Source organism: Cellulomonas sp. P2_F12 (assembly GCF_056403775.1).
The window spans coordinates 57,433-169,134 of the sequence record NZ_JBFUEV010000001.1; the positions used below are offsets into that span (position 1 = coordinate 57,433).

Genomic DNA, 111,702 nt, shown 5'->3' on the forward strand with positions numbered 1-111,702 from the left:
GGCCGCGATCGTCTGTGCGGCTGCCTGCTCGCGCCGGCCCGCGTCCACCAGGCGCTGGGCGAGCGTGTGACGGCACTCGGCGAGCCACGTCAGTGCGGTGGCATCGGTCGCACCGGCATCGACCGCGGCCTGCGCCACGCTGACGGCGGCGTCCTGTGCCCGGGCTGCGAGGTCGTCCAGGTGCTGCAGCGAGAGCTGGTTCGCGAGCGTAGACAGAGCGTGCGAGATGCCCGGTCGGTCGGCCGAGGCCGAGGTGGCCTCGGCGAGCAGCTGGGCGATCCGGTCGGCATCGGCCGACGGCTCCAGGGGGCTCGCAGTCTCGGACATCAGGTGTTCGGGTTGGCGTCCGTGGCTTTCACGATGGCCTCGACATGGCCGAGGATCTGCTGGATCGCGTTCCCGGCGGCGACGCCGGAGGGCAGGTTCGTGCGCCGGATCAGCGCGTCGAGGTTGGCCGCGATCGCGTTGACCGTGTCCGCGATCGCAGCGACGGCGGACTCGGTCGCGGTGACCCGGGGTGCGAGGTCCTCGAGCTGGTGGCGTATCGCGAGCGCCTGCGCGTCGATGTCGGTGAGGGTGGCCTCGGCGGTGACGGGATGCTGGGCCGCGAAGAGAGCCCCGGCGGCGGTCGCGATGTCGATGGGCACGTCGTCGGCAGTCATGGGTGTCTCCTGTCAGGGAAACCGTCGATTCAGGAACCGTGCTGTCGGGGCACGAGGTGCCCTCGTGTGAGTCGTCCAGAGGGCGGCCGGATCCTTCTCGCGGGCGGCGCGTGGGCCTGCCCTACGTAGTCGAGACTACTCAGGATCGGGGGAGCCGTACCCTGGGGATCCGCACCGGAGTAGCGTCCGAGGATGGCGATCGAGGACCCGGTCGGCACTGCGCTGGCCACGATCGACGGGCTGCTGGTCGGCCAGGGGCAGCTGGGCCGAGCCATTGCTCCCGACGCCGGGCCGGACGCACGGCCGACCTGGTACGGCAACGCCCTGGCCGGGCTCGCGCAGTTTCTCCGGGTCGAGGTTCCGCTGTACGTCGACGCGACGGTCGCCGCAGATCCCACGAACCCGGACGGCGAGCTCGCGGCCACGATCCTCGTCCTGACGGGTCGCCTGCGGATCCGCTGCGAGGTGGCGCGGGCTGACGTCGGCAGTGCGGTGGACATCGTGACGCGTGCGGAGAGCCTGGCGGGCTTGGTGTCGATCGACGTCTCGACGGAGGCCGAGGACGGGGTGCCCGCGTCGCGGCCCCGGCTGCAGAGGGCCGTGTGCACGTTCGCTGACGGACAGGTCCTCGACCTCCCGTTGACGCCCGAGGCCATCGACGATCTCGCCGCCTACCTGCAGACGCTCGTCGAGAACCTGTAGACGGCGGGCGGGTCAGCGGCCCGGATCGAAGAACGCGACGACCCGAGCGACGTCGGCGCGCGCGCGATCGGCGGACTCGGCCGTCGCCACGACGCCGAAGACCATCCGCCACGCCAGCAGGACGTCCTCGATCTGCGTGCCGACCGGGACCCGCCCGGCGGCCCGCGCCTCGGGCAGGGTGCGTTCGATGAGGGCGCGCAGGCGGTCGTCGCCGTCGTAGGCGGGCTGGGACCGGCGGGCCTCGACGACCATCTCGACGAACGCGGCCTCCCTCACGGTCTGCTCGAGGAGCACGGCCCACAGCGCGCCGAACGCGTCCGGGCCGCCCGTGGAGGCAGCGCGATCGAGCTCGACGAAGTTGTCCTCGAACACCGCGAACGCCAGCTCGAACCGGGTGGGGAAGTGCCGGTAGAGCACGCCCTGCCCGACGCCGGCCTCCTTGGCGATCGTGCTGAGCGGCACGAGGAAGCCGCGTTCGGCGAACAGGCGCCGCGCCGCCTCGAGGATCGCGGTGCGGTTCTCGGGCGCCGCGGCGGGGCCACGGTTGACGGCTCGTCGAGCGGGAGGCATGCTGCATCCTAGATCCGGACAGTGTTGTCCGGTTTGCCGAGAGGAGCACGTGATGGCACCGAGGACCCCCGTGGAGCACGTCTACGACGTCGTCGTGGTCGGGACGGGAGCGGCCGGCCTCGCCACGGCGATGGGCGCCGTCGACGAGGGGCTGTCGGTGCTCATGGTCGAGTCGACCGACAAGTGGGGTGGCTCCACCGCGATGTCCGGGGGCGGCATGTGGATGCCCGACAACCCCCTCATGCACCGCGACGGCGTCGGCGACTCCCGCGAGGAGGCGCTGACCTACCTGGAGGCGTGCGTCGGCGAGGTCGGGCTGGCCTCGACGCGCGCGCGCAAGGAGGCGTTCGTCGACGGCGTCGGTGACTTCGTGACCACCGCGGAGAAGTTCGGCGTCACGTTCGCCCGCGCGACGGACTACCCCGACTACTACCCCGAGCTGCCCGGCGGCAAGATCGGGCGCTCGATCGAGGTCGAGCCGCTCGACTCGAAGATCCTCGGACCGTGGTGGCAGACCCTGCGCGGCGCCGTCCCGCTGCCGGCGAAGACGGACGACGTCTGGCTGCTGAGTCGCTCCTGGTCCACGGCGTCGGGCATGGTCCGCGGCGTGAAGGTCGTCTCGCGGATCCTCGGCGGCGTGGTGACGGGCAAGCGTCTGGTCGGCATCGGCAACGCGTGGGCGACGGCGTTCGGCCACGCGCTCGTGGTCCAGCGCCGTGTGCCGCTCTGGTTCAGCTCACCCCTCGAGGAGCTGCTCGTCGAGGACGGCTGCGTGGTCGGAATCCGCGTGCAGCGCGACGGCGGACCGGTGACCATCCGCGCGAACCGCGGCGTGATGCTCGCGGGCGGCGGGTTCGAGGGGAACACGGACTGGCGCCAGAAGTACCACGGCATCGACGGCGCTCCGTCGGGCAACCTGGGGAACATCGGGGTGCCGATCGCGGCGGCGCAGGAGATCGGTGTGGCCGTCGAGCTCATGGACGAGGCGTGGTGGGGGGCCTCGCTGGCCGCACCGCCCGAGGGTCGGCCGTCCTTCATCGTCGGCGAGCGCTCGATGCCCTACTCGATCATGGTCGACTCCCGTGGCGACCGGTTCGCCAACGAGTCCGAGTCCTACGTCGACCTCGGCCACGACATGCTCGAGCGCGACGGCGGCGCCGGGCCGTACTGGCTGATCCTCGAGGCGCGCAACATCCGGCGCTACTTCCGGACGTTCGCCATGGACCCCCGCGCGGTCAAGGCCATGCGCGCGGCGGGCATCGAGGTGAAGGCGGACAGCATCGCGGCCCTGGCCCGCAAGATCGGCGTCGAGCCGGCCCGCCTCGCGGCCACGACCCAGCGCTTCAACGGCTTCGCACGGTCCGGTGTCGACGGTGACTTCGGCCGCGGCAACTCGGCCTACGACCGCTACTACGGCGACCCGACCGTCCATCCCAACGCCAACCTGGGCCCGATCGAGAAGGGCCCCTTCGTCGCCTACCGGGTGGTGCTCGGCGACCTCGGCACCAAGGGCGGGGTCGTCACCGACCCGGACGGTCGCGCCCTGCGCGAGGACGGCACCGTCGTCCCCGGCCTGTACGCCGCCGGGAACAACTCGGCGTCGGTCATGGGCCGCACCTACCCGGGCCCGGGCTCGACCATCGGACCGGCCGCCGTCTTCGGCCTGCGCGCCGCCCGCCACATGGCGAAGGGCTGATCGGCCATGGAGATCCAGGGGAACGTCTTCGTCGTCACGGGCGGCGGCAACGGCATCGGCCGCGAGGTCGTCCTCGCCCTGCTGCGAGAGGGCGGTCGCGTCGCCGCGGTGGACCTGCGCGAGAGCGCGCTCGCCGAGACCGCACGCGTGGCCGGCGCAGCCGACCGGCTGACCCTGCACACGGTCGACGTCAGCGACGCGGCGGCGGTGACCGCGCTGGTCGGCGACGTGCTGGCCGTGCACGGGCGGGTCGACGGGTTGATCAACGTGGCCGGCATCATCCAGAAGTTCGTCAAGGTGGCCGACCTGACGCACGCCGAGATCGAGAAGGTCATGGCGGTCAACTTCTGGGGCGTGGTCAACATGACGACCGCGTTCCTGCCCCAGCTGCAGTCCCGGCCGGCGGCGTCCCTGGTGAACGTCTCGAGCATGGGTGCGCTCGCGCCCGTGCCCGGGCAGGCCGCCTACGGCGCGTCGAAGGCGGCGGTGAAGCTGTTCACCGAGGCCCTCTATGCCGAGCTGCGCGGCACGCCGGTCGCCGTCACCGTCGTGTTCCCCGGCGGCGTGGCCACCGGGATCGCGGAGAACTCCGGCTCGGCGATCCCCGGGGCCGGTGCCGACACGTCGGCGATGGAGGCCTCGCTCACCAAGCCCAGCGTCGCGGCGGCGAAGATCGTGGACGCCGTGCGCACGGGCCCGTACCGCGTGTGCATCGGCAGCGACGCCCGCGGGCTCGATCGCCTGTCGCGGCTCGCCCCTCGGCGCGCCACCGAGCTGATCGCCAAGAAGATGGCCCAGCTGCTGACGTGACGGCCGGGCGCCCCTCGTCCGCCGGGTCCTTGCCCGCGCCGTCGATGATCGTATATGATCCGCGACGTGACGCCAGGAGAGGGTCGATGACGACGGACGAGGGCGCGGACCCGCGGTTCGGGGCCCTGCCCCGTCGCCCCGGCAAGATCGTCGCGGTCCACCTCAGCTACGCCTCGCGCGCCGACCAGCGCGGTCGCAGGCCGGCCGACCCGTCGTACTTCCTCAAGCCGTCCAGCTCGGTCGCGGCGTCCGGGGGAGTGGTCGAGCGCCCGGCCGGCACCGAGCTGCTCGCGTTCGAGGGCGAGATCGCGCTGGTCATCGGCACGCCGGCCCGGCGGGTCGGGCTCGACGAGGCCTGGGGCCACGTCGGCTGGGTCACCGCGGCGAACGACCTCGGGCTGTACGACCTGCGCGCCAACGACCGCGGCTCCAACCTCCGTTCCAAGGGCGGCGACGGTTTCACGCCGATCGGCCCGGGTCTCCTGGACGCGCGTGCCGTCGACCCCGGCGCGCTGCGGGTCCGGTCGTGGGTGAACGGGCGGCTGGTGCAGGACGACACGACCGCCGGCCTGCTGTTCCCCCTGGCCCAGGTCGTCGCCGACCTCTCGCAGCACCTGACGCTCGAGGTCGGCGACGTGATCCTCACGGGCACGCCCGCGGGCTCGAGCGTCCTCGTCCCCGGGGACGTCGTCGAGATCGAGGTCGACGCCCCCACCGGCGCCGGTGCCCCGACCACGGGGCGCCTGGTCACGACGGTCACCTCGGGCGATGTGCCGTTCGACGGTGCGCTCGGCTCGCTGCCCGCCGTCGACGACCTCCAGCGCACCGAGGCGTGGGGCTCCCGCGACGCCGCCGGGCTGCCCCCGGAGGGACTGACACCCGAGCTGCGCGAGAAGCTGCTGCGCGCCCCCGTCGCCGGGCTGTCCGCGCAGCTGCGCAGGCGCGGGCTGAACAACGTCTCGGTCGACGGCGTGCGACCGGTGCACCCCGGCGCGAAGCTCGTCGGCACCGCCAGGACCCTGAGGTTCGTGCCGAACCGGGAGGACCTCTTCGAGCAGCACGGCGGCGGCTACAACGCGCAGAAGCGTGCGTTCGACTCGGTCGGACCGGGCGAGGTCCTCGTGATCGAGGCCCGCGGAGAGACCGGTTCGGGCACTCTCGGCGACGTGCTGGCCCTGCGGGCCCACGCGCGCGGCGCCGCCGGCATCGTCACGGACGGGGGAGTGCGCGACGCCGACGCCGTCGCCGCCGTCGGCATCCCCGTGTGGTCGGCCGGGAACCACCCCGCCGTGCTCGGTCGCAAGCACGTGCCGTGGGAGTCCGACGTCACCGTCGCGTGCGGCGGCACCACGATCCAGCCGGGCGACATCGTCGTCGGCGACGCCGACGGCGTCATCGTGCTCCCGCCGGGCCTCGCCGAGGAGGTCGTCGACGCCGCCCTGGCCCAGGAGGACGAGGACGCGTGGGTCGCCCAGCGCGTCGCGGAGGGCAACCCGATCAAGGGCCTGTTCCCGATGGATGCCGAGTGGAGAGCGAGGTACGAGGCGTGGCGCTCGGCGAGGTGAAGGTGGCGACCGGCCTGAGCAAGTCGCAGACCGCGTACCTCTGGATCAAGGAACGCATCGCGCAGCAGGACTTCACGCCCGGGTACCGGCTGGTCCTCGGGACCATCGCGAACGAGCTCGACATGAGCGTCGTGCCGGTCCGCGAGGCCGTCCGTCAGCTCGAGGCCGAGGGGCTGGTCACGTTCGAGCGCAACGTCGGCGCTCGCGTGTCGATGGTCGACGACACCCAGTACCGCTTCGCCATGCAGGCCATCGGCATCGTCGAGAGCGCGGCCACCGCGCTCGCCGCGCGGAACCTCACGGCGGACGACCTGCGCCGGGCGCGGGCCGTGAACGAGGTGATGACTCGCTCGCTCGAGCGGTTCGACCCCCGCGCGTTCTCGGCGCTCAACCAGGAGTTCCACCACATCCTGTACTCGCAGTGCGCCAACCCGCGGCTGCTCGAGATCGTCGACAGCGAGTGGGTCCGCCTGGCCCACATGCGCGACTCGATCTTCGCGTTCGTGCCCGGGCGTGCGCGCGAGTCGGTGCGGGAGCACGAGGAGATCCTCGTGCTCATCGAGCGCGGCGCGCCGCTCTCGGAGATCGAGCACGCGGTCCGCCGCCACCGGATGGGCACGCTCGCCGCCTTCCTCGAGCACGAGCACCCCGACGAGACGCTCGGCCTGCCGGTCCTGTGACGACGAAGGAGCCAGCATGCTGAGCACCGAGACGATCAGCGCGATCGCCGAGGAGCTGTCCGGCGCGGAGCGCTCGCGCGGCCTCGTCCCGCGCATCACGGCCCGCTACCCGGACGCCACGGTCGAGGACTCGTACGCCATCCAGGGCGTGTGGCGCGACAGGAACCTCGCCGCCGGCCGGCGGCTGGTCGGGCGCAAGATCGGGCTGACATCGAGGGCCATGCAGCAGGCCACCGGCATCACGGAGCCCGACTACGGCGTGATGTTCGACGACACGGTCTGGGAGAACGGCTCGATCATCCCCTTCGACGCCTTCTCGAACGTGCGCATCGAGGTGGAGCTCGCGTTCGTCCTGTCGGCGCCGCTCGAGGGCCCGCACTGCACGGTGTTCGACGTGCTGCGCGCGACGGAGTACGTGACGCCCGCGCTCGAGATCCTGAACTCGCACATCGAGCTCGAGGGCCGCACGATCGTCGACACGATCGCCGACAACGCCGCGTACGGCGGCATGGTGCTGGGCGGTCGGCCGATGGCGCCCGACCAGGTCGACCTGCGCTGGGTCTCCGCGCTGCTCTACCGCAACGAGACCATCGAGGAGACCGGCGTCGCCGCCGGCGTGCTCAACCACCCCGCCACGGGCGTCGCCTGGCTCGCGAACAAGCTCCACCAGCACGGGGCGAGCCTGCAGGCGGGCGAGATCATCCTCGCGGGGTCCTTCACGCGCCCGGTCTGGGTGTCCCGCGGCGACAGCATCCTGTGCGACTACGGACCGATGGGGACGATCTCGTGCCGCTTCCTCTGAGCCCGACGTTCCGGGCCGCTCTGGCTCGGGCCGACCGTCCGCTCGCCGGCATGTGGGTGTCCAGCGGCAGCCCCCTCGTGGCCGAGATCTGCGCGGACGCCGGGCTGGACTGGCTGCTCATCGACATGGAGCACGGCCCGAACAGCCTCGAGTCGGTGCTCGCGCAGCTGCAGGCCGTCGCCGCCTACCCGGCCACGCCCGTGGTCCGCGTGCCGTCGAACGATGCCGTGACCCTCAAGCAGGTGCTGGATCTCGGCGCGCAGAACGTGCTCGTGCCGATGGTGTCGTCGGTCGAGGACGCCCGTGCCGCGGTCGAGGCGGTGCGCTACCCGCCGCGCGGCCGGCGCGGGGTCGGCTCCGCGCTGGCTCGGTCGGCACGCTGGAACCGCATCGACGGCTACCTCGCGGACGCCGACGAGCACGTCGCGCTGTTCGTGCAGGTCGAGACGCTCGACGGTGTCGAGGCCGCCGCGCAGATCGCCGCGGTCGACGGTGTCGACGGCGTGTTCGTCGGCCCGTCCGACCTGGCCGCCTCGATGGGCCTGCTCGGGCAGCAGACCCACCCGGACGTCGTCGCGGCAGTGCTGCGCGCGTTCGAGGCCGTGCGCGGTGCCGGCGTCCCCGTCGGCGTCAACGCGTTCGACCCGGCCGTCGCCGACTCCTACCTCGCGGCCGGCGCGTCGTTCGTGCTGGTCGGCGCCGACGTCGCGCTGCTCGCCCGCGGGTCGGAGGCGCTGGTCGCCCGGTTCGTCGGCACGGACGGGACCGCGCGCGCCGGCTACTGAGGCCAGGGCGCCGCGGACTGTGGTCTGCTGGGCTCGCGAGTCCACGCCCACAGGAGGGACGCCCAGATGGCCGAGCGGGTCTGGTTCGCGAGCTCGACCGGGCCGCGGCTGGCCGGGATCGTCGATCTCCCCGAGGGACCCGTCCGCGGGTGGGGCGTCTTCGCGCACGGGTTCACCCTCGGCAAGGACTCGCCGGCCGCGAGCCGCATCTGCAAGCAGCTCGCCGCCGAGGGCATCGGGATGCTGCGCTTCGACAACCTCGGGCTCGGCGGCTCCGAGGGGGACTGGGGCGACGGCTCCTTCTCCGTGAAGGTCGAGGACACGGCCCGCGCGGTGCGGTTCATGGACGGGTCCGGCCGTCAGGTCCAGCTCCTGGTCGGGCACTCGTTCGGGGGGTCCGCGGTCATCGCCGCCGCGCACCTGACCGAGTCGGTGCGTGCCGTGGCCAGCATCGGCGCCCCGTACAGCCCCGCGCACGTCGAGCACACCTACGACGCGCTCATCGAGCGGATCCTCGCGGACGGGGAAGCGCCGTTCCTCATCGGCGGGAAGGCCCTCACCCTGCGGCGGCACTTCATCGAGGACGTGCGCGCCGTGGACCTGCACGAGCGGATCCGCACGCTGCGCAAGGCGCTGGTCGTCCTGCACTCACCCACCGACAACACCGTCGGCATCGGCAACGCCAGCGACATCTTCCGGGCCGCGAGGCACCCCCGCAGCTTCGTGTCGCTCGAGGGCGCCGACCACCTCCTCACGCAGGGCACCCAGGCGCAGCGCGCGGCACGCATCATCAGCGCGTGGGCCGACCCCTACCTCGGCTGAGAGAACGGCGTGATCCCCGCGGCGACGGCGACCTCGCGGTACGCGGCGGCCAGGTCGGCGAGCGTGGCGTTCCGGTTCAGACCGCTGGGGTTCGGCACCACCCACACCTCGATGCCGGCGCCCAGGTGGTCCGGCTGTCGACCGACGGTCGCCGACGGCGCCGCGAACGCCGTCCGGTAGGCGGTGATCCCGAGCATCGCCACCGCGGCGGGAGCGATCCTGCCGACGCGGTCGGCGAGCGCACGGGCTCCGTCGACCAGCTGGTCCGTGCTGAGCTCGTCCGCGCGTGCCGACGCCCCCGGCACGAGCGAGGTGATGCCGACCCCGCGGTCGCGGAGGTGCGCGAGGTCCTCGGGGCGCAGGCCGGCGGAGGCGTCGATCGGCCGGTCGACGATGCCCGCCCGGTAGATCGCGGGATAGAACCGGTTGCTCCCGCCGCCCCCGAAGTGGGCCCCGACGGCGACCGCGCGCAGGCCGGGGTTGATGCCGACGAAGAGCAGCCTCGTGGCGTCCCCGAGGAGGTCGGGCAGGCTCGCGCCGCGGAACGACTCGAGCTCGGACCGGCTGAAGGGCACGCCGGTCAGCCGTCTCCCGCCGGAGGGTCGATGTCGTCGTACAGGCGCACCGCGGTCAGCCGGTCGTCCGCGTCCCGCTCGTAGACCGCGACCCCCGCCTGCGCGGGGAGGTCGCGGTCGCCCCAGCGGACGCAGTTGTACTCGACCGCGCACCGTTCGCCGTCGTCGGTCACGGTGCAGTGCTCGAGCTCGATGCCCCCGCCCGCGCCGAGGCTCGTCGTGAAGTACGCGCGCAGCTCGTCGCTCCCGCGGTGGGTGCCGTGCGGCCCGAAGGACTCGCGGAGGTAGGCGTCGTCGGCGAGCTCGGCCATCACGGCGTCGACGTCGCCGCCGGCCAACGCAGTGTGGAAGCGGCCGACGACACCGGTGAGCGCCTCGCGGCTCGCCGGCAGGACGGGCGGCCGGACGTGCCGTCGGCCGTCGACCGGCCACTGGCTGCAGTAGCTGCGGAAGATCACCGAACGCTCGTCCGGCGACTCGGCGACGACGGCGACGGGCCAGTCCGCGGCACGCCCCGCGTCGTCCTCGACGCGGGCCAGGATCTCCACGACGGCCCGCGGCCCGACGGTCGTCGCCGCCACCGTCTCGACGTGAGCGCGGTGGTCGGCGAGCCACGAGGTGTTGCGGCGGACGAACTTCTTGAGCTGGGCGTGCCCGTGCACCTTGCCGGCTCGGGGGTCGTGGACCACCACGTCGCCGGGCCACACGAGCTCCAGGCCGCGAGCGTCACCGGTGTCGAGGGCCTGCAGGTACTGCGCGACGGGATCGGTGTGACCCTCTTGTCTGGCCTGCCGGCGGGCGAGCTCGGCGGCGGAGACGAACTCCGGGAACCACGGCATGTCGTCACCTTGCACCCTCGACGGGTCCTGACGACAGCCCTCGGGCGGGACCTTGACGGTCCTGACGGCCGGGAGCATCGTGTGTCACGAGCAACTCACCTCTCCCTCCCGTGGGGCTGGACCTCGCGCGGATGCGGCCGACGCGAAGGAGCCCGGAGATGACCAGCAGCGAGGCGAGCAGTGCCAGCACCGCCGGGAGCCCGCCCGTGGAGCCGGGCCAGTTCCGGCTCGAGGTCGTGGTCGTCCCGGTCGCGGACGTCGACCGGGCGAAGGCGTTCTACGAGTCGCTGGGCTGGCGGCTCGACGCCGACCTCGCGGTCGACGACGGCTACCGGGTCGTGCAGCTCACGCCGCCCGGGTCGGCCTGCTCGATCATCTTCGGCACGGGCCTGACGAACGCCGCGCCCGGCTCGTTCGAGGGCCTGCAGCTGTCCGTCTACGACATCGACGCGGCGCGCGCCGACCTGGTCCAGCGGGGCGTCGAGGTCAGCGAGCCGTTCCACGACGTGACCGGCATCTTCCATCACGCCGGCACCGCGGGGCGGGAGAGCGGCGCGGCGCCGGGCCACGCGGACTACGGCTCGTTCGTCGCGTTCAGCGACCCGGACGGCAACGGGTGGCTGCTCCAGGAGATCAAGACCCGCCTTCCCGGCCGCTGAGGGGATGAGCCCGATGGACACGCGCTACGAGTCCGTGAGCGATCTGGCCGACGCCCTGCGGCGCGCGGCGGCGGCACACGGCGAGCACGAAGCACGCACGGGCGAGGCGGACGCGGACTGGCCCGACTGGTACGCGCTGTACATGGTCCGCGAGCGCGCCGGCGACGAGCTGCCGACATGAGCGCCGACTACGACGTCATCGTCCTCGGCGGCGGCTCGCCCGGTGAGCACTGCGCGGGCGCGCTGGCCGAGGGCGGCCTGCGCGTGGCCGTCGTCGAGCGGGAGCTCGTGGGCGGGGAGTGCTCCTACTGGGCGTGCATCCCGTCGAAGACCCTGCTGCGGCCCGGCGAGGCGGTCCATGCGGCACGCGAGGCCGCGGCGACGGCGGACATCGACCTCGAGGCCGTCTTCGCCTGGCGCAACTTCCAGGTCTCCGACTACTCCGACGCCGGTCAGGTGACGTGGCTCGCGGACAACGGCATCGACCTGCTGCGGGGCGACGGCCGGCTCGTCGGACCCGGTGCCGTGGAGGTCGACGGCGTCCGGCACACCGCCGACCACATCGTGCTCGCCAACGGCGCCTCGCCGATCGTGCCGCCGGTGCCCGGGCTGCGTGAGCTGGACGGCCTCTGGACCAGCCGCGAGGCCACCTCCATGACGGCGGTCCCGCGCCGCCTGCTCATCATGGGCGGCGGCCCGGTCGGGGTGGAGATTGCGCAGGTGGTCCGCCGGCTCGGGGGCGAGGTGGTCCTGGTCGACCGGTCCGCGCACGTGCTCGGGCGGGAGCCCGCGCCCCTGGGCAAGGCGCTGGGCGAGGTGCTGCGGGGCGAGGGCGTCGAGCTCGTCCTGGGGGCCGGTGTGGCCCGCGCCCGGCACGACGGGGACGACTACGTGCTCGAGCTCGACGACGGGCGCGAGCTGCGGGGCGACAAGCTGCTCGTCGCCACGGGACGGCGCCCGCGCGTGCACGACCTCGGCCTCGAGACCGTCGGCATCGAGCCGGACGACAAGGGCGTGCCCGTCGACGAGCACATGCGCGTCGCCGACGGGCTGTGGGCGATCGGCGACGTGACCGGGCTCTGGCCGCTGACGCACGTCGGCAAGTACCAGGGCGACGTGGTCGCGGCGAACATCCTGGGGGAGCGACGGGCCGCCAGCTACGAGGCCGTCCCGCGGGTGACGTACACCGACCCGCAGGCGGCGGCGGTGGGCATCGCGGACGACCGCTTCCAGGCGACCGTCCCGGTGTCCGGGGTGGCGAAGACGTCGACCTACACGCGCGCCTACGCCGACAGCAACGGGTTCCTCACGCTCGTCAGCGACGGTGAGCGGCTGACCGGCGCCTACGCGCTCGGACCGGAGGCGGGCGAGTGGCTGCAGCAGGCCACGCTGGCCATCCGCGCCCACGTGCCCCTCGAGGTGCTGGCCGACACGATCCAGCCGTTCCCGACCTTCTCGGAGATCTACGTCTCCGCGCTGAAGGCCCTGCGCGGCGAGATCGCCCGATGAGCCCGGCGGCTCGCGAGCCGGCGCTGGCAGGGCAGACGGTCGTCGTCGTCGGCGGGAGCGCGGGCATCGGGTTGGCGACGGCCCGGCGCGCGCGCGCCGAGGGGGCCGACGTGATCCTGACGGCCCGCGATCCCGACCGGCTCCGGAGCGCCGCCGACGAGGTCGGTGCGCGAAGCGTCGCCGCGTTCGACGCGAACGACCTCGCCGCCCTGGAGGGGTTCTTCGACGGGCTCGACGCGCCGATCGACCACGTCATGGTGACCGCCGGTGCTCCCTACTACGCGCCGCTGGTCGACATGGACTTCGAGGACGTGCGCCGCGCCATCGCCGAGCACCCGATGGTGATGCTCGGCGTGGCCCGCTACACCGCCGGCAGGATCCGCCCGGGAGGGACCCTGCTGTTCATGGGCGGCACCGGTGCCCGGCGGCCGGGGGTCGGCCTGGGGATCACCGCGGCGATGACCGCGGCGCTGCCCGTCCTCGCGGCGAACCTCGCGATCGAGATCGCCCCGGTGCGGGTCAACCTCATCGCCGCGGGCTTCGTCGACACGCCCCTGTCGGCGTCGCTGCTGGGCGACAGGCTCGACGAGCGCCGCGACGAGCTGCGCGCGACCTTGCCGATCGGTCGGGTGGTCGGGCCGGACGACGTCGCGGCGCTGGCGGTGCACGTCATGGCCAACACCGCCCTGACCGGGGGGACGTACGACATCGACGGCGGTCAGCAGCTCGTCCGCTGACCGTCACAGGTCGAGGACGAGGTCCGTCGTGGGGCGTGCCGAGCAGATGAGCAGCTCGTCGGCGCCGGGCGGCTCGAGCGGCGGCGTCCCGTACGACGCCGACCCGGACAGCACGGCCGTCACGCACGTGTGGCAGACCCCCGTGCGGCACGACCACTGGGTGGGCACGTCGCACGCTTCCGCCAGCTCGAGCACGGAGTCGTAGCCCTCCGACCAGCCGGCCGAGAGGCCGGAGCGCGCGAAGGTCACCTGCGGACCCGTGCCGAGCGGCCCGGGCGGCTGGTGGGGCGGCGGCGCGTCGGCCCGTACGACCCCGGGGTTGATCGGGGAGCGCGAGCCGAAGCGTTCGGTGTGGACGTGGGCCGGGTCGAGGCCCGCCGTGGCCAGGGCGGCGACGACGTCGTCCATGAACGACTCGGGGCCGCAGACGTACGCCTGCGCGTCGGTCGGCAGGCCCAGGCCGGCGACCACCTCCGCGGTGAGCCGTCCCGCACGGACCCCGGAGGGAAGCGGGCCGCTCGGCGTCGTGTAGTACACGAGACCGTGTGCCGCCGGCAGGCGGGCGAGCAGGTCCGCGGCCTCGGCGGCGAAGGCGTGGCTGCGCTCGTCGTGGGTCGTGTGGATCCACCACACCTCGCGGGCGCTGGGTTCGCTCGCGAGCCGGTGCAGCATCGCGAGCACGGGGGTCAGCCCGATGCCCGCGGAGACGAGCAGGACCGGTCCGGTGCCGTCGTCGAGCACGAAGCCGCCCCGCGGTGCCGCGACCTCGATCCGGTCCCCCCGGTGCAGGAGCTCGCTCAGGCGCGAGCTGACCACCCCGTCGGACTCGCTCTTCACGCTGATCCGGTAGTCGCCGCCGTCCGGGTCGCCCGACAGCGAGTACGTGCGCACCGGCGCCGGGTCGCCCGCACCGCGCACGCGCAGGCTGAGGAACTGGCCGGGCACGAACTCCGGCAGCCCGCCGTCCCCGGTGAGCCGGAACGACGTCACCGCGGCCGTCTCGGCGACGACGTCGGTGACCGTGAGCGTGCGGAAGCCCGGCCACGACGGCTCCGGCGCGACGGCGACTCCGGCGGGCTGCGCGGTCCCACCGGCGAGCATGCTCCGGAACGACCCGCGCCAGCCGGGGCTCAGGGCCGGGATGTCCAGCGCGATCTCGAGCCGCGCCGGGTCGTGACCGGGCAGGTAGAGGAGGGCGTCGACGTCGGCGACGCTCAGCGCGTGCGGCCCGCGCCTGGTCCGCACGATGGGATCGCCGGCCGCGACGTGCCCCTCGGTCAGGACGCGCAGGTAGAAGCCCGGACGGTGGTGGGCGACCAGCAGCGACGGGAGCTGTGGCTGTCCCATCCGCATCCCGACGCGGAAGCAGGTGACCCGCGGCTGGGTGACCTCGACCTCGGCCTCGCCGATGCGGTACCGGTCGCCGATGCAGACCTCGTCGTCGGCGAGCCCCTCGACGGTGAAGTTCTCGCCGAACGCTCCCGGCTCGAGCTCGGGCAGCCCGAAGTGCTCCTGCCAGTGCCGATAGGACTCGATCTGGTAGACGAGGACGGCGCGCTGCTCGCCGCCGTGCCCGGCGAGGTCGCCCTGCCCGTCGCCGTCGATGTTGAGGCGTCGGACCATCCGCGGCCCGGGGACCGCGCCCTTCCAGACGCCGGTGTGCACGGTCCGGCCGCGCCACGGGACGTCCGCCGGCAGCCCGACGTTCACCGACAGGAGCGTGGCCATCGTGCGCCGGGCCGCGTCAGTCCAGGCCCCGGGCGCGCCGGACCTCGTCGGGCGACCACCGCTCCCAGCCGTGGAACTTCGAGACGTCGCCGGCGTCCCAGGCCTCGCGCAGCCCGGGGGTGCTCAGGTCCCAGTCGGGGCGGAACTCGCTGGAGGCGGCGCGCAGGTCGCGCCAGAGGTCGTCGGTGGAGGGCCGGCCCCAGAACCAGTACCCGTTGTAGATGCTGTGGATCACGAGCCCCGGCTTGAGCACGAGCGTGTGCGGGATCATCGGGTCGTTCGTCGGGTCGGTGTACTCCTGGATGTCGAGATCCCGCTGCACGACGCGACCGGGGTCGGACAGGAACGGCCAGTGCGCGCCCACGGACGCGCGGAACTCCTGCAGCGTGTGGCGCTCGTCCGTCGCGATCGTGGCGATCTTCGTGTACGCCACGCCGAGCTTGGGCTGCAGCGCGGCGAGGTCGAGGTGCTGCTGGTGCTCCTTCGGGCAGTAGTGCCCGCGGGCGAGCGTCAGGATCATCGGGTCGTCGCCCTGGATCTCGCTCAGCCTGCGCACGGCGCCCGTGTGGTCGGGAAGCTCGTAGTCGGGGAGGACGGCGCCGGGAACGATGTCGGGACGCATGCCGTGCTCATCTCTGTCGTCACGCCAGAACTCCTGCAGGACCCGTCCATCCTGTCCCACCGCGCGCGGTGGCCGCACGCTCAGGCGGGCTGCACGTCCCGCCGGGCGTAGCGGCTGAGCCCGGCCGCGACGAGCGCGCCAGCGACGACCGTCAGGATGATCACGGGCGTCCACGTGAACGGCTCGGCCGGCTGGTACGGCGTCGCCGAGAACGGCAGCGCGTCGAGCACCCAGCCGGGCAGGTGGAGCGCGTCGCCGGCGATGACGACGATCCACATCGCCCCGAGCACCGCCCACGTGCCGGCCACCGCGGCGCGCGGCAGCCACCCGAACAGCGCGACCGCCACGCCGACGAGCACCATGACCGCCGGCCAGTACGCGAGGGCCGCGAGCGCGAGCGACCAGGCGTGCCCCTGCTCACCGATCGACGCCCCGTAGGCACCCCCGAACAGCGCGCCGCCGACGACCAGGAGCACCGCCGACCCGACCACGGGGATCGCCAGCCGACCCGCGGCCCACCGGAACCGCGACATCGCGCCGGCCAGCTGTAGCTCCGCCATCCCGGACGCCTCGTCGCTGCGCAGGGCCACGGCGGACTGCACGGCGAACACGGTGACGATCAGGGCGACGAGCTCGACCAGGAGGGCGACCAGCGGGTCGATGCCCGTGCCGCCGGTGATGCTCTGGGCGCTCGAGTCGTCGAGCAGGTCGGTCATCGCCTGGACGACGGACCCGAACAGCAGCGCCGACACGGCGACGGTGAGGCTCCAGCCGATCACCGGCCCGCGCTGGAGCCGCAGGGCGAGCCCCAGCGGCGACGCGTAGCGGGCGGGCGCGCCGGCGGGACCCGGGCGCTCGGCGACGAGCCCGGCACCGAGGTCGCGGCGGGCTTCCAGGCGCAGGGCGACGAGGTGCAGCACGACGGTCAGGCCGAGCAGCAGCGCGAGCACCCACCAGCGGTTGGCGCCCCAGGGCTGCATCTCCTGCCCCCAACCGATCGGCGAGAGCCACGTGAGCCTGCCGTCGCCGAGGTCGCCGATCATGCGCAGCACGTAGAAGACGCCGAGCACCACCGACCCGATGGTGTTGGCCCCGCGCGACGTCGTCGCGACCTGGTTGGCGACGGCCCCGACGCCGAGCGCGACGGCGCCGACGGCGGCGATCGACGCGCCCACCACGAGCGAACCCGTGATGCCGGCACCGGCCGGGTCGAGGCCCAGCAGGATGGACGAGACGGCCACCCCGACCCCGCACACGAGGCACAGCGCGGCGTTGACCAGCCACGACGCGGTCGAGTACGCGTGCAGGCCGAGCATGCGCGCGCGCAGGAGCTCCGTGCGGCCCAGCTCCTCGTCCGCGCGGCCGCTGCGGGTCACCAGGAACACGACCCCGAACGCGAGCGACAGGGCGCAGGTCATCCAGATCTTCGTCCAGACGGCGCCGCCCAGGGTGTTCGGGGCGGCCGCGAGGCCGGTGAGCGCGCGGATCGACGGCGTGTTGCTCAGCGCCGCGAAGTCGTCCAGCGCCTGCTGCGAGTCGAACAGGGTCTTGTAGTACGTGCCGACGTACGCGAACAGGCCCACCACCACGTACACCCACACGACGAGCCGGACGCGGCTGCGGCGGACGACCAGGCGCACGCCCGTGCGAAGGCCGGCGAACGCGTGCGCGGGTGTCCGCAGCTCCCGCGCAGCGACCGGCGCTGGGGAGCGGGTCGCGACGGCGGTCATGACCGCGCCGCCTCGGGTGCTGCCGTCCCGGCGGCCTCGAGCGCGGCGCCCTGGTCCCCGTAGTGGCGCAGGAACAGCTCCTCCAGCGACGGCGGGTTGGCGACGAGCGAGCGCGGGCGCAGGCTCGCCACGGCCGCCAGCACCGCCGGCAGCTCGGCGTCGTCGACGGCGAACGTGACGTGCCCGTCGGCCCGCTGCAGGTCGTGCACGCCGGGCAGCGCGGCGAGCCGGTCGGCGCCCGCGTCGATCCCGACGGTCACCTGCGAGCGCGTCAGGTGCCGCAGCTCGGCGATGGTCCCCGACTCGACGGTCACGCCGTCGCGGATGATCGTCACCCGGTCGGCGAGCCTCTCCACCTCGGCGAAGATGTGGCTGGACAGCAGCACGGACCGGCCCTCGGCCTTCACCTCCCGGATCGACTCGGTGAACGCCGCCTCCATCAGCGGGTCCAGGCCGGACGTCGGCTCGTCGAGCACGAGCAGCTCGGCCCGCGAGGCCAGCGCCGCGACGAGCGCCACCTTCTGCCGGTTTCCCTTGGAGTACGCCCTGGCCTTCTTCGTCGGGTCGAGCTCGAAGCGGTCGAGCATGGCCTGCTTGCGCGCCGGCTCGAGCGGTGCCGACAGGCGCACCAGGATGTCGATCGCCTCGCCGCCCGTGAGGTTCGGCCACAGGTTCACGTCGCCCGGCACGTACGCGATGGACCGGTGCAGTCTGACGGCGTCGGACCACGGGTCGCCGCCGAGGACGGTGGCCCGGCCCGCGTCCGCCCGGATCAGGCCGAGCAGGACGCGGATGGTCGTGGACTTGCCGGCGCCGTTGGGGCCGAGGAACCCGGTGACCTGTCCGGACGGGACCGTCAGGTCGAGCCCGCGCAGGGCGTGGACACGGCCGAAGCTCTTGGTGAGGCCCTCGACCTCGATGGCGTTCTCGGTGCTGCTCATGGCCGTGCTTCTTCCTTCGGGAGGGTCAGGTGGCGGGGGAGCCCTGGCCGCCCGGCGGTTCCCACAGGTACTGCAGGTAGTCGTCGAGCATGGTCCGGTCCGCGAGGAACCCTTCGGTGCCGACCTCGAGGATCGGCAGGATGAACTCGTCGTCCGCGGCGCGCATCGACGCGACGAACTCGTCGGGGGTCGCGTGCTCGGTGGTGAGGAACCGCACGAGCATCGCGCCCATGGTCTGGTACGTGAGGTACCGCAGCCGCGCCTCCTCGTCGCGCGAGGGCCGCACGAGGCCGCTCTCGACGCCGAGCTTCATGACGACGCGTGCGTCGTCGACGAGCCGGTCGAGGAAGATCCGGGCGGCGGGTCCGCCGGCGTGGATCGCCCGCAGGAGGTAGACGACCACGGTGGGCGACGCCCCGGGATGCGTGAGCCCGTCGAGCAGGTGGGAGCTGGGCCGGTCGACGGCGTCGGTCTTGATCTCGCGGTACCGGCGCAGGACCTCGGCGTCGCACTCCTCGCGCAACGCCTCCTTGGGGCCGAAGTGGTGCGTGATCAGGCCGGGAGAGACGCCGGCCTGCGCGGCGATGGTCCGGAACGAGGCCCCGAACCCTTCGCGGGCGAAGGATTCGATGGCCGCGTCCCGGATCCGGGCGCGAGCGGTGAGATCGCTCTGCGCTGTATGCACAACCAGCACGCTATACGCGTGACCAGTCGCCCGCAAGAGTCATCGCACCGACGCGCCGGGGAGCCGTCAGCGCATGTCCATGACGATGCGTCCGTCGATCTCGCCGCGGAGCATCTCGGCGAAGATCGCGTTGATGTCGTCGAGCGGGCGGACCGTGTAGGTCGGGTTGACCAGGCCGCGGGCGTAGAAGTCCAGCGCCTCGGTCATGTCCTTGCGGGTGCCGACGATCGACCCTCGCACGGTGAGCCCGAACAGCACGGTGGTGAAGATGTCCAGCGGGAACTGCTCCGGGGGAAGCCCCACCAGGGCGACCGTGCCACCACGACGCAGCGCGCCGACCGCCTGGGGGAACGCGTGGGCGTTCACGGCGGTGACGAGCGCGCCGTGCACCCCACCCGTGAGCTCGCTGAGCCGCGCGGCCGGGTCCGCCTCGACGGCGGCGTTCACCACGACCTCGGCGCCGTGCTTGGTCGCGAGCGCCAGCTTGGTCTCGTCGACGTCGATCGCGGCGACCCGGCGACCCATCGCGACCGCGTACTGCACCGCGAGGTGCCCGAGGCCGCCGATGCCGGAGATCAGCACCCACTCACCGGGCTTGGTGTCGGTCATCTTCAGGCCCTTGTAGACGGTGACGCCCGCGCACAGCACGGGCGCGGCGCCCGCCGGGTCGACGCCGTCGGGGATGACCGGGCAGTAGCGGGCGTCGACGACCATGTACTGGCCGAAGGAGCCGTCGACCGAGTAGCCGCTGTTGCGCTGGTTCGGGCACAGGGTCTCCCAGCCGGTCTCGCAGTACTCGCACTCGCCGCACGCCGACCACAGCCAGGCGTTGCCCACCAGGTCACCCACCGCGACGCGCGTCACGGCGTCCCCGACCGCGACCACGTGCCCGACGCCCTCGTGCCCGGGGATGAAGGGCGGGGTGGGCTTCACCGGCCAGTCACCGCGGGCAGCGTGCAGGTCCGTGTGGCACACGCCGGAGAAGTCGACCCGGACCAGCGCCTCGTGCGGTCCCACCGTGGGGATCGACACCTCCGCCACGTCGAGGTCGGTGGTGAACGACCGGACGACGCCGGCCTTCATGGTGTTCATGGTGTGCACTCCTCAGTCCGTCCGACCCCGTCTCCGGGGGCCCCGCGTCGCTGCGAGGACTCCAGGATTTGCCCTGCGCAGAGGCGCCTCCTAGGGCCGCAGGTCCCGTGTCTCGGCACGGGCTCGGAGGCATGGCCTCCCGCTCCCGGCTAGATGAACAGCAGCTGGGCGCCGTCGGTCTTCTCGATGAAGTCGCTGGCGCTGATGATGCCCTCGACGTCGTCGCCGAGGTCGGCGAGCGTCAGGTGGTTCATGTCGGCCGACAGCCGGCACGCCCACAGGTGCCCGCCCGACGCGACGATCTGCTCGAGGAACTCGGGCACGTCGGGCACGTCCAGGTCGGCGATCGCCTTCTTCAGCCTCGAGGTGGCCATCGCGGTCATCCCGGGCAGGCCGCCCAAGCCCTGCGGCATGTGCGTGGCGGTGTTGCCGAGCATGGTGAACTTCAGGTCGCCCATCGTCGACTTGGTGATGATGTCGAGGCCCCAGAACGTGAAGAACAGGTGCGTCTCGACGCCCTCGCCCAGTGCCGCGTTGGCCAGGATCAAGCCCGGGTAGGCCATGTCGAGGTTGCCCTTGGAGCAGATGATCGCGAGCCTGCGACCGGATGCCGTCTCGCCCCCGAGCTGGGGGACGACCGCGGTGTCGGTGTCGGTGATGGTCATCGAAGTGCCTCTCGTCGTCGTGCCGGGTCAGACGCAGCCCACGGGCTTGGGGAGGCCGGCGACGTACGCCATCTTCTTGGCCGGCTTCTGGGGGAACAGGCGGAACAGGTCCTTGACCGCGACGCCGCTGCCCGCCGAGGCGCGGCGCAGGGTCGCGGTCTCTCCGCGCTGCGCGAAGTCGGCCCGCAGGAACTCGAGCACAGCGCGGTGCTCGTCGGTGAGCGTGAGGCCGATCTGCGTCGCCAGCACGGTGGCGAGGCCGTCGTCCCACTCGGACAGATCGGTGAGGAACCCTTCCTCGTCGACGTGGACCTGGTGACCGTCAAGGGTCGTGACAGGCATGGCGCACCTCTCTCTAGGACGTGGTGGCGGGGGCTTGCTTGCCGACCATGGACATGGCCGGTGCGAGCGGCAGGGGGCGTCCGGGCAGGAGGACGTTCCAGTAGACCCAGCGGAACGCGAGCTTCCCGAGGTGGTTGGCGCGGCTCTCCTTGAGCAGGCTCATCGGCCCGAGGTACGGCGCGGGGAACGTGCCGGGCAGCGGCTGCGTCTCGTAGTTGAAGTCGAGCAGGAGCGCCTTGCCGTCGCCCGACTCGACGAAGCAGTTGGCGTGGCCGTCGAACGAGTGCGTCATGGGCCGACCCGCCGCGAGCTCCACCAGGTTGTCGACCAGCACGTCGACCGAGAAGTGGGCGACCGACCCCGCCTTGGACGTGGGGATGTCGGAGGCGTCGCCGACCGCGAAGATCCGCGGGTCCGCCGTCGACTGCAGCGTGTGCTTGTCCACCGGCACGAACCCCAGCTCGTCGCCGAGCCCGGACCGCGTGACGAAGTCGGCCCCCATGTGCAACGGCACCGTCACGAGCAGGTCGAACGGGATCTCGCGTCCGTCGTACGAGACCAGCGTCGTGTCCTCGATGTGCTCGACCAGGAAGTCCGGCTCCACGGTGACGCCGCGGTCGGAGAGCATGGACCCGAGACGCTCGGAGGCGATCGGCTTGGTGAACGCACCGTCCAGCGGCGTCACGAACACGAGGTCGGTGTGCGAGCGCAGCCCGCGTTCACGCAGCCAGTCGTCGGCCAGGAACGTGAACTCGAGCGGCGCGACCGGGCACTTGATCGGCATGTCGGTCACGTGGACCACGAGGCGCCCACCGCGGAACCGCCGCAACGCCGTGGCCAGCGCCTTCGCGCCGTCGAGCGTGTAGAAGTCGAAGATGCTCCTCCGCCACTGCGGGCCGAGCATCCCGGGCGTCTGGTCGGGCCGGGGCGTCGTCCCGGACGCGATCACGAGGTAGTCGTAGGGGAGCAGGCGGCCGTCCAGCAGGACGACTTCCCGTGCGGACGCGTCCACCCGGTCGACCGCCTCGAGCACCAGGTCCACGCCGTCGTGCACGAACGCGTGACGAGACCGGACGAGCCCGTCCGTCGGGCCGCCGAACGGCACGAACAGGAAGCCGGGCTGGTACGCGTGCGCGTCGTCGCGGTCGACGACCGTGATCGTCCAGGTGTCGTCCAGCCGCCGCCGGAGCTTGTTGACCAGCATGGTGCCGGCGGTCCCGGCACCGAGCACCACCACGTTCCGGCTCATGGCCGGAGGTGGACGATCTGCACGTCGTCGTGCTCGATCGCCTCGATGTCGTCGGAGGTCGCCTGCAGCAGACGGTCGGCCAGGTCTCGCAACGACCGGGCTGCCGCCAGCTCCTCACCGATCTCGGGGACCTCGACGTCTTGGGGCGTTCGGCGTGCGCGGCCGTAGCCGTCGAGGGTCGTCCCGCTCGAGGTCGTGAGCACGGCGTGCGCCTTCGTGACACCCGTGTCGTGCCTCGGATCGTCCGCGTCGAACAGGTAGATCGCGACTTTCCACGTGCGTGCCATGACGCCTTCTCCCTCCGCACGTCGGGTGGCGCCCCGCCCGAGTGGTGGGGTCCTCACGCCCACGTTTCGCCGGGCCGGCCTCGACGGATAGGGCAGAAGGTCCCGCGCACCGCCGTCGCCGGGGTTCGGGCGCCGGTGAACCCGTGGTCCCGCGGTCTCGTCTCAACTCATGTCGGGCCCGTCGTGGGCTCGCGGAGGAAGGGTTGACGATGAAGACGATCCTGAGGCGCGTAGCAGTGGCATCGGCAGTCGTGCTGACCGTGGGACTGGCCGGGGCTCCGGCGGCCTTCGCCAACGGCGATCACGGCGGTGGGGGTGGGCGGACCATCCTGAGTGCTGAGGTGGCGGGCAGCCTGACCACCGATCCGGTGCTGTTCGGGCCGGCGGCGCCCGTGGCACCCGGCGGTGCGGACTGGGTGATCGGCGACGGCGACGCCCGCCTTCGCCACGACGGCCGGCTGGACGTCAAGGTCGAGGGCCTGGTTCTGACGTCGACGGGCGCGAACCCGGTGACCACGGTCTCGGCGAGCGTCGCGTGCAACGGTGCCGTGGTGGCGACGACGGCGGTCGTGCCGTTCTCGTCCACGGGTGACGCCAAGATCCACGCCACGGTGGCTCTGCCGCAGCGGTGCATCGCCCCGGTGGTGCTGCTCAACCCGCGCGGCAACCCGGCCGTCTACATCGGCGTGACCGGCACCGAGGGCTGAGGTCGGTCCGGTCCGCGGTCGGTGCCGGCCGCGGACCGGGCGGTCGCCTAGCCGCCGACGTGGATGCTGAACTCGGTGCCGTCGGGGTCGGCGAGTGCGAGCGTGCCGTCGCCGGCGCCGCCCAGTCGCACGGCTCCGAGGGCGACCAGTCGGTCCACCTCGGCGGCCGCGTCCTCGTCGGGCACGGTGAGGTCGAACCGCAGGCGGTCCCTCCCGTGCCGGGGCGCCGGGGGCTCGCCGCCCCAGGAGACCTTCGTGCCTCCGAGCGGGGACTGGACGGCCGTCTCCTGATGCTGGTCCCACACCAGCGGCCAGCCCAGCGCCTCGGCCCAGAACAGGCCGACGTCCCGGGGGCCCGTACAGGTCAGCTCGCCAAGGAAGCCGCAGCCGGCGAGGAACGAGTTGCCGGGTTCGATCACGCAGAACGCGTAGCCCTCGGGATCGGCCAGCACCACGTGCTGCTCCTCGGGGAGTTGCCCGACGTCGAGGTGGTCGGCGCCGAGCTCGAGCGCTCGTGCGACCGTGCGTCGCTGGTCGTCCGCGTCGGTGCTCGTCAGGTGCAGGTGCATCCGGCGCGGATCGACCTCGTCCGCCTGCCTCGCGACGAACCGCAGCCCGAGCTGGTCGTCGGAGCCCTGCACCCGCGCACCCAGCGGATCGAGCGGGTCCTGGACGACGTCCCGTCGCAGGAGTGCTGCCCAGAAGCTCGCCAGGCGGGCGGGGTCGTGAGCCTCGACGGTCAGAGCCCTCAGTCGGCTGGTCACCCTCGCAACCTAGGCGCGATCCAGGCGTCGGGGCACGGCATTTGAGGTGGCGCACGGCGCTCGACCGGATGCGACGGAGCGCGCCGGGTGCGACGGTCGACAGGTGACACGTCTTGGCTACACCCTCATGACCGAGCAGTCCGGACCGAAGGACCTGGTCCGCTACTCCATCGCCGCCGAGCGCCTCGGGTTCGACTTCGAGGTGGCCAGCGACCACTATTTCCCCTGGCTCGACGAGCAGGGTCATGCCCCGTACGCGTGGACTCTTCTGGGCGCGGTCGCCCAGGCGACCGAGCGCGTGGAGCTCATGACCTACGTGACCTGCCCGACCATCCGGTACCACCCAGCCGTCGTCGCGCAGAAGGCCGCGACGCTCGGGGTGCTGTCCGACGGCCGGTTCCAGCTCAACCTCGGCGCGGGGGAGAACCTCAACGAGCACGTGGTCGGCGAGCGGTGGCCCGCGGTCGGCGAGCGGCAGGACATGCTCGAGGAGGCGATCGAGATCATCCGCGCGCTGCTCACGGGCGACCGCGTGAACATCGCGGGCGACTTCTTCCAGGTGGACTCGGCGAAGGTCTGGGACGTGCCCGACGAGCCGATCCAGATCGGTGCCGCGGTCTCGGGACCCGACTCGATCGCGCGGTTCGCCACCCTCGTGGACCACCTGGTCGCCGTCGAGCCCGACGCCGACGCGATCCGGGCCTGGGACGACGCTCGTGGCCACGCGCTGCCGGAGTCGCGCAAGATCGGGCAGATCCCGATCAGCTGGGACCCCGACCGTGAGAAGGCCGTGGCCCGGGCGCACGAGCAGTTCCGCTGGTTCGCCGGCGGCTGGAAGGTGAACGCCGACCTCCCGACGACGGAGGCGTTCGACGCCGCGAGCCAGTTCGTGCGCCCGTCCGACGTCGCCGAGCAGATCCCGTGCGGCCCGGACCTGGACGCCGTCGTCGAGGCGGTCTCCGCGTACTGGGAGGCCGGGTTCACCGACATCGCGCTCGTGCAGATCGGCGACGAGGGGCAGGACGAGTTCCTGGCGACGGCCGCCGGGCCGCTGCTCGAGAAGCTCCGCGCCGCCGCACCCACCGACTGAGAGGAACTGACATGGCTGTGACCGCATTCGGCGACCTCCCCCTGGCCGACCGTGACCGTGAGTGGGACGGCGACGCCGCCGAGAAGCGGGTCCGCGCCTGGGCCGAGGCCGAGGACGGGCCCAACGAGAAGTACCGGGACGCGCACGTCTGGTACGACGCCGACTCCAAGGAGAACTTCACCGCGTACAAGCTGCTGATCGCGGACGTCGTCGACGGGCGGTTGAAGGCGGTCCCGCGCGGCGTCTTCGCGGCCGCCGCGGTGATGCAGGGCTCCCGCGGCGGCGTCGACGTCCCCGACAGGGACCGTGACCGCATCAAGAGCCACCTGGCGAAGTACTACGCCAAGCTCGACGAGACCGCGCCGTGGGAGGACTGACCCGCCGGTCTCAGTCCTCGCGCACGACCTCGCCGGGCTTCTTGTCCGGCCGCAGGCCGCGCCAGGCCGGGTGGCGCAGGCGGCCGTCATCGGTCCACTCGGTGTAGGCCACCTCGCCGACGAGCTCGGGTCGGACCCAGTGGACGTCGCGTGACTCCGCCGCCGGCAGCCGCCCCTCGAACGGCGGCGCCGGCCGTTCGAGCGCCCGCAGGCGCACCAGCAGGTCGTCGAGCATCCGGCGGGTGAACCCCGTGCCGACCCGGCCCGCGGGGCGCAGCTCCCCGTCCCGGTGGACCGCGACGACCAGCGCCCCGATCGTGTCGGCGCGGTTCCCCTTGCCGGGCCGCCAGCCCGCGATCACGACCTCCTGCATGCGGACGTGCTTCACCTTCACCCAGTCCGGCGAGCGGCTGCCGGGACGGTACGGAGCGGACCGTCGCTTGACCAGCACCCCCTCGAGCCGGCTCTCGAGGCTCGCGGTCAGCACGTCCTGTCCCGGGCCGTCGAAGGACGGGGGAGTCTGCCACGACGGCCCGGCCACGCCGAGACCCTCGAGCAGACGGCGCCGCTCGTCGTAGGGCAGCGAGACCGTCGAACGCCCGTCGAGATGGAGGACGTCGAACACCAGGTAGACCACCGGCACCGACCTGGCCAGACGCCGTGCGGCGGACGGGTCGGCGACGTGCATCCGCTGCTGCAGGCGCCCGAAGTCCGGGGCACCGCCCGCGTCGAAGGCGACCAGCTCTCCGTCGAGGACGACCGGCGTCGACCCGAGCTGCTCGCCCATGCCGGCGATCTCGGGGTACGAGCGAGTGATGTCGAGGTCGTTGCGGGACATCAGCCGCACGCGCCCGCCATCGACGTACGCGACGGCGCGCACCCCGTCCCACTTCATCTCGAACGCCCAGCCGTCGTCGTCGGTCGGCAGCTCGCCGGGCACGGCGAGCATCGGGCGCACGAGGGCGGGCAGCGGCTCCCAGTCCGGTCGGGTGGGGGGATCCATGCGGTGCACCATCCAGCTCTTCCCGTCGTCGGGTGCGTCGGCCGGCCTGCCCTTCGGGCGCGTGGCGAACAGCACGTACCTGCCCTGCACGCGCTCGCCGTGCAGCACCACCTGCACCTCCCGCTCCGACCACTTCACCAGGTCGTACGTGCCGTGGTCCCAGACGGTGACGTGGCCGCCGCCGTACTCCCCGGCGCCGATCTCGCCCTCGAACGTGGCGTACTCGAGCGGGTGGTCCTCGGTGTGGACGGCCAGGTGGTTGGTCTTCTGGTCCTGCGGCAACCCCTTCGGGACGGCCCACGACACCAGGACCCCGTCGCGCTCGAGGCGGAAGTCCCAGTGCAGCGCGCGGGCGTGGTGCTCCTGGATGACGAAGCTCCGGCCGTCACCGGAGGGTGGGCTCGAGCCCACGGCCGGGACGGGCTCGGGCGTGCGCGCCGGGTCCCGCTTGGCTCGGTACTGCGCGAGCCGTTCGGTCTCGGGCGTCGGGTCGGACACGCCCCGAGTCTCTCGCCGCGCGCGCCGCCGGGCCACTAGGGTCCCGGCATGGCCCCGACCGGCACCGGTGCGGCGAGTGCGACGGTGGCCGCGGTCGTCGTGGCGGCGCTGGTGGCCGCGGCCACGGCCCCGCTCGGGCAGTGCGGCTCGTGCCCGGACGCCGGCGACTGCGTCATCCTGACGACGAACATCGTCTTGATCCCCGTCAGCACGTGGCTATGGATCCCCGCGTCGATCGTCGCGGGCGCCCTCACGTGGTGGCTGGTCCACCGGGCGCACGTGCACCGCGCACGGACGGACGCCCGGCTCGCGGGCTGACGCGCACGGGCAGTCCCGGTCGGCGCCCGACAGGAGTAGACCGGGACCACCAGATCGTGGCGGCCTCTCAACGTTTCTCTGCAGCGGCTCGTCTACCTCTGTGACGGCCTCACCCACCGGAAGGGGGCCGCGATGAACTGTTGGGAGCCGGTCCTCACGGACCTGGTGCGCAACCGTGGCGGCGCGCTGGTGCGCTACGCGACGCTGTTGTGCGGCGACCGGCGCGAGGCGGAGGACCTGGTCCAGGACGCGCTGGTCAGGGTCTTCGCCACGACGCGTCGGCCGCAGGGCGGTGGCCCCGGCGACTTCGCGGCGCTGGAGAACGTGGAGGCGTACGTCCGGAAGACGGTCCTCAACCTCTACCTGGACGGATACCGCAGGCGGCGGCGCTGGGGCGCGGTGAAGCACCTCCTGGGTGCTCAGGTCTCCACGGACGGGCCCGACCAGGCGACCCCGGAGCACCTGGACCTGGACTCCGCGCTCGCCGCGCTGCCGCCACGCCAACGGGCGTGCGTGGTGCTGCGCTTCTACGCCGATCTCACCGTGCCGCAGATCGCCGAGGACCTCGGCGTCTCGCCCGGAGCGGTGAAGCGTCACCTGCACGCCGCCAACGCGAAGCTCGCCGTGAGTCTCACACCCGTCGGAGAGGAGGAGTGACATGAACCTCGAGGAGCTGCTGCGCCAGGAGCGGGACGTCGTCCCTCCGAACCCGCTCGTCGATCGCACCGACGACATCGTGGGCCGGGTCCGCCGTCGTCGGCGCGCCCGGGTCGCGACGGCAGCCGTCGGGGCCGTGGCCGCCCTCGCCGTCGTCGCCGTCGTCGTCGACCAGCTCCTCCCGACCACGGCTGCCCCGGCGGCGCCGGCCCCGACCACGTACTCGTCGCTGCCGTGGGGCGACGGCACGCTGCTGGACCCGGGTCGGTACGCGTTCCCCGTGCTGGACGCGCCCTTGTCGTCCCCGGTGCTCCCGGTGGTGGCGGTGCCTCAGGGCTTCACCGCGACGGACGACGCGGCGGGTGTGACGGTCGGCGGCGACGCTAACGCCGACGGCCGGATGCTGCGGATCTGGGACGTCGACAGCGTCTACTCCCACCCGTGCGACCCGAGCCGGCGCACCGTCGCCGTCGGACCGACGGCGGCCGACCTCGCCGACGCCCTGGCGGCGCAGCCGATGCGCGCGGGCACCGATCCGGTCGCGGTCACGATCGGCGGGTACGACGGGTTCTACGTCGAGCTGAGCGTGCCGGTCGACGTCGACATCGCCGCCTGCCCGGGTGGGAAGTTCTTCAGCTGGCCGGGCCGGTGGCAGCAGGCTCCCGGGCAGGTCGACATGCTCTGGATCGTCGATGCCGAGGGGCAGCGCGTCGTGTTCGACGCCTGGGCTCTGCCGGGGGCCAGCCCGCAGGAGCGCACCGAGCTGCAACACATGGTCACCACCGCCACGTTCGTCCCGACCGCCGGCTCCTGAGAACCCCGGCCGGTCCGTCGGTGGGCACGATCCCCTCAGGTGGACTCGGGGTCCTGTCCGAGCACGGCGCGACCGCCGTCCACCGGGAGGATCGCGCCCGTCACGAAGGACGCGGCGTCGGAGAGCAGGTAGGCCACGGTGGCCGCCACCTCCTGCACGCGACCGACCCGCCCCAGCGGATGCAGGCGCCGCATCTCGTCCTCGACGCGGCGTGCCTGCACCGGTTCGAGCGCGTCGAGGAACACGTCGTACCGGGCCGTCGAGATCGAGCCGAGTGCGACCGCGTTCACGCGGACCTGCCGCGCCCCGTGCTCGACTGCGGCGGCGCGGGTGAGACCTTCGATCGCCGCCTTCGCGGTCGCATAGGGGAGCGAGCCACGCACCGGCCGCTGCGCCTGGTGCGACGAGACGTTGACCACCGAGCCCGGTCCGCGGAACCGGCGCGCGGCCACGGCCGTCCCGACGAGCGTCGGGGCGAGGTTCGTCACGACGAGCTCGAGCAGCTCCGCGGGACCGCTGTCGGGGTCCGGGTCCCGGAAGATCGCCGCGTTGTTCACCCACCCCGTGAGCGTGCCGAGGCGCTCCGCCGCGTCGGCTGCGGCCTCGGCCACCTCGGGGTCGCCGGCACTGCCCACGACCGCTGCGGTCAGACCGTCGGCCGAAAGCCAGGACACCGCGTCGGGCTCGACCTCGATGACCACGACCGCCTCGCCCTCCGCGAGCAGGCGTTCCACCACGGCCCGCCCGACGCCGCGGCCACCTCCGGTCACTACGGTCACGCGTCCCATGGAGCCATCCCAGCACCGGCGGGCGGGCTCGCGCGCGACGACGGCCACGCACACTCGTGCCGGCGAAGCTGTCGGATCGGCGTGGTGCGGTTCGTGGAGGTGGTGGAAGGTGGTCGTCGGGACCGCCTGGAACTGAGGAGCATCGGATGACCAAGGTCGTCGCCATCATGTCCATGTCGCTCGACGGCTTCGTCGCCGACCCCGAGGACGGTGTGGCCGAGGTGTTCGACTGGTACACCTCGGGGGACGTGGAGATCCGCACGGGCGGTTCGGACCCCATGACGTTCTCCGTGTCCGAGCCGAGCGCGGCGCACATCCGCGGTCTCACGTCCGGGCTGGGTGCCGTGCTGACCGGACGTCGCACGTTCGAGGTCGCCCAGGGCTGGGGCGGGAACCACGCCTGGGGGCCGGCGTTCGTCCTCGCCCACAAGGTCCCCGCCGGCTGGCCGCGGCCGGGCTCGACCGTCCACTTCGTGACCGACGGGCTCGAGAGCGCGGTCCGTCAGGCGAAGGAGGCAGCCGCCGGGAAAAACGTCGGGGTCCACGGCGCCGACACGATCCAGCAGCTTCTGAACGCCGGCCTGCTGGACGAGATCTCCGTCGACATCGCTGCGCTGCTGCTCGGCTCCGGGGTCCGGCTGTTCGACCACCTCGCGAGCACCCCGGCCACCCTCGGCAACCCGACGGTGATCCAGGGCGTCGGCGTGACGCACCTGCGCTACCCGGTGCGTCCCTGAGCGCCGGGCGCGTGTCCTACGTGAAGCGTTCGTCCCCCGTCGGCTCGTAGTGCGGCACCGCGTTCATCCGGTGCCGCAGCTGCGACAGCTCCCAGTACATCCGCTTCCGCGCCCGGCTCTGGTTCCCCAGCGGACGGTGCTCGGCGATCGTGTGCCACGGGTTGTAGGACAGCCGTTTCGCGAACTCCATCTGCGCGGGGGAGTCGAAGGTCTGCCTTGGCAGGCGGAGCGTGGCGACGGGCACGCGCGGCGACAGCCTCTCGGGCCACAGCACCCCGGCGTTCTCGATCGGCATGAGGTGCGGGTCGGTCTGCATCTGCACGCGCACCTCCAGCTCCACGTCGCCCTCCGCCAGGGACGCGACCATCGCGTCGCGCAGGTAGTCGTCCGGCGGCCGGAACGGCAGGCGTGGGATCCGTGTCCTCGTGCTCGACGTCGGCCAGACGGAGTACGACATCGCCTGGCCCTCGCCCATCAGGTACGGCACGCAGCTGAAGTACGGAGCCTCGAACGGGCTGCTCTGGGTCTTGGTGTAGAGCGACTGCATGATCAGGCCGAGGACGTGCGGTGCGCGCAGGTTGAGGAAGTAGAACAGCTGCGCGTTCTTCACGCTCCAGTGCTGCAGCGCGGCGTTGGCCTTCACGTCGGGAGTGACGAAGGTGGCGGTCGACACCCCGAACATGTCGAGCGTGTGCAGCTCGTCGTCGAGCAGCTTCGGCCCCTCGACGCCCATGAGCTTGATGCTGATGCTCATGAAGCCGATGTCGTCGATGTCCGGCGTGATGTACGGACCGGGCCCCGAGAAGCGCACCCACGCCTTGAAGGTCTGCGGCTTCGCATAGATCCCCCGGCGCATGTGCTCGGGCAGGTTGTCGTGCACGGTGAGCTCACCCCGGCAGATGCCCTGCGTCTTCGTGTTGCCGCCGCGCTCGAAGCCGCCGGGCTTCCAGAGGTCGGTCATCTGCTGCGTGAAGCTGCGCACGATCGAGTCGGTGAAGCTCTCCTCGTCGGCCATCAGTCGTTCTTCTGCGATCGCCAGGTGCTCGTCCCTGCGCCTGACGTTGATGAGCGAGGTGGCGAGCCGCTCGAGCGGGCCCTTCAGCAGCGCATCGAAGGCCGGTCGGACGAAGGGGTCGACGCGACGCTCGGCCCGGAGCAGCGCCATGGCGGTGTCCGAGGCGACGTCGCGCCAGGCCGCACCGGTATTGGCGCGCGGCTGCGGGTGGCTGGCGTTGGAGCTCGCGATCGGCGAGTGCGGCGGGCTCACGAGGGGTGCCGCTCTCAGCCGCGGGCAGCGAGGATCGCGAGCGTCGTGTTGCCCGAGGAGATGAGCGTGGTGGTGACCGCGGCCCGTGGCGGCAGGTCCCCGCGGATGCCGGAGACGACGGCGGACACGGTGTCCGACGCATGGATCAGGACGGCCAGGCGGGCGAGCCTGCGTCGCGAGACGTCGTCCGCGGTGAGCAGCTCGATGCCCAGCAGGATCGTCCGGATGCCGAACATGCGGAACGGGTACATGCCCGCCCGGGCCGCCTGCTCGTCCGTGGACAGCCGCCCCAGGAGCACCTGGGGAGCCAGGAGGCCGAGCGTGCCGTTGACGATGCGGACGACGGCCAGGATCTGACCCGAACGGCGTGCCACGCTCGATGGCGCCATGGCGTCCCCCCTGATCGACTCCCGTGCCACGTTGGCACCGGCACCGGGCGCTGTCAACGTCCGCGCGCACAGCCCGGTATCGACCGGTTTGCGCCTTTACAAGCCTCGGCGGCGGGGGCAGGGTGGAGAGCGATCAGGCCGAGCTCGAACCGCCGGCCTGCGGGCAGGGGAGGTCCGACCATGTCGGGCAGGAGTGCCACGAGCCAGCGGACGAGCACCGAGGCCACCCTGATGCGCCTCGGCAACGCGCTCCTCGACGATCTGTTCCGCGCCAGCCCTCCGGGCCCCATCCCCAGGGGAAAGCTGCGCGGGACGGTCCTCGCCTTTCCGGGGACCCGAGCGGTGAAGCCCATCTCGAGAGTTGCCCGAGCGTTGTTCTGGCAGGGAAAGGTCGTCGACGCCGAGCAGGCCGGCCTGAAGAACCTCGTGAGCCCGTTCCGGCTGCGCTTGATCAAGGCGACGTTGTCCACGGCGGAGAGCTGGGTCGACGGCGACCCGATCGTCCTCATCGACTACTCCCGCACCTCGCGCGTGGCCCACATGGTCCGCGACGAGATCCGTCTCGTCGGCCCCGGGCTCTACCTCGGTGTCGTCTGGTTGTGGCACTGGCGCGTCGCCTGGTTCACGCTCCGGCAGCGGGGGTCCAAGTAGCACCACCAAACCGGCTCGCGACAGGTGAGGCTCATGGTCCCAGGGGTGGTGGCATGCCGGCACAGGTAGCGGTGTGCGTCCAGGCGGAGCTCGTCGCTGACCGCGAACAGGCCGCTCGGGACTTCCTGCCGCAGATCCGGGTCGACGACTTCGACGCGATGGGCACGGTCCACTTCGCCCGCGTCTTCGTCCTCGACCGGGTCGTCGACACTGCGGGACACCCGATCCCGGCGTCGATCGTCTACATGGCCGACGTCGACGGGTCGGCCGACCGCCACTTCCGTGCACTGCCGTCCGACGTGCACACGCTGTTCGGGCACTGCCTGGGCTACCCGAGCGCGCCGGACGCCGCAGCGCGGCTCGTGTGGTTGCACGAGCACTCCTTGCGGCCGGACGCGTACTACCGGCACACCGCCGACCGCCCGGTGGAGCAGATCAAGCGCGAGGCTTACCTGCGCGAGCAGGTCGAGGTCGTGCTCGACGAGCTGCCGGCCGCCGGCCGGACCTCGGCCGACGAGGTCGCGCACACCGTGTACCGGGCGATGAAGAAGCGCCCCGACCTGTCGTGGGCGCACCGCCACCCCGCGACTCCTGGGCTCGTCTACGGGGTGCTCCGGATCGCGACGCTCGTCGCCATCGCCGTCGCCCTGCTCGTCGTCCTCCCGGTCGTCGGACCGTTCCTCGTCGCGTGGGTGCTCGTCGTGCGGGTCCTTGAGCTGCGCGACACGCAGGAGAGCGGAGCGGTCGACGTCGGGCACGTCGACGCGGTCCGGCGCTACGAGGACCACGGGGTCCAGAACCCGTTCACCGGGGTCGGGTTCGTCAAGCCCGGGGTCGTGCGACGTCTCACCATGCGCGGCGCACTGCTCGGGCTCGACCTGGCGTTCCGCCTCGTCATGTACCGCGACAACCTCTCCGGGGTCCGGACCATCCACTTCGCTCGGTGGCAACCGGTCGACGGTGGACGCCGGTTCATCTTCGCCAGCAGCTACGACGGCAACCTCGAGAGCTACATGGACGACTTCATCTCCCGGCTGGCATGGGGCATCAATCTCGTCTTCGGCAACGGCGTCGGCTTCCCGCGGACGCGCTGGCTGTTCTTCGGCGGCGCCAAGGACGAGATCGCGTACAAGCACTACCTGCGCAGGCACCTGGTCCCGACCGTCGTGTTCTACTCCGCGTACCCGACGCTCGCGGCGATCCACATCGACCGGAACGCCGACGTCCGTCGCGCGCTGCGCGCCCAGGACCCGCGATGGCTCGAGGCGATGTGAGCGCGCCGACGAGCGGGCTGCTCGACCTGTCGGACATCCAGGGGCTGGTGGTGCGCGGCTACGGCAAGCTCCCGAGCGCCGCGTACGTCCTGCTGCACGCGCCGACGCCTGACGGGCTCCGCCGGCTGGCCCGGTGGGCTGCGCCGCGGGTCACCGCGGGCGACGAGAGCCCGACCGATCGGGCGATGAACGTCGCCCTGACGCACGACGGGGTCCGCAGCCTGACCGAGTGGGACGACCTTCCCGACGGGTTCTCGGAGCCGTTCCGCACCGGGATGGACACCGAGTACCGCAGCCGGATCCTGGGCGACACGGGGACGAACGATCCCCGCGGATGGCTGTGGGGGCGCTCGGGCGCGGAGCCCGTCCACCTCCTGCTCCTCCTGTACGCCCAGGACGCCCCGACGCTTGCCGCGCTCGTCGCGGAGGTCCGCGCCCGGGCCGTGCAGGACGGCGTCCGCGTGCAGCAGGTCCTGGGGGCCGACGACCTGAGCGACCGGGAGCCCTTCGGGTTCAAGGACGGTGTCTCGCAGCCGACGATCGCCTCGGTGACCGGGGCTCCCGACCCCGCGGAGGCGCTCCGGCCCGGCGAGTTCGTGCTCGGTTACGGCAACGAGTACGGCCAGCAGTCCGAGCGGCCGCTGCTGCCCGCGTCCGCCGACCCCGAGCGGATGCTGAGCCGCGACCGCTCCGGTGCTCCGGACCTCGGACGCAACGGCACGTACCTCGTGTTCCGCCAGCTGCGCCAGGACGTCGACGGCTTCTGGGGCTATGTGCGCGAGGCGGCGGACGGAGACGCCGCCGAGGCCGAGCACCTCGCTGCGCGCATCGTCGGGCGGTGGCCCAGCGGCGCGCCCGTCGTCCTGGCGCCGGCCGCCGACGACCCCGACCTCGCGGACGCGAACGACTTCGGCTACCACCACCCCGACCCGACCGGCCTGAGGTGCCCGGTCGGCGCCCACATCCGGCGCGCCAACCCCCGGGACTCGCTGCCGCCGAGTCCCGGGACCGAGTCGTCGCTCCGCGGCGTGCGCACGCACCGGCTGGTCCGGCGCGGCCGGACGTACACCGACGGCGACGAGCGCGGCCTCTACTTCCTGTGCCTCAACGCCAACCTCGCCCGCCAGTTCGAGTTCGTGCAGCACGGCTGGCTGAACGGCAACGCGTTCGTGACGCTGGACGACCCGGACGACCCGCTGATCGGCTCCCGGGCGGGTGGGCCTTCGTCGTTCACGGTCCCCGGGCACCCCGTCCGGCACAGGTACCGGGACCTGCCGCAGTTCGTCCAGGTGCGCGGTGGCGCCTACTTCTTCCTGCCCGGCCTGCGGGCACTCCACTACCTCGCAGCCCGCGCGCGTCGCGGTCCCGCTGCGTAGCACGCACGTCACGACACGGGGTTCGGGGGAGCGATGCGGAATCAGTCCACGTTCGGCAAGGTCGTCGAGTGGCTCGACAAGCGCCACCACTGGCACAGGTTCCCGACGCTGCTGGGCGTGCTCGCGCTCATCGGCATCCGGAACACGCTCCGCGCCCGCAACCTGTTCAGCACCACGAAGGGGTCGGGCGTCACGGCGCCCGTCCCCGCTCCGCCACGCCACCTCGTCGCTCGCACCACGGACGGCTCCTACAACGACCTGGCGCACCCGGCCATGGGCATGGCGAAGACACGGTTCGGCCGCAACGTCCCGCTGGAGCTGACCAAGCCCGAGGTGGCGCCGCGGCTGTTCACCCCCAACCCCCGGACCATCAGCACCGTCCTGCTCCAGCGCGACGAGTTCAAGCCCGCGACCACGTTGAACGTCCTCGCGGCCGCGTGGCTCCAGTTCGAGACGCGCGACTGGTTCAGCCACGGCACCGACATGGAGCACCCGATCCACGTCCCGCGCCCCGCCGGCGACGACTGGCCGGACGACCCGATGGTCTGGCCGAGCACGCCCAAGGACCCCACCAACCACGCGACTGACGGGTCGGCGACGTTCGTCAACACCGAGACGCACTGGTGGGACGCGTCCCAGATCTACGGGAGCGTGCCGGAGTTCGAGCAGGCGATCCGGACCGGCGCGGGGGGTCGCGTGCGGATCGGGGCCGACGGCCTCATCGACGTGGACCCCGCCCTGCTGGGCACCTCGGGCGGCCGGGACGGCTGGTGGGTGGGGCTGGAGCTCATGCACACGCTCTTCATGCGCGAGCACAACGCGATCTGCGACCGGCTCGCGGCGTCGTACCCCTCGTGGAACGACGACCAGCTGTTCGAGAAGGCGCGCCTGATCAACGCGGCCCTGATCGCCAAGATCCACACCGTCGAGTGGACGCCCGCGATCCTCGGCCATCCCGCGCTGCACATCGCGATGCGCGCCAACTGGTGGGGCCTGGCCGAGGAGCGGGTGCACGACCTGATCGGGCGGCTCAGCTCCAGCGACCTCGTCAGCGGCATCCCGGGGTCACCGACGGACCATCACGGCGTGCCGTACGCGATGACCGAGGAGTTCGTCGCGGTGTACCGGATGCACCCCCTGATCCCCGACGACTACGAGATCCGCGACGCGGTCACGGGCGCCGTCCGGGAGAACCTGCAGTTCACGGACCTGCACGGCTTGAGCTCGCGGCCGGTCCTGCAGCGAGCCTCCGCGTCGAACGTGTTCTTCTCGCTCGGTGTCGCCAACCCCGGGGCGCTGCGCCTGCACAACAACCCCCGCTTCATGCGCCGGCTGGATCGCGCCGACGGCAAGCAGATCGACCTCGCCGCGATCGACGTGCTGCGGTCGCGGGAGCGCGGCGTGCCCCGGTACAACGAGTTCCGGCGCCTGATGCACATGGCCCCCGTGAGCAGCTTCGACGAGCTCGGCGACGACCCGGAGACCGTCGCGCAGCTGCGCGAGATCTACGACGACAACCTGGAGGACGTCGACCTGGCCGTCGGGATGCTCGGCGAGCAGCTCCCGCGCGGCTTCGGGTTCAGCGACACCGCGTTCCGGATCTTCGTCCTCATGGCGTCCCGGCGGCTCAAGAGCGACCGGTTCTTCGGCGTCGACTTCACCTCGAAGATCTACACACCGGAGGGCATGTCCTGGATCGACGGGAACGACATGTCGTCCGTGATCGTGCGGCACTACCCGGAGCTCGCGCCGGCCGTGCGCGGGGTGCGCAACGCGTTCGCCCCCTGGCCGCTCCCGTCGGAGCCGTGACCGACGCTCGCGGACGACCGGCGGTCACGGCTCCGGCCACGTCATGTCGCCTTCGGACCCGCCGGCACGGGCTCGACCGGACCGTAGAGCGGAGGCTGCATCTCGGCCATCTCGAGGTCGGCCGTCGCCTGGATGAGCGCCAGCAGGTCGGTGTCGAGGCCGGGGGAGAACTCCTCGTACCGCTCGACGGCGATGGTGGACGGCACGCCCTCAGGTGCCTGCTCGGTGGCGTCCAGCTCGGTGCCGTCCTTCGACGGTGACATGCCCTGGAAGATCCGGCCGGCCTCGGACGAGGCGGTGAGGTCGAAGGTGTACTGCTTGCTCTGCAGCCCGAGGTCCACCAGCTTCTTGACCTCGGGGAACCTCTCGGCGTTCGTCTTCGGGATCGGTAGGACCGATGCCCATCTGACGCCGAGGGTCTCCAGGGCACGGGCGTAGGCGTTCTCGTGCGCCTGGTCGCGCACGATGAGGTACGCGATCGTCGAGCGCGCGGTCTTGTTCGCCGTCATCTCATAGATGCGGCACTTCTGCAGCCGGCCGGTGGACTCGAGCATGAGGTTGTAGAGCAGGTCGAGCACGAGGTTCCCGGAGTTGTAGACGTAGGAGCCGCTCCACGGGTTGCCCGCGGAGTCCACGGGGAGGGCGCCCTGCGAGGCGACCAGGTAGTGGTGGATGTTGCCCTGGTCCAGCGCCGACTCCAGCGGCGTCGCCCCGCTCGCGCCGGGCTTGTCCAGCGGGTCGGACTTCTTGCCGTTGTACCGCGGTGACCCGTCGAGCAGGCGCGCGATCGTGGTGCCGATCAGCTCGACGTGGCTGATCTCCTCGGTCCCGATGCCCTGGAGCAGGTCCCGGTACGGCTTGGCCTTGGGTCCGCGGAAGTTGATGCTCTGGAAGAGGTACTGCATCATCGTCCGCATCTCGCCGAACTGGCCCCCGAGCCCCTCCTGCAGGGCGTTGGCCGCGGCCGGGTCTGGCTCGTCGGCCTCGATGTCGTGGATCAGTCGCTGCACGTGCAGGTACATGAGATCTCCTTCGTCAGCTGTCCGTGTCCGTCGTGCTGTCGGCTCCGCGCGACTCGCGCAGAGCGCGACCGAGCCGCACGTCCTCCTCCTGCTTGGCCTGCTTCTTCTCGCTCGCGCGGGTGTCCCGCGGCGGGAGCTGGATGGTCTTCTCGGCCTCGATTCCGCCCTGCAGCTGGCGGCCGCGCTCGACCTCGGCGTCGAGCTCCGCGCCGAACAGGAGCGCCAGGTTCGTGATCCACAGCCAGAGCAGGAACACGATCACACCGGCCAGCGAGCCGTAGGTCTTGTCGTAGCTGGCGACGTTCGCCACGTAGAACCCGAACGCGAGCGAGGCGAGCACCCACACGACGAGCGCGACGATCGCGCCGATGCTGATCCAGCGGAACCTGGGCTGGTGCACGTTCGGCGTCGCGTAGTAGAGGATCGCGATCGCGACGACGACGAGGGCGACGATCACCGGCCACTTCACGATGTTCCACACGGTGACCGTGACGTCGCTGAGCCCGATGGCGGCGCCCACCGCGCGCGCGACGCCGCCCGAGAGCACCACGGCCGCCACGACGGCGACGGCGAGAACCACGAGGACGACGGTGACGAGGAGCAGGACGGGGCGCAGCTTCCAGATCGGGCGGCCCTCGTCGATCTCGTAGACCCGATTCATGCCGCGGCTGAACGCGGCGACGTAGCCGGACGCCGACCAGAGCGCCAGGACCAGCCCGAGGACCAGGGCGAAGCCGGCCGCGGGAGCATCGGTCAGCTGGGTCAGGATCGGATTCAGGGTGTCGTCGACCGACGACACGCCGACGTCGCCGGCGATCTTCAGGACGTCGCCGACCATCTTCTGCGGGTCGCCCACCAGGCCGAGGACCGAGATGACGGCCAGCAGTGCGGGCGCGATCGCGAGGACGGCGTAGTAGGTGAGCGCGGCGGCCAGGTCGGTGCACTGGTCCCGGCCGAACTCTCGCAGCGTCTTGCGCACGACGTACATCCACGACCGCTTGGTGATGTCGTCGGGCGAGTCCGGCTTGCGCGGGTCCTCCGGCGCCGGTGCGGCGTCCTTCTCGGTGCTCCGGGTGCTGCTCGTGTCATGGGTGGTCATCGCGGGTCTCCCGGAGGGTCGTGCTCGACGGTCGACCGCGCGACGGGGCACCACGGTGTGCCCCGTCGCGCGGGTTCCTAGTAGCCGGTCTGGTGCCCGTCCGCGGAGTGGGCACCACGGACTGTGTCGGCCGCGTCGGTCGTGTCCGAGCGCAGGTCGGCCGCGACGGAGCGGCCCTCGTCGCGCAGGGTTGCCCCGGCCTCGGTCGCCCGGTCCTTGACGGCCTCCGCTGCCTCCTGCGCCGGCTGGCGCAGGGTGTCCGCGAGCCCCTGGGCGGCGTCCTTGGCCTCCTGCACCAGGGGAGCTGCCTGCTCCTTCGCGGACTGCGCGAGCTGCTGTTCCTGGCGAGTGCTGGGCAGCAGCGACGAGAGCAGCCAGCCGGCGCCGAAGGCGATGAGCCCGGCGGCGAGCGGGTTGCCGCGGGTCTTGTCCTTGGCGGCGTGCGGCAGCTGAGCGGCCGCGTCGCCGACGTGGGATGCGGCGTCGCCGACGCTGGAGGCGGCCGAGCCCGCGGTGCCGGCGCCGTGGGAGACGCCGCCCATCACGCGGTCCTTGACGTCGCTCACCGCGTCGCGGACCTTGTCGGCCTGTCGGTGAGCGACCTGCGTCGGGCTCACCTTGTCGGTCAGCGCGTCGACGTCCGAGCTGAGCTCGGCACGCGTGCGCTCGATGTCCTCGCGGATCTGGTCCGGGTCGGTGCTCATGCGTTCTTCTCCTCGTGACCTTGCAGGGCGTTCGGGATCTTCTTCACGGACTCGGTTGTACGGGGCAACCCGGCGACGCGCTGGGACTCGGCCCGGCCGCGAGCGGCCAGGACGGCGGCGACGATCGCCCAGACGGCGGCGACGATCACGGCCGACCAACCCCAGGAGTCGAGCGCGTCGCCGAGCGCCCACCACAGGGCGATCGACAGGAACAGCAGGACGAAGTGGCCCGCGACGGCGGCACCCGCGTACATGGAGCCGCCCTTGGCTGCCGCCTTCGCCGACTGGCGGGCCTCGGCCTTGGCCAGCTCGACCTCCTGGTGGAGCAGCGTCGACAGGTCGCGCGTGACGTCGCCGAGCAGGTCGCCGACCGACTGACGCGGGGGAGCGTCCAGCGGCTCGGTCATCGCTGGTTCCACATGTTCGCGGCGGGCACCGGCACGGGCGTCACCGGCTCGTCGGTGCGGCGGGGCTCGTCCATCGGGACGGTGTACGCGGGCGGCGGCATGGTGGTCCTGAGCGTCGGGGTGCTCGGACCGGTCGTCGGCCGCGGGGTCGGTGCGTCCTTGAGCCCGCGGGTGAGCCGCCCCAGGACCACGCCGGCCCCGGCCGCCAGGACGAGGAACGTGCCCGGGCGGCGGCGGGCGAAGCCGCGGACCTCGTCGAGGGCCTCGTCGGGACCGTGGTCCTCGAGCCACCTGCCGAGCGCGGTGACCCGGTCGCCGATCTCGCGGGCGACGTCCGTGGCGATGTTCTGCTCGGTCGGCGCCGCCGCCATCTGGGTCAGCTGGTCACCCACCGACGACAGGCCGCCGGCGAGCCGGCGCTGCTGGGTGCCCACCTGGCCCGAGACCTCGTCGCGGGCCTGCGACCACAGGTCGGAGAGCTGCCGGCGCGCTTCCTGCGTCACCGCCGCGGCCTCGCCCTTGGCCTCGCCGAGCAGGTGGCCGCCTGCGTTGGCGGCCTTGTCCTTCAGATCGGTCGCCTGCTCTTTGGCGGTGTCGGCCGTGCTGGGCTGCTCCCCGCTGGAGCGGGGGTAGCTGCTGGTGTAGTCCTCGGTCATGGTGGTCTCGCTTCGCATGGTCTGGCGGACGAGACGCCGAGCCCGGCAGGCGACGCGAGAACGCGCGACAGCGCCGAGGGGGATCCGACGTCGTCACGGGTTTCTGCCGTGCGACCGTCCGCATGGGGTGATCGGGGCGTCGATGACGCTTCCCGGGGATCCAGCTGTCCGCGGCGTGCGCGCAACGCAGCGCTGCACACCTAGTCCCATGTCCGGCGACGTGTCCTGTCCCGGGCGACGGTCTGCGGGGCGACGTTACGTCGACCAGCACCACGGACGCTAAGCCTGCTGTGCCGGGCCCGCCACCCGAGCGGGCGTCACACGCGCTGCCGGAACGTGTCGCGTTCGCGTGGAGGGCTGCCGGTGACGGCCTCGACGATGACGGAGGCGACCTCACGCAGCTTCACCTTGCGGTGCTGCGACGCGCTGCGCAGGATCGACATCGCCTCGTCGGCCGTGCAGCGGTTCTCCGCCATCACCACCCCGATCGCCTGGTCGATCACGGATCGCGAGACCAGGGCCGCGCGCAGGTCGGCGTTCATCTCGACCTGGTCCGCGCTACGCAGGCACAGCGCGATCGTCCGGGCGATCTCGTCGGCGTACATGTCCGCGACGGCGATCGCCGCGTCGTCCCAGGCGTGCGCGTCGGTGGCATACAGGTTCAGGGCGATCTGCACGCCGGGACGCACGTCGCGGGGGAGGGCGGCGGCCGAGGCGTACCCGTTGGCCCTCGCCGCGGACCTCCATTGCGGCCATCGGGTCTCGAGCTCGATGTCGGGGACGTGCACGAGGTGACCGACGTCGATCGAGGTCAGGCACGGTCCGTCGTCGGCCGCGTACTCGACCTCGTCGCAGAGCGCAGCGGGTGGGTCGCTCGCCGCGACGAGGGTGGGCCGCCCGTCGCGGCGCAAGGTGATCGTCGCGGAGGTCGCCGGCCCGACGTTGCGCGCGGCGGCCCGTGCGACACCCTCCACGAACTCCTCCACGCCGGCGGTCCCCAGCAGCAGGGTCTGGAGCTCGGTGATCGCGTGGATCCGGGCGGTCTCGTTCATGGTCGACTCCTCGTTGCGGTGGTGCTCACGTGCCCACCACGGTCCGTGCGACGTCGGCGTCCCCGAGCCCGGCACGCTCGGCCGCCCTGTGCAGGACCGTCCGAGCCTCGTCGATGCCGATCCGTCGTGAGTGGGCGAGGATCCCGAGCGCCTGGTTGATCACGGCGAGCTCGTCCAGGTGCGTGGGCGCGACCACGGCGTCGTCCAGCGACCGGAAGTCGAGGTCCGCGTTCGAGATGGCCCGGTGGGCGCTGGCCCCGACGATCGCCGCGAGTTGGGCCTCGTGCCCGCGGAACGCTCGCGGCCGAGCCGCATAGAAGTTGACGGTGCCGACCAGCGTGCCGTGGTCCAGGACGGGCAGTGACAGCGAGCTGCGCACGCCGCGACCGGCCGCCGTGGAGGCGAACTGCTGCCAGCGGTCCTCATCGAGGATGTCGTCGATCCCGACCTCGACCTCGTCGCGGCCCGCCTGCAGACAGGGACCGTCGTCGAGGTACTGGGCGGAGTCCATGGCCGCGGACTCTGCGGACGTCGCCACCACGGTGAAGGTGAGGTCCTCGGTGCCCAGGCAGTAGCTGAAGCCGAGGCACGACGGCACCTCGGCCGCGACGCGATCGCCGGCGTCAGCCACGAGTGCGAGGAGATCGACCTCGGAGGACTCGCCGAGTCGTCGCAGGGCGTCGACCGTCTGCGGCAGCAGCTGCATGGCACCTCGATCGGGTCCGCCATCGGCCGGCGCGGCTGCCTCACGCTGGGCGTCCGACGGTACGCCGCGCGCACCTCGGTCGCGCGCCGAGCGGGTCCGCTCAGGAGGTCAGAGCCAACGGCTTCGTCGTCCAGACGAACTCGTCGCCGAGCTCCATGCTGCCGGCCTTCCGCAAGGTGACGTCGCCGTCCCCTGACGAAGGTGATCCGGTCCCCGTCGACGACGTGGGTCCGCGGTCCTTCGCGATCGGGTTCGCCCGACGCCGACTCCACGTCGACGGTCCAGAGGCACTCGAGCGGGTGGTAGCGGGACATACGGTGGTGGATCCGACCCTCGTCGCCGAGCTCCTGGCCCGCCCCCGGGTGGACCACCCGGTGGACGCTTTGTCGGCCCGCGAGCGCGAGGTCCTCGCCCTCGTCGCCGAAGGTCTGTCCAACCAGGCGATCGCGCGCAGGCTGGTTGTCACGGACCGCACCGTGCGAGGCGCACGTCGCACGGATCTTCACGCGGCTGGGGCTCGTCGAGGACGCCGCCCAGAACAGGCGGGTGCTCGCCGTCCTCACCTTCCTGCGCGCATGAGTCCGAGATCTGACGTCACGCGAAGCCGAACACCGGCGGGAACACGATCACGATGACCGCGGCCCAGGCGGCATAGATCGGCAGGTACCGCGTCTGCCAGCGCTCGAGCTCCGCGAACGTGCCGTGACCGCGCAGGAAGCGGCCGCTGCGCCACGCGGAGACGCCGAGGTGCACGAGCAGCAGCAGGTTGAGACCGAGAGCGGCGATCTTGTTGGGGCTGGTGCCGAACTGCGCGATCCGCGTGAGCATCGCGGTCAGCATGACGGCGTCGACCGCGATGGCCACCCCGAGCAGCACCAGCTGGAGCCAGTCGGCCAGCGTGGGCGGTGCGAGCGGGTCGCGGGCCGAGATCGAGTAGAGGAGCAGGGCCAGGACCAGCACGAGGATGGCGTCCATCAGGATCAGCAGGTCGCGATTCACCTCGACCAGCCCGCCGGACAGGGTCAGTGCCACGAGGACGGCCACGAGCATGACGATGGTCAGCGGCGTGAAGATCCGGGTCAGCACGGGCGCGATGTTCTCGACGACGTCCTGCTTGGCCTCGACCAGCCAGGCGGCGACGACGAGGGCGCCCGGGACGGCGAACGGCATCACCCACTCCGCGATCACCGGACCGGGGTCGACACCCACGAGCTGCAGCACCCCGGCGGTGAGGCCGACGAGGACCCCGCCACCCAGCGCGAGCAGCGTGAAGTAGATCGCGAGCTCGCCCGTGAACCGGACGAAGTCCATCCGCCGGCCGTCGGATCGCCAGGAGCCCGCGACGTACGCGAGCCCTACCAGGAGCCAGAGGACGACCGGGGCATGGATGATCGCCAGCACCTCGGTGGAGCCCCCGGAGGTGAACGGGTACACGTTGAGGGCGACGGCGAGCACGGCGAACGGCACGGCGATCGCCGCCACGGTCCGCAATCCGGCCTGGCGCTTCCACGCGAGGTACGCGATGAGGAACGGAGCCACGAGCAGTCCGACGTTGCGGGCGAACGCGCCCTCGCCGTCGATCCAGGAGAGGCCGGCCCGCACCGAGACGCCCGCGCCTACCGCGAGCGCGAGCACCACCGTGAGCTCGCGCCACCGGGGTGCGGGTGAGCCTGAGGAGTCGTCGGGGACGAGCGCGAGCTGCTTCCACAGCCGGTCCGAGTGCTCCCGGGCGTACTCGCGGGAGACGGCGTCCAGGTTGCCGAGGCGCTTGATCGCGACGAGGAACGCCTCGTCGTCGTCGAGCCCGGTCGCGCGCAGGTCGGCCACCTGGCCGCGGAGGTGGTCCTCGAGCTCGTCCACGTCGGCCGACGAGATGACCTGACGCCGGTGGACGTAGCCGCGCCAGCGGTCGACCTGGGCCTCGAGCTCGTCGTCGTGCGCCATCACGCCCACCCCTCCGCGACGGTGGCGGGCCGCGGTGCCGACTCCCAGACCTGCCGGAGCGCGTCCGCGACGACGGTCCACTGCGCGTGCCGTTCGGCGAGCGCCGCCCGGCCGGTCGAGGTGATCGCGTAGTGCTTGCGGCGTCGACCCGCCTCGGACGTGCCCCAGGACGACGAGACGTGGCCGAGCCGCTCGAGCCGGTGCAGGAGCGGGTAGAGCATGCCGTCCGTCCACTGCATGCGCCCGCCGGAGAGCTCGCCGACGCGCTTGAGGATCGCGTAGCCGTAGAGGTCGCCGTCCGCGAGGATCCCGAGCACGAGCGGTGTCGCCGAGGCGGCGACCAGGTCCTTGTCGATGCGCACGACGTCTCCTCTACCTTGATGTGCTAGGTATCGAACCCTAGCGGCTCTAGGTATGGCAACACGGCTCACCGTCGGATGGACGCAGGCAACGTGTTCGGCCGGATCGTCCTCACACCCGGATGACGACCTTGGCGGACTGACTCTCTCGGCCCTGTCGCCGGGGGACCGGCGGCTCTACGGTGGGGACGTCCGCACGGACGATGCGGCGGCACGCCGGGGCAGCCACCCGGCACTCGCACTGGAGTGGCGATGTCATCGACGACACCCGGGATGCGGGTCCAGGAATCCAGCCCGATCGCCCCACGCGCCGTTCGCACGATCCTCGTCGTCGTCCTTGCGGCGACACTCTTGCTCCTGGGGTGGGCCGTCCGCGACTCGCGGGCCAAGGCCGGCTACCAGGACGCCTTCGAGTCCGGAGGCGTCGCCGCGGTGGTCGAGCACGCCGCCGACCGGGGCGACCGTGCGACGCAGGTCCCGGGCGGGGTCCAGGCGCCGTACGGCTGCTACCTCGCCGACGGCGAGGTGTACCCGGGCCTCACGCTCGACCAGTGCCGCGACGAGGCCGCCGCGCACGTCGCGGGGGCGGTCGGCTGACCGGTCCGCCCGGGGCCGCGGCAGACGGTGGCCTGGGTATCGTGCCCCGCATGGGTCGACGAGCGTGGGCGGCGTGGCGGGCCCGTCCCGCGGGCGTCCGCGACGCGTGGGTGACCGGTGCGCTCGTCCTCGTCGCAGGCATCGTGCTCGCGCGCGGCCGCGGGGACGTGGACCCTGTCGTGGCGACCTTCGTCGTTCTCGGGACGGCATCGCTCGCGTGGCGGCGCACCGCCCCGCTCGTACCGCTGGCCGTCAGCGGGGTGGCCCTCGGGGTGACCACCGCGCTGAGCGGACCTGGGTCGGGCGCGCTCGCCGCGGTACTGATCGCCGTGTACAGCGCGGTCGCGTGGGATCGCCGTCTCGCGGGGACCGTGGCGGCCGCCGTCGACGTGGTGGTCGTCGCGGTCGTCGACGCCGTGCGCACGGGGGCCTGGTGGGGTGAGGACGTGGTGGTGTCGGCGATGCTCGTGGCGGTCGTGCTGGCAGCCGGTTTCGCGGTCGGCTCCCGGCGGTCCACGCTCGAGGCGGCGAGGGACCGGGTCGAGCGTGCCGAGCGCACCCGTGAGGCGGAGGCGGCCCGGCGGGTTGCCGAGGAGCGACTGAGGATCGCGCGGGAGCTGCACGACGTGCTTGGTCATCACGTCGCGGTGATCGGCGTCCAGGCAGGCGTGGCCGAGACGTTGCTGGTGAGTCGGCCGGAGGCTGCGCGCGCCGCGCTCGAGCACGTGCAGGAGGCGAGCGGGAACGTGTTGACGGAGCTCGCGGCGCTGGTCGAGGTCCTGCGTGAGCCGGGCGACGATCCTGCGACGTCGCCGACACCCGGGCTGGAAGGTCTCGACGGTCTGCTCGAGGAGGTGCGGTCCACCGGGCTGGTGGTCGACGTCGCGGCTCGCGGTGCACCCCGTCCGCTCGCGCCGGTCGTCGACCTGACCGCGTTCCGCGTGGTTCAGGAGGCGCTGACGAACGCACACAAGCACGGCGACGGCCGCGCCGAGCTGATCATGACGCACGCGGCGGACGCGCTGACGATCGAGGTCCTGAACGCGTTGGGACCGGAGGTGCCGGGAGGCGGTCGCGGGTACGGTCTCGCCGGGATGCGCGAGCGTGTCGTGTCCGTCGGGGGAACTCTCGACGCCGGCGCGGACGCGCGGACCTTCCGGGTGCGTGCGGTCCTGCCCGTGCTCGCAGTCGGTGCCGGAGACGAAGCGGCTGCGGGGACGCGCCGATGACGATCCGGGTGCTCGTCGCCGACGATCAGGAGCTCATCCGGGCCGGTTTCGCGGCCCTCGTCGGTGCGGCGGACGACATGGAGGTCGTCGGAGAGGCCGCGGACGGCGCCGAGGCTGTCGAGGCGGTGCGCCGGACCCGGCCGGACGTCGTGCTCATGGACATCCGGATGCCGGGCGTCGACGGGATCGCTGCGCTGGAGCAGATCGCATCGGACCCGGCGCTGGCAGCGGTCAAGGTGATCGTGCTGACGACGTTCGAGATGGATGAGTACGTCGTCGCGGCCTTGCGCGCCGGGGCCAGCGGATTCCTCGGCAAAGGGGTCCGGCCGGCGGCTCTGCTCGACGGCATCCGGACCGTGGTGGCGGGGGAGTCGTTGCTGTCGCCGAAGGCGACCCGCGCCCTCATCACGCAGGTGCTCGACGCCCCGGTCGGACCGGTCGTCGACGGCTCGGCGTTCGCCGCGCTGACGCCGCGCGAGCGTGAGGTCGTCGACCTCGTCGCGCACGGCCTGAGCAACGACGAGATCGCGGCGCGACTGTACCTGTCGCCGGTGACGGCCAAGACGCACGTGAACCGCGCGATGACCAAGGTGGGCGCGCGCGACCGGGCGCAGCTCGTCGTGCTCGCTTACCAGGCCGGGCTCGCCGCCGGCTGACGCTCACGGATCACCGGCGATGACGATCGTTGCTGCGCGTACTGCGATCGCAGTACGCGCAGGTGTCTGCGCCTGGACGACGCGGGCGACCCCCCTGGGAGGGCACCGTTGGTCACGTCGGAACCGGCAGGGTGACGACGAGCGGCAGGCCCTCCGGCGCCTGCATCCATCCCAGGAGCATCACCATGACCGCCGTGGTCACCCCGAGCACGTCACATCCCGCGAGCACCGTGACGGCACCGCCGGACTACCCCTTCTACAACGGTCTGCCGTCGCGCATCAGCGGTGCGGGCTGGGCAGCCATCCTGGCGGCCGTGGCGGCCGGCGTCGCAGCGGACATGTACCTGTCCGTCGGCGGTCCCGACTGGTTCTCGACGCTCGTGCGCGGCCTGGCGTTCGTCGCGATCCCGCTCGTCACGTTCGTCCTGGTCGCTCGCCCCGACTGGCGGGTGATCTTCCGCCGCGTAGGCCGCCGGGAGGTCAAGCTCTGGGTCGGGTTCGCCGCACTCAACGTCGTGATCACCTCGCTCGTCGGCGTCGTGCTCTCGCAGGTGATCGACATGCAGGCGAACCCGATGGGCGACATGCTCGCGCAGGTCAGCGGTGGCGAACGCGTCGCGACGTTCCTGTCGATGGTTCCGCAGCTGTTCGGTGAGGAGCTCTTCACCATCCTCGTCCTCCTCGCGACCATGACCCTGCTGTCCCGGGTCGTCCGGCTCCCTCGGCGGGCCGCGGTCATCGGCGCGACGCTCGTCGCGACGATCGCGTTCGCCGCGATCCACCTGCCCACCTACGGCGGCAACGTCCTGCAGTGCCTCGCCGTCATCGGCGTGGCCCGGGTGGTGCTGCTCATCCCCTTCATCAGGACGAAGAACATCTGGGCGTCGACCGGAGCGCACGTCCTCAACGACTGGACGCTCTTCGCCATCGGCCTCGCAACGGCGGCGGCTCTGGTGTAGAGCCCGTCGCGCAGCAGGTGGTTGCCCGCACCGGGCGGCCACCTTCGGCGTGCTCGAACCCACGCGTCGGGTCACACGCCCCGTCACACGGGTGCGCGGTCTCCTGGTGCCTCGAGCCCGACGACCGTCGTCGGGCCGAGCACCGGAAGGTACAGGCAATGGCACTGTTCATGGACGCCCACACCATCGAGGGCGGAGTCTCGGCAAGCGACGTCGCGGCCGCCCACCAGGCCGATCTGGCGACGCAGGACGCCTACGGCGTCAGCTACGTGCGGTACTGGGTCGACGAGGCGGCGGGCAAGATCTTCTGCCTCGTCGAGGCGCCGGACGCCGAGGCCGCCTCCACCGTGCACCGCGAGGCCCATGGCCTCGTCGCCGACGAGATCTACTCCGTCGCGGAGGGTGCCTGACCCAGCGGGTCGGCAGCGACGCGGCCTCGAGCTGCGTCGCTGCCAGACCACATCCATCACGCCGATTTCCATCTGCCGCGCCCAGATCGGGCGCACGGACTCGACAGAGAAGGTGCACCACCATGGATCCGATGGGCAAGGTGCTCGCGGGGGCGACGTCTGACCCGCGGTCACCCTCGCGGCCCGAGGGAGGGCACGAGGGACGCGCCGTGCGCCTGCGAGAGCGATCCGCGGCCGGCGCGCGCCGGCTGGACGGCCGTTCCCCGCAGCGCCCGGACGCCGGCGTCCCGAGGTGGGCGGGGGTGCCGTTCCGCTCATGCTCGGTCGAGCTGGCTGAGGTCCTCGACCAGGCCGCGCACCGCGTCGCCGAGCAGGGCACGTCGGCAGAACGCCGCCTGCTCGAGGCCATGTCGGGGGTGATAGCGCAGTCTGCGCCGGGTGTCGCCGCGGCACTGGGTGACCCGGACGGCACCGAGATCTCCCGCCTGCGCGCGTTCGGTCTCGCGCAGACCCACCTTCTGGAGGTGCTCGGCCCGCGCGAGCACGCGTGGCTGCTCGACCTCCTCGATGGCGAGGCCGGCGGGCTCGGGCGTCCGGCCGTCACGGCCGGATGACACGCCAACGACGTCACCGACCGACCGAGGCAGGGGCCTCGAGCACGGGTGTTGTGCAAGGCTGCTCGACGTGAGCGCGAGCGCGCAGGAGCCGGCGCGAACCCCGACCTCGACGCTGGTCGTCCAGCTGCTCGGACGGCCCCGCACCGACGTCGACGGCGCACCCGGATATCGCCTGCGCAGCCGCAAGAGCTGGGCGCTCCTGGCCTTCCTGCTGCTGGGCGAGAGGCCGCCCACGCGCACCCAGCTGGCCTCGCTGCTCTTCGCCGAGGCGGACCACCCCCTCGGGGCCTTGAGGTGGTGCCTGGCGGAGATCCGACGGGCGCTCGGCTCGGCGGTCGTCCTCGATGGCGACCCGGTGACGCTCGCGCTGCCCGTCGGTGCCACCGTCGACGTGGACGTGCTGGTCCGCGGTCACTGGAGCACCGCGGTCGAGCTCCCCGGCCTGGGGCAGGACCTCCTCGACGGACTCGTCATCCTGCATGCCGACGCGTTCGAGTCGTGGTTGCTCTCCGAACGCCGTCGGCTCGCGGCCGCCACGGAGTCGATCCTGCACGAGGCGGCGCTCGGGCACCTCGCTCGTGGCGACCTCGACCGCGCGCGCGACCTGGCCGTCCGGGCCGCTGTGCTGAGTCCTCTGGACGAGAACCACCAGGCGCTGCTGATCAGGCTCTATCGTCTGGCGGGCGAGGACGAGGCGGCCCGGCGCCAGTACGACGCCTGGGCGGCGGTGGCCGAGCGGGAGCTCGGCGCACCCCCCGGTGCTCCCGTGCTGCTCGCGATGCGGGAGGGCCCCAGGCCGCCAGGCGGTGTCGGGGGCGGCGTCTCGATCCAGGCGGTGACGGAGGCCGGCGTCGCGGCCGTCTCCGCGGGTGCCCTGGTGGCCGGTGTGTCGTCGTTCGAGAACGCCGTCGGCCTCGCCGACCGCGGCGGCGTCGACAGCGAGCGCATCTCGACACGACTGGTGCTTGCGGAGGCCCTCATCCACACGCTGGGCGGCCTCGACGAGGCGGGCCTGACCATCCTGACCGAGGCCGAGCGCATCGCCGTCGCCCACGGTGACCGCGAGGCCACGACCCGGGTCCAGGCCGAGGTGGGGTACGTCGACTTCCTCCGTGCACGGTACGACCGAGCCGAACGATCGCTGACCCAGGTGCTCGCCGAGGATGCGACGTCGCCCTCGGTCCGCGCGAAGGCGATGACCTACCTCGGGTCCGTGGCCAGCGACCGCGCGGAGTACCCACGCGCCGTCGCCCTGCTGCACGGCGCCGTCCGCGCCTCGCGCGAGGTGGATGAGCCCCGGCGCGAGGCCTTCGCCCTGTCGATGCTCGGCCGGGTCGGCCTGCTCCGGGGAGACCTGGCCGGAGCCACGGAGCTGCTTGCGGCCGCCGGCGATCTCGCCGAGCGTGACCACTGGCTCTCGTTCCTGCCCTGGCCGCAGGCCCTGCTGGGCCAGGCCTGGCTCTCGCTCGGCGACCTCGACGCCGCCGGCCGCGCGCTCGAGCAGTCGTTCGCGCGGGCATGCCAGATCGGCGACCCGTGCTGGGAGGGGATCTCGGCCCGTGGGCTGGCCCTGCTGGCCGAGGCTCACGGCGAGGTGGACCAGGCGTTCGCGGTGCTCCTGGACGCGCGAGCGCGCGCCAACCGCTTGGCCGACCCGTACGTCTGGCTCGACGTCCACATCCTCGACGCACTCTGCGAGATCGGACGACGTCACCGACACCCGCTGACCGCGTCGTGGGCGGACGCCATGCTCGACCGCGCATCGCGCACCGGCATGCGGGAGCTGACCGTGCGGGCCATGCTCCACGGGACCGCATCGGGCCTCCACGAGGATGCCGAGGCGGCCGCCCTGCTGGCTGACGACATCGACAGCTCGGTGCTCTCCGCGCTGGTCGCGGCGGCCGGCGGGCGCTGACAGCGCTGATCGCGGTGGCGGGTCGAGACGGCGAGCAGGTCGCCAGCTGGGCGCCGCCGTTCGTCTCGCCGCCACTACCGCGCCCCGTCGACGTGGGAATCGCGCCGCCCGCACGTGATCCACAGGCTGCCGGAGACCACGGCGACGCGATGCTCGGCGCTGGCGTCACGTCTCAGTGCGTGAGCGACCTCGTCCGTAGTAGTCGCGCCAGATCACTCGGTGGAGTCGAAGGACACGCGGGATGGAGCGCAGACCGGGAATGAACGGGAGGAAGGTCAGGACGAGCATGAGCACCGCGATGATGGCCAGGATGTAGATGTCGCCGTTCGCGGTGAGCGTCGCCGCGAACCCGCTGTCCGCTTCGCTGTTGAACGCGGGGAGCTGGTACCAGAAGGAGAAGGGGGCGAGCCACTGCTGGCCGGGGTAGTTCCCCGTCTCGTTCATCATTCCCCACTGGTTTCCCTGCAGGTGGTTCGCCGTGCCGGCGTCGTCCAGGTAGGAGCCGTCCCCGAGGAAGAGGATCTGCTTGGTGGTGTCGGTCGTGAAGAACTGGCCGGGCGCCGGCAGAACACCGTCGAGCGCGCCGGAGGCTGCCATGGCCAGGAGGCCTGAGGCGAGGGCGGGTACGGGCCCGTAGTCGCCACGCGCCACCTTCGACGCGTCGCCGTTCGCGCCTGCCGGGTCGTTGAGCGCGGTGTCGTACGCCGTCGCCCATGTCGACTGGTCGGCGGGCGTCGCCGTCGTCCACTGCTTCAGGGCGGTCGCGACGTCGGCAGGCTGCTGCTGGTGCTGCAACGGCTCGACCACGAAGTCCTCGGCCGGGTTCACCGGGATGTGGACCCCGACCGATTTCTGCAGCTCGAGCGGACCGAGGACCTGGCCGTCGCCGCCGTCGTTGTACGGCGGGCCGTAGGTGGCGCTGTCGGACGTACCGGCGAGCTCGGCGACGGTCACGGCGTAGAAGTTGCCCGGAGAGGTGCGCGCCCAGCCGCGGAAGGTGAGTGCGGGCTCGTCGGGCGAACCGAAGATCGCCGCGAGGATGACGACGAGAGCCGCGACCACCACGGTCGCGATGACGCCCTCCTTGAGGATGTCGTAGTGACGGACCGGCCCCGACCATGGTTCGCGCTCCAGCCGTCGCTGTGCCGCTGTGCCCGGCATCATGACCCGCCCCCGTCCGTCTCAGCGGCCTCGACCTCGGCCGCGTCGATCGGCGGCACGACCCCGCGGAGCCGCACGAGCAGGATGTGGACGACGACCAGCACCGTCAGCACCGCGGGCATCAGGAACACGTGGATGAGCAGGTTCTGGCCGAGGTTCGCCACGTTGAACCAGGCGCCGATCCCCGCGGCGTTGAGCCCGTCCTTCGCCTCGAACGCGATCCACTGCGAGTCGAAGTTGGTCTGGACGAGGTAGCCGGTGAGTGCCGCCCCGATGGAGGCCACCAACGCGATGACCCCGGTGATCCAGGTGAGTGCCCGGTGCCCGCGCCACGCCGCCATGAAGAACTTGCCCGCGAGGTGCACGCCCATGAAGAGGAAGAAGAGCTGGACCGACCAGAAGTGCAGGCTGTTGACGATCAAGCCGGTGCTCGACGTGTGGTACCAGCTCGGTCCCTCGAACGCCAGGACCGTCCCGGACAGGATGATCCCGCCGAACGCGGCGAGGGTCAGGACCCCGAAGACGTAGATCCACGAGGCCACATACGCCGGTTGCGTCTCCGGCAGGAGCTTGTCGTAGGGCAGCTCGTGCTCGAGAACGTTGCGCGCCCGCCCGATCCACGAGGACGGGAGCGGGACGGTCTCGGACGGCGTCGTGTCGTTCATCGCCGACGCCGTGAGTCTCCCCGGTCCCGCGGGAAGGGCAGGACCAGGGCGAGGACGAACAGCACGACCGTCACCGTGATGGCGACGAGGTTCGGCACCGAGACTGCGAACCAACCCCAGGTCACGTATCCGACCGAGTCGCCGGTGGCGACCGCAAAGGCCAGCATGTCGGTCCTCCTCGATGAGTCGGACAGCCCTCTCGACGCTATGGACGGCGGCCGACGAGGGCGACGAAAAGGGCATGCCTGCCCTGACCAGGGGCACGGACCGCTCGGGCCCGATCGCTTCGAGGCTCTGCCCGCTTCGGCGCCGCGTCTGAGAGTTCCGGGCTGACGACGGTGCTCACGTTCGTGGCCTCGCCCGCCAGATCGAATCCTTCCCCGCGTCCCAGGCTTGGCCCGGCCGAGTCGGACGAACAGGGCACAAGGTCCCGACCTCGGGCCGGCCCGGGCCGAGCGGGCCGTTCCGCGGCCTGCGCGTCAGTTCGCCTGTGGACGGTGGTCCTCCAGGTGCCAGTATTCGACCGGACCCGCGGCGACGGAGCACCGGTGTCCACGTAGGGAAAGAGGCGCACATGCACGGCAACCCCCTGCTCACCGAAGGCCGGATCGCCCGGTTCCTTGCCGAGAGGATCGTCCCCGCGATCTATCGCGAGCGGGTGGCGCTCGACCTCAGCGCCTGGTCCGCACCCGGTGAACCGGTGCCGTTCCGCGACGCGGTCGCGCAGACGTACGAGCCGGTCGCTCCGGGTCTCGCCTGGGGTGCTCCCTGGAGCACCACGTGGTTCCACGTCACCGGTTCGGTCCCGGACGAGTGGCCCGTCGCGGGCACGGCGGTGGAGCTCGTGGTCGACCTCGGCTTCACCGCCGAGAGTCCGGGCTTCCAGGCCGAGGGCCTGGTGTGGCGGACCGACGGCACGACGATCAAGGGCGTGTCGCCGTTCAACCAGGCGGTCCCGTGGCCCGAGGGCGGGTCGATCGACGTGTTCGTCGAGGCCGCGGGCAACCCGAACATCGCGAGCAACTTCGGCTTCGTCGCGACGCCGTACGGGGACCTCGCCACCGCGGGCACCGATCCGCAGTACGAGCTGACGTGCATCGACGTGGCGCTGCGGGACGTCACCGTGTGGGAGCTGTGGCAGGACCTGACGGCACTGATCGGGCTGATGACCGAGCTGCCGGCCGACTCCACGCGCGCCGCGCGCATCCGGTACGGGCTCGACGCCGTGATCGACGTGGTGGACCCGCACGACGTGGCCGGCACCGCCGCGGTGGCCCGTGCGGCGCTGCGACCGCTGCTCGACTCACCGGCCTCCGCCTCCGCGCACCACGCGATAGCGGTCGGCCATGCACACATCGACTCCGCCTGGCTCTGGCCGCTGCGCGAGACCGTCCGCAAGTGCGCCCGCACATTCTCGAACGTGCTGGCGCTCATGGACGCTGACCCAGACTTCGTGTTCGCATGCTCGTCGGCCCAGCAGTACGCGTGGATGAAGGAGTTCTACCCGGACATCTTCGACCGCATCCGCGACAAGGTCAGGGCCGGTCAGTTCGTGCCCGTCGGCGGCATGTGGGTCGAGTCCGACACCAACATGCCCGGCTCCGAGGCGATGGCCCGACAGATGGTGGCCGGCAAGCGGTTCTTCCTGGAGGAGCTCGGCGTCGAGACTCTGGAGGTCTGGCTGCCCGACTCCTTCGGGTACTCGGGCGCCCTGCCGCAGATCGTCCGCGCAGCCGGGTCCCGCTGGTTCGTGTCGCAGAAGCTCTCGTGGAACGACACGAACCGGATGCCGCACCACACGTTCACGTGGGAGGGCATCGACGGGTCGCGGGTGCTCACCCACTTTCCACCGGTCGACACCTACAACTCGGACCTCTCCGCCAAGGACCTCGTGCACACCGAGGCGAACTTCAACGAGAAGGGTGTTGCGGCGTCCTCGATCGTGCCCTTCGGCTGGGGCGACGGTGGCGGTGGCCCCACCCGGGAGATGATCGCCTCAGCACGCCGTTTCGAGAACCTCGAGGGTGCGCCGCGCGTCGAGCTGGGCAGCCCCACCACGTTCTTCGAGCGCGTGGAGACCCAGTTCACGCGTCCGCCGGTGTGGTCCGGGGAGATGTACCTGGAGTTCCACCGCGGCACCTACACGTCGCAGGCGCGCACCAAGCAGGGCAACCGGCGCACCGAGCACCTGCTGCGGGAGGCGGAGCTGTGGGCGGCTACGGCCGCTGTCCAGCGCGGGGCCGAGTATCCGTACGACGAGCTCGAGACCCTGTGGCACACCGCGCTCCTCCACCAGTTCCACGACATCCTGCCCGGCAGCTCGATCGCCTGGGTGCACCGTCAGGCAGAGGAGACGTACGCACGGCTGGCCCGGGAGCTGGAGGCTCTGCTCGCCGTGTCGACGGCTGTCGTGGTCGGCGTGGGCGAGACGCCGCTGCTGCTCAATGCCGGGCCACACGCCCGCGACGGTGTGCCGCCGCTCAGTGCGGCGCCCGTGACTGCGCCGTCTGGCGACCCGGTCCGGGTGATGCCCGGCGACGAGGGCACGTTCCGCGTCCGCAACGGGCTGATCGACGTGCACCTCACATCGGGCGGGCAGATCGAGTCGCTGGTCGACCTCGTCGCCGACCGAGAGGTCATCCCCACGGGAGCGCTCGCCAACCTGCTCCAGCTGCATCGGGACACGCCGGCCAAGTGGGACGCGTGGGACATCGACACGGAGTATCGCCGGGTGGGGACCGACCTGCTCGGCGCGGACAGCATCGAGGTGGTGACAGAGTCGTCCGATCTCGTCGTCGTCCGCACGACGAGGGTGTTCGGCTCCTCCCGCGTCGTCCAGGACCTGACGTTCCGGCGTGGGAGCGCGGCGGTCGAGATCGTCACGGACATCGAGTGGCGCGAACGGCAGAAGCTGCTCAAGCTGGCGTTCCCGCTCGACGTCCACGCCGACCGGTCCGCCGCCGAGACCCAGTTCGGCCACGTGTTCCGGCCCACACACACCAACACGTCGTGGGACGCCGCCCGGTTCGAGATCTGTGCGCACCGCTGGCTGCACGTGGGCGAGGCCGGCTACGGCGTCTCGATCGCCAACGACGCCACGTACGGGCACGACGTCACGCGTCGGGAGGGTGGCGGGACGACGGTCCGCCTGTCACTCCTGCGCGCGCCGCTGTTCCCCGACCCCGAGGCGGACCAGGGGCACCACCGGCTGACGACGGTGCTCCATCCCGGTGCGCGCGTCGCGGACGCGATCGAGGACGGCTACCGCACCAACTTGCCCGCTCGCGTGGTCCGGGGTGCCAGGCCGGCGCAGCCACTGGTCGTCGTGGACAACCCGGCGATCGTGGTGGAGGCCGTCAAGCTGGCCGAGGACCGCAGCGGCGACGTGATCGTGCGGTTGTACGAGTCCCTGGGCGGCCAGGCTGCCGGGACGCTCACGCCGACCTTCGCCGTGACCGGCGTCCGGGCCGTCGACCTGCTGGAACGGGACGTCGATGCGCCCGGAGTCACCCCGACCGAGAGAGCGGTACAGCTCGCGCTGCGGCCCTTCCAGCTCGTCACCTTGCGCCTGCCACGGGACTGAGGGGATCCCGGCGGGCCGCGAGGAGGATGTGCCGCGGCGGGTCTTTCAGCCGGCTGGTTCCCCAGCGATCCGGACGCCACGAGGACCGGACCTGCGCATGGGGAGCGCAGAAGGATGTGCCCCGAGTGGGATTCGAACCCCACCAGACGGCCGATTCGGAGACGGCGGCGGCTCCGAGTCGCTCTGAGCTGCACCTCCTTTGGACGGCGTTGGTGCTCGTTGGTCCCGATTGGTTGACGTTGTCCCCGCGGGGGACAGGTGCTCATTGCCCTCTTCCCAGCAGGTGTGCGTCGCCACCGGCAAGACGCGGCAACCCAGATCACCAGTCGGGGACACGCTGGAACCCGTGCGGCCCGGGGCTCGAGCTCCGTTTCAGCACCGCTGCGTGGTCAGGCTCGGGAACGTCCAGGACCCGTCGACCACCTCGGCATGTGGCTGGTAGAGGCGCACGGCGTAGTTCCAGCCGGGCATGATGCCGATCGTGTTCGGCGCGTCGCCGTCGCCGAACCGCACAGTGATGGTGCCGTCGTCGTTGCGGTCCGCGGTCACGCTGTTGATGCTGACCCGTCCCGCGCCGTGGGACTCGAAGTAGCCCGCTTGGTTGTAGACCGAGATCGACCAGAACGCATCGACCGGGACGTCGCCGACGTCCAGGCTGTACTCCCCGACCGGCAACCCCGGGTCGACCATCAGGTAGAAGGCCTCGCTCTCGGGCAGCCCGCCCCACCCGCTGGCGGTGCCGATCAGGTGACGGACCGGGTCGACGTCCTCGCGCCGGCCGAACATCTTCCAGGTCCCGCCAACGTTACGGTTCAGGACCAGCAGAGCCTCGCGGGTTTCATCGAAGCTGGCGCGGTCGCACTCCGGCGAGACGAACGCCCGCGCCGACCTGGCGTCCAGTGCGAACTGGTCCTGCAACGCGTTGACCGTCGCGACGTCGTCCGGGTCGTTCGGGTTCACCAGGATGCGGACCGCGAGCAGGACGTAGTCGGTGTCGAACTCCTCGATCATCAGCTCGTACACGCCAGCATCGTGGAACACCCGGTTGATGAAGTGGTCCTCGTTGACGACCATCACCGACAGGTACCGGCCCGCGGAGTCCGGGACCGTCAGCGTGGCGCCGGCCGAGATGTCCACGACCGCCAAGGAGTACAAGGTGTCGCGGTTCTGCCGGATCACCGGCTGAGCGTCGAGCGGGGCGGGTTCCCGGTGGTGGAACAGGCTGTTCACCCCACCCGCCTGGTGCTGGAGCGCCACGAACATGCGGTCGGTCTCGGCGCGGACGAAGTTGTCGATGTTCACGGTCTCGGAGGCCACTCGTACATCGTGTCGCAGGTAGGACGCCCATGCACGAGTCGTGGCATCGGGCGAGGGTCGCTCGGTTTGGCGCACGCGAGTGAGCCGATGTTCCTATGGTCGTGCACCTCGGGGTGCGTCGCGTGCCTGCGGCCCAGACGAAGGCGACGGCCGGAGCGGTCACGATGCGAAGACTCCCGGTTGGAGGCAGGTGTGCGGGGTTGGCAGCAAGACGCGAGCTGGTGGGGGAGGACACCGCCGGACGCCCCCGAATCGATGCTGGTTGGCGCACACAGTTGGCGTACGCGGAGTCGGCCAAACGTGCCAGGCTTCACCGTCGTCGCGGTCTGCGGGCCGCCCACCAGCTCGATCTCTATCTCTCGCCAGGAGGGCAGGGTGACGGGTGCACCGACGTCCCACCGTGGCGCTCGTCGAGCGGTGACCCGGTCGTCTGCGAGCTCCAGCAGGACCTGTCCGGTCGCGTCGACAAGTCGACGTTCCGTTCGTCGGATGTCGATCGATGCCACCGGTACCAGCGGCCGACCGCGCGTCCGGGAGAACGTCATGGCAACGAGATCTTCGGGGACCGAGTCGCCTCCTCGACGAGACCGACTCGTACCTCCCTACGGGACCCCTTGGACACCGGGACCTTCAGGTGCCAGCCCGCGTCGTCGCCGCCGGTGCGTCGGCGCAGAGTCGTCTCACCGGCCAACAGGTCGAGCTCGGCTGTGTCGTAGTACGTCGCGCTGAGCCGGTGCTCGACCGCTTCGCCCTCTGCCCAGGGAGTCCCGCCGTCCGCGGGGGCATCCTTCGTGCCGCGCGCCGTCTCGAACAGCGCGACGAGGCTCGGCACGTCGAACGCACTGTCCGCCTCGTACTTCGACTCGACCTCGCCGTGAACTGTCGGCATCTCTCAGCTCTGTCTGGCCGACGGTGGTTGTGCAGCGTCTAGCTGTTGGCGGCGAGTGTCTCGAGGTAGGCGTTGACGCGATGCCGATGCGGGTCGCGCGACAGGCGGTCAACCTTCAGTACGGCATTCCGTGCGTGGCGGTTCAGCGGGTGCAGACGGCCTCAGGTCGGCCTAGTCTTTCGGCACACAAACCGCATGGTCGGTTCGGTCACTGGCCGACCTGGCGGATCGCCACAGGTTCAGTGTCGAGCCTGCCGCGGCGACCCGCCCACGTGTGAACGTGCCGGAGGACCTTGTGACTACCTCGACGACGATGAGTGTCGGCCAGTTCGGCTTCTGCTTGAGTGCACCTCGATGGTCCTGGTCGGACGGGATGTTCGCGCTGCACGGGATGTCTCCCGGCGACGTCGTACCCACGCGGGCCTTGTTCGTGAGCCACGTCCATCCTGAGGATCGGTGCGGCGTCGAGGCCGCGCTCGACGGCACCTTGACCGCCGGCGAGCCGGCCGTGTGTGCATACCGCCTGATCGACCTCACCGGTGAGATGAAGGAAGTCCTGCTCGCCCTGAGCCCGGTCGATGAGGCGGGAACGGTGCGGGGGTTCCTCATCAATGACACCGAACGGGTCCGTCAAGCGGTCGCGCACGGGGTGAACGCCGAGCTTCAGCTCGCGCTGGAATCGCACGCCGCCATCGACCAGGCCAAGGGCGCGCTCATGGCTGTCTACGGCGTCGACAGCGAAGGTGCGTTTCAGCTGCTGCGGTGGGCCTCTCAGCAGCGCAACGTCCGGCTTCGTGCGCTGGCCGAGAGGCTGATCACAGCCCTGCAGTCCGCCGGCGGTCTCGGCACCCAGGTGCGAGCGCTGGTGGACGAGACGTTCCTGGCCGTCCTTGACGATGCCCCGCTCCCGTGCTCCGGGGGTCGGTCCGTGAGTCTGTCGTTCGACACCCACGCGGACGTCCCGACGCTGCGCGTCACGGGCCGTGTCGATCTGGCGACCGTGGGCGAGCTGACCGCCGCATTGAACAAGCTCATGCTCGCAGGGGATCGCGACGGCGTGGTGGTCGACGTCCAAGGCCTCGACGGCGTCGGGAGCGTCGCGCGATTCGCACTAGCGGCCGCCAAACGTCGTAGCGCCGCTCACCGCGTGCCCATGCATCTCGTCGTCGGCGCCCACTCCGTCGGAGAAACCCTGGCGGGCGGATGGATCGCTACGCGTGATCCGCGTGGCGCTCGCGCGACCGCGGGCAGCCACAGGAGCCGATAGTTCGGGACCGGATGCGATCGGGTCACCCGCGACCGACAGTGGTCTGGGGGTCAAGGGGTCGCGGGTTCAAATCCTGCGAGCCCGAGAGTGAAAGCGCAGGTCAGGGGCTTCTAGGGTCTCCTAGTAAGCCCCTGACCTTCTCTCTTGGCTCGGCGGGAAACACATCGGGAAGCATCTCGCCGCGGACGCAGGTGCACGTCCGCGTTCGTGGATGAGCGACGTGCTCGTCTGTGGCGGGCTTCTTGACAGCCGTGGCGGCGACGGGCGGACGCACTTCGAGCGCGCGGAGGACGCGCCGGCGGTCGAGCCGACCGACTGACGAACCTGGCCGTCACGCCCGACGCTCACCCGCTGCCGCGAGGTCGTGTCCACGCCGGGAAAGGGCCGAGCCCGTATCGTGCTGATCCCAGCACCCCGAGAGGCAGGCCGATGACGGACGTCGACGCCGGAGACCTGCCTCCCCTCGCGCCCGTGGATCCCGAGGCTGCGCTGGCCGCGCTCGCGGTGCGGTACGAGGCGGACCGCATGCGCTGGCAGCTCGCCGTCAGCGCCGGGGGGGTCGGGAGCTTCGACTGGGACCTCGTCTCGGGGCGGCTCGACTGGGACGATCAGCTGCTCGAGATCTTCGGCATCGCCCGGGAGGACTTCGGGGCCACGATCGAGGCGTTCAACGCCGCGCTGGACCCCGATGACCTGCCGCGTGTGAGCGAGGCGCTCCAGGCCGCGATCGCCGCGTGCTCGCAGTACGTCGCCGAGTATCGCGTGATTCGGGGTGACGGCTCTGTGCGGTGGGTCAAGGCGCGGGGCATGGCGCTGGCCGGTCCGGACGGGATGGCCGTCCGGCTCATGGGGGCCGCGTATGACACCACTGCCGAGCGGGATGCCGAGGCGCGGGTCGACCGCATCCTCGAGACGATGCCGGATGCCTTCTTCCTGCTCGACGACGAGTGGCGGTTCACCTACGTCAACGCCGCTGCGGAGCACCTGCTCGGCAGTACGAGGGATGCGCTGCTGTCCGTCGTCGTCTGGGAGGCGTACCCGCAGTGGCTCGGCACCGACGTGGAGCGCGAGTGCCGCGAGGCCGTTGCGGTCGCGGCGCCGCGGCTCTTCGAGGCGTTCGTCGCTGAGCCGGTCGACCGTTGGTGCGAGGTGCGGGCGTGGCCGGGCCCGGACGGCCTGTCGGTCTACCTCGACGACATCTCGGAGCGTCGTCGCGCGCAGGACGAGGTGCGCACGGCACGCGCCGCGGCGGAGGACTCCGCCCGGCGGCTCGGCCTGCTCGCCCAGGTGAGTGATGACCTGAGCTCGACGCTCGAGACGGAGGAGGCGGTCCGCCGCCTGGCGGCCCACCTCGTGCCGACGTTCGGCACATGGTGCCTCGTGACGATGAGCGAGGACCACCGCCAGCTGCGCGACATCGCCGCTTGGCACACCGACCCGGCGATGCGTGACACGGTGAACACGTACGCGGCCCTGCGCATCGACGCGCTCGCACCGGACGCGTACCTGTTCCGCACGATGCGCACGGGCGAGCCGATCGTCATCCGCAATGCGACCGAGTCGATCAGCAGCGTGCTGTCGGGCCGCGCCCGCGACGTGCTGCGCGAGCTCGCGCCCGGCACCGCGTACGCAATCCCCATGCGCGCGCGTGAACGGACGGTCGGTGCGATTACCGTGTTCCTCGACGAGGGGCAGCCCGGGCTGACGCCGCAGGACGTCGCACTCCTGGTGCAGCTGGCGGACCGGGCGGGCATGGCCTTGGACAACGCGCGTCTCTTCGGGCGTCAGCGTGAGATCGCGGTCGCGCTGCAGCGCTTGCTGCTCTCCTCACCGACGCCGTCCGAGGACCTGCACGTCGTCGTGCGCTACGTCGCGACGGCGGAGGCGGCGCAGGTGGGCGGCGACTGGTACGACGCGTTCACCCAGCCGTCGGGCCAGACGGTCGTCGTCATCGGGGACGTGATGGGGCATGACACGCCCGCGGCCGCCGCGATGAGCCAGCTGCGCACCCTGCTGCGCGGCATCGCGCACACCGGCGGCGGTACGCCCGCGCAGGTGCTCACGTCGCTCGAGGACGCCGCCCGCGCGCTGGGCATCGACACGTTGGCGACAGCCGTCGTCCTGCGGCTCGAGGAGGCCGACGACCGGGTCGACGACGCCATGACGCTGCGCTGGACGAACGCCGGCCACCTGCCGCCGCTGCTGATCGCGCCCGACGGCACGGTGACGGAGCTCGCCGCCCCCGCCGAGCTCGTCCTGGGTCTGCGCCCCGCGACGCCGCGCACCGACCACGTCGTGCGTGTGCCCCGCGGCTCGACGGTGCTGCTCTACACCGACGGCCTCGTCGAGCGCCGGGGCGAGCACCTGCGCGTCGGTCTGGACCGCCTCGTCGCCCGGGTCGCCGAGCTCACGCGTGACGACGGGGCGGGCCGCGCCGGGAGCGACCTGGACGGCCTCGTCGACGAGATCCTGCGGCGGCTGGTCCCCGAGAGCGAGGCGGACGACGACGTCGCGGTCCTTGCCGTCTACCTCCAGCCCCGGAGCTGACGGGGCCGGCGGCCGCATTTGCGGACGCGTTCCGCCAGGTGCGACCGGCGCGAGCCGTGCGATGAACGGAGGCCATCCATTTGACTCTCGCTCCGAGCGCCACGAGTGGCTCAGGGCCGGAGACGTCGCCCGATCGGCGAGCCGGCTTCTGCCGCCGCCGCCCGCTGGAACGGTGACGACGGCGTAGACCGAGATGAACCCCAGGAACAGCACCGACGTGGCAGAGGAGACGCAGACCGGCATGGGGGCCCAGCCGGATGATGGCCAGCTAGCCCGTGGGCGGCGCGCATCACTCGGACGACGCCCTCAGGCATCCGCTTGCGTCGATGTCCCACCACAGTCCGTCACCCATTGCTCGCTCCGTTGGTGGTGACCGCGTGGATCTCCTCCACCTTCTCCAGCACGTCCGACACGTTGGCGTCGTCGTTCTGGATGACCTCGATACGAGATGCTTGCCACGCTGCTAGGTGACCGGCCACGTTGGCGTAGATGGACACCAGGGCCAGGTAGAGGATCGACGCCTGCTTCCAGGCGTCCGGTGCCCAGATGTAGACCGCGATCACGGGTGGGAAGTTCAGCAGCCAGAAGATTGTGAGCCAGCCGTTGATCTTCCTCATGAAGACCGGGTCCTCCTGGATGGAGGCCCAGAGGGTCTGTGCCACGCTCATGGCGTCTCCTTGTCATCATCGCAGAGCCATGACCTCTGGCTTCTGTGTGTCGTGCTGTCCGCGGCCAAGGCTCCAGGCGCAGGTCCGCGATCGTCGGCTTCACTGACAGGAAGATGGCAGCGCCGGACGGCGGCGGCGCGGCGGGCGCCGGGCTCTTCACCCGTCCGGGCGACCACGGAGGACCGCGGGACGGGTCGTGGGGAGGGGAACCCGCGGTCGGTGGGTCAGTTGGTGATCGAGCGGCGGCCGCCCACGCGGATCCAGATCAGCAGCACGATGATGGCGCCGATGATCGACCCGATGATCCCGGCGGGCTGCAGGAAGCCGTCGGCCGCGTCGCTGCCGAAGAACAGGTAGCCGAGGAACCCGCCGACGAACGACCCGATGATGCCGATGACGATCGTCATGGCGATGGACAGGTTCTGACGGCCCGGGACGATGAGGCGCGCGAGCAGGCCCGCGATGAGCCCGACAATGATCACGGTGATGATGAGTCCCAACACGGTGAAACCTCCTGTGGGGCGAGTGGTACCTCGACTTCACCACCCCTAGGGCGGGTGTGCTACACCCCTAGGGGGGTCTACCGTGGGGCATGCCCGCATCCCAGCAGCCCGTCACGGTCGCTCTCGTCGACGACTACGACGTGGTGGTGATGGGCGTCGCCAAGATCCTCGACGAGTACCGCGACCGGGTCGTCGTGGCGGAGATCGACACCAACGAGCCGGTCAGCGAGGCCGTCGACATCGTGCTCTACGACGCCTTCGCGCAGCCGGAGTCGGACCACGAGCAGATCGGTGAGCTGGTCCGGAACCCGAGCGCGCGCAAGGTGGTCGTGTTCACCTGGAACTTCCACCCCGACCTCGTCGCCAGCGCCCGCGAGCAGGGCGTCCGCGGGTACCTGTCCAAGGCCCTGCCGGCCCGCGACTTCGTCGCCGCCCTCGAAGCGGTCCACGCCGGCGAGGTCGTGGTCAGCGAGGTCCCGGGCCGCGTCCGACCCGCGAACGGTCTCGACTGGCCGGGCCGCGGCGAGGGCCTCACCGACCGGGAGTCGGAGATCCTCGCGCTGATCACCCAGGGCCTGAGCAACGCCGACGTCGCCGCCCACACCTACCTCAGCCCGAACACCGTGAAGTCCTACATCCGCTCGGTCTACCGGAAGATCGGCGCGGAGAGCAGGACGCAGGCCGTGCTGTGGGGTGTCAACCACGGCTTCGTCCCCGACCACCGGCGGATCGACCACTGGCGCGGCAGCCCGTAGAGAGCCAGGGCGTTGAGCAGCGAGTCGTTGATCGGCGACGTGCCGTGACCACAACACCGCCCCGCCGGCGACGACCTGCGTCGTGGGAGGCGTGACGCCCTGCCATCGTCGAAGGAATAAGCCGACTCGGGTTTCCCGGAGAATGCCGCCCGAGCCGGCGGGCCGCTCTGTGGCCGCGCAGCGCACTCGGAGGCCAGGTCGACATGGTCGTCGACATCGCTCTCGATCTGCTCGCGAGCCAGTCGGTCGAAGTCTGACCTCTCGCACGCGCCGACTGCGGGTGTACGGCCGGGCTAGCAGAAGGACTCCCTTGTGAAGCGACAAGTCCGGACGTAGCGTCCTCTTTGCCGCGACATCGTCCATCTGGTCAATCGCTGGCCCGTCAATGCAGACGTGGAGGTCCCCCCGTGACGAGAACTCTGTCGGCCAGACGACCACGACGAGGGGCAGCGCTGCTGCTTGCCTCCGTCGCTCTCGCAGTCGGACTCGGCGGTCTGGCCCAACCGGCCGCGCACGCCGCGTCCGCACCGCCAGGAGGACTGAACGAGACCCGTCCCTACGAGCCCGGCGAGGAGGGGATGGTCGGGGTCGACGCCCACTCCCGGTCCAACTCGCCCTCGCGGGTGCCGTCGAGCCACGTGCCGCGGCCCGCGACACTCGCTGTCGCGGCCAACCCCGTCGCCAAGGCCTTCGAGGGCCTGAACATGTTGGACCAGCGCACGGCCAACAACGGGAACCAGTTTTCTCTCGAGCCACCCGACCAGGGACTGTGTGTCGGCGCGAGTCAGGTCATCGAGGGCGTCAACACCGTCTTCTCGATCCACGACAAGACGAGCGGGGCACGAACGGCGCCGATGTCGTACGACCTGTTCTTCAACGGCGTCGCGGAGATCGACCGCACTCCTGGCGCGACCAACCCGTATGGCCCGTTCGTGTCCGACCCGAAGTGCTATTGGGATCCTGAGCTGAACCGGTTCTACATGACCGTCCTGGAGCTCGGCACCGACTCGGCGACGGGTGACTTCACCGGCGCGAGCTATGTCGACATCGCCGTGAGCAGGACGGCGACGCCGTCGCCCAGCTCCAGTGACTGGTACCTCTACAAGCTCGACGTCGCGAATTCCGGCGGCGGCGACACGACCACCGGGTCCTCAGGCGCGAACCTCGCCTCGCACCCCGGCTGTCCCTGTCTCGGGGACCAGCCGCTGATCGGCGCCGACCGCAACGGGTTCTTCATCAGCACCAACGAGTTCTCGATCGAGGGGCCGGAGTTCAACGGCGCGCAGGTGTACGCCTTCGACAAGGCCGCGCTCGCCGCCGGCACCCTGAAGGTGCAGCGGATCGAGAGCCCTGCCACTCCGCTGGCGGAAGGCATCGCGTACAGCATCCAGCCGGCCACCTCGCCGGCCGCTTCCGAGTGGTCCAGCGAGGCCAGCGGCACTGAGTACGCCTTGTCGGCGCTGGACTTCACGGCCAAGCTCGACAACCGGATCGCGTCGTGGGCGTTCACGAACACCGCGTCGCTGACGACCACCAACCCGGATGTCCGGGTGTCCAGCACAGTGCTTGCCAGCGAGGTGTACGGGCAGCCGCCGGCGGTCCAGCAGAAGCCCGGGCCCTACCCGCTCGGTGCGAGCCTCAAGGACAAGCTCAACCTGCTCGACTCCAACGACGACCGCATGCAGCAGGTCGTCTACAGCGGTGGGCGGACCTGGAGCGGCCTGAATACGGTGGTCAAGACGGAGAACGGGCCGACCACCACCGGCATCGCCTACTTCGTGGTGCGTCCGTCGCCGACCTCGGCGACGATCACCTCGCAGGGCTACGTCGCGGTGAACCGCAGCTCGGTGATGTTCCCGTCGATCGGTGTCACCACCGGGGCCACCCGGGCCGCGATGGTGTTCACCCTGGCGGGGTCGGGTTACTTCCCGTCCACCGCGTACGTATCGCTGACCTCGACCGGCACTGTGACCGGCCCGGTCACGGTGTACGGCGCAGGCACCAGGCCGGCCGACGGCTTCAGCGGCTACCCGCAGTACGGGGGAAGCGGGGTCGAGCGGTGGGGCGACTACTCCGCCGCGGTCGCCGGTCCGGAGGGCAAGATCTGGATGGCGGCGGAGTACATCCCCGGCACCTTCGGCTACCCACCCTTCCTCGCCAACTGGGGAACAGCGATCGGCAGCATCTGAGCGCACCGGATGGCTCGGCACCATAGGCCGGCGACCGCACCCCAGGCCGGAGTGCGGTCGCCGACTGGCAACCGCGAGCGGACAAGTCCCGGTGATGGCACGAAGCCAGTAGGCGAAGCGTGCGTGTGTTGCGGGGGCTGAGCAGATTCGGCGTCGCGGAGATCGACGCCTGGTGCTCGCGGTGGCGGTTGCTGGGCGTCGGTCGGTGCGTCGGTGGGGGTGCCCGCCGTGGGCAACCATGGTGCGAACCAGAGGTGTGGCGTCAGAGATAGCCGGTGGTTGGGTTCGCGCTCTTCGGGGGAGAGCGCGTGGGCGCCTTCGTCCCCGGGGTGCGGAGTCGCGTGCGAACCCCCACCATGGGTCCACGACGTCATGCAGTGCGCGCCGAGCGTGGGCAAAGGCGCCCTAGGCCCGGGAATTCCTGGCTCGTAGACCGGCTGACGCAGTGGTCCAGGCGCCGGCGTCGCAGCGATGGCGATAACGCAGGCCGACCGGGTCGATGCCTCGTCGAGGCCGCACACCGGCTGTGCCCACGCGACCTCCGGCATCGCGTGCGCTGCTCGCCCTTCCGAAACGGGGACCGGTATGTGGCTCTACAAGACGTGGCTGAGCGTGCGGAACAGCCTGTGGCTCGTGCCCGTCGTGTTCGTTCTCGGAGGCGTCGCGCTGGCGCTGGTCACCATCACCATCGACCGACACTTCGACTACTCGCTGATCCCCACGGCGATCGTCGGCGGCCCGGAGGCGGCGATCGCGATCCTGTCGACGGTCGCGGCCTCGATGGTGAGCATGGCCGCCCTCGTGCTGACCATCACGATGGTCGTGGTGCAGCTCGCGATGGGCCAGTTCTCCCCTCGCATCGTCCAACGGCTGCTGCGCGACAAGCCGAGCCAGAGCGCTATCGGATTGTTCGTGGCCACGTTCGCGTTCGCGATCGTCGCCCTGCACGAGGTCACGTCGAACGGGGACGGCACGGGCAACGTGCCGGGCACCGCGGTCCTGACGGCCTTCGTCCTGGTGATCATCAGCATCGCGGTGCTGATCATCTACGTGCACCACATCGGGCAGTCGCTGCGCGTCTCCAGCCTCATCGAGCTCGTCGGCAAGCAGACCCGCAAGCTGCTGGACGAGGTCTACGCCGACCCCGGTGACGAACCCGAGGAGGACGGTCGACGGCTCCTGCGAGCGCCCCGGTCCGGAGTGGTCACCGTGATCGGCTACCAGCACCTCGTGGAGGAAGCCACGAGGTCCGACTGCGTCCTGGAGCTGCTGCCGGCGCTCGGCGAGTTCGTCCCGGCCGGTGCGCCCCTGTTCCAGGTCCACGGCGAACCGGTCGACCTGGACGAGCGCAAAGTCGACGAGGCCGTGGTGCTGGGCCTCGAGCGCACGCTGGACAAGGACGCGGCGTACGGGTTGCGGCTCCTGGTGGACATCGCCCAGCGCTCGCTCGCGGACTCTCCGCTGCAGGACCCGACCACCGCTGTCCAGGCCATCGACCGTCTCCACGACTGCCTCCGACAGATCGCCCGGCGCCCCCTGTCGGACGGGCTCTACCGAGACAGCGCGGGCACCGTTCGACTGAGAGAGCCGGTGATGGACTGGGACGCGTACGTCCATCTCGCCTTCGACGAGATCCGCATCGCCGGCGCGGCGTCACCCCAGGTGTCCCGCCGTCTCACCGCGGCCCTGCGCGACCTGGCCCAGGTCGCCACGCCGGACCGCATCCCGGTCCTCGAGCGACAGCTCGACCTCCTTGACGAAACCGTCCGCGAGTCGGTGCCACGTCAGAGGGATCTCGATGTCGCACTCGGGGCGGACCGCCAAGGCATCGGGGTCGCGGCCGGCGACGGAGAGCGCCGCCGATAGCAGCGCACACGCCCCGGACTGTGCGCGACGATCGGTCGCGCGCAGGAGGCGGGTGACGAACGCGTGCTCATGCCCAACCGTCTGGCCGATGCCACGAGTCCTGCCCTCCTGCAGCACGCCGCCAATCCCAGTCGACTGGCGCGAGCGGGGGAGTGCCGCGTTCGAGGAGGCGGTGGCGAGCGACGTGCCGGTCGCCGACAATCAGCGGCGGGGTCTTCCGATCCACACGTCCACGGACGGCGCGCAGAAGGTTCGCGCTGAACGATGGGCGGAACCGCCTACGTGGCTTCGCAAGATGGGCTGACTGTCCGCAACCGGCTGTGGGTCCGCCTCGGTCGCGGCGACATCGCCCACGGTCTCGCTGTGCCGGATCAACATCAGCTCGGTGACGTCCTCGCGCGCACGGCGCGTGCTCACGCCGGCTCTGCCCCCGTGGGGTCGGTCGGATAGATCTTGCGTGCGGGGACATCTTGGTTGTCGCCCTGGTCCGGCTGGCCTTCCGCCGGTGACGTGTCGGGCAGGGGAGGTGTGTCCCCCTTGCCGGTCGTGTTCGCGATCTGTTCGCTCACAGTGGGCTCCGATCGTGGTGGTCAGCGGCTTCCACTGTTGTCCAGACGCCCCGGTGACGCATCCGGTCCGGCCGTGGGACCGCGGCCCGGCGCGCGGTGGAGGACCGGGCGTGCCTACTGTGGCCAGCCCTGCACGAGGAGGTCAGTGATGAGCATCCCGGTTCCCGACAACGACGACACGCCGGACCTGCCTGACGAGCTGGACGGTCTTCCGGACAAGCAGCCGGCGGACTCGCCGCCTGCCGTCGAGAACCCGGGCAACCCCGACGCCCACGGCCCGATCATCCAGGCGTGAGCAGCCCGATCGTGGGCGGGCCGGACGGCCCCGGCGACCGCGATGACCCGTCGTCGCGAGAGTCGAGTGCCTCTACGAGCCTCGTTTGTGGGGTCCAGATCCCACTCGGGTTCTGCGTCTGACCTGCGATGTTGTTTCGCTGTGTCCCCACCGACGGCCTCCCTGTCCCCACAAGACAACGCGTCGTCGAGAGCGAATGTGGGCCCGACCTGCGGTTTTATCGCGAGCAAAGGTGCCCCGAGTGGGATTCGAACCCACACTGGATCGGGTTTGAGCCGAACGCCTCTGCCGGTTGGGCTATCGGGGCCGTGCAGAAGGATAGCCGCGCCAGGACGGTCGGGCGGTGCACGGGAGACCGCGTGGGCTGCCTCACAGGCACAACCACTGCGATCCGACAGGTGCCGCCCACTACTCTGTGCACGTGAGCACCGACGCGACCCCCGAACCCACCGAGGCGGCCCCTGAGGCCCTCGACCTGAGCACCCCCGCACCTGCGGGCGAGCCCACGGCTCCGGCCGCCGGTCGTCCGGCCCGGCGTGCGGTGGTCGCGGAGGACGAGGCGTTGATCCGCATGGACGTCGTCGAGACGCTCCGCGACGCCGGCTTCGACGTCGTCGGGGAGGCGGGCGACGGCGAGCAGGCCGTGCAGCTGGTCACCGACCTCAAGCCGGACGTCGTCGTCATGGACGTCAAGATGCCCGTTCTCGACGGCATCTCCGCGGCGGAGCGCATCGGCAAGGCACACCTCGCTCCGGTGGTGCTGCTGACGGCCTTCTCGCAGAAGGAGCTCGTGGAGCGGGCGCGGGACGCCGGCGCTATGGCGTACGTCGTCAAGCCGTTCAGCCCCGCGGACCTGCTTCCTGCGGTGGAGATCGCGATCTCGCGGTACGCGCAGATCACGGCGCTCGAGTCCGAGGTGGCCGACCTGGCCGAGCGGTTCGAGACCCGCAAGCGCGTCGACCGGGCCAAGGGTCTGCTGATGACGAAGATGGGTCTCACCGAGCCGGAGTCGTTCCGCTGGATCCAGAAGACGTCGATGGACCGTCGGCTCACCATGCGCGAGGTGGCCGACGCGGTCATCGAGCAGGTCGGTGGCGGTTCGTCCTGACGGGTGAACGACGAGGCCGGCCCGGCGACGATCGGGCCGGCCTTCGTCATGTTCGGACCCGCGAGATGCCGGTCATCCGTCCAGTTTCGTAGTTACTGGTCGGTTACAACTTGGCAACAACCCGCGCTGAGACATGTTGATTCACATCGCGGACACAAACAATGAGTACCTTCGCGCCACACCTGCAGGATCCCTACCGGGGTCCGGCGGATCGAAGTACTCACAGAGGGGTACCACGCATGATTCGTTCGACTCACGCAGTTCGGGCCGCGGCCCTGGCCGGTGCGGCCGCGCTGGTCCTCACCGCCTGTGGCGGTTCCGGGGGCAGCAGCGACGACGCGTCCGACGGTGGCACGGCCTCCGGTTCCGCAGACGCCCTCATCGTCGGCACGCTGCTCCCGCAGACCGGGTCGCTCGCCTACCTCGGCCCGCCCGAGATCGCGGGCGTCGGGCTTGCCATCAAGGAGATCAACGAGGCCGGCGGTGTGCTGGGCAAGGACGTCGTCCAGGAGGACGCCGACTCGTCCGACGCCGACCACGCCGAGGTCGCCACGCAGTCGGTGACCGACCTGCTCTCCAAGAAGGTCCAGGTCATCATCGGTGCGGCCTCCTCGTCGGTGACGCTGAACGTGGTGGACGACATCACGGCGGCGAAGGTCGTGCAGATCTCGCCGGCCAACACGGCCACCAAGCTGTCCGGCTACTCGCCGTACTACTTCCGCACCGCCCCGCCGGACACGGTCCAGGGCGCGGCGCTCGGCAACCTGATCACGGGTGACGGCCACTCCAACGTGGGCATCCTCGTCTTCAACGACGACTACGGCACGTCGCTGCGCGACGTCGTCGAGTCGACGGTCGAGGGCGCCGGCGGCACCATCACGTACGGCAAGAAGGGCCAGGAGTTCGACCCGGCTGCCAGCAGCTTCGACTCCGACATCACGGCCCTCCTGGCCACCAACCCCGACGCCGTCGTGGTCCTGGCCTTCGAGCAGACGAAGCAGATCATCCCGGCGCTCATCGGCGCGGGCGTCGACCCGTCGACGGTCTACCTCGTCGACGGCAACACGGCCGACTACTCGGCGGACTTCCAGCCGGGCACCCTCGAGGGCGCTCAGGGCACCATCCCCGGTGCGTTCCCGAGCGACGACTTCCAGGCCAAGCTGAAGACCGTCGACGCCAACCTCAAGGACTTCGCCTACGGTCCCGAGTCGTACGACGCCACCATCCTCGCGGCCCTCGCGGCCGTGAAGGGCAAGGGCACGGACGGCGAGACCATCCAGAAGAACCTGGCGGCGGTCTCGGGCGCGAACGGCGGCGAGGAGTGCAAGTCGTTCGCCGACTGCGTCAAGCTGCTCGACGACGGCAAGGACATCCAGTACAAGGGCCAGGCCGGCGTGGGTCCGTTCAACGCGGACAACGACCCGTCCAGCGCCTTCATCGGCGTCTACAAGTACGGGGCCGACAACAAGAACGTCTGGGTGAAGGCGGTCGAGGGCTCGGTCAAGTGACCTTGTCCTGATCGCGTCGACAGACGCTGGACCACCACCGAGGGCCGGTGCGGAGCGATCCGCGCCGGCCCTCGGTGCGTCTCAGACCAGCTCGACGTCGACGACGAGAGCCCGGTGGTCGGACAGGCCGGCGTCGACCGCGCGGCCGACGGCGACGGCGTGCACGGGACCGTCCGCGAGGATGTGGTCGAGCTGGCGGACGGGGGCCTCGACGGGATAGGTCGCGGCGTGCACGAGCGGCCGGAGGCCGGTGGTCCGGACCGGCCGCTCGAGGTTGAGGTCGCCCATGAGCACGAGGGGTCGGGGAAGGCTGCTGGTCTGCGCGGTGAGGTAGCGCAGCTGACGCGACGTCCAGCCCGGGATCACGGTCAGGTGCGTCGCCACCGCCGTCAGAGGCCCCTCAGGCGTCTCCAGGACGGCTGCCAGCGCCGCGCGTGGCTCGTCGCGCACCCACGACGGCCAGCGGCTGCCCGGCCAGCGCACGAGGGCACGAGGGCGGAGCGTCGGTAACGTCAGCACCCGCCACAGGCTGACCGGGTACCGGCTCAGCAGCGCGATGCCGTAGCTCGCCGTCGCCGGCTGCGCCTCGCCCGTCGCCGCGGTCCACAGACCGGGCTCGCCGTGCAGCACGGCGGCGAAACGGTGCTCGGGCGCGCCCATCGCCTCGGCGGCCACCGCCGTCAGGTCGGCGCCGTGCGAGCGAGGCTGGTCGCGGTCCACCTCCTGCAGGGCGAGCACGTCGGCGTCGAGGTCACGGATCGCTGTCGCGAAGCGGTCGACGTCCACCCGGTCGTCCGCGAGCGAGCGGGCGTGCAGGATGTTGAAGGTCGCGAGGCGCATCCCGACGATTGAACACGTCGACCTGCGGGAGCGCTCGTCGGCGTGTAGACACGGGTGCCATGACTGAGCCCGACGATCGCACCGCCCTGCAGGACGGCCTCCGGCTCACGGCGGTCGCCCTGATGGACGCGGAGATCCCGTTCGCCCTCGTCGGCGGGTACGCCGCGTGGGCGCGCGGTGCGCCGGAGCCGAGCCACGACGCCGACTTCGCGGTGATCGAGAGCGACGTCGACCGCGCGAAGGAGGCGATCGCGGCCGCCGGGCTGGACGTCCGGGACCCCGCCGAGAACTGGCTGTTCAAGGCGTTCCACCACGGCCAGCTGGTCGACGTGCTGTTCCGGATGGTGGGGGAGCCCGTCACCGAGGAGCTGCTGGCGCGCAGCGACGTGCTGGAGGTGCTCGCGGTCCGCATGCCGGTGCTGAGCGCCACGGACGTCGTCTCCGCGAAGCTGCGGGTGCTCGGGGAGCACGCGTGCGACTTCGGGCGCCTGCTGGCCATCGTGCGGGCCCTGCGCGAGCAGATCGACTGGGACCGGGTCCGCGCGGACGTCGACGGCCACCCCTACGGCCGCGCGTTCCTGTTCCTCGCCGACGAGCTGGGCATCACGGACGTGCGCCCGACCCCGGGGACGGACGTCGAGCCCGGCCGCGCGGACGCGACCGGGCTCGGCGGCTGATCAGGCCTCGGGTGCGGTGGGCGTGACCGGTGGCTTGTTCGCCGCCTCGACGTCTGTGGCCAGCGTCCCCAGATAGAGCTCGATCACCTTCGGGTCGTGCATGAGCTCGCGGCCCGGGCCCGAGTAGGCGTTGCGGCCCTGGTCGAGCACGTACGCCCGGTCGCAGATCTGCAGGGCACGCCGTGCGTTCTGCTCGACGATGACGATGGAGACGCCGGCCCTGTTGATCTTGCGGGTCCGGATGAACGTCTCGTCCTGGCGCACGGGGGACAGGCCCGCCGAGGGCTCGTCGAGGAGCAGGACGGACGGGTCCATCATCAGCGCGCGGGCCATCGCGACCATCTGACGCTCACCACCGGACAGCGAGCCGGCCCGCTGCTTGCGGCGCTCGCCCAGCGTGGGGAACAGGTCGACGATGAACTCGAACCGCTCGTTGTACTTCTTGGGGGCCTGGAAGATCCCCATCTGCAGGTTCTCCTCGATGCTGAGCGAGGGGAACACGTTGTTGGACTGCGGCACGAAGCCGACTCCCCGCTTGACCAGCGAGTCCGAGCGCAGGTGCGTGATGTCCTCGCCGTGCAGCGTGACGGCGCCCTGCCGGACCGTGACCAGGCCGAACAGAGCCTTGAGCAGCGTCGACTTGCCGGCGCCGTTGGGGCCGATGATGCCGACCAGCTCGCCGGGGTGGACCACGAGGTTGCAGCCGTTGAGGATGTCGACGCCCGGGATGTAGCCGGCGTAGACGTCCTTCGCGTCGAGCAGCGGCTCGCCGGTGGGGGCGCCGCGGTGGACGGAGGCGGCGTCGCTGGTGTCGGTGGCCGTGGTGCTCATGAGGTCTCCTCCTGCTCGCCGCGTGCGATCGCCTCGGCGCGGACCTCGGCCTCGAGCTGCTCGGTGGTCTCGTCGTCGAGCAGGCTGTCGTCACCCAGGTCGGTGTCGTGGTGCTTGCCGAGGTAGGCGTCGACGACGGCCTGGTCCTGCATGACGGTCTCGGGCGGCCCCTCCGCGACGATCCGGCCCTCGGCCATGACGATCACCCAGTCGGAGATGTGCCGGACCATGTGCATGTCGTGCTCGACGAACAGCACGGTGGTGCCCTCGTCGCGCAACGACTCGACGTGACCCAGCAGCGACTGCGTGAGCGCCGGGTTCACGCCGGCCATCGGCTCGTCGAGCATCACCATGGTCGGCTTGCTCATGAGCGCCCGGGCCATCTCGAGCAGCTTGCGCTGGCCGCCCGAGAGCGAACCCGCGAAGTCGTCGCGCTTGGAGTCGAGCTTGAACCGGGCCAGCAGCTCCTCGGCCTGGACCGTGATCTCCTTCTCGCGCGCCTTCCACAGCGGCGGGAAGAGGGCCGTGACCAGGTTCTCGCCGGGCTGCTTGGTGGCGCCGAGCCGCATGTTCTCGATGACGAGCATGCGGCTCAGGGCCTTGGTCAGCTGGAACGTGCGGACCATGCCCGAGCGGGCCACCCGGGCCGCCGAGACGCCGTGCAACGACTTCCCGTCGAACGACCAGGTGCCGGTGCTGGGCTTGTCGAAGCCGGTGAGCAGGTTGAACAGCGTCGTCTTGCCCGCGCCGTTCGGTCCGATCAGGGCGGTGATCGCGCCGCGCTGGATCTCGATGTGGTCGACGTCGACCGCCGTCATGCCCCCGAAGTGCCGGGTGATGTGGTCGGCGACGACGATCGGGTCGGGCTTCTTGGCGCCCGGGACGCGCTCGACATCCGCCAGGGTGGCCGCCACGGCTGCGCGGCGGCTCTCCCGGACGTCCGTCGTCGGAAGGTCAGCGGACATTGATCGCCAGCTCCTTCTTGTCGCCGAGGATGCCCTGTGGACGGAAGATCACCAGCAGCATGAGCGTGACGCCGACGATGATCCAGCCGAACTGCTCGATCTGCTCGTTCCGCATGATCGTCTCCGGGACGCCGTCGCGCATGACCGTCTTGATCAGCATGAGCCCGGCCCAGAAGATGATCGAGCCCAGCACGGGACCGAACACGGTCGCGGCGCCACCGAGCAGCAGGATCGTCCAGATGAAGAACGTCATCGGGCGGCCCATGGAGTCGGGTTGGACGGCTCGTGGGAGCACGTAGATGATGCCGGCCACCGCGCCGATGACGCCGCCGAGGATGAGCGACTGCATCTTGTACGAGTAGACGTTCTTGCCCAGCGAGCGGACGGCGTCCTCGTCCTCGCGGATGCCCTTGAGCACGCGACCCCACGGCGACTTGATGAGCAGGTAGACCAGCAGGCAGGCGAGGCCGACGACGACCCACGCGACGATGCGGATCCACCAGCTGTTCGACGCGTTGGTGGCGTACGAGAACGGGCCGAGGGACCACACGGTGTCCGGGAAGGGCGACGCACCGGTGAAGGTGTGCTTGTACTCGTTGCCGCGCAGGCCCGACGACGCGCCGGTGATCTCCGTCAGGGCCGTCGAGCGGCCGACCAGCCGGACGATCTCGGCCGCGGCGATCGTGACGATCGCGAGGTAGTCGCCGCGCAGCTTCAGCGTGGGGATGCCGAGGATGAGGGCGAAGACCGCCGCCGCCGCCATGGCGACGAGGACGGCCGCGTAGAGCGGCCAGCCGGCGATGGTCGCGATGGCGAACCCGTAGGCACCGAGCAGCATGAAGCCGGCCTGGCCCATGTTGAGCAGCCCGGTGAGGCCGAAGTGGATGTTGAGGCCGATGGCGCCGAGCGCATAGGCGGCTGTCGTCGGCGCGAAGACCTCGCCGGCGACGTTGGTGAGGATGCGGGACCAGTCCATGTCTGCTCCTTAACCGATCCGCTCGGCGCGGCCCAGAAGACCCTGGGGGCGCAGCAGCAGCACGAGGATGAGGATGAGGAGCGCCCCGGCGTAACGCATGTCGCTGGGGAGCACGAGGTTGGAGAGCTCGACGACGAGCCCGATGACGATCGAGCCGACGAGCGCGCCGAACGGGGCACCGAGGCCACCGAGCGTCACGGCCGAGAACATCAGGAGCAGCAGTGCGCCACCCATGTTCCAGCTGGTGGCGTTGAGGTAGAGGCCCATGAGCACGCCGCCGAGCGCCGCGAGCGCCCCGCCCAGGGTCCAGACCAGCCGGATGACGCGCTCGACCGTGATGCCGGACGCGGCCGCCAGGGCCGGGTTGTCCGACACCGCGCGGGTCGCGCGCCCGATCCGGGTGGCGAGCAGGAAGTACGCGACCCCGCCGAGCACCGCGCCCGCGATGATCACGGACCAGATCGACGTCACCGAGATCCGCACCGTGCCGATCGTGACGATGTCCGGGTTGGCGGTCACGATGCGCAGCGCGCTCGCCCCGAAGAAGAACTGGTACGTGTACTGCAGGGCCATCGACAGACCGATCGTCACGATCATCTGCTGCGTGGTGCCGACCCGCCGCCGCCGCAGGGGGTGCCAGATGCCGGCGTCCTGGATCCAGCCGCTGAGAGCGCCCGCGATGACGGCGAGCACGCCGGAGACGACCAGCGGGAGCCCGAAGGTCTGCACCCCGATGTAGGCGAGGATCGCGCCGAGCGTGACCTGCTCACCATGCGCGAAGTTGCTCAGTCCGGTCGTGCCGTAGATCAGCGAGAGGCCGACGGACGCGAGCGCGAGCAGGATGCCGAAGACGAGACCGCTGACGGTCTGCTGCGCGAGCCGCGACCAGCTGAAGCCGCCCTCGGTCGACGACCCGGTCGGCGCACCCGTCTCGCCGTTCGCGTCGCCGGTGCCGGGAGCGCTGGTCGCCGACGGGCTCGGCCCGCTGCCGCCGCCGCCGGAGGCCGCCGGGGTCCCGAGGGGGAACAGCGCGCCGCTCGACGACCCGAGGGTCACCGTGACCGTGCGCGGGTTGCCCGCGGGGTCCCGCAGCGACTCGCCCGCGGGGAGCGTGGTGGTGTCGAGGGTGACCGTGTAGTCGCCGGCCGCGGTGACCGGAGCGGTCCACTTGCCGGTGTCGTCGGTGGTGACCGTGAGGGTCGTGCCGCCGCCCTCGACCGTGAGCGTGACGCCGACGGCCGGGTCACCGCCCGAGGTCCGGATGGTGCCGTTGATGCACCCTGTGGCCGCGTCGGCGACGCACGGTCCTGTCGCTGCCTGCGCCGCGGACGGCGCGAGCAGGAGGACGAGCGACGCGACGAGGAGGACGAGCAGGGCGCTCGCGCTCCGGCGCAGGGTGGGGGAACGGTCCGCGGTGGCGAGCTCTCGCACTGGGACCTCCGTCCGTCTGTTCGGGTGTGGCACGTCGGGAGTCGCAGCGTCGTTGCCGCATCCCGTCCGACGTCTGCCGGGTGGCAGGACGATAGGCAGGGATTGTGTCGTGTTCATTTCGTGAACGCGAGGCTTCCGGTCGTTGCGACCCCCGCGTGTCGAAGTTTTCTGGTCGTTCGTCCAGAATTGGTGGACGATCCGTCCGACGAGGGGGCCCTAGGACTAGGCACCGGCGTCCAGGCTGGTCCATGATCGAGGGCGGCGCCATCGCGGGCAGAGGTGACGCCACCCCGACCGGATCCCCCTCGTCCCGTCTGGAGGTACCGCTGCCGTGCGTCTCGGTGTGCAAGTCCGCGAAGCCCTACCGGGCGACCTGGAGAGTCTCGTCGCGCTCTGCCTCACCGCGCGCCAGGAGGCGGCCGTCGGTGCGCAGCTGTGCACGGACGACGCCGATCGCCTGCGGGACCAGCTGGGAGCGCTCTTGGCGGTCCCCGGCGGACGCATCCTGCTCGCGCTCCTCGACGACGAGCCGGGGGGCTTGCTGCTGGCCCGCGTCGTCGGACCAGGCCCGTTCACCGACGTCGTGAGCCTCGACATCGAGGCCGTCTACGTGCTCCCCGCCGCCCGCCGGCGCGGCCTCGGGCACGCCCTCCTGGTAGGTGCCGCAGCCGTGGCCGAGGAGGCGGAGGCCACCGAGCTGTACTCGTCGCCCCTGCCGGGCGCGCGCGGCATGCAACGCTTCCTCGCCCGTCTCGGCTTCGCGCCGGCCGCGTCGCACCGCGTGGTCACCACGCAGTCGTTGCAGCGTCGGCTCGCGCACGAGCACGGTGCCGGGTCCGTCCGCCGCTCGGGCCCGCGGGGCCTCGAGGATCTCATCGCGCGTCGCCGGCAGGTCCGCGAAGCCCGGCAGCAGGCCGACGAGCCGGTACCCGCCGCGCGGGTGTCCGGCGCCGATCAGGCGCGTGCGTCGATCAACATGCAGGTGAGCCGCGCGGTGCAGACCGGTCGGCCCTCCTCGTCCTCGACCACCACCTGGTAGGTGGCCAGGGTCCTGCCGAGGTGCAGGGCTGTCGCCGTCCCCGTGACCACGCCGGAGCGCGCGGAGCGGTGGTGGGTGGCGTTCAGCTCGATCCCGACCGCGGCTCGCCCCTCTCCCGCGTAGGCCATGGCGGCGACGGAGCCCAGCGTCTCGGCCAGCACCGCGGACGCGCCGCCGTGGAGCAGGCCGTACGGCTGGGTGTTCCCGGCCACGGGCATGGTGCCCACGGTGCGCGTCGCCGAGGCCTCGGTCACCACGATCCCCATGCGCTCGATGAGGGTGCCCGCGTAGGCCTGGTCGGTGGTCGTCGTGTCGGACATGGCAGATAGGTTGGCACCCGTGAGCGACGCACTGCCAGCGGTACCGCCGGCCACTCCCGGAACGCCTGCCCGACTCCTCCTGATCGACGGTCACTCGATGGCCTACCGGGCGTTCTTCGCGCTCCCGGTGGACAAGTTCGCGACGTCGGCCGGCGAGCCCACCAACGCGGTGTTCGGGTTCTTCTCGATGATCGCGAACCTGCTGCGCGACGAGGAGCCCACCCACGTCGCGGTGGCCTTCGACGCCGGCCGGACGACGTTCCGCACCGAGGTGTACGAGTCGTACAAGGGCAACCGCGACGCGACGCCCGCGCCGTTCAAGGGCCAGGTCGCGGTGATCCAGCGCGTGCTGGACACCATGCACATCCCGTACCTGTCCAAGCCGCAGTTCGAGGCCGACGACATCCTGGCCACGCTGTCCGTGCAGGCGCGCGCGCAGGGCATGCAGGTGCTGATCTGCACGGGCGACCGCGACGCCCTGCAGCTGGTCAACGACGACGTCACCGTCCTCTACCCGGTCAAGGGCGTCTCCGAGCTCGCGCGCATGACGCCGGCGGCCGTCGAGACCAAGTACGGGGTGCCCCCCGGGCGCTACCCGGACCTCGCGGCGCTCGTCGGCGAGACCAGCGACAACCTGCCCGGCATCCCCGGCGTCGGGCCCAAGACCGCGGCCAAGTGGATCGTGCAGTACGACGGGCTCGAGGGGATCCTCGCCGCCGCGGACCAGGTCCCGGGCAAGGCGGGGGAGTCGCTGCGCGACAACCTCGACCAGGTGCGGCTCAACCGCCAGCTCAACGCGCTCCTGACCGACATCGAGCTGCCGCTCGGGCCCGAGGACCTGGCCGCGCGACCGTGGGACCGCACGGCGCTGCACGCGATCCTCGAGGAGCTCGAGTTCCGCGCGATCCGCGACCGGCTCTTCGCCATGCTTCCCGACGAGGGCGGCGAGGGACCGGGCACGGTCGCCGCGGCCCAGCTGGACCTCACCGTCCTGGGCCGGGGTGAGCTTGCCGCCTGGCTCGCCGAGCGGGCGGGCCGCCCCCTCGGCGTGGACGTGCGGGGCTCCGGCGCGCCGTCGGGCGGCGACGCCTGGGGGATCGCGCTGGCGGACCCCGACGGGCAGGCCGCCGCCTTCGACCTGGCCGAGATCCACCCCCCGGACGAGACCGCGCTCGCCGCCTGGCTCGCCGACCCCGCCGCGCCGAAGGTGGTGCACGCCGCCAAGGAGGCCTGGCACGCGCTGGCCGGCCGTGGGCTGCCCGTCGCGGGGATCGCCTTCGACACCGAGCTCGCGGCGTACCTGTGCCAGCCCGACCGCCGCGCCTACGACCTGACCGACCTTGCCATCGGGTACCTGCACCGGGAGCTGGGTGCCGACGAGGCGGCCGACGGGGCTCAGGGCGCCCTCGACCTCGAGCTCGACGGCACCGACGAGGGCCGCCGGGCTGCCGTCCGCGCCGCCGCGGTCCGGGACCTGGCCGACGTGCTCGGCGGCGAGCTCGCCGACCGCGGCGCGACCGGCCTGCTGGAGAACCTCGAGCTGCCGCTGGTCGACGTGCTGGCCCGGATGGAGCGGACCGGCATCGCGATCGACCACGGGTACCTGTCCGGCCTCGAGAAGTCGTTCGACAGCCAGGTGCAGAACGCGGCTGCCGAGGCCTACGCGGTCATCGGCCGGGAGGTGAACCTCGGGTCGCCCAAGCAGCTCCAGGAGGTGCTGTTCGACCAGCTGGGGATGCCCAAGACCAAGAAGATCAAGACGGGCTACACCACCGACGCCAACGCTCTGACCGACCTGTTCGCCCGCACGCAGCACCCGTTCCTCGAGCACCTGCTGGCGCACCGCGACGCCATCCGCCTGCGCCAGACCGTCGAGGGTCTGCTGCGCTCGATCGCGGCGGACGGCCGGATCCACACCACGTTCCAGCAGACGATCGCGGCGACCGGGCGGCTGTCCTCGGCGGACCCGAACCTGCAGAACATCCCCATCCGCACGGAGGCGGGCCGGCAGATCCGCCGCGCGTTCGTCGTCGGCGACGGCTACGAGACGCTGCTGACGGCCGACTACTCGCAGATCGAGATGCGGATCATGGCCCACCTCTCCGGCGACGAGGGCCTGATCGACGCGTTCCGCTCGGGGGAGGACCTGCACAGCTACGTCGGGTCGCGGGTGTTCGGCGTCCCGACCGACGAGGTCACGCCTGCCATGCGCTCCAAGATCAAGGCGATGAGCTACGGGCTGGCGTACGGGCTCTCGTCGTACGGGCTCTCCCAGCAGCTGTCGATCGAGGTCTCCGAGGCGGCCGCGCTCATGCAGGACTACTTCTCGCGGTTCGGCGGGGTGCGCGACTACCTCACGGGCGTCGTCGACGTGGCTCGGCAGACCGGGTACACCGCGACGATCCTGGGCCGGCGTCGCTACCTGCCGGACCTCACCAGCGACAACCGTCAGCGCCGCGAGGTCGCCGAGCGCATGGCTCTCAACGCCCCGATCCAGGGCAGCGCCGCCGACCTCATCAAGGTCGCGATGCTGGGCGTCGACCGCGAGCTCGCCCGCCGGGGTCTGGGGTCCCGGATGCTGCTGCAGGTGCACGACGAGCTCGTGCTCGAGGTGGCCGCGGGGGAGCGGGACGAGGTCGAGGCGCTGGTGCGCGAGCAGATGGGTGCCGCGGGGGACGCGGCGACCGACGGTCCGCTGGACGTGCCGCTCGACGTGACGGTCGGCGTGGGCGGCTCCTGGCACGACGCCGGCCACTGACGCCACGAAAGAGTGGATATCGACCGATTCGTCGCAAGTATCGGGTGCGAGATGACGTGATCTGCGCCACAGTGTCGGGCACACGGCGGCAGCGGAGCCGCTGACGTCCCTCCCGGGAGGCGCTGATGACCGACACCTTCGGAGATCGCGAGACCGACTACCAGCGGGTACAGAACAGCGGCGAGTTCCAGGCGCTCAGGCGCCGCTTCCGCCGCTTCGTCTTCCCCATGACGGCGTTCTTCCTCGCCTGGTACTTCCTGTACGTGCTCCTGGCCGACTACGCGCACGACTTCATGGCCACCAAGCTCTGGGGCAACATCACGGTCGGCCTGCTGCTGGGCCTGGGTCAGTTCGTCTCGACCTTCATCATCACGATGGTCTACGCGCGCTGGGCCAACACCAAGCAGGACCCGGTCGCCGAGCGCCTGCGTCGGCACATCGAGGACGGCGACAGCCTGGACGGCGGTGTCGCATGAGCGCGTCGCTGACGACCCTGCTGCGCGCCGCGGAGACCGAGGACATCGGCAACCCCGCGGTCAACATCGCGATCTTCGGCGTGTTCGTCGCGATCACGCTGGTCGTGGTGTTCCGGGCGTCCCGCAACAACCGGACGGCGGCGGACTACTACGCCGCCGGGCGCTCGTTCACCGGCCCCCAGAACGGCACCGCGATCGCGGGCGACTACCTGTCGGCGGCCTCGTTCCTCGGCATCTGTGGCGCGATCGCCATCAACGGGTACGACGGGTTCCTCTACTCGATCGGGTTCCTCGTCGCGTGGCTGGTCGCGCTGCTGCTCGTCGCCGAGCTGCTGCGCAACACCGGTCGGTTCACCATGGCCGACGTCCTGTCGTTCCGGCTCCGGCAGCGGCCGGTCCGCATGGCCGCCGCGCTGGCCACCCTGACGGTCGTCTTCTTCTACCTGCTGGCGCAGATGGCAGGTGCGGGCGGTCTGGTCGCGCTGCTGCTGGGCGTCGAGGGGACCACCGGTCAGGGCGTCGTCATCGCCGTCGTCGGCGCGCTGATGATCCTGTACGTCCTGGTCGGCGGGATGAAGGGCACCACGTGGGTGCAGATCATCAAGGCCGTGCTGCTGATCATCGGCGCGGCCGTCATGACGGTCTGGGTGCTGGCGCAGTTCGGGTTCAACTTCTCCGACCTGCTCCAGGGCGCGATCGACACCGCCGGTGAGGGTGGTGAGGCGCTGATCGCGCCGGGCAAGCAGTACGGCGTCAGCGCGATGAGCCAGCTGAACTTCCTGTCCCTCGCCCTGGCGCTGGTGCTGGGGACCGCCGGCCTGCCGCACGTGCTCATGCGCTTCTACACGGTGCCGTCGGCCAAGGAGGCGCGCCGCTCGGTGGTCTGGGCGATCTGGCTCATCGGCATCTTCTACCTGTTCACACTCGTGCTCGGGTACGGCGCCGCGGCCCTCGTCGGTCCGGAGGCCATCAAGGCGGCACCGGGCGGCGTGAACTCGGCGGCCCCGCTGCTGGCCTACGAGCTGGGCGGCACCGTGCTGCTCGGCCTCATCTCGGCGGTGGCGTTCGCGACGATCCTCGCTGTCGTCGCCGGTCTCACCATCACGGCCGCGGCGTCGTTCGCGCACGACATCTACGCGTCGGTCATCAAGCGCGGCGAGGTCAAGCCGGACGGAGAGGTCCGCGTCGCCCGGATCACGGTCGTGGTGATCGGCATCCTCGCGATCATCGGCGGCATCTTCGCCAACGGGCAGAACGTGGCGTTCCTGGTGGCGCTGGCCTTCGCGGTCGCGGCGAGCGCCAACCTGCCGACGATCCTGTACTCGCTCTTCTGGAAGCGGTTCAACACGTCGGGCGCGCTCTGGAGCATCTACGGCGGGCTCATCTCGTGCCTGGTGCTCATCGCGTTCTCGCCCGTGGTGTCCGGCAAGGTCGACCCCGTGACGGGCGCGAGCCTGTCGATGATCAAGGACACCTCGGTCGACTTCCACCTGATCTCCCTGGAGAACCCGGGGCTGATCTCGATCCCGCTCGGGTTCCTGCTCGGGATCCTGGGCACGTACCTGAGCAAGGACACGTCCAGCCCGGAGAAGTTCGCGGAGATGGAGGTCCGGTCGCTGACCGGGGCCGGCTCCGAGAAGGCGGTCGTGCACTGACCCGCTGACGCACCACCCCCGGGCGGTCGGCCTACGCGGTCGGCCGCCCGAGGTGCGTCACGAAGATCGCGGTGCCGGGGATCCGCGCGCCCCGCACCGGCCCCCAGCCGCCCCACGTCCGGTCGTGCCCGACCGGCCACTCGGGCTCGACCAGGCGGTCGAGCACGAAGCCGGCGGCCACCAGCTCGCCCACGTGGTCACCGAGGGTCCGGTGGTACTCGGCGTAGAGCACGCCGCCCGACTCGCCGAGCTCGGCGTACGGCGTGCGGTCGAAGTACGAGCGTGTGGCCGTCAGACCGGCCTCGCCGGGATCGTCGGGGAAGGCCCAGCGGACCGGGTGCGTCACGGCGAAGACCCACCGTCCGCCGGGGCGCAGCACGCGCGCCACCTCCGCGTGCACGCGGTCGGCGTCGGGCACGAACGGCAGGGCGCCGAACGCCGTGAACGCGACGTCGAACGACGCGTCGGCGAACGGCAGCACCCGGGCGTCGGCCTGGACCAGGGGAGTCGTGCGGCCCACCTCGGCGTCGTAGCGCGCCCCGGCGGCCAGCATCCCGGCGGAGACGTCGGTCGCGACGACGTCGACGCCCTCGCCGACGAGCCAGCGCGCGCACTGCGCGGCCCCCGCGCCGACCTCGAGCACGCGGGCGCCGGTGAGGTCCCCGAGCAGGCGCGCGTCCTTCTCCCGCACGCCCTCGGGGCACCAGCAGAAGTCGGCCGGACCGAGGAAGGAGCCGTGCTCGTCGAGGTACTCGTCGGCGTTCGCGTCCCACCATCCGCGGCTGGCGGCCCCTCCGGCCGCGGCCGGGACGTCGAGGTAGCCGGCCTCGGCCAGGGGATCGTCCATGGGACCAGTGTCACCTCTGAGGGCTGGTGCACCTGGATACGCTGTCCGCACGGCAGCCCGACGATGCGCTCCGGACAGTGTGTCCCCGCGACAAAGGAGTGCCAGCGTGCGAGTCGGACTGCTCACGGGCGGCGGAGACGTTCCCGGTCTCAACGCGGCGATCCGCGCCGTGGTCAAGCGTGGCGAGGGCGAGTACGGCCACACCATCATCGGCTTCCGGAACGGCTGGCGCGGTGTGGTCGACGGGTTCAGCGTGCCGCTCACGCGCCAGCACATCCGCAACCAGCTCGCGGTCGGCGGCACGCTCCTGGGCACGGCGCGGTACCACCCGCACGCGTCCGACGGAGGCCTGGACGCGGTGCTCTCGACGCTCGAGTCCGAGCGGATCGAGGCCCTGATCTGCATCGGCGGCGACGGCACGCTGCACGCCGCGAGCAAGGTCGCCGAGGCGGGCGTGCGCATCGTCGCCATCCCCAAGACCATCGACAACGACGTGTGGGGCACCGACCAGTCGATCGGCTTCGACACCGCGGTCTCCATCGCGACCGAGGCGATCGACCGCATCCACACCACGGCGGAGAGCCACAACCGGGTCATGATCGTCGAGGTCATGGGCCGGCACGCGGGCTGGATCGCCGCGACGTCGGGCATCGCCGGCGGGGCCGAGATCGTGCTGGCCCCCGAGGCGCCGTTCGACATCGACAAGATCGAGCGGTTCCTCAAGCACCGGCACCGCGCGCACGCCAGCTTCTCGATCATCGTCGTCGCCGAGGGCGCGGTCCCCGCGCCGGGCACGTCGATGGACTACGAGACGCCGATGGGCAAGTTCGGCGATATCGTCGCGGGCGCCATCGGTGAGCGGCTCAAGGTGGAGATCGAGAAGCGCACGGGCTTCGACACGCGGGTCGTCGTGCTCGGTCACGTGCAGCGCGGCGGGATCCCGACGCACGTCGACCGCATCCTGGGTTCGCGGTTCGGCGTCGCGGCGATCGACGCGGCCAGCGCCGGCCAGTCGGACGTCATGACCGCCCTGCGCGGCGAGTCCGTCGTGATGGTGCCGCTCAGCGAGGTGGCCGGCAAGGTCAAGTACGTGCCCGACGAGCTGCTGGCGGTGGCGCGCGCCCTGGCCTGATCGGCTTTGACCTGCCCATAGTCACCCCGATAGGGTGGACGGCGGTGCCGCGCGCCTTGTTGCGTCGGCGTGTCCCTGAACGCACTGCTCGTGCGTGGCTCTCTTCGCGGGAGTCCGGGGGCGTCCAGCCAGCTCGCTCGTGGTCACCAGCTACGCATGTCACCGTGCCGCCGGCACAACGTTCAGCCCGTACAACATCCCTGTCCGCATCGGAGCCCATCCCTACATGAGCATCACCACCCCCGCGAAGCCCGCCACCCCGCAGGTCGCGATCAACGACATCGGCTCGGCCGAGGACTTCCTCGCCGCGATCGACGCCACCATCAAGTACTTCAACGATGGCGACATCGTCGAGGGCACCATCGTCAAGGTCGACCGCGACGAGGTCCTTCTCGACATCGGTTACAAGACCGAGGGCGTCATCCCCTCCCGTGAGCTGTCCATCAAGCACGACGTGGACCCCGGTGAGGTTGTCAAGGTCGGCGACGCAGTCGAGGCCCTCGTCCTCCAGAAGGAGGACAAGGAAGGCCGGCTGATCCTGTCCAAGAAGCGCGCACAGTACGAGCGCGCCTGGGGCACGATCGAGAAGATCAAGGAGGAGGACGGCGTCGTCACCGGCACCGTCATCGAGGTCGTCAAGGGCGGCCTCATCCTCGACATCGGTCTGCGCGGCTTCCTGCCCGCGTCGCTGGTGGAGATGCGTCGCGTCCGCGACCTCCAGCCGTACGTCGGCAAGGAGATCGAGGCCAAGATCATCGAGCTCGACAAGAACCGCAACAACGTGGTCCTGTCGCGTCGTGCGTGGCTCGAGCAGACGCAGTCCGAGGTGCGCTCCACCTTCCTGCAGACGCTGCAGAAGGGCCAGGTCCGCCCCGGTGTCGTGTCCTCGATCGTCAACTTCGGTGCGTTCGTGGACCTGGGTGGCGTGGACGGGCTCGTGCACGTCTCCGAGCTGTCCTGGAAGCACATCGACCACCCGTCCGAGGTCGTCGAGGTCGGCCAGGAGGTCACCGTCGAGGTTCTCGACGTCGACTTCGACCGCGAGCGTGTCTCCCTGTCGCTGAAGGCGACGCAGGAGGACCCGTGGCAGGCCTTCGCCCGGACGCACGCCATCGGCCAGGTCGTCCCGGGCAAGGTCACCAAGCTGGTTCCGTTCGGTGCGTTCGTGCGCGTCGAGGACGGCATCGAGGGCCTGGTGCACATCTCGGAGCTGGCCGTGCGCCACGTCGAGATCCCGGAGCAGGTCGTCCAGGTCGGCGACGACGTGTTCGTCAAGGTCATCGACATCGACCTCGAGCGTCGCCGCATCTCGCTGTCGCTCAAGCAGGCGAACGAGGGCTTCGACCCGGCCAGCGAGGACTTCGACCCCGCGCTGTACGGCATGGCGGCCGAGTACGACGACGCCGGCAACTACAAGTACCCCGAGGGCTTCGACCCGGCCACGAACGAGTGGCTCGAGGGCTTCGAGGCTCAGCGCGAGGTGTGGGAGGCGCAGTACGCGCAGGCCCACGAGCGCTGGGAGGCGCACCGCAAGCAGGTCGCCGACGCCGCGAAGGCCGACGCCGAGGCTGCCTCGGCCGGTGCCGACGGTGCGACGTCGTCCTCCAGCTCGTCGAGCTCGTCCGCCGGCCCGGTGCCGTCGACGTACTCGTCGTCCACCGAGGAGGCCGCGGGCACGCTCGCGTCCGACGAGGCGCTCGCCGCTTTGCGCGAGAAGCTCACGGGCAACTGATCCACGCCTGACGCTCGAAGGCCGGTCACCCTCGCGGTGGCCGGCCTTCGGCGTCCGTGGACTCGGCGCCCGCAGCGCGAGCGGTGCAGGATGGGCGGATGCAACGCATCGGTCTGACAGGCGGGATCGCGGCCGGCAAGTCCGTCGCGGCACGGCGGCTGGGCGAGCTCGGGGCGGTGGTGATCGACTCCGACGTGCTGGCACGCGAAGCCGTGGCCCCCGGCTCGGCGGGCCTGGACGCGGTCGCCGAGGAGTTCGGCGCGGGGGTGGTCGCGGCGGACGGGTCCCTGGACCGCGCGGCGCTCGCCTCGATCGTCTTCACCGATCCGGAGGCCCGGGCCCGGCTCGACGCGATCGTGCACCCGATCGTGCGCCGGCTCTCCGCGGAGCGCGAGGCGTCGTCGGCCGTCACGGACCACGGCGCGGTCGTGGTGCACGATATCCCCCTGCTGGTCGAGACCGGGCAGGCCGACGCCTTCCACGTGCTCGTGGTGGTGCACGCGCCGGCGGTGCTCCGCGTGGAACGCCTGGTGCGCCTGCGCGGCATGGACCGCGTCGAGGCGGAGGCGCGCGTGGCGGCGCAGGCGAGCGACGACGAGCGCCTGGCGGTCGCCGACGTCGTGCTGGACGGCACGGGCAGCGACGACGACCTCCGCGCCCAGGTGGACGCACTGTGGGACCGGCTCGCCGTCGAGCGCGCCGACGAGCTCGCCGCCGAGACGCCGTGATGCGCGTCCTGCTCACGGGGTTCGGACCCTTCGACGGTCAGAGCGTCAATGCGTCCTGGCTGGCCGCGACCGAGGTGGTCTCGCGGTGGACCGGCCCTGACGAGCTCGTGGCGCGCGAGCTGCCCGTGTCGTTCCGGGGTGCGCGCCAGCAGCTGCGGTCCGCGGTCGCGGAGGTCGCACCGGACCTGGTGGTGTCCGTCGGCGAGGCGGGCGGGACGTCGGCCGTCCGGGTCGAGCGGGTCGCCGTGAACGTGATCGACGCGCGGATCCCGGACGTCGACGGGTCGGCGCCCATCGACGTGCCGGTCATCGCGGGGGCTCCCGCGGCGTTCTTCTCGACCCTCCCGGTGAAGGCCTGCGCGGCCGCGGTCCGGGAGGCGGGCGTGCCTGTCGAGGTCTCCACCAGCGCCGGTCTGTACGTGTGCAACGCGACCTTCTACGCGCTGCAGCACCTGATGGCCGGGCGGGCCGGCGTCCGCAGCGGGTTCGTGCACGTCCCGCGGACCCCGGAGCAGGTGGCCGACGGCGAGCCGTCCCTCGCGGTGACCGACTCCGCCTCCGGGCTCCTCGCCGTCCTGCGCGCGGCGTTGTCGACCACGACGGACCTGCGCGTGTCGGCGGGCACCCTGGCCTAGCCGGACCGCCGCGTGTCGGTGGTGGCACGTACGGTTGTGGCATGCGTCCAGTCACCGACCTCCAGCGGACCGTCGCGCCGTTCGAGGTGATCTCCGAGTACACGCCGTCGGGTGACCAGCCGAAGGCGATCAAGGAGCTGTCGGCCCGCATCAACGCCGGCGAGAAGGACGTCGTGCTGCTCGGCGCCACCGGCACCGGCAAGTCCGCGACCACCGCCTGGCTGATCGAGCAGGTGCAGCGCCCGACGCTGGTCATGGCGCCGAACAAGACGCTCGCGGCGCAGCTGGCCACGGAGTTCCGCGAGCTGCTGCCCAACAACGCCGTCGAGTACTTCGTCTCGTACTACGACTACTACCAGCCCGAGGCGTACATCGCGCAGACGGACACCTACATCGAGAAGGACTCGTCGATCAACGACGAGGTCGAGCGCCTGCGCCACTCAGCCACCAGCTCGCTGCTCACCCGGCGGGACGTCATCGTCGTCGCGTCCGTCAGCTGCATCTACGGCCTGGGCACGCCGCAGGAGTACGTCGACCGCATGGTGACGCTCTCGGTGGGCGACCAGGTGGACCGCGACCAGCTGCTGCGCAAGTTCGTCACCATGCAGTACACCCGCAACGACATGGCCTTCACGCGCGGGACGTTCCGCGTCCGCGGCGACACGGTCGAGATCATCCCGGTGTACGAGGAGCTCGCGATCCGGATCGAGTTCTTCGGCGACGAGATCGAGGCGATCGCGACCCTGCACCCGCTCACGGGCGACGTCGTGCGGTCCGAGAAGCAGATGCACATCTTCCCGGCCACTCACTACGTCGCCGGCCCGGAGCGCATGGAGCGCGCGATCAACGGCATCGAGCTCGAGCTGGAGGAGCGGCTGGCGGAGCTGGAGCGGCAGAACAAGCTGCTCGAGGCCCAGCGGCTGCGCATGCGCACTACGTACGACATCGAGATGATGCGCCAGATCGGCTCGTGCTCGGGCATCGAGAACTACTCGCGGCACATCGACGGGCGCAGCGCGGGTACCGCGCCGAACACGCTGATCGACTACTTCCCCGAGGACTTCCTGCTGGTCATCGACGAGTCGCACGTGACGGTGCCGCAGATCGGGGCGATGTTCGAGGGCGACATGTCGCGCAAGCGCGCGCTGGTGGACCACGGCTTCCGGCTGCCCAGCGCCACCGACAACCGCCCGCTGCGGTGGGAGGAGTTCGTCGAGCGGATCGGTCAGACGGTCTACCTGTCCGCGACGCCCGGCAACTACGAGCTCTCGATCTCCGACGGCGTGGTGGAGCAGATCATCCGGCCCACCGGCCTGGTGGACCCGCAGGTCGTGGTCAAGCCGACGACGGGCCAGATCGACGACCTCCTGGGCGAGATCCACGACCGGGTCGAGAAGGACGAGCGGGTCCTGGTCACCACGCTGACCAAGAAGATGGCCGAGGACCTCACGGACTACTTCCTGGAGAAGGGCGTCCGGGTCCGGTACCTGCACTCCGAGGTGGACACCCTGCGCCGGGTCGAGCTGCTGCGGGAGCTCCGGCTCGGGGAGTACGACGTGCTGGTCGGCATCAACCTGCTGCGGGAGGGCCTGGACCTGCCCGAGGTGTCGCTGGTGGCCATCCTCGATGCCGACAAGGAGGGCTTCCTGCGTTCGGGGCGCTCGCTCATCCAGACCATCGGCCGCGCCGCGCGCAACGTCTCCGGCGAGGTGCACATGTACGCGGACCGGATCACCGACGGCATGGCGCTGGCCATCGAGGAGACCAGCCGCCGCCGCGAGCGCCAGGTCGCCTACAACCTCGAGAACGGCATCGACCCGACCCCGCTGCGCAAGAAGATCGGCGACATCACCGACCTCCTGGCGCGCGAGGACGCGGACACGGCGGAGCTGCTCGGGGGCGGCGGCCGGCAGACCAGCCGCGGCAAGGCGCCCGTGCCGGGCTTCGGCTCGAAGAAGGGTGCGCCGCGCGACGAGCGGACCCGTCTGACCGGCGCCGCCGCGGGCGAGCTGGCGGACCTGATCCAGCAGCTGTCGGACCAGATGCACGCGGCCGCGGGGGAGCTCCAGTTCGAGCTGGCGGCACGGCTGCGCGACGAGATCTCGGGCATGAAGAAGGAGCTGCGGCAGATGCAGGCCGCCACGGCCTGAGGGGGAGCGGGGAGCGGGATGGCTGTTCCGGTGCAGGTGACGTTCGACGCGGCGGAGCCGCGGGCGCTCGGCCAGTTCTGGGGCGAGGTGCTCGGTTACGTCGAGCCGCCTCCACCGGACGGCTTCGCCAGCTGGGACGCGTACGTCGACACCCTCGACCTCCCCGCCGAACAGCGGGACGCTCTCTACTACGTGGTGGACCCCGACGGTGTCGGCCCGCGGCTCCTGTTCCAGCGGGTGCCCGAGACCAAGACGGCGAAGAACCGGGTGCACCTCGACGTCAACGTCGGGGAGGGCCTCGATCCGGCGGACCGTCCGGCGCTGTGCCGTCAGCGAGCCGCCGAGCTGGTGGAGCTGGGCGCCACGCAGCTGCAGGTGTTCGTCGACGAGGACGGCCCGGGGTCGTTCTGGATCGTCATGGCCGACCCCGAGGGCAACGAGTTCTGCCTGCAGTAGGCGGCGCGGAGACTCACGACTGCCATGAGGCTGTGCGTGGCCTATGCTTGCCCCCGTTGAAGGGGAGTACCCCAGACACGATCCCGTCGTCATCACGGACCCGTTCGCACGGGGCCCGGCTGGATCGGTCCGCGACTGCACCACGCGGGCGGGGGAGACCTTCGGTACCGATGCAACTCTCGTACCGGAGGTATTTCCATGGACGTTGCCGGCTGGGTCTGGGCAGCGACGGCGATCGGCATCGTCGGCCTGATCATCTTCGACTTCTACGCGCACGTGCGCACGCCGCACGCCCCGACCTTCAAGGAGTCGGTGCGCTGGTCGATCTTCTACATCGCGCTCGCCCTGCTGTTCGGCGTCGTGCTGGGGATGGTCTGGGGCTGGGGTCCGGGCACGGAGTACTTCGCCGGGTACATCACCGAGAAGAGCCTCTCGGTGGACAACCTGTTCGTCTTCCTGATCATCATGACCAAGTTCGCGGTGCCCCGGGAGTACCAGCAGAAGGTGCTGCTGGTCGGCGTGGTCATCGCGCTGGTGCTGCGGACGGTGTTCATCCTGGCCGGCGCCGCCGCCATCGACCAGTTCTCGTGGGTCTTCTACATCTTCGGCGCCTTCCTGATCTACACGGCGGCCAAGCTCGCCGGCGAGCACCACGACGCCGAGCACCCCGATCCCCGCGAGCAGCGTGACGGCATCGCCGTGCGGCTGCTCAAGCGGGTGCTGCCGACGACGGAGGAGTACTACGGCGACCGCCTGACGGTGCGGATCGACGGCAAGCGGCTGTTCACCCCGATGCTCGTCGTGATGGTCGCGATCGGCTCGACGGACGTCCTGTTCGCGCTCGACTCGATCCCCGCCATCTACGGACTGACCGACGAGCCGTACATCGTGTTCACCGCGAACGCGTTCGCGCTGCTGGGCCTGCGGCAGCTCTACTTCCTCATCGGCGGCCTGCTCGAGCGGCTGGTGTACCTCTCGCAGGGCCTCGCCGTCATCCTCGGCTTCATCGGCGTGAAGCTCGTGCTCCACGCGCTGCACGTCAACGAGCTGCCCTTCATCAACAACGGCGAGCCCGTCGCGTGGGCCCCCGAGATCCCCATCTGGCTGTCGCTCGCCTTCATCCTCGGCACCCTCGCGGTCGCCACGGTGGCCAGCCTGCTGAAGACCCGAAACGACGAGCGCGCCTCGTCGACCGAGAACTGAGGACCACCCGTTGCACGTCGACTCGCTCGTCTGGATCGTCTCGCTCGGACTCGCCGGCGCGTTGCTCGTCGTCGACGTCGCCATCGTGGGGCGGCGGCCGCACGTGCCGTCGACCGCGGAGTGCCTGCGCTACCTGGCGGGGTACATCGGTCTCGCGGTCCTGTTCGGCTTCTGGGTCTGGGGCTACTACGGCGCGGAGTTCGCCGGGCAGTTCTACGCCGGCTGGTTGACCGAGTACTCGCTCTCGGTGGACAACCTGTTCGTGTTCCTGCTGATCATGGGAAAGTTCGCCGTCCCGCGGGCGTACCAGCAGACGGCGCTGCTCATCGGCATCATCCTGGCGCTGATCTTCCGCGGGATCTTCATCTGGGCCGGCGCGGCCGTCATCGACGCGTTCAGCTGGGTGTTCTACCTGTTCGGCGCGTTCCTCGTGTGGACGGCGTGGAAGGTGGGCCGCGAGGGCGAGGCCGGCGACGACGACGTGTTCCACCCGCCGCTGCTGCTCCGGATCGTGCAGAGGGTCTTCCCGGCGACCCCGGAGTACCACGGGGTCAAGCTCACGGTCGTCGAGGGCGGTCGCCGGCTCATGACGCCGATGTTCGTCGTCCTGGTCGCCCTGGGTGCCACGGACCTGCTGTTCGCGTTCGACTCCATCCCCGCGATCTTCGGGCTGACCAGCGAGCCGTACCTGGTGCTCATGGCCAACCTGTTCGCGCTCATGGGGCTGCGCCAGCTCTACTTCCTTCTGGGTGACCTGCTCAAGCGCCTCGTGTACCTGAACATCGGCCTCGCGGTGCTCCTCGGCTTCATCGGCGTCAAGCTGATCCTGCACGCGCTGCACGAGAACGAGGTTCCGTTCATCAACGGCGGCGAGCCCATCGCGTGGGCGCCGGAGATCCCCATCTGGGTGTCGCTGTGCACCATCGTGCTGATCCTCGGCGTGACCGCCGTGGCGAGCCTGCTCAAGGTCCGCCACGACGAGCGGATCGCGGAAGCCCAGGGCTGATCGGTCGCGTGGCGTCATCCGGCCCGGGCCGGTGGCAGAGTTCTGACATGGCCCGCACGTTGCGCACGCTGCTCACCGACGACCTGCTCGAGCGGATCCACGAACGGGCCCCGGTCCACGACCGCGAGAACACGTTCCCGCACGACGACCTCGCCGACCTGGCGGCCGCCGGCTACCTGAAGGCCTTCGTGCCGGAGGCGCTGGGCGGGAGCGGGCTGTCCCTGGAGGAGGTCGCCCGGGAGCAGGTCCGGCTCGCGGCGGCGGCGCCGGCGACCGCGCTGGCGGTGAACATGCACCTCGTGGTGACGGGCCTCGCGGCGCTGCTGGTCGGTCGCGGCGACGACTCCGTCGAGTTCATCCTGCGGGACGCCGCGGCGGGGGAGGTGTTCGCGTTCGGCAACTCCGAGGCCGGCAACGACCTGGTGATGTTCGGCTCGCGGACCCGGGCGGAACGCCAGGCGGACGGCTCGTACCGGTACACGGGCACGAAGATCTTCACGTCGCTGTCCCCGGTGTGGACGCGGCTGGCCACGTTCGGGCTGGACGACTCCGACCCCGACGACCCCCGCCTGGTGCACGGCGTGGTCTCCCGGGAGGACGGCGGCGTCGAGACCCGTGACGACTGGGACACGCTCGGCATGCGGGCCACCCAGTCGGCGACGACCGTGCTCGACGGCGCGCTGGCCCGCCCCGACCGCGTGTACCGCTCGCTGCCGACGGGTCCCAGTGCCGACTCGTTCGTCTTCGCGCTGTTCGCTGTCTTCGAGATCCTGCTCGGCGCCGTCTACACGGGCATCGGGCGGCGGGCGATCGAGCTGGGGGTCGCCGCAGCCCGGCGGCGGACCTCGATGAAGTACGACGGGCGCGCGTACGCCCAGGACCCCGACATCCGGTGGCGGATCGCCGACGCCGTCCTGGCGCAGGACGGCGCCGAGCTGCAGGTGTTCGCGCTCGCACGGGACGTCGACGAGCAGGTCGATCACGGCGCGCGCTGGTTCGCGCAGCTGGTCGGGCTGAAGGTCCGGGCGACCGAGTCGGCGCGGGTGGTCGTCGACAACGCGATCCGCGTCTCCGGCGGCGGCTCGTACTTCAGCGGCAGCGAGCTCGGTCGGCTGTACCGCGACGTCCTCGCGGGGCTGTTCCACCCGTCCGACGACGAGTCGGCGCACGCGACGGTCGCCACCTCGGTGCTGGGTCCGCCGGAGGCCTGAGGTGGAGCTGCCGGACGAGCTGGTCCTGCCCGGGGCGCGGGTGCGGGCGCTGCGTGCCGACGACTGGGAGCTCGACCACGCCCTGAGCCGGGTGCCGGACGTGCCGCGCTGGACCTACTACCCCGCGGACGTCGGTGTCGACGAGGCCCGCGAGCGGGTGGCGCGCAGCCTCGCGCTCCGTGCCGACGGCCGGGGTGGGCGGTTCGTCGTCGAGCGCGACGGCTCGCCCGTCGGGACCATCGGGCTGGCTCTGCGGGTCGACGGACCCTACGTCTACTACGCGTTCCTGCCCGCCGGGCGCGGGCTCGGGCTCGCGACGGAGGCGGTCGGTGCCCTCTCGACCTGGGCGTTGCAGCACGGGGCGGACCGCGTCCACGCGGTGACGATGGTCGACAACAGGGCGAGCGAGCGCGTCCTGGAGCGGTCGTCGTTCGTCCGGCTGGGGCTCGAGGTCGAGCCCGACGGGGTGACCGTGACGCGCTGGGAACGGGGCGCCGACCCACAACCTACTCACAAGTAACTTACGGACCCGTAGGTTACGATCGGGAGATGACCACCGTGGGTTCAGGCCGTCCGTCCCCTGCCGCCACCGGCGCCCCGCGGGAGGTGACGATCCCCGACGAGCCGCTCACGGCGGCCCTCGATCGTGCCGCGCAGCAGTGGCCGGACCGGACGGCCGTCGACTTCCTCGGCGCGGTCACGTCGTACCGCGAGCTGGCCGACGCCGTCGCGCGCGGCGCGCAGGTGCTGCTCGACCTCGGTGTGCGGCCCGGCGACCGGGTCGCGCTGGTCATGCCGAACTGCACCGGCCACGTCATCGCGTTCTACGCGGCGCTGCGCGTCGGCGCGGTCGTCGTCGAGCACAACCCGACCTACTCGACGGGGGAGCTCGCGCACCAGCTGGCCGACTCCGGCGCTGTCATCGCGCTGGTGTGGGAGAGGGCCGTGCCACGCGTGCTGGAGTCGCTGCCGCGGACCTCGCTCAAAGCCGTCGTCGCGGTCGACCTGTCCGCCGACCTCCCGCGCGGCAAGCGCCTGGCCCTCCGGCTGCCGGTGCCCAGCGCCCGCAAGGCCCGCGCGGCGATGTGCGGAAAGGTGCCGCCGGCCTTCCCGATGTGGCACCGGCTCGTCAACCGCGCCGTTCCGCTCGACCCGGCCCACCCGACGCCGGGCGCGTCCGACGTAGCGCTCCTGCAGTACACGGGCGGCACGACGGGGACCCCGAAGGGAGCGATGCTCACCCACCGCAACCTCGTCGCCAACGCGGTCCAGGGGCAGGCGTGGACCGGAGCCACGCCCGGCACGGACGTCGTCTTCGGCGTCCTCCCGTTCTTCCACGCGTTCGGCCTGACGCTCTGCCTCAGCTACGCGATGCGGATCGGCGCGACGCTCGTCGCGTTCCCGTCGTTCGACCCCTCCATGGTGCTCGCCGCCCAGGAGCGCGTGCCCGGCACGTTCCTGCCCGCTGTCCCGCCGATGCTCGACCGGCTCGCAGCCGCCGCGCGCAAGGCCGGGGCGGACCTCACCTCGTTCCGGTACGCGATCTCGGGCGCCATGGCGCTGCCGGCGGAGACGGCCCGGGCGTGGGAGGAGGTCACCGGCGGCCTCGTCATCGAGGGGTACGGCATGACGGAGACATCGCCGGTCGCGCTCGGCAACCCGCTGACCGACGCCCGCCGGCCCGGCACGCTCGGTCTGCCGTTCCCGAGCACGAGCATCCGCGTGGTCGACCCGACGGACGTCACGAGCGACGTCGAGCCGGGGGAGCGCGGGGAGCTGCTGATCCAGGGGCCGCAGGTGTTCGCGGGCTACTGGGGTCGGCCCGACGAGACCGCCGAGCAGCTGCTCGACGACGGGTGGCTGCGCACGGGCGACATCGTGACCGTCGACGACACCGGGTGGGTGGTCCTGGTGGACCGCATCAAGGAGGTCATCGTCAGCGGGGGATTCAAGGTCTACCCGTCGCAGGTCGAGGACCACCTGCGCACGATGCCCGGCGTGGTCGACGTCGCCGTGGTCGGGGTGCCCGGCGGCGACCTCGGCGAGACCGTCGTCGCGGCCGTCGTGCTCGAGCCCGACGCGCACGGCATCGACCTCGCGGCCGTCCGCGCCTGGGGCGAGCAGCACCTCGCCCGGTACGCGCTCCCGCGACGGCTCGTGGTGCTCGACGAGCTGCCCCGGTCGCAGGTGGGCAAGGTGCTGCGCCGCGTGGTGCGGGAGTCCGTGCTCGCGGGCTGACCCCCCACCACCCGGAGGCGTCGTCAGGTCAGAGAGGCACCGACGGGCAGGACGTCCCCGTCGGTGGGGCGACGTACGTGTACCTCCCCGTCACGGTCGACGTCCCGCCGGGGGTCGTCACCGCGACCTGGACGGTGCTGGCGCCGTGCGGCGGGACGCGGACCGAGAGTCGCGTGTCGGACACGACCGAGATGGCCGTCGACACCGCGCTGCCGAACGTGACCCTGGTCGCGCTGGTGAGGGCGAGGCCGGTCACCGTGACGTAGGTGCGTCCCGCCGTGCAGCCGGTCGCCGGGCTCACCCCGGTGACCTGGGGTCGCACGGACGGCGGCGGAGGCGGTGTCGGGCAGCTGTACCCGGCCGCCGGTGCCGTGTAGGTGTACCGGACGACGTCCGTCGTCGTGCCGGCCGGGGTGGTCACCGCGACCCGGACGACGCTCGCGCCGTGGGGCGGGACGCGGACGAGGAGCGAGGTGTCGGAGACCTGCCGGACGTCGCCGCTCGACAGCGAGCCGAAGGTGACCCGGGTCGCGCCGGTCAGGTGGGTGCCCGTGAGCGTCACATAGTTGCGGCCGGCCGTGCAGCCGGTCGCGGGGGACACCCTGGTGAGCGAGGGGTGGGTGGTCCCGGTCGCGATCGTGCGGGATCCCGTCGAGCCCGCGAACGTGTTGTTCGCGGCGTAGGTCGTGGACAACGTGTGCGAGCCCGCGGTCAGTGAGGTCGTGAAGGTGGCCACCCCGCCGACCAGCGGGGAGTCACCGACGCTGCTGCCGTCGACGAGCAGGGTGAGCAGGCCGCCCGTCGCCACGCCGTGAGCCGCGCCGACCGTCGCGGTGACGGTGAACGACGATCCCGGCAACGGAGCGGGCACCGACGGTGTGAGGGTCACGGTCGTCGGGATGAGCTGCGACGTCACGACCACGTTGTCGGTGCTGACACCGCCCGAGGTGTGGACGACCACCCTGCCCGCGCCGGTCGCGCTGTTGGCCGGCATCGTCACGTGCAGCACCGTCGGGGAGTCGACGACGACGTTCTCGCCGAGGCTCGAGCCGATGGAGACCGTGGTCCCGCTGGTGAAGCCCGTGCCCGTCACGGTGAGGACCTCCCCGCCGAGCGGGGTGACGACGGCGGGCGAGACCGCGGCGACGGTCGGTGCGACCGTCGTACCCTGCTGCAGCGCCACGGCCGACGACAGGTAGGTCGGGTCGCCGCTGTACGACGCGGTCACGTGGTGCACGCCGGCGCCGAGGCCCGTCGTGTAGCTCGCGGTGCCGCCGACGACCGGGACCGCGTGCCTCGCGCCGCCGTCGATGCGGAACGTGACGGTGCCGGTCGGTGTCGGGCCCGTCGGCGGGGCGAGGTGCACCGTGTAGGTGAGGACGCCGCCGGCGTTGCTGGTGGGGTCGGCGGTCGTGATGCTCGGGTTGGCGCCGTCCCGGGCGTAGTTCGCGGTGGCGGGGAGCGACGAGCCGGCCGAGCTGGTCGCGATGATCCAGGCGGGTCCGCCGACGTGCGGGGGCAGCGAGAACGACACGTGCGTCCCGGCGGCGTCGACCGTGGCGGCGAGCGGGGTGCCGTCGAGCGTGAACGTGGTGCCTGCACCGAGGCTGGTGCCGGTGAGGTCGAAGGGGCCGCCGGTCGTGGTCGACGCGTCGTCGTTCCCCGGGTTGAAGAGCGTCGGCGAGCCGGCCGCGCCGCCGGGCGTCGCGAGCCCGGACGTCGCGGCGCCGTACGTCGCGTCGCCCGAGTAGACGACGGTCGGGGCGTACGACCCCGGGACGTACGTGAGGGTGGCGTGCCCGGTGGCGTCGAGCGGAATGGGCGTGCCGCTCGACGTACCGTTCCGCACCGCGACCGTTCCGGTCGGGACCCCGGACGCGCCTGAGACAGCCACGTCGACCGTCGTCGGTACACCGATGAGCGGCGCGCCGACGGCCGTCACGGTCACCGTGGCCGACGCGGTGCCCGTCGGGCCGCCGAGAGTGATGTCGCCGAGCGGGGTGTCGTTCCCGGGCTCGACCAGATAGCCCGTCGCGGCGACGGCCGGGTCTGCGGTGGCCATGCCCACGAAGGTGTACGCCGCGATCGCCGGGAGGTGCCAGAACCGGAAGTTCCCGGCCCCGTCGGTCGTCGCGGAGTAGCCGAAGTCCCACTGCCAGTTCTCGACGAGGAGGTTGCGCAGGTCCACCGCCTCACCGGCCGCCGGCGTGCCGTCCGGGTTGAGCAGCCGCCCGGAGATCGAACCGCCGAGCTGGAGGGCGTAGTTGCCGATGGTCGTCGTGCTGCCCGGGTAGGTGTTCACGAACGCCGGCGGGACGTCGGGCGGCGACATCCACGTCTCGGGAACGAGGAAGGAGTCGGTGAGCGCGGAGAACACCAGCCAGTACTGCCCGCCCGCAGGGACGGTCAGCGAGAACGAGCCGTCCGCCGCGTTGTCGCCACAGACCACCGCAGCGCTGGTGTAGTCGTTCGCGCAGATCCTGAAGCCGCTCGCCGGCGTCCCGTCCGGGGCGACGAGGCGGCCCGCGATCACGGAGTCGTCAGGTCCGGCCGCGGCTGCGGTGGCGAGGGCGAACGGCGCCCCGACGACGAGCAGGGCAGCGACGATGAGGCGGGTGAGCCACCGCCGCACGGACGTCTGGTTGGCGCGCATCGGTAGTCCCCCTGGTCCGACGATGGCAGACGGCCTGGCGCGCACCGCCGACAAGACGATATCGATGCAGATGTCCGGAATGTCCCTCGTGACGAAAGTTCACCCGATCCTGGGTTGCGCGTGGGCCGTCGGTGATCGGGAAGGGTCGCGGGTGTGGACGACTGGCTGAGCCTGATCGTGGTCACGGTCGGCTGGGCCGTGGCCTTGCTGGCCGTGATGTCACTCGTGCGGCCCGGGTCTCTCAGCTCGGAGCTGAACCGGTCTGCGAGCGCGGTTCACGGGTACCGCGTCAGGGGCGTGGCCGTGCTGGCCGGCCTGTGCCTGGTCGTCGTCGGCCGTGGCCTCGGGTCGCCGAGCTCGCGCGGCCTCGTCGTTGCCCTGCTCCTGCTGGGGGCGCTGGCCGCGCTGATCCACCTCGCCACCGACCCCGCGCGGGAGCTCGCCGTCGCCCAGGACGACGTGGACGGTCGGCACGAAGCGCTCGACCGGGTCGACCGGTCAGCGGTGGTCCACCTCGCGGCGACGTTCGGTGCAGGACTCGTGTGCGCGGGCGTGGCGCTGGTGCTCGGCTGACCGGTCACCAGCCGCGGGCGCGCCACTCCTCGAGGTGGGGGCGCTCGGTGCCGAGGGTCGTGCCGCTGCCGTGGCCGGGGTGGACGCGGGTGTCGTCGGCGAAGCGGTCGAACAGCTTGGCCGTGACGTCGTCGTAGAGCCGGGTGAACGTCTCGGGGCTCGTGGTGGCGCCGACGCCGCCGGGGAAGAGCGAGTCGCCGGTGAACAGGTGCACCAGGCCGTCGGGCTCCGTGTACGCGAGGGCGACCGAGCCGGGGGTGTGACCGACCAGCGTGATGACCTCGAGGGTGCACGAGCCGACGTGCACGGTGTCGCCGTCGTGCAGGCGCTGCGTGATCGCGATGTCCGTCGCCGCGGTGATCGCGTCGGCGTCGTCGGCCCCCGCTGCCGCACGGGCGCCGGTCACCGCGACCACGGAGGCGAGGGCGCGGTGGTGGTCGGGGTGCCGGTGGGTCGTGAGCACGAGGTCGAGGCGGCCGGTGCCCTCGTTGACGAGCGCCAGCAGTCGGTCCGGGTCGGCCGCGGCATCGACCAGGAGCTGGGAGCCGTCGGCGACGCACGTCAGCAGGTAGGCGTTGTTGTCCATGGGGCCGACGGACGCCTGCCGGATCTCGAGCTCGCGGACGCCGGCGGTCATCGGCCGGCCCGCTCGAGCGCGAGGTCGTGGCTGTGCACGGCGCGGACGAGGGCCAGGTGGGACAGCGCCTGCGGCAGGTTGCCTGCCATCCGGTGGCCGACCGGGTCGTACTGCTCGGCCAGCAGCCCGACGTCGTTGGCCAGGCCGACGAGGATGTCGAGCACCTCGGTCGAGCCGTCCACGTCGCCGCCGCGCGCGAGGGCGTCGGCGAGCCAGAACGAGCAGGCCAGGAAGGCGTGCTCGTCGCCGGGCACGCCGTCGTCCGTCTTCTCCGTGCGGTAGCGCCGCAGCAGCCCGGGGGCGATCTCGAGCTCGTCGCGGATCACGCCCAGGGTGGACACGATCCGCGGGTCGTCGGGCGGCAGGAAGTCGACCTGCGCCATCTGCAGCAGGGCGGCATCCGTGTGGGTGGCGCCGTACGACTGCACGAACGTCCCGCGCTCCTCGTTCCACGCGTGCGCCAGGACGTCGGCGTGGATGGCGTCCCGCTCGGCGCGCCACTGGTCCACGGGGCCGTCGAGCCCGTGCCGCTCGACGGCTCGGACGGCGCGGTCGACGGCGGCCCACGCCATCACCTTCGAGTGCGTGAAGTGCTGCGGGTCGCCGCGGACCTCCCAGATCCCGCGGTCGGGTTCCCGCCAGCGGGTGAGCAGGTGGTCGATCAGGTGCCGCTGGAGGGACCAGGAGTCGTCGGTCTCGGCGAGCCCCGCGTCCCGGGCCATCTCGAGCGCGCACATCACCTCGCCGAGGACGTCGTTCTGGACCTGGCCGACGGCGGCGTTGCCCACGCGGACGGGCGTCGACCCGGCGTAGCCGGACAGGTGGTCGAGCTCCCGCTCGGGAAGGTCGCGGCCGCCGTCCACGCGGTACATGATCTGCAGGTCCGCGGCGTTGCCGGCGACGGCGCGCAGCAGCCAGTCGCGCCACCCGGTCGCCTCGTCCCGGTACCCGTGCTCGAGCAGTGCCTCGAGCGTCATCGCGGCGTCGCGCAGCCAGCAGAACCGGTAGTCCCAGTTGCGCGCGCCGCCGAAGTCCTCCGGCAGCGACGTCGTCACCGCGGCCACGATGCCACCGGAGTCGGCGTCGGTGAGCAGGCGCAGCACGAGGAGCGAGCGCACCACGGCCTCGCGGTAGGACCCCTCGTAGGCGCACCGGCGCGCCCACAGCCCCCACTCGATGCGGGTGCTGTCCAGCCGGTCCTCGATGGTGAGGCGTGGCGGGACCGGGTCCCAGGACCGCGTCCAGGTCAGCGCGAGCTCGACCGACTCGCCGGCGCGCAGCGTGAACCGGTCCGCGTGCCGTCGGCCGTCCGGGACCGGCAGCCGGTCACCCCTCAGCAACAGCGAGTCGGGTCCGGCGATCGCCCGGATGGCGTCGACGCCCGCCGAGTCCGTCAGGCGATAGACCCACGGCTCGACCTTGCCGTACCCGAACCTGACCACCCACTCGTGGTCGACCTCGACCGTGCCGCTGGTGCACTCGAGCCGGCGCACGATGTCCGACCTGCCGTCGCTCAGCGGCATCGTCTCCTGCGCCACCGCGGTGCCGGTCGGAGCCACGTACGTCGTCTGCAGGACGAAGGAGTCGTCGAGGTACTGGCGCGTCACCGAGGTGGCCTCACGGACCGTGAGCAGCCACCGCCCGTTGTCGGGCGTCCCCAGGAGCCGGGCGAACGACGCCGCGGAGTCGAACTGCGGGAGGCACATCCAGTCGATCGAGCCGCGACGCGAGACGAGCGCCGCGGTCTGCCCGTCGCCCAGGACGGCGTAGTCCTCGATGGGCACGAGCGGGGGGTCGACGACGTCGTCGGGGCGGTCCACGAGCCGAGCATGGCCCGGCTCCGAGCAAGTGGCACGTCGGCCCGCTGTGCGTTCGCTCACGTCGAACAGATGTGCGATTGTCGGTGGCGGCACGTAGACTCCCCGCCGTGAACGAACGACTGGTGGTGCAGGGCGCCCGCGAGCACAACCTTCGGAACGTCGACCTCGATCTCCCGCGCGACAAGCTCATCGTGTTCACCGGTCTGTCCGGGTCGGGGAAGTCGTCGCTGGCGTTCGACACCATCTTCGCGGAGGGGCAGCGCAGGTACGTCGAGTCGCTGTCCGCGTACGCGCGCCAGTTCCTCGGGCAGATGGACAAGCCCGACGTCGACTTCATCGAGGGTCTCTCGCCCGCGGTGTCGATCGACCAGAAGTCGACCAACCGCAACCCGCGCTCGACGGTCGGCACCATCACCGAGGTCTACGACTACCTGCGCCTGCTGTACGCGCGCGCCGGGACGCAGTACTGCCCGATCTGCGGCGAGCGCGTCACGGCGCAGACCCCGCAGCAGATCGTCGACCGCCTGCTGGAGCTGCCGGAGGGCACGCGGTACCAGGTGCTCGCGCCGGTCGTGCGCGGCCGCAAGGGCGAGTACGCGGACCTGTTCAAGGAGCTCCAGGCCAAGGGCTTCGCCCGCGCCCGGGTGGACGGTGAGGTCGTGCAGCTGACCGAGCCGCCCGCGCTCGAGAAGAAGCTCAAGCACGACATCGAGGTCGTCATCGACCGCCTGGTCGCCCGCGAGGGCGTGCAGCGCCGGCTCACCGACTCGGTCGAGACGGCCCTCGGCCTGGCCGGCGGGCTCCTGGTCGTCGAGCTGGTGGACGCGGACATCGACGACCTGAACCGCGAGCGGCGGTTCTCCGAGCACCGTGCGTGTCCGAACGACCACGTGCTCACGCTCGACGAGATCGAGCCGCGGACGTTCTCCTTCAACGCGCCCTACGGCGCCTGCCCGGAGTGCACCGGCATCGGCTCCCGCCTCGAGGTGGACCCCGACCTGGTGGTCCCGGACGAGGACCTCTCGCTCGACGACGGCGCGGTCGCCCCGTGGTCGCAGATCTCCAGCGAGTACTTCGCCCGCGTGCTGAGCGCGCTGGCCGCGGACATGGGCTTCTCGACGTCCGTGCCGTGGCGGGCGCTGCCGCAGCGAGCCAAGGACGCGGTGCTGCACGGCCAGAACCACGAGGTGAAGGTCCGGTACAAGAACCGCTGGGGTCGCGAGCGGCAGTACTCGACCGGGTTCGAGGGCGTGATCACGTTCCTCGAGCGTCGGCACAACGAGACGGACTCGGACTGGAGCAAGGAGAAGTACGAGGCCTTCATGCGCGAGGTCCCGTGCCCGGTCTGCGAGGGCGCCCGGCTCAAGCCGGAGGTCCTGGCCGTGAAGGTCGGCGGCAAGTCGATCGCGGAGGTCTGCAACCTGCCCATCCGCGAGGCACGCGGGTTCCTCGACGGGCTCGAGCTGGGCGAGCGCGAGCGGGCCATCGCCGCGCAGGTGCTCAAGGAGATCCAGGCGCGGCTCGGGTTCCTGCTCGACGTCGGTCTCGACTACCTCTCCCTGACCCGCCCGGCCGCGACGCTGTCCGGCGGCGAGGCGCAGCGCATCCGGCTGGCCACGCAGATCGGCTCCGGCCTGGTCGGCGTGCTCTACGTGCTGGACGAGCCGAGCATCGGCCTGCACCAGCGCGACAACCGGCGACTGATCGACACGCTGACCCGCCTGCGGGACCTCGGCAACACGCTCATCGTCGTCGAGCACGACGAGGACACCATCCGCACCGCGGACTGGATCGTCGACATCGGCCCGGGCGCCGGCGAGCACGGCGGCCGCGTGGTCCACTCGGGCGACCTGGCGGGCCTGCTGTCCTCGGCCGAGTCGGTCACGGGCGCCTACCTCTCCGGGCGCCGGACCATCCCGATGCCCAACGAGCGCCGGCCCACCGACAAGCAGCGGCAGCTGACGGTCGTCGGCGCGCGCGAGCACAACCTGCAGGGGATCGACGTGTCGTTCCCGCTCGGCGTGCTCACCGCGGTGACGGGTGTCTCCGGCTCCGGCAAGTCGACGCTGGTCAACGCGATCCTCTACACGGTCCTGGCCAACGAGCTGAACGGTGCCCGGCAGGTCGCCGGCCGGCACAAGCGCGTGACCGGCCTGGAGCACCTCGACAAGGTCGTGCACGTCGACCAGGGGCCGATCGGCCGCACGCCCCGGTCCAACCCCGCCACGTACACCGGGGTCTGGGACCACGTCCGGCGGCTGTTCGCCGAGACGACGGAGGCCAAGGTTCGGGGCTACACGCCCGGCCGGTTCTCGTTCAACGTCAAGGGCGGGCGCTGCGAGGCGTGCTCGGGCGACGGCACGCTGAAGATCGAGATGAACTTCCTGCCGGACGTCTACGTGCCCTGCGAGGTCTGCCACGGCGCGCGCTACAACCGCGAGACGCTCGAGGTGCACTTCAAGGGCAAGACCGTCGCCGACGTGCTCAACATGCCGATCGAGGAGGCCGCCGAGTTCTTCGCCGCGGTGCCCGCGATCTCCCGGCACCTGCGCACGCTGGTCGACGTCGGTCTCGGGTACGTGCGGCTGGGTCAGCCGGCGCCCACGCTGTCGGGGGGCGAGGCGCAGCGCGTCAAGCTCGCGGCCGAGCTCCAGCGCCGCTCGACGGGCCGCACGATCTACGTGCTCGACGAGCCCACCACCGGCCTGCACTTCGAGGACATCCGCAAGCTGCTCGGGGTGCTCCAGTCGCTGGTCGACAAGGGCAACTCCGTGATCGTCATCGAGCACAACCTCGACGTGATCAAGAACGCGGACTGGGTCATCGACATGGGCCCCGAGGGAGGCAGCGGTGGCGGCCTGGTCATCGCCGAGGGCACCCCGGAGTACGTCGCCGGCGTCGAGGAGAGCCACACCGGCCGGTTCCTCGCCGAGGTGCTCGAGCCCGTCAAGCAGCCCGCGAAGCGGCGGACCATCAAGCAGCGCGTCTCGGCGTGACCGAGGCCTGGCCCGGCGACCTGGTCGTCCTCCGCGAGGACGACGACCTGGTCGCCGGGCTGCTGGGTCGCCGGTGACCGAGCCTGCGTCGGCCGTGAGGTTCGGGACCGCGGAGAAGGACCGGCCGTCAGGTCGCGACGGCCATCCGGACCGGGACGGGCTCGTGCCGGACGGGGAAGTTCACGGACCGCGAGATGAAGCAGTGCTCGTGCGCCTGGTGATGGATACCGGACAGGACCCCGTCGGTGACCGCCCGGCCGTCGGGCAGGTGGGCACCGGAGGCGACGGTGACCCGCGGTCGCAGGACGACCTCGCGGAACTGGCCGTGCCCGGCCGACTCGATGCGCATGGTCCCCACGGCCTGGTCCTCGTAGCCGACGACGACGACACCGGCGGCGGACGCGAGGTGCAGGAACCAGAGCATGTGGCACTGCGCCAGCGCGCTGACCAGCAGCTCCTCGGGGTTGTACCGGGACGGGTCCCCACGGAACGAGGGGTCGGACGAGCCGAGCAGCGGTGGCTTCGAGCCGATCCGCACCTCGTGGTCACGGCTGTACGCGGTGTAGCTCGACGTCCCGGTGGCGCCGGCGCCGGTCCAGGTGACGTCGACGGAGTACGTGTGCAGGGGGCCCATCGGTCCACGGTATCGGCGTCGGCAAGGCCGCGTGCGGTCGGCGGCGTCGGTGGTGCGAACTAGGCTCGAACCCATGGCTGATCCCGCCACGTACCGTCCCGCGCCCGGGGAGATCCCGGACTCGCCGGGGGTCTACCGCTTCCGCGACGAGCACGGCCGCGTCATCTACGTGGGCAAGGCCAAGAGCCTGCGCCCGCGTCTGTCCAGCTACTTCCAGGACCTCGCCGGCCTGCACCCGCGCACCCAGCAGATGGTGACGTCGGCGGCGTCGGTGCAGTGGACGGTCGTCGGCACCGAGGTCGAGGCGCTGGCGCTCGAGTACTCGTGGATCAAGGAGTTCGACCCGCGGTTCAACGTGAAGTACCGGGACGACAAGTCGTACCCGTACCTGGCGGTGACCATGGCGGACGAGTTCCCGCGCATCCAGGTCATGCGGGGCGCCAAGCGCAAGGGCACGCGCTACTTCGGTCCGTACGCGCACGCGTGGGCGATCCGGGAGACGGTCGACCTGCTGCTGCGCGTGTTCCCGGTCCGGACCTGCTCGTCTGGGGTCTTCAAGCGTGCGCACCAGCAGGGGCGCCCGTGCCTGCTCGGCTACATCGACAAGTGCTCGGCGCCGTGCGTCGGCCGCATCTCGCCGGACGACCACCACCAGCTCGCGCAGGACTTCTGCGACTTCATGGCGGGCGACACGGCGAAGTTCACGCGCCGGCTGACCGCGCGCATGAAGGAGGCGGCGAACGAGCTCGAGTACGAGCGTGCGGCACGCCTCCGCGACGACATCGCGACCCTGGAGCGCGCCACCGAGAAGAACGCCGTGGTGCTGGCCGACGGCACGGACGCGGACATCTTCGCGCTGTCCGGCGACGAGCTCGAGGCGGCGGTCCAGGTGTTCCACGTCCGCGACGGGCGGATCCGGGGCCAGCGCGGCTGGGTCGTCGAGAAGGTCGAGGACGTCACGGACGCGGAGCTCGTCGAGCACCTCCTCCAGCAGATCTACGGCAACGAGGCGTCGGGGGACGGCGACCCGGGCTCGTCGGCGGTCCCGCGCGAGGTGCTGGTGCCGGTGCTGCCGCCGGACGTGGACCAGGTGCAGGCGTGGTTGACCGGGCTGCGCGGGAGCAAGGTCTCGGTGCGGGTGCCGCAGCGCGGCGACAAGCGTGAGCTGGCGGAGACGGTGCACCGCAACGCCGAGCACGCGCTGGTCCTGCACCGCACGCGCCGGGCGGGCGACCTGACCACCCGGAGCCAGGCTCTGCAGGAGATCCAGGAGGCGCTCGACCTGCCGTCGGCGCCGCTGCGCATCGAGTGCTACGACGTCTCGCACAACCAGGGCACCTACCAGTCGGCGTCGATGGTGGTGTTCGAGGACGGGCTCGCCCGCAAGAGCGAGTACCGGCTGTTCACGGTCCGCGGCCCGGAGGGCCAGGGCGCCCGGGACGACACCGCGGCGATGCACGAGGTCATCACGCGCCGGTTCCGCCGGTACCTGGCTGACCGTGCGGACGCCCGGGACGTCGAGCTGGGCATCGGGGAGGACGACGACGACCAGCCGCTGCGCTCCGGCCCGATCGACGAGGTCACGGGCAAGCCGGTGCGGTTCGCGTACCCGCCCAACCTGATCGTGGTCGACGGCGGACCCCCGCAGGTCGCGGCGGCCGCCGCGGCGATGGCCGAGCTGGGCATCGACGACGTCGCGCTGTGCGGACTGGCCAAGCGGCTCGAGGAGGTGTGGCTGCCGGGGGAGGAGTACCCGGTCATCCTGCAGCGCAGCTCCGAGGGGCTCTACCTGCTGCAGCGTCTGCGCGACGAGGCCCACCGTTTCGCGATCACGGCGCACCGCAAGCGCCGCAGCAAGGGCATGACGACGTCCGTGCTCGACGGCGTGCCCGGCCTGGGGCCTGCCCGGCAGGCGGCGCTGCTCCGGCACTTCGGGTCCGTCAAGCGACTGCGGGCGGCCTCGGCCGAGGAGATCGCCTCGGTGCAGGGCATGGGTGACCGCACGGCGGCGGCGGTCGTCGCCGCGTTGGCGGCCACCGCCACGGGTGCGACCCCGGGTGCTGGGGCGGGGACGAACCCCGATGCAGGGACGGGGAACGACACAGCCGGGGGAAGCGCGGGCGCCGCGCCGGTGTCGCCGGCACCGGTGGCCGGGTCGGCTGGCATGCTGGACGCATGAGCGACGAGCCTTCGCCGATCACGGTGCCCGCCGGGATCCCCGCCCTCGAGGCGGCCACCGAGGCGCCCCACCTGAGCCAGCCGCAGGTCCTCATCATCACCGGCATGTCGGGGGCGGGCCGGACCCGGGCGGCCGCGGTGCTCGAGGACCTCGACTGGTACGTCATCGACAACCTCCCGGCGCAGATGCTCACGCACCTCGTCGGCATGCTCACCAGCGGGCCGGCCGGCGCGGGCGCGCAACGGCTCGCCGCCGTCATCGACGTGCGCGGTCGCGAGTTCTTCCGGGACCTCTCCCCGGTGCTGCAGGGGCTGCGCGAGTCGGGCGTCGAGTACCGGATCCTGTTCCTCGACGCCTCGGACGAGGTGCTGGTCCGGAGGTTCGAGCAGGTCCGCCGCCCGCACCCGCTGCAGGGCCAGGGCCGGATCCTCGACGGCATCGCGGAGGAGCGGGCCGTGCTCGCGGACCTGCGCGAGCGGGCGGACACGCTCATCGACACGTCCGAGCTGAACGTGCACGACCTCGCGCGGGAGGTCCGGGCGGTCGTCGCCAGCGGCTCCGAGGACGCCCTGCGGATCTCCGTGGTCTCGTTCGGGTTCAAGTACGGGCTCCCGCTGGACGCCGACCACGTCGTCGACATGCGGTTCCTCGCCAACCCGTACTGGATCACCGAGCTGCGGCACCTGACCGGGCGGGACGCGCCGGTGCGCGACTACGTGCTCGGCCTGCCGGGCGCCGTGACGTTCGTGGAGCGGTACGTCGACGCGCTGGAGCCGGTGCTCGCCGGCTACCTCAACGAGGAGAAGCGGTACGTCACCATCGCGGTGGGCTGCACGGGCGGCAAGCACCGGTCGGTCGCGGTCAGCGAGGCCATCGCGGCGAGGCTGCGGGACCGGGGTCACCTCGTCGCCGTGTCGGCCCGGGACCTCGGCAAGGAATGAGGGCGGCCGCACCGGCCGTCGTCGCTCTGGGTGGTGGCCACGGCCTGTCGGCGTCGTTGTCGGCGCTGCGCCTGATGACGGACCGCATCACCGCGGTCGTCACGGTCGCCGACGACGGCGGCTCCTCCGGGCGGCTGCGCGACGAGCTGGGCGTCCTGCCGCCCGGTGACCTGCGGATGGCGCTGGCCGCGCTCTGCGACGACTCCGACTGGGGCCGGACCTGGCGCGACCTCCTGCAGCACCGGTTCCGCTCGTCCGGGGACCTGGACAACCACGCGGTGGGCAACCTGCTCATCGTGGCGCTCTGGGAGCTGCTCGGGGACACGGTCGAGGGTCTGGACTGGGTGGGCAAGCTGCTCGGTGCCCGGGGACGCGTGCTGCCGATGGCGTCCGTGCCGCTGCTCATCGAGGCCGACGTCGTCGACCGCGCCGGGACGACTCGGCGCGTGGTCGGGCAGAGCGCCGTCGCGGTCACCTCGGGGACGATCACGCAGGTGCGCCTGGAGCCGGCCGACCCGCCCGCCTGCCCGGAGGCCGTGGCGGCCATCGAGGCCGCGGACTGGGTGGTCCTCGGTCCGGGCTCCTGGTACACGTCCGTCCTCCCGCACCTGCTGGTGCCGGGCCTGCGCGACGCGTTGGGCCGGACGAGCGCACGCACGATCCTGACCCTCAACCTCTCCTCGGGTGAATCGGGGGAGACGGCGGGCATGAGCGCGGACCAGTACCTCGACGTGCTGCGGGCGCACGCGCCGGAGCTGCGCGTGGACGCGGTGGTGGCCGACCCGTCGGCGGTCGAGGACGTGTCGGCGCTGGCCGCGCGGAGCGCGGACCTGGGAGCACGCCTGCTCCTGCGCCAGGTCAGCCGCGGCGACGGCACCCCCCGCCACGACCCGTTGCGGCTCGCGGGGGCCTACTCGGACGTGCTGGACGGCTTCCTCGGGGACGTGGGGACCCGCGAGAACCCACCCGAGTAGGTGACCGGACCGGTCCCGGGCACGTGTCCTGCAATGGCAGGATGCAGCCATGGCGTTGACGGCACAGGTGAAGGACGAGCTCGCCCGTCTGAAGGTGGACAAGACGTCCTCACGGAAGGCCGAGGTCTCGGCCACCCTGAGGTTCGCGGGTGGCTTGCACATCATCTCGGGTCGGATCGTCATCGAGGCGGAGCTGGACACGGGCATCGCGGCCCGGCGTCTGCGGCAGGCGATCGCCGAGGTCTACGGGCACGAGAGCGAGATCATCGTCGTGTCCGGCGGCGGTCTGCGCCGGGGCAGCCGGTACGTCGTGCGGGTGGTCAAGGACGGCGAGTCGCTGGCCCGCCAGACCGGGCTGCTCGACAACCGTGGCCGGCCCGTGCGCGGCCTTCCGCCGCAGGTCGTCTCCGCCGGCGTCGCCGAGGCCGAGGCCGCGTGGCGTGGCGCGTTCCTGGCGCACGGCTCCCTCACGGAGCCGGGCCGGTCGTCCGCCC

109 protein-coding genes, 1 tRNA gene and 1 pseudogene (2 of these 111 cut by a window edge) are annotated in these 111,702 nt (G+C 71.5%); 62 read left to right on the plus strand and 49 right to left on the minus strand.

All coding sequences use genetic code 11. From position 1 onward, the window contains the following. Together AC1DWH_RS00235 and AC1DWH_RS00240 are read right to left on the minus strand one after the other, a co-directional pair. Positions 1-327 carry the start of a matrixin family metalloprotease gene (locus AC1DWH_RS00235; protein ID WP_477091970.1) on the minus strand. The gene continues 1,398 nt to the left of window position 1, outside the view, so 327 of the gene's 1,725 nt are visible here — the first part of the coding sequence; it begins with the start codon at positions 325-327; the stop codon falls past the left edge of the window. Beyond that, complete coding sequence (locus AC1DWH_RS00240; protein ID WP_477091971.1) at positions 327-662, minus strand: hypothetical protein; 336 nt, start codon at positions 660-662, stop codon at positions 327-329. Before AC1DWH_RS00240 ends, AC1DWH_RS00235 begins: the two co-directional genes overlap by 1 nt. A gap of 192 nt (positions 663-854) precedes the next feature. On the opposite strand from AC1DWH_RS00240, the gene AC1DWH_RS00245 reads away from it, so the two are divergent. Continuing rightward, entirely contained in the window at positions 855-1,364 is a 510-nt protein-coding gene (locus tag AC1DWH_RS00245; RefSeq protein WP_477091972.1) for a hypothetical protein, read from the plus strand. A gap of 12 nt (positions 1,365-1,376) precedes the next feature. Here AC1DWH_RS00245 and AC1DWH_RS00250 read toward each other — a convergent pair whose 3' ends face one another. Beyond that, positions 1,377-1,934: a TetR/AcrR family transcriptional regulator gene (locus AC1DWH_RS00250; RefSeq protein ID WP_477091973.1), complete on the minus strand. Its 558-nt coding sequence runs from the start codon at positions 1,932-1,934 to the stop codon at positions 1,377-1,379. Positions 1,935-1,986: 52 nt separating this feature from the next. Here AC1DWH_RS00250 and AC1DWH_RS00255 point away from each other — a divergent pair, with 52 nt between their 5' ends. The 7 genes from AC1DWH_RS00255 (at position 1,987) to AC1DWH_RS00285 (ending at position 9,094) form a co-directional block, all read left to right on the plus strand. Next, positions 1,987-3,630 (plus strand): FAD-binding protein, encoded by a 1,644-nt coding sequence (locus tag AC1DWH_RS00255; RefSeq protein ID WP_477091974.1) that lies wholly within the window; start codon positions 1,987-1,989, stop codon positions 3,628-3,630. A gap of 6 nt (positions 3,631-3,636) precedes the next feature. Further along, positions 3,637-4,440, plus strand: a complete 804-nt coding sequence (locus tag AC1DWH_RS00260) for an SDR family NAD(P)-dependent oxidoreductase (RefSeq protein WP_477091975.1) — start codon at positions 3,637-3,639, stop codon at positions 4,438-4,440. A gap of 86 nt (positions 4,441-4,526) precedes the next feature. Next, positions 4,527-6,005 carry a fumarylacetoacetate hydrolase family protein gene (locus AC1DWH_RS00265; protein WP_477091976.1) on the plus strand — a complete coding sequence of 493 codons (1,479 nt, stop codon included), beginning with the start codon at positions 4,527-4,529 and terminating at the stop codon, positions 6,003-6,005. After that, complete coding sequence (locus AC1DWH_RS00270; RefSeq protein WP_477091977.1) at positions 5,987-6,685, plus strand: GntR family transcriptional regulator; 699 nt, start codon at positions 5,987-5,989, stop codon at positions 6,683-6,685. The genes AC1DWH_RS00265 and AC1DWH_RS00270 overlap by 19 nt, the downstream gene beginning before the upstream one ends. Before the next feature lie 16 nt (positions 6,686-6,701). Beyond that, positions 6,702-7,487 (plus strand): 2-oxo-hept-4-ene-1,7-dioate hydratase, encoded by a 786-nt coding sequence (hpaH, locus tag AC1DWH_RS00275; RefSeq protein WP_456844182.1) that lies wholly within the window; start codon positions 6,702-6,704, stop codon positions 7,485-7,487. Further along, a complete protein-coding gene (locus AC1DWH_RS00280; protein WP_477091978.1) occupies positions 7,472-8,272 on the plus strand; it encodes an HpcH/HpaI aldolase family protein in 801 nt (266 codons plus the stop codon). The genes hpaH and AC1DWH_RS00280 overlap by 16 nt, the downstream gene beginning before the upstream one ends. A gap of 66 nt (positions 8,273-8,338) precedes the next feature. Further along, complete coding sequence (locus AC1DWH_RS00285) at positions 8,339-9,094, plus strand: alpha/beta hydrolase family protein (protein WP_477091979.1); 756 nt, start codon at positions 8,339-8,341, stop codon at positions 9,092-9,094. Here the strand turns inward: AC1DWH_RS00285 and AC1DWH_RS00290 are convergent. Beyond that, complete coding sequence (locus AC1DWH_RS00290; RefSeq protein ID WP_477091980.1) at positions 9,082-9,669, minus strand: mismatch-specific DNA-glycosylase; 588 nt, start codon at positions 9,667-9,669, stop codon at positions 9,082-9,084. The two genes, AC1DWH_RS00285 and AC1DWH_RS00290, sit on opposite strands and share 13 nt — an antisense overlap. Positions 9,670-9,674: 5 nt before the next feature. Beyond that, entirely contained in the window at positions 9,675-10,508 is an 834-nt protein-coding gene (locus tag AC1DWH_RS00295; RefSeq protein ID WP_477091981.1) for a nuclear transport factor 2 family protein, read from the minus strand. Between the two features lie 158 nt (positions 10,509-10,666). On the opposite strand from AC1DWH_RS00295, the gene AC1DWH_RS00300 reads away from it, so the two are divergent. The 4 genes from AC1DWH_RS00300 to AC1DWH_RS00315 are packed head-to-tail and all read left to right on the plus strand — an operon-like array spanning position 10,667 to position 13,413. Then, entirely contained in the window at positions 10,667-11,167 is a 501-nt protein-coding gene (locus tag AC1DWH_RS00300; RefSeq protein WP_456844177.1) for a VOC family protein, read from the plus strand. A 13-nt stretch (positions 11,168-11,180) separates the two neighbouring features. Further along, positions 11,181-11,348, plus strand: a complete 168-nt coding sequence (locus AC1DWH_RS00305) for a hypothetical protein (protein ID WP_456844176.1) — start codon at positions 11,181-11,183, stop codon at positions 11,346-11,348. Beyond that, positions 11,345-12,676 (plus strand): dihydrolipoyl dehydrogenase family protein, encoded by a 1,332-nt coding sequence (locus AC1DWH_RS00310; RefSeq protein WP_477091982.1) that lies wholly within the window; start codon positions 11,345-11,347, stop codon positions 12,674-12,676. Before AC1DWH_RS00305 ends, AC1DWH_RS00310 begins: the two co-directional genes overlap by 4 nt. After that, positions 12,673-13,413 (plus strand): SDR family oxidoreductase, encoded by a 741-nt coding sequence (locus tag AC1DWH_RS00315; protein WP_477091983.1) that lies wholly within the window; start codon positions 12,673-12,675, stop codon positions 13,411-13,413. The genes AC1DWH_RS00310 and AC1DWH_RS00315 overlap by 4 nt, the downstream gene beginning before the upstream one ends. A gap of 3 nt (positions 13,414-13,416) precedes the next feature. On the opposite strand, the gene AC1DWH_RS00320 is transcribed toward AC1DWH_RS00315, so the two are convergent. The 10 genes from AC1DWH_RS00320 to AC1DWH_RS00365 form a co-directional block, all read right to left on the minus strand. Further along, on the minus strand, positions 13,417-15,123 hold the full coding sequence (locus tag AC1DWH_RS00320) for an MOSC domain-containing protein (protein WP_477091984.1): 1,707 nt from the start codon (positions 15,121-15,123) through the stop codon (positions 13,417-13,419). Positions 15,124-15,157: 34 nt separating this feature from the next. Continuing rightward, a complete protein-coding gene (locus AC1DWH_RS00325; RefSeq protein ID WP_477091985.1) occupies positions 15,158-15,763 on the minus strand; it encodes a redoxin domain-containing protein in 606 nt (201 codons plus the stop codon). A gap of 80 nt (positions 15,764-15,843) precedes the next feature. Continuing rightward, on the minus strand, positions 15,844-17,493 hold the full coding sequence (locus tag AC1DWH_RS00330; protein WP_477091986.1) for an ABC transporter permease: 1,650 nt from the start codon (positions 17,491-17,493) through the stop codon (positions 15,844-15,846). Then, positions 17,490-18,434 carry an ABC transporter ATP-binding protein gene (locus AC1DWH_RS00335; protein ID WP_477091987.1) on the minus strand — a complete coding sequence of 315 codons (945 nt, stop codon included), beginning with the start codon at positions 18,432-18,434 and terminating at the stop codon, positions 17,490-17,492. Before AC1DWH_RS00335 ends, AC1DWH_RS00330 begins: the two co-directional genes overlap by 4 nt. A 25-nt stretch (positions 18,435-18,459) precedes the next feature. Beyond that, positions 18,460-19,119, minus strand: a complete 660-nt coding sequence (locus AC1DWH_RS00340) for a TetR/AcrR family transcriptional regulator (RefSeq protein WP_456844169.1) — start codon at positions 19,117-19,119, stop codon at positions 18,460-18,462. A gap of 66 nt (positions 19,120-19,185) precedes the next feature. Continuing rightward, positions 19,186-20,211 (minus strand): alcohol dehydrogenase AdhP, encoded by a 1,026-nt coding sequence (adhP, locus tag AC1DWH_RS00345; RefSeq protein WP_477091988.1) that lies wholly within the window; start codon positions 20,209-20,211, stop codon positions 19,186-19,188. A gap of 149 nt (positions 20,212-20,360) precedes the next feature. Beyond that, entirely contained in the window at positions 20,361-20,876 is a 516-nt protein-coding gene (locus AC1DWH_RS00350; RefSeq protein ID WP_477091989.1) for a DsrE/DsrF/DrsH-like family protein, read from the minus strand. A gap of 27 nt (positions 20,877-20,903) precedes the next feature. Continuing rightward, positions 20,904-21,218: a TusE/DsrC/DsvC family sulfur relay protein gene (locus tag AC1DWH_RS00355; RefSeq protein ID WP_477091990.1), complete on the minus strand. Its 315-nt coding sequence runs from the start codon at positions 21,216-21,218 to the stop codon at positions 20,904-20,906. A 13-nt stretch (positions 21,219-21,231) separates the two neighbouring features. After that, the gene (gene sqr / locus AC1DWH_RS00360) at positions 21,232-22,467 is read right to left on the minus strand and encodes a type III sulfide quinone reductase, selenoprotein subtype (protein ID WP_477091991.1); all 1,236 of its coding nucleotides are present in this window, start codon (positions 22,465-22,467) and stop codon (positions 21,232-21,234) included. Further along, positions 22,464-22,754 (minus strand): DUF1876 domain-containing protein, encoded by a 291-nt coding sequence (locus AC1DWH_RS00365; RefSeq protein ID WP_477091992.1) that lies wholly within the window; start codon positions 22,752-22,754, stop codon positions 22,464-22,466. Before AC1DWH_RS00365 ends, sqr begins: the two co-directional genes overlap by 4 nt. Before the next feature lie 251 nt (positions 22,755-23,005). Here AC1DWH_RS00365 and AC1DWH_RS00370 point away from each other — a divergent pair, with 251 nt between their 5' ends. Further along, entirely contained in the window at positions 23,006-23,461 is a 456-nt protein-coding gene (locus tag AC1DWH_RS00370; RefSeq protein ID WP_477091993.1) for a hypothetical protein, read from the plus strand. Between the two features lie 47 nt (positions 23,462-23,508). Here AC1DWH_RS00370 and AC1DWH_RS00375 read toward each other — a convergent pair whose 3' ends face one another. Then, the gene (locus AC1DWH_RS00375; protein ID WP_477091994.1) at positions 23,509-24,225 is read right to left on the minus strand and encodes a VOC family protein; all 717 of its coding nucleotides are present in this window, start codon (positions 24,223-24,225) and stop codon (positions 23,509-23,511) included. 103 nt (positions 24,226-24,328) lie between these two features. Here AC1DWH_RS00375 and AC1DWH_RS00380 point away from each other — a divergent pair, with 103 nt between their 5' ends. Together AC1DWH_RS00380 and AC1DWH_RS00385 are read left to right on the plus strand one after the other, a co-directional pair. Next, positions 24,329-25,315, plus strand: a complete 987-nt coding sequence (locus AC1DWH_RS00380; RefSeq protein ID WP_477091995.1) for a TIGR03557 family F420-dependent LLM class oxidoreductase — start codon at positions 24,329-24,331, stop codon at positions 25,313-25,315. An 11-nt stretch (positions 25,316-25,326) separates the two neighbouring features. Next, positions 25,327-25,692 carry a hypothetical protein gene (locus AC1DWH_RS00385; protein WP_477091996.1) on the plus strand — a complete coding sequence of 122 codons (366 nt, stop codon included), beginning with the start codon at positions 25,327-25,329 and terminating at the stop codon, positions 25,690-25,692. Positions 25,693-25,702: 10 nt separating this feature from the next. Here the strand turns inward: AC1DWH_RS00385 and ligD are convergent, their stop codons facing one another. Next, positions 25,703-27,193, minus strand: coding sequence for a non-homologous end-joining DNA ligase (ligD, locus tag AC1DWH_RS00390; protein WP_477091997.1), 1,491 nt, complete (start codon positions 27,191-27,193; stop codon positions 25,703-25,705). A 48-nt stretch (positions 27,194-27,241) separates the two neighbouring features. Here ligD and AC1DWH_RS00395 point away from each other — a divergent pair, with 48 nt between their 5' ends. The 3 genes from AC1DWH_RS00395 (at position 27,242) to AC1DWH_RS00405 (ending at position 28,982) form a co-directional block, all read left to right on the plus strand. Further along, a complete protein-coding gene (locus AC1DWH_RS00395) occupies positions 27,242-27,511 on the plus strand; it encodes a hypothetical protein (RefSeq protein ID WP_477091998.1) in 270 nt (89 codons plus the stop codon). Positions 27,512-27,643: 132 nt separating this feature from the next. Further along, positions 27,644-28,168 (plus strand): SigE family RNA polymerase sigma factor, encoded by a 525-nt coding sequence (locus tag AC1DWH_RS00400; protein ID WP_477091999.1) that lies wholly within the window; start codon positions 27,644-27,646, stop codon positions 28,166-28,168. A 1-nt stretch (position 28,169) separates the two neighbouring features. After that, the gene (locus AC1DWH_RS00405) at positions 28,170-28,982 is read left to right on the plus strand and encodes a hypothetical protein (RefSeq protein WP_477092000.1); all 813 of its coding nucleotides are present in this window, start codon (positions 28,170-28,172) and stop codon (positions 28,980-28,982) included. A 35-nt stretch (positions 28,983-29,017) separates the two neighbouring features. Here AC1DWH_RS00405 and AC1DWH_RS00410 read toward each other — a convergent pair whose 3' ends face one another. After that, a complete protein-coding gene (locus AC1DWH_RS00410; protein WP_477092001.1) occupies positions 29,018-29,761 on the minus strand; it encodes an SDR family NAD(P)-dependent oxidoreductase in 744 nt (247 codons plus the stop codon). 155 nt (positions 29,762-29,916) lie between these two features. Between AC1DWH_RS00410 and AC1DWH_RS00415 the strand changes: the two genes are divergently transcribed. Further along, complete coding sequence (locus tag AC1DWH_RS00415; RefSeq protein WP_477092002.1) at positions 29,917-30,507, plus strand: dihydrofolate reductase family protein; 591 nt, start codon at positions 29,917-29,919, stop codon at positions 30,505-30,507. A gap of 16 nt (positions 30,508-30,523) precedes the next feature. Here AC1DWH_RS00415 and AC1DWH_RS00420 read toward each other — a convergent pair whose 3' ends face one another. Both AC1DWH_RS00420 and AC1DWH_RS00425 read right to left on the minus strand, forming a co-directional pair. Next, positions 30,524-31,774, minus strand: a complete 1,251-nt coding sequence (locus AC1DWH_RS00420; protein ID WP_477092003.1) for a catalase family protein — start codon at positions 31,772-31,774, stop codon at positions 30,524-30,526. A gap of 14 nt (positions 31,775-31,788) precedes the next feature. Beyond that, on the minus strand, positions 31,789-32,163 hold the full coding sequence (locus AC1DWH_RS00425; RefSeq protein ID WP_477092004.1) for a hypothetical protein: 375 nt from the start codon (positions 32,161-32,163) through the stop codon (positions 31,789-31,791). A 180-nt stretch (positions 32,164-32,343) separates the two neighbouring features. On the opposite strand from AC1DWH_RS00425, the gene AC1DWH_RS00430 reads away from it, so the two are divergent. From AC1DWH_RS00430 to AC1DWH_RS00445, 4 genes are read left to right on the plus strand one after another with little or no spacing between them, the layout of a single operon-like run. Then, positions 32,344-32,814, plus strand: a complete 471-nt coding sequence (locus AC1DWH_RS00430) for a hypothetical protein (protein WP_477092005.1) — start codon at positions 32,344-32,346, stop codon at positions 32,812-32,814. Positions 32,815-32,867: 53 nt separating this feature from the next. Continuing rightward, positions 32,868-34,088, plus strand: coding sequence for a hypothetical protein (locus AC1DWH_RS00435; protein WP_477092006.1), 1,221 nt, complete (start codon positions 32,868-32,870; stop codon positions 34,086-34,088). Then, entirely contained in the window at positions 34,070-35,464 is a 1,395-nt protein-coding gene (locus AC1DWH_RS00440) for a Dyp-type peroxidase (RefSeq protein WP_477092007.1), read from the plus strand. Before AC1DWH_RS00435 ends, AC1DWH_RS00440 begins: the two co-directional genes overlap by 19 nt. A 33-nt stretch (positions 35,465-35,497) precedes the next feature. Further along, complete coding sequence (locus tag AC1DWH_RS00445; RefSeq protein WP_477092008.1) at positions 35,498-37,273, plus strand: peroxidase family protein; 1,776 nt, start codon at positions 35,498-35,500, stop codon at positions 37,271-37,273. Between the two features lie 41 nt (positions 37,274-37,314). Here the strand turns inward: AC1DWH_RS00445 and AC1DWH_RS00450 are convergent, their stop codons facing one another. The 7 genes from AC1DWH_RS00450 to AC1DWH_RS00480 form a co-directional block, all read right to left on the minus strand. Beyond that, positions 37,315-38,295, minus strand: coding sequence for a manganese catalase family protein (locus tag AC1DWH_RS00450; RefSeq protein WP_477092009.1), 981 nt, complete (start codon positions 38,293-38,295; stop codon positions 37,315-37,317). A 13-nt stretch (positions 38,296-38,308) separates the two neighbouring features. Next, a complete protein-coding gene (locus AC1DWH_RS00455) occupies positions 38,309-39,394 on the minus strand; it encodes a YihY/virulence factor BrkB family protein (RefSeq protein WP_477092010.1) in 1,086 nt (361 codons plus the stop codon). A 77-nt stretch (positions 39,395-39,471) separates the two neighbouring features. After that, on the minus strand, positions 39,472-40,098 hold the full coding sequence (locus tag AC1DWH_RS00460; protein ID WP_477092011.1) for a DUF3618 domain-containing protein: 627 nt from the start codon (positions 40,096-40,098) through the stop codon (positions 39,472-39,474). Further along, entirely contained in the window at positions 40,095-40,505 is a 411-nt protein-coding gene (locus AC1DWH_RS00465; RefSeq protein WP_456845283.1) for a phage holin family protein, read from the minus strand. The genes AC1DWH_RS00460 and AC1DWH_RS00465 overlap by 4 nt, the downstream gene beginning before the upstream one ends. Next, on the minus strand, positions 40,502-41,161 hold the full coding sequence (locus AC1DWH_RS00470) for a hypothetical protein (protein ID WP_477092012.1): 660 nt from the start codon (positions 41,159-41,161) through the stop codon (positions 40,502-40,504). Before AC1DWH_RS00470 ends, AC1DWH_RS00465 begins: the two co-directional genes overlap by 4 nt. A 317-nt stretch (positions 41,162-41,478) precedes the next feature. Beyond that, entirely contained in the window at positions 41,479-42,213 is a 735-nt protein-coding gene (locus tag AC1DWH_RS00475; protein ID WP_477092013.1) for a GAF and ANTAR domain-containing protein, read from the minus strand. 25 nt (positions 42,214-42,238) lie between these two features. Continuing rightward, entirely contained in the window at positions 42,239-42,919 is a 681-nt protein-coding gene (locus AC1DWH_RS00480; RefSeq protein ID WP_456845286.1) for a GAF and ANTAR domain-containing protein, read from the minus strand. Between the two features lie 155 nt (positions 42,920-43,074). Here AC1DWH_RS00480 and AC1DWH_RS00485 point away from each other — a divergent pair. Beyond that, positions 43,075-43,353: pseudogene (locus AC1DWH_RS00485) on the plus strand (hypothetical protein); the annotation flags it as partial. 160 nt (positions 43,354-43,513) lie between these two features. On the opposite strand, the gene AC1DWH_RS00490 reads toward AC1DWH_RS00485, so the two are convergent. Then, positions 43,514-44,863 (minus strand): permease prefix domain 1-containing protein, encoded by a 1,350-nt coding sequence (locus AC1DWH_RS00490; RefSeq protein ID WP_477092014.1) that lies wholly within the window; start codon positions 44,861-44,863, stop codon positions 43,514-43,516. Next, positions 44,863-45,225 (minus strand): PadR family transcriptional regulator, encoded by a 363-nt coding sequence (locus tag AC1DWH_RS00495; RefSeq protein ID WP_477092015.1) that lies wholly within the window; start codon positions 45,223-45,225, stop codon positions 44,863-44,865. The genes AC1DWH_RS00490 and AC1DWH_RS00495 overlap by 1 nt, the downstream gene beginning before the upstream one ends. Before the next feature lie 249 nt (positions 45,226-45,474). Here AC1DWH_RS00495 and AC1DWH_RS00500 point away from each other — a divergent pair, with 249 nt between their 5' ends. The 7 genes from AC1DWH_RS00500 to AC1DWH_RS00530 all read left to right on the plus strand — a co-directional run bounded on the left by AC1DWH_RS00500 (position 45,475) and on the right by AC1DWH_RS00530 (position 51,605). Beyond that, positions 45,475-45,819, plus strand: coding sequence for a hypothetical protein (locus AC1DWH_RS00500; protein ID WP_456845290.1), 345 nt, complete (start codon positions 45,475-45,477; stop codon positions 45,817-45,819). A gap of 50 nt (positions 45,820-45,869) precedes the next feature. Beyond that, positions 45,870-47,048 (plus strand): sensor histidine kinase, encoded by a 1,179-nt coding sequence (locus AC1DWH_RS00505; RefSeq protein WP_477092016.1) that lies wholly within the window; start codon positions 45,870-45,872, stop codon positions 47,046-47,048. Next, positions 47,045-47,704, plus strand: coding sequence for a response regulator (locus tag AC1DWH_RS00510; RefSeq protein WP_477092017.1), 660 nt, complete (start codon positions 47,045-47,047; stop codon positions 47,702-47,704). The genes AC1DWH_RS00505 and AC1DWH_RS00510 overlap by 4 nt, the downstream gene beginning before the upstream one ends. Positions 47,705-47,889: 185 nt before the next feature. Next, entirely contained in the window at positions 47,890-48,663 is a 774-nt protein-coding gene (locus AC1DWH_RS00515) for a CPBP family intramembrane glutamic endopeptidase (RefSeq protein WP_477092018.1), read from the plus strand. A 158-nt stretch (positions 48,664-48,821) separates the two neighbouring features. Further along, the gene (locus AC1DWH_RS00520) at positions 48,822-49,073 is read left to right on the plus strand and encodes a DUF4242 domain-containing protein (RefSeq protein WP_477092019.1); all 252 of its coding nucleotides are present in this window, start codon (positions 48,822-48,824) and stop codon (positions 49,071-49,073) included. Between the two features lie 209 nt (positions 49,074-49,282). Beyond that, positions 49,283-49,687: a hypothetical protein gene (locus AC1DWH_RS00525; protein ID WP_477092020.1), complete on the plus strand. Its 405-nt coding sequence runs from the start codon at positions 49,283-49,285 to the stop codon at positions 49,685-49,687. 70 nt (positions 49,688-49,757) lie between these two features. Then, a complete protein-coding gene (locus AC1DWH_RS00530) occupies positions 49,758-51,605 on the plus strand; it encodes a BTAD domain-containing putative transcriptional regulator (protein WP_477092021.1) in 1,848 nt (615 codons plus the stop codon). 165 nt (positions 51,606-51,770) lie between these two features. Here AC1DWH_RS00530 and AC1DWH_RS00535 read toward each other — a convergent pair whose 3' ends face one another. Genes AC1DWH_RS00535 through AC1DWH_RS00545 form a run of 3 tightly spaced genes read right to left on the minus strand, consistent with a single transcriptional unit; the run spans position 51,771 to position 53,598 of the window. Continuing rightward, entirely contained in the window at positions 51,771-52,769 is a 999-nt protein-coding gene (locus AC1DWH_RS00535; protein ID WP_477092022.1) for a hypothetical protein, read from the minus strand. Continuing rightward, the gene (locus tag AC1DWH_RS00540; protein WP_477092023.1) at positions 52,766-53,431 is read right to left on the minus strand and encodes a cytochrome b N-terminal domain-containing protein; all 666 of its coding nucleotides are present in this window, start codon (positions 53,429-53,431) and stop codon (positions 52,766-52,768) included. The genes AC1DWH_RS00535 and AC1DWH_RS00540 overlap by 4 nt, the downstream gene beginning before the upstream one ends. Beyond that, entirely contained in the window at positions 53,428-53,598 is a 171-nt protein-coding gene (locus AC1DWH_RS00545; protein WP_477092024.1) for a hypothetical protein, read from the minus strand. The genes AC1DWH_RS00540 and AC1DWH_RS00545 overlap by 4 nt, the downstream gene beginning before the upstream one ends. 407 nt (positions 53,599-54,005) lie before the next feature. Here AC1DWH_RS00545 and AC1DWH_RS00550 point away from each other — a divergent pair, with 407 nt between their 5' ends. Then, the gene (locus AC1DWH_RS00550; protein ID WP_477092025.1) at positions 54,006-57,014 is read left to right on the plus strand and encodes an alpha-mannosidase; all 3,009 of its coding nucleotides are present in this window, start codon (positions 54,006-54,008) and stop codon (positions 57,012-57,014) included. 372 nt (positions 57,015-57,386) lie between these two features. On the opposite strand, the gene AC1DWH_RS00555 is transcribed toward AC1DWH_RS00550, so the two are convergent. Then, positions 57,387-58,331, minus strand: coding sequence for a DUF1254 domain-containing protein (locus tag AC1DWH_RS00555; RefSeq protein ID WP_477092026.1), 945 nt, complete (start codon positions 58,329-58,331; stop codon positions 57,387-57,389). Positions 58,332-58,872: 541 nt separating this feature from the next. After that, positions 58,873-59,220, minus strand: coding sequence for a CYTH domain-containing protein (locus tag AC1DWH_RS00560; RefSeq protein WP_477092027.1), 348 nt, complete (start codon positions 59,218-59,220; stop codon positions 58,873-58,875). A gap of 313 nt (positions 59,221-59,533) precedes the next feature. Between AC1DWH_RS00560 and AC1DWH_RS00565 the strand changes: the two genes are divergently transcribed. Together AC1DWH_RS00565 and AC1DWH_RS00570 are read left to right on the plus strand one after the other, a co-directional pair. After that, positions 59,534-60,487: an ANTAR domain-containing protein gene (locus AC1DWH_RS00565; RefSeq protein ID WP_477092028.1), complete on the plus strand. Its 954-nt coding sequence runs from the start codon at positions 59,534-59,536 to the stop codon at positions 60,485-60,487. A 429-nt stretch (positions 60,488-60,916) separates the two neighbouring features. Then, the gene (locus tag AC1DWH_RS00570; RefSeq protein WP_477092029.1) at positions 60,917-63,034 is read left to right on the plus strand and encodes a SpoIIE family protein phosphatase; all 2,118 of its coding nucleotides are present in this window, start codon (positions 60,917-60,919) and stop codon (positions 63,032-63,034) included. Between the two features lie 344 nt (positions 63,035-63,378). Here AC1DWH_RS00570 and AC1DWH_RS00575 read toward each other — a convergent pair whose 3' ends face one another. Then, positions 63,379-63,702 carry a hypothetical protein gene (locus AC1DWH_RS00575; RefSeq protein ID WP_477092030.1) on the minus strand — a complete coding sequence of 108 codons (324 nt, stop codon included), beginning with the start codon at positions 63,700-63,702 and terminating at the stop codon, positions 63,379-63,381. Between the two features lie 224 nt (positions 63,703-63,926). Further along, the gene (locus AC1DWH_RS00580; protein WP_477092031.1) at positions 63,927-64,205 is read right to left on the minus strand and encodes a GlsB/YeaQ/YmgE family stress response membrane protein; all 279 of its coding nucleotides are present in this window, start codon (positions 64,203-64,205) and stop codon (positions 63,927-63,929) included. Between the two features lie 89 nt (positions 64,206-64,294). Between AC1DWH_RS00580 and AC1DWH_RS00585 the strand changes: the two genes are divergently transcribed. The 3 genes from AC1DWH_RS00585 to AC1DWH_RS00595 all read left to right on the plus strand — a co-directional run bounded on the left by AC1DWH_RS00585 (position 64,295) and on the right by AC1DWH_RS00595 (position 69,015). Further along, the gene (locus AC1DWH_RS00585) at positions 64,295-64,960 is read left to right on the plus strand and encodes a response regulator transcription factor (RefSeq protein WP_477092032.1); all 666 of its coding nucleotides are present in this window, start codon (positions 64,295-64,297) and stop codon (positions 64,958-64,960) included. 578 nt (positions 64,961-65,538) lie between these two features. Then, entirely contained in the window at positions 65,539-67,149 is a 1,611-nt protein-coding gene (locus AC1DWH_RS00590) for a hypothetical protein (RefSeq protein ID WP_477092033.1), read from the plus strand. A 585-nt stretch (positions 67,150-67,734) separates the two neighbouring features. Continuing rightward, positions 67,735-69,015, plus strand: a complete 1,281-nt coding sequence (locus AC1DWH_RS00595; protein ID WP_477092034.1) for a DUF2254 domain-containing protein — start codon at positions 67,735-67,737, stop codon at positions 69,013-69,015. A gap of 413 nt (positions 69,016-69,428) precedes the next feature. Here AC1DWH_RS00595 and AC1DWH_RS00600 read toward each other — a convergent pair whose 3' ends face one another. Continuing rightward, entirely contained in the window at positions 69,429-69,584 is a 156-nt protein-coding gene (locus AC1DWH_RS00600) for a hypothetical protein (RefSeq protein WP_477092035.1), read from the minus strand. A gap of 148 nt (positions 69,585-69,732) precedes the next feature. Here AC1DWH_RS00600 and AC1DWH_RS00605 point away from each other — a divergent pair, with 148 nt between their 5' ends. Next, on the plus strand, positions 69,733-69,879 hold the full coding sequence (locus AC1DWH_RS00605) for a hypothetical protein (RefSeq protein ID WP_477092036.1): 147 nt from the start codon (positions 69,733-69,735) through the stop codon (positions 69,877-69,879). 233 nt (positions 69,880-70,112) lie between these two features. Here the strand turns inward: AC1DWH_RS00605 and AC1DWH_RS00610 are convergent. Further along, positions 70,113-70,186: transfer RNA gene (locus AC1DWH_RS00610), tRNA-Leu, on the minus strand. 114 nt (positions 70,187-70,300) lie between these two features. On the opposite strand from AC1DWH_RS00610, the gene AC1DWH_RS00615 reads away from it, so the two are divergent. Further along, positions 70,301-70,987 carry an ANTAR domain-containing response regulator gene (locus AC1DWH_RS00615; RefSeq protein WP_477092037.1) on the plus strand — a complete coding sequence of 229 codons (687 nt, stop codon included), beginning with the start codon at positions 70,301-70,303 and terminating at the stop codon, positions 70,985-70,987. A 239-nt stretch (positions 70,988-71,226) separates the two neighbouring features. Continuing rightward, positions 71,227-72,495: an ABC transporter substrate-binding protein gene (locus AC1DWH_RS00620; RefSeq protein WP_477092038.1), complete on the plus strand. Its 1,269-nt coding sequence runs from the start codon at positions 71,227-71,229 to the stop codon at positions 72,493-72,495. 81 nt (positions 72,496-72,576) lie between these two features. On the opposite strand, the gene AC1DWH_RS00625 is transcribed toward AC1DWH_RS00620, so the two are convergent. Further along, positions 72,577-73,335 carry an endonuclease/exonuclease/phosphatase family protein gene (locus AC1DWH_RS00625; protein ID WP_477092039.1) on the minus strand — a complete coding sequence of 253 codons (759 nt, stop codon included), beginning with the start codon at positions 73,333-73,335 and terminating at the stop codon, positions 72,577-72,579. A gap of 59 nt (positions 73,336-73,394) precedes the next feature. On the opposite strand from AC1DWH_RS00625, the gene AC1DWH_RS00630 reads away from it, so the two are divergent. After that, complete coding sequence (locus AC1DWH_RS00630; RefSeq protein WP_456846669.1) at positions 73,395-74,012, plus strand: nucleotidyltransferase family protein; 618 nt, start codon at positions 73,395-73,397, stop codon at positions 74,010-74,012. Here the strand turns inward: AC1DWH_RS00630 and AC1DWH_RS00635 are convergent, their stop codons facing one another. Genes AC1DWH_RS00635 through AC1DWH_RS00650 form a run of 4 tightly spaced genes read right to left on the minus strand, consistent with a single transcriptional unit; the run spans position 74,013 to position 78,215 of the window. Continuing rightward, positions 74,013-74,843, minus strand: a complete 831-nt coding sequence (locus AC1DWH_RS00635; protein ID WP_477092040.1) for an ABC transporter ATP-binding protein — start codon at positions 74,841-74,843, stop codon at positions 74,013-74,015. Beyond that, positions 74,840-75,808 (minus strand): ABC transporter ATP-binding protein, encoded by a 969-nt coding sequence (locus AC1DWH_RS00640; protein ID WP_477092041.1) that lies wholly within the window; start codon positions 75,806-75,808, stop codon positions 74,840-74,842. Before AC1DWH_RS00640 ends, AC1DWH_RS00635 begins: the two co-directional genes overlap by 4 nt. Then, positions 75,798-76,784 carry a branched-chain amino acid ABC transporter permease gene (locus AC1DWH_RS00645; RefSeq protein WP_456846666.1) on the minus strand — a complete coding sequence of 329 codons (987 nt, stop codon included), beginning with the start codon at positions 76,782-76,784 and terminating at the stop codon, positions 75,798-75,800. Before AC1DWH_RS00645 ends, AC1DWH_RS00640 begins: the two co-directional genes overlap by 11 nt. A gap of 9 nt (positions 76,785-76,793) precedes the next feature. Beyond that, positions 76,794-78,215: a branched-chain amino acid ABC transporter permease gene (locus AC1DWH_RS00650; RefSeq protein ID WP_477092042.1), complete on the minus strand. Its 1,422-nt coding sequence runs from the start codon at positions 78,213-78,215 to the stop codon at positions 76,794-76,796. A 343-nt stretch (positions 78,216-78,558) separates the two neighbouring features. Here AC1DWH_RS00650 and AC1DWH_RS00655 point away from each other — a divergent pair, with 343 nt between their 5' ends. Beyond that, positions 78,559-79,254: an N-acetyltransferase family protein gene (locus AC1DWH_RS00655; RefSeq protein ID WP_477092043.1), complete on the plus strand. Its 696-nt coding sequence runs from the start codon at positions 78,559-78,561 to the stop codon at positions 79,252-79,254. Here AC1DWH_RS00655 and AC1DWH_RS00660 read toward each other — a convergent pair. Next, positions 79,170-79,574 carry a hotdog fold thioesterase gene (locus tag AC1DWH_RS00660; RefSeq protein ID WP_477092044.1) on the minus strand — a complete coding sequence of 135 codons (405 nt, stop codon included), beginning with the start codon at positions 79,572-79,574 and terminating at the stop codon, positions 79,170-79,172. The genes AC1DWH_RS00655 and AC1DWH_RS00660 overlap by 85 nt on opposite strands. Here AC1DWH_RS00660 and polA point away from each other — a divergent pair. From polA to AC1DWH_RS00675, 3 genes are all read left to right on the plus strand, one after another. Beyond that, positions 79,573-82,332 (plus strand): DNA polymerase I, encoded by a 2,760-nt coding sequence (gene polA / locus AC1DWH_RS00665; RefSeq protein ID WP_477092045.1) that lies wholly within the window; start codon positions 79,573-79,575, stop codon positions 82,330-82,332. The genes AC1DWH_RS00660 and polA overlap by 2 nt on opposite strands. A gap of 125 nt (positions 82,333-82,457) precedes the next feature. Further along, positions 82,458-82,808 carry a DUF485 domain-containing protein gene (locus AC1DWH_RS00670; RefSeq protein ID WP_477092046.1) on the plus strand — a complete coding sequence of 117 codons (351 nt, stop codon included), beginning with the start codon at positions 82,458-82,460 and terminating at the stop codon, positions 82,806-82,808. Then, a complete protein-coding gene (locus AC1DWH_RS00675) occupies positions 82,805-84,463 on the plus strand; it encodes a solute symporter family protein (RefSeq protein WP_477092047.1) in 1,659 nt (552 codons plus the stop codon). Before AC1DWH_RS00670 ends, AC1DWH_RS00675 begins: the two co-directional genes overlap by 4 nt. A 31-nt stretch (positions 84,464-84,494) precedes the next feature. Here AC1DWH_RS00675 and AC1DWH_RS00680 read toward each other — a convergent pair whose 3' ends face one another. Further along, a complete protein-coding gene (locus tag AC1DWH_RS00680) occupies positions 84,495-85,310 on the minus strand; it encodes a class I SAM-dependent methyltransferase (RefSeq protein WP_477092048.1) in 816 nt (271 codons plus the stop codon). A gap of 106 nt (positions 85,311-85,416) precedes the next feature. Here AC1DWH_RS00680 and AC1DWH_RS00685 point away from each other — a divergent pair, with 106 nt between their 5' ends. From AC1DWH_RS00685 to AC1DWH_RS00735, 11 genes are all read left to right on the plus strand, one after another. After that, positions 85,417-86,442, plus strand: a complete 1,026-nt coding sequence (locus AC1DWH_RS00685) for a 6-phosphofructokinase (protein WP_477092049.1) — start codon at positions 85,417-85,419, stop codon at positions 86,440-86,442. Between the two features lie 226 nt (positions 86,443-86,668). Beyond that, a complete protein-coding gene (gene rpsA / locus AC1DWH_RS00690) occupies positions 86,669-88,174 on the plus strand; it encodes a 30S ribosomal protein S1 (RefSeq protein WP_456847097.1) in 1,506 nt (501 codons plus the stop codon). A 98-nt stretch (positions 88,175-88,272) separates the two neighbouring features. Continuing rightward, a complete protein-coding gene (gene coaE, locus AC1DWH_RS00695; protein WP_477092050.1) occupies positions 88,273-88,902 on the plus strand; it encodes a dephospho-CoA kinase in 630 nt (209 codons plus the stop codon). Next, positions 88,902-89,537 (plus strand): pyroglutamyl-peptidase I, encoded by a 636-nt coding sequence (pcp, locus tag AC1DWH_RS00700; protein ID WP_477092714.1) that lies wholly within the window; start codon positions 88,902-88,904, stop codon positions 89,535-89,537. The genes coaE and pcp overlap by 1 nt, the downstream gene beginning before the upstream one ends. A gap of 41 nt (positions 89,538-89,578) precedes the next feature. Then, positions 89,579-91,687 carry an excinuclease ABC subunit UvrB gene (gene uvrB, locus AC1DWH_RS00705; protein ID WP_477092051.1) on the plus strand — a complete coding sequence of 703 codons (2,109 nt, stop codon included), beginning with the start codon at positions 89,579-89,581 and terminating at the stop codon, positions 91,685-91,687. Positions 91,688-91,705: 18 nt separating this feature from the next. Continuing rightward, on the plus strand, positions 91,706-92,143 hold the full coding sequence (locus tag AC1DWH_RS00710; protein ID WP_477092052.1) for a VOC family protein: 438 nt from the start codon (positions 91,706-91,708) through the stop codon (positions 92,141-92,143). A gap of 198 nt (positions 92,144-92,341) precedes the next feature. Further along, positions 92,342-93,346, plus strand: coding sequence for a TerC family protein (locus AC1DWH_RS00715; protein ID WP_477092053.1), 1,005 nt, complete (start codon positions 92,342-92,344; stop codon positions 93,344-93,346). 10 nt (positions 93,347-93,356) lie between these two features. Continuing rightward, a complete protein-coding gene (locus AC1DWH_RS00720; RefSeq protein ID WP_456847316.1) occupies positions 93,357-94,352 on the plus strand; it encodes a TerC/Alx family metal homeostasis membrane protein in 996 nt (331 codons plus the stop codon). Between the two features lie 47 nt (positions 94,353-94,399). Beyond that, complete coding sequence (locus AC1DWH_RS00725; RefSeq protein WP_477092054.1) at positions 94,400-95,563, plus strand: acyl-CoA dehydrogenase family protein; 1,164 nt, start codon at positions 94,400-94,402, stop codon at positions 95,561-95,563. 1 nt (position 95,564) lies between these two features. After that, positions 95,565-96,083, plus strand: a complete 519-nt coding sequence (locus AC1DWH_RS00730; RefSeq protein WP_477092055.1) for a GNAT family N-acetyltransferase — start codon at positions 95,565-95,567, stop codon at positions 96,081-96,083. A 29-nt stretch (positions 96,084-96,112) separates the two neighbouring features. Continuing rightward, on the plus strand, positions 96,113-97,801 hold the full coding sequence (locus AC1DWH_RS00735; RefSeq protein ID WP_477092056.1) for an AMP-binding protein: 1,689 nt from the start codon (positions 96,113-96,115) through the stop codon (positions 97,799-97,801). A gap of 28 nt (positions 97,802-97,829) precedes the next feature. Here the strand turns inward: AC1DWH_RS00735 and AC1DWH_RS00740 are convergent, their stop codons facing one another. Beyond that, positions 97,830-100,454 carry an IPT/TIG domain-containing protein gene (locus AC1DWH_RS00740; protein WP_477092057.1) on the minus strand — a complete coding sequence of 875 codons (2,625 nt, stop codon included), beginning with the start codon at positions 100,452-100,454 and terminating at the stop codon, positions 97,830-97,832. Between the two features lie 153 nt (positions 100,455-100,607). On the opposite strand from AC1DWH_RS00740, the gene AC1DWH_RS00745 reads away from it, so the two are divergent. Continuing rightward, positions 100,608-101,027: a hypothetical protein gene (locus AC1DWH_RS00745; protein ID WP_477092058.1), complete on the plus strand. Its 420-nt coding sequence runs from the start codon at positions 100,608-100,610 to the stop codon at positions 101,025-101,027. A 4-nt stretch (positions 101,028-101,031) separates the two neighbouring features. Here AC1DWH_RS00745 and AC1DWH_RS00750 read toward each other — a convergent pair whose 3' ends face one another. Together AC1DWH_RS00750 and AC1DWH_RS00755 are read right to left on the minus strand one after the other, a co-directional pair. After that, positions 101,032-101,664, minus strand: a complete 633-nt coding sequence (locus AC1DWH_RS00750) for an MBL fold metallo-hydrolase (protein ID WP_477092059.1) — start codon at positions 101,662-101,664, stop codon at positions 101,032-101,034. Then, complete coding sequence (locus AC1DWH_RS00755; RefSeq protein ID WP_477092060.1) at positions 101,661-103,484, minus strand: glycoside hydrolase family 15 protein; 1,824 nt, start codon at positions 103,482-103,484, stop codon at positions 101,661-101,663. Before AC1DWH_RS00755 ends, AC1DWH_RS00750 begins: the two co-directional genes overlap by 4 nt. Before the next feature lie 107 nt (positions 103,485-103,591). Between AC1DWH_RS00755 and uvrA the strand changes: the two genes are divergently transcribed. Then, the gene (gene uvrA, locus AC1DWH_RS00760; protein WP_477092061.1) at positions 103,592-106,480 is read left to right on the plus strand and encodes an excinuclease ABC subunit UvrA; all 2,889 of its coding nucleotides are present in this window, start codon (positions 103,592-103,594) and stop codon (positions 106,478-106,480) included. A 127-nt stretch (positions 106,481-106,607) separates the two neighbouring features. Here the strand turns inward: uvrA and AC1DWH_RS00765 are convergent, their stop codons facing one another. Beyond that, complete coding sequence (locus AC1DWH_RS00765; RefSeq protein ID WP_477092062.1) at positions 106,608-107,114, minus strand: OsmC family protein; 507 nt, start codon at positions 107,112-107,114, stop codon at positions 106,608-106,610. Between the two features lie 73 nt (positions 107,115-107,187). Here AC1DWH_RS00765 and uvrC point away from each other — a divergent pair, with 73 nt between their 5' ends. The 4 genes in view from uvrC to whiA are tightly spaced (at most 49 nt apart) and all read left to right on the plus strand, a layout consistent with a single transcriptional unit that may run on beyond the window. Then, on the plus strand, positions 107,188-109,293 hold the full coding sequence (gene uvrC / locus AC1DWH_RS00770) for an excinuclease ABC subunit UvrC (RefSeq protein ID WP_477092063.1): 2,106 nt from the start codon (positions 107,188-107,190) through the stop codon (positions 109,291-109,293). Continuing rightward, entirely contained in the window at positions 109,290-110,234 is a 945-nt protein-coding gene (rapZ, locus tag AC1DWH_RS00775; protein ID WP_456847445.1) for an RNase adapter RapZ, read from the plus strand. Before uvrC ends, rapZ begins: the two co-directional genes overlap by 4 nt. Beyond that, positions 110,231-111,208, plus strand: coding sequence for a gluconeogenesis factor YvcK family protein (locus AC1DWH_RS00780; protein WP_477092064.1), 978 nt, complete (start codon positions 110,231-110,233; stop codon positions 111,206-111,208). Before rapZ ends, AC1DWH_RS00780 begins: the two co-directional genes overlap by 4 nt. 49 nt (positions 111,209-111,257) lie before the next feature. Further along, a protein-coding gene (gene whiA, locus AC1DWH_RS00785) for a DNA-binding protein WhiA (protein ID WP_477092065.1) crosses the window boundary here: on the plus strand, positions 111,258-111,702 show its start. Its footprint extends 536 nt past the window's final position; 445 of the gene's 981 nt are visible here — the first part of the coding sequence; its start codon is at positions 111,258-111,260; its stop codon lies beyond the right edge, outside the window.

Coding starts and splice junctions, on each gene's coding strand:
- AC1DWH_RS00240 (WP_477091971.1), bottom strand. CDS start 662: ATGACTGCCGACGACGTGCCCATCGACATCGCGACCGCCGCCGGGGCT.
- AC1DWH_RS00245 (WP_477091972.1), top strand. CDS start 855: ATGGCGATCGAGGACCCGGTCGGCACTGCGCTGGCCACGATCGACGGG.
- AC1DWH_RS00250 (WP_477091973.1), bottom strand. CDS start 1,934: ATGCCTCCCGCTCGACGAGCCGTCAACCGTGGCCCCGCCGCGGCGCCC.
- AC1DWH_RS00255 (WP_477091974.1), top strand. CDS start 1,987: ATGGCACCGAGGACCCCCGTGGAGCACGTCTACGACGTCGTCGTGGTC.
- AC1DWH_RS00260 (WP_477091975.1), top strand. CDS start 3,637: ATGGAGATCCAGGGGAACGTCTTCGTCGTCACGGGCGGCGGCAACGGC.
- AC1DWH_RS00265 (WP_477091976.1), top strand. CDS start 4,527: ATGACGACGGACGAGGGCGCGGACCCGCGGTTCGGGGCCCTGCCCCGT.
- hpaH (WP_456844182.1), top strand. CDS start 6,702: ATGCTGAGCACCGAGACGATCAGCGCGATCGCCGAGGAGCTGTCCGGC.
- AC1DWH_RS00285 (WP_477091979.1), top strand. CDS start 8,339: ATGGCCGAGCGGGTCTGGTTCGCGAGCTCGACCGGGCCGCGGCTGGCC.
- AC1DWH_RS00295 (WP_477091981.1), bottom strand. CDS start 10,508: ATGCCGTGGTTCCCGGAGTTCGTCTCCGCCGCCGAGCTCGCCCGCCGG.
- AC1DWH_RS00300 (WP_456844177.1), top strand. CDS start 10,667: ATGACCAGCAGCGAGGCGAGCAGTGCCAGCACCGCCGGGAGCCCGCCC.
- AC1DWH_RS00305 (WP_456844176.1), top strand. CDS start 11,181: ATGGACACGCGCTACGAGTCCGTGAGCGATCTGGCCGACGCCCTGCGG.
- AC1DWH_RS00310 (WP_477091982.1), top strand. CDS start 11,345: ATGAGCGCCGACTACGACGTCATCGTCCTCGGCGGCGGCTCGCCCGGT.
- AC1DWH_RS00315 (WP_477091983.1), top strand. CDS start 12,673: ATGAGCCCGGCGGCTCGCGAGCCGGCGCTGGCAGGGCAGACGGTCGTC.
- AC1DWH_RS00325 (WP_477091985.1), bottom strand. CDS start 15,763: ATGCGTCCCGACATCGTTCCCGGCGCCGTCCTCCCCGACTACGAGCTT.
- AC1DWH_RS00330 (WP_477091986.1), bottom strand. CDS start 17,493: ATGACCGCCGTCGCGACCCGCTCCCCAGCGCCGGTCGCTGCGCGGGAG.
- AC1DWH_RS00335 (WP_477091987.1), bottom strand. CDS start 18,434: ATGAGCAGCACCGAGAACGCCATCGAGGTCGAGGGCCTCACCAAGAGC.
- adhP (WP_477091988.1), bottom strand. CDS start 20,211: ATGAACACCATGAAGGCCGGCGTCGTCCGGTCGTTCACCACCGACCTC.
- AC1DWH_RS00350 (WP_477091989.1), bottom strand. CDS start 20,876: ATGACCATCACCGACACCGACACCGCGGTCGTCCCCCAGCTCGGGGGC.
- AC1DWH_RS00355 (WP_477091990.1), bottom strand. CDS start 21,218: ATGCCTGTCACGACCCTTGACGGTCACCAGGTCCACGTCGACGAGGAA.
- sqr (WP_477091991.1), bottom strand. CDS start 22,467: ATGAGCCGGAACGTGGTGGTGCTCGGTGCCGGGACCGCCGGCACCATG.
- AC1DWH_RS00365 (WP_477091992.1), bottom strand. CDS start 22,754: ATGGCACGCACGTGGAAAGTCGCGATCTACCTGTTCGACGCGGACGAT.
- AC1DWH_RS00385 (WP_477091996.1), top strand. CDS start 25,327: ATGGCTGTGACCGCATTCGGCGACCTCCCCCTGGCCGACCGTGACCGT.
- AC1DWH_RS00395 (WP_477091998.1), top strand. CDS start 27,242: ATGGCCCCGACCGGCACCGGTGCGGCGAGTGCGACGGTGGCCGCGGTC.
- AC1DWH_RS00400 (WP_477091999.1), top strand. CDS start 27,644: ATGAACTGTTGGGAGCCGGTCCTCACGGACCTGGTGCGCAACCGTGGC.
- AC1DWH_RS00405 (WP_477092000.1), top strand. CDS start 28,170: ATGAACCTCGAGGAGCTGCTGCGCCAGGAGCGGGACGTCGTCCCTCCG.
- AC1DWH_RS00415 (WP_477092002.1), top strand. CDS start 29,917: ATGACCAAGGTCGTCGCCATCATGTCCATGTCGCTCGACGGCTTCGTC.
- AC1DWH_RS00425 (WP_477092004.1), bottom strand. CDS start 32,163: ATGGCGCCATCGAGCGTGGCACGCCGTTCGGGTCAGATCCTGGCCGTC.
- AC1DWH_RS00430 (WP_477092005.1), top strand. CDS start 32,344: ATGTCGGGCAGGAGTGCCACGAGCCAGCGGACGAGCACCGAGGCCACC.
- AC1DWH_RS00435 (WP_477092006.1), top strand. CDS start 32,868: ATGCCGGCACAGGTAGCGGTGTGCGTCCAGGCGGAGCTCGTCGCTGAC.
- AC1DWH_RS00440 (WP_477092007.1), top strand. CDS start 34,070: ATGGCTCGAGGCGATGTGAGCGCGCCGACGAGCGGGCTGCTCGACCTG.
- AC1DWH_RS00445 (WP_477092008.1), top strand. CDS start 35,498: ATGCGGAATCAGTCCACGTTCGGCAAGGTCGTCGAGTGGCTCGACAAG.
- AC1DWH_RS00450 (WP_477092009.1), bottom strand. CDS start 38,295: ATGTACCTGCACGTGCAGCGACTGATCCACGACATCGAGGCCGACGAG.
- AC1DWH_RS00455 (WP_477092010.1), bottom strand. CDS start 39,394: ATGACCACCCATGACACGAGCAGCACCCGGAGCACCGAGAAGGACGCC.
- AC1DWH_RS00460 (WP_477092011.1), bottom strand. CDS start 40,098: ATGAGCACCGACCCGGACCAGATCCGCGAGGACATCGAGCGCACGCGT.
- AC1DWH_RS00465 (WP_456845283.1), bottom strand. CDS start 40,505: ATGACCGAGCCGCTGGACGCTCCCCCGCGTCAGTCGGTCGGCGACCTG.
- AC1DWH_RS00470 (WP_477092012.1), bottom strand. CDS start 41,161: ATGACCGAGGACTACACCAGCAGCTACCCCCGCTCCAGCGGGGAGCAG.
- AC1DWH_RS00475 (WP_477092013.1), bottom strand. CDS start 42,213: ATGAACGAGACCGCCCGGATCCACGCGATCACCGAGCTCCAGACCCTG.
- AC1DWH_RS00480 (WP_456845286.1), bottom strand. CDS start 42,919: ATGCAGCTGCTGCCGCAGACGGTCGACGCCCTGCGACGACTCGGCGAG.
- AC1DWH_RS00490 (WP_477092014.1), bottom strand. CDS start 44,863: ATGGCGCACGACGACGAGCTCGAGGCCCAGGTCGACCGCTGGCGCGGC.
- AC1DWH_RS00500 (WP_456845290.1), top strand. CDS start 45,475: ATGTCATCGACGACACCCGGGATGCGGGTCCAGGAATCCAGCCCGATC.
- AC1DWH_RS00505 (WP_477092016.1), top strand. CDS start 45,870: ATGGGTCGACGAGCGTGGGCGGCGTGGCGGGCCCGTCCCGCGGGCGTC.
- AC1DWH_RS00510 (WP_477092017.1), top strand. CDS start 47,045: ATGACGATCCGGGTGCTCGTCGCCGACGATCAGGAGCTCATCCGGGCC.
- AC1DWH_RS00515 (WP_477092018.1), top strand. CDS start 47,890: ATGACCGCCGTGGTCACCCCGAGCACGTCACATCCCGCGAGCACCGTG.
- AC1DWH_RS00520 (WP_477092019.1), top strand. CDS start 48,822: ATGGCACTGTTCATGGACGCCCACACCATCGAGGGCGGAGTCTCGGCA.
- AC1DWH_RS00535 (WP_477092022.1), bottom strand. CDS start 52,769: ATGATGCCGGGCACAGCGGCACAGCGACGGCTGGAGCGCGAACCATGG.
- AC1DWH_RS00540 (WP_477092023.1), bottom strand. CDS start 53,431: ATGAACGACACGACGCCGTCCGAGACCGTCCCGCTCCCGTCCTCGTGG.
- AC1DWH_RS00545 (WP_477092024.1), bottom strand. CDS start 53,598: ATGCTGGCCTTTGCGGTCGCCACCGGCGACTCGGTCGGATACGTGACC.
- AC1DWH_RS00550 (WP_477092025.1), top strand. CDS start 54,006: ATGCACGGCAACCCCCTGCTCACCGAAGGCCGGATCGCCCGGTTCCTT.
- AC1DWH_RS00560 (WP_477092027.1), bottom strand. CDS start 59,220: ATGCCGACAGTTCACGGCGAGGTCGAGTCGAAGTACGAGGCGGACAGT.
- AC1DWH_RS00565 (WP_477092028.1), top strand. CDS start 59,534: ATGAGTGTCGGCCAGTTCGGCTTCTGCTTGAGTGCACCTCGATGGTCC.
- AC1DWH_RS00570 (WP_477092029.1), top strand. CDS start 60,917: ATGACGGACGTCGACGCCGGAGACCTGCCTCCCCTCGCGCCCGTGGAT.
- AC1DWH_RS00575 (WP_477092030.1), bottom strand. CDS start 63,702: ATGAGCGTGGCACAGACCCTCTGGGCCTCCATCCAGGAGGACCCGGTC.
- AC1DWH_RS00585 (WP_477092032.1), top strand. CDS start 64,295: ATGCCCGCATCCCAGCAGCCCGTCACGGTCGCTCTCGTCGACGACTAC.
- AC1DWH_RS00590 (WP_477092033.1), top strand. CDS start 65,539: ATGGTCGGGGTCGACGCCCACTCCCGGTCCAACTCGCCCTCGCGGGTG.
- AC1DWH_RS00595 (WP_477092034.1), top strand. CDS start 67,735: ATGTGGCTCTACAAGACGTGGCTGAGCGTGCGGAACAGCCTGTGGCTC.
- AC1DWH_RS00605 (WP_477092036.1), top strand. CDS start 69,733: ATGAGCATCCCGGTTCCCGACAACGACGACACGCCGGACCTGCCTGAC.
- AC1DWH_RS00620 (WP_477092038.1), top strand. CDS start 71,227: ATGATTCGTTCGACTCACGCAGTTCGGGCCGCGGCCCTGGCCGGTGCG.
- AC1DWH_RS00625 (WP_477092039.1), bottom strand. CDS start 73,335: ATGCGCCTCGCGACCTTCAACATCCTGCACGCCCGCTCGCTCGCGGAC.
- AC1DWH_RS00630 (WP_456846669.1), top strand. CDS start 73,395: ATGACTGAGCCCGACGATCGCACCGCCCTGCAGGACGGCCTCCGGCTC.
- AC1DWH_RS00635 (WP_477092040.1), bottom strand. CDS start 74,843: ATGAGCACCACGGCCACCGACACCAGCGACGCCGCCTCCGTCCACCGC.
- AC1DWH_RS00640 (WP_477092041.1), bottom strand. CDS start 75,808: ATGTCCGCTGACCTTCCGACGACGGACGTCCGGGAGAGCCGCCGCGCA.
- AC1DWH_RS00645 (WP_456846666.1), bottom strand. CDS start 76,784: ATGGACTGGTCCCGCATCCTCACCAACGTCGCCGGCGAGGTCTTCGCG.
- polA (WP_477092045.1), top strand. CDS start 79,573: ATGGCAGATAGGTTGGCACCCGTGAGCGACGCACTGCCAGCGGTACCG.
- AC1DWH_RS00660 (WP_477092044.1), bottom strand. CDS start 79,574: ATGTCCGACACGACGACCACCGACCAGGCCTACGCGGGCACCCTCATC.
- AC1DWH_RS00670 (WP_477092046.1), top strand. CDS start 82,458: ATGACCGACACCTTCGGAGATCGCGAGACCGACTACCAGCGGGTACAG.
- AC1DWH_RS00675 (WP_477092047.1), top strand. CDS start 82,805: ATGAGCGCGTCGCTGACGACCCTGCTGCGCGCCGCGGAGACCGAGGAC.
- AC1DWH_RS00680 (WP_477092048.1), bottom strand. CDS start 85,310: ATGGACGATCCCCTGGCCGAGGCCGGCTACCTCGACGTCCCGGCCGCG.
- rpsA (WP_456847097.1), top strand. CDS start 86,669: ATGAGCATCACCACCCCCGCGAAGCCCGCCACCCCGCAGGTCGCGATC.
- coaE (WP_477092050.1), top strand. CDS start 88,273: ATGCAACGCATCGGTCTGACAGGCGGGATCGCGGCCGGCAAGTCCGTC.
- pcp (WP_477092714.1), top strand. CDS start 88,902: ATGCGCGTCCTGCTCACGGGGTTCGGACCCTTCGACGGTCAGAGCGTC.
- uvrB (WP_477092051.1), top strand. CDS start 89,579: ATGCGTCCAGTCACCGACCTCCAGCGGACCGTCGCGCCGTTCGAGGTG.
- AC1DWH_RS00710 (WP_477092052.1), top strand. CDS start 91,706: ATGGCTGTTCCGGTGCAGGTGACGTTCGACGCGGCGGAGCCGCGGGCG.
- AC1DWH_RS00715 (WP_477092053.1), top strand. CDS start 92,342: ATGGACGTTGCCGGCTGGGTCTGGGCAGCGACGGCGATCGGCATCGTC.
- AC1DWH_RS00725 (WP_477092054.1), top strand. CDS start 94,400: ATGGCCCGCACGTTGCGCACGCTGCTCACCGACGACCTGCTCGAGCGG.
- AC1DWH_RS00735 (WP_477092056.1), top strand. CDS start 96,113: ATGACCACCGTGGGTTCAGGCCGTCCGTCCCCTGCCGCCACCGGCGCC.
- AC1DWH_RS00740 (WP_477092057.1), bottom strand. CDS start 100,454: ATGCGCGCCAACCAGACGTCCGTGCGGCGGTGGCTCACCCGCCTCATC.
- AC1DWH_RS00750 (WP_477092059.1), bottom strand. CDS start 101,664: ATGACCGCCGGCGTCCGCGAGCTCGAGATCCGGCAGGCGTCCGTCGGC.
- AC1DWH_RS00765 (WP_477092062.1), bottom strand. CDS start 107,114: ATGGGCCCCCTGCACACGTACTCCGTCGACGTCACCTGGACCGGCGCC.
- uvrC (WP_477092063.1), top strand. CDS start 107,188: ATGGCTGATCCCGCCACGTACCGTCCCGCGCCCGGGGAGATCCCGGAC.
- rapZ (WP_456847445.1), top strand. CDS start 109,290: ATGAGCGACGAGCCTTCGCCGATCACGGTGCCCGCCGGGATCCCCGCC.
- AC1DWH_RS00780 (WP_477092064.1), top strand. CDS start 110,231: ATGAGGGCGGCCGCACCGGCCGTCGTCGCTCTGGGTGGTGGCCACGGC.